Here is a 115343-nt window from a genome sequence, read left to right as displayed (position 1 = left end):
AAATAGAATATATGAGAGGCCCCATGGTCAAGCGGTTAAGACATCGCCCTTTCACGGCGGTAACACGAGTTCGAATCTCGTTGGGGTCATTTATCAGAGAAATCTGATAAGCAATTAAATATGGCGACATAGCCAAGTGGTAAGGCGTGGGTCTGCAACACCCTGATCACCAGTTCAAATCTGGTTGTCGCCTCTCTCTGAAAACCTCGGAAACCTAGAAAAATCAAGGCTTCCGGGGTTTTTGCTTATTCTAAAAAGTGTTTGCGTTTGTTTGCTGCTGAAAAAATGATCCGTAAGTTTCCAGAATAAAAAAGAAATGGGGCGGTGTTTATGAATGAAAATTCATTTAAGGTGGTCCTGATTGCGACAGCAGTTCTGCTCATGGGGCTATTGGTTGCACAGATACGGCGGAGGACACGCCGGTTCCTGAATTCAGCGGAAGTATGTTTGCTGCGGGAATTGGTTCGCAGTGCACAGGCTGGGGAGCTGCAGCAGGAGGATCAACCAAAATCTCTTAGCGGGATGACCAGTATTTATCTTCCACAGATTCTGCGGGATTTTCCGGAATTTAACTGGGAAGAACAGCAGGCAGCAGTGGAAGCAAAGGTACAGCTTTTTCTGGAGGCGCAGAATGTGGAGGCTGCAGGCGCGGTCTGGATTCACAGAACGGTGATCAGCCGGTATCAGAAGTATGGAGGTACAGCCAGTATCCTCTGCGAGACGGCAGCAGAGTACTGGCCACAGGCAGAAAACGGTCATGTGTGCGGAGGCGTGTATAGGAAACAGGAACCCCAGAAGATGACGCAGGTTCATAAAAAACAGACAGTTTGTGCGGCGGAATTGCTTTATGTGTATGATCCCGGCCTGTCTGGGGCAGCTACCTCTGTGATCTGCCCGAACTGCGGCGCCCCGGTGGAAAAGCTTGGTGCAAAGCAGTGCCGTTACTGCGGTTCTGTGTTGCATGTGTCCGGGATAATGGCCTGGACCGTGCAGAATGTTCGGGAACGGATTTGAGAAATATAAGGAAAGATTATGGAGACAGTAAAACAGAACCATGAAAAAATTCGGTATATTGATTCCGGGAGCAGCTCACGCTATAATAAGAAAGTATGACGGAATCGGAAACGAGAAAAAGGCAGAAGCCTCTGTCTAAATGGAAGGAATTGAAATGACAGATTTGAAATTTAAACCAGTTGAAGCAGAAGATATGAAGTTGCTGGCGCCTTATTTTGGTCTGCGCCCTAATAAAACCTGTGACAGCGTACCGCTGGACAGCTTCATCTGGCGAAAATATTATCATGTACAGTATGCCATTCATGAGAATAAGGCACTCTTATGGCTGATGAGGGAAGGTGGCATAATGCACAGTGCCATGCCGCTTTGCAAAGAGGAGGACCTGAAAAAATATTTTGATATGACCGTGGAATATTTTAATCAGGTGCTTCATATTCCCTTAAAAATCTATTTGGCAGATGAGGAGGCTGTGGAGTATCTTCATCTGAAAGAATCAGATGATTTTGTAGTGACCGAGCAGGTGGATCTGAAGGATTATCTGTACGATGGCGAGGCAATGCGTAAGCTTTCGGGAAAGAAGCTTCACAAAAAGAAGAATCATCTGAATGCATTTTTAAAAGAGTATGAGGGCCGTTATGAGTTTCGTCGTCTCTGCTGTTCAGACCGGGATGATGTATGGCATTTTCTGGACCGCTGGAGAGCGGGCAAAGGCGATGAGGTAGAGCAACATCTGGATTATGAGGTGGAAGGAATCCATGAGATCTTAAGGCAGTGCCTGGAGCTGGATATCCGGATGTCCGGTGTCTATATTGATGGAAAGCTGGAAGCATTTACGATCGGAAGCTATAATCCAGCGGAAAATATGGCGGTGATTCATATTGAGAAGGCAAATCCGGAAATTCGCGGATTGTATCAGTTTATTAATCAGCAGTTCCTGATACAGGAATTCCCGGATGTGACATTGGTAAACCGGGAAGATGATCTTGGCCAGGAAGGACTGCGACATGCCAAGATGTCTTATAATCCCTGTGGCTTTGCAAGAAAATATCTGGTACAGCAAAAGAACTTTAAATAGGATGTGTGGTAACTATTCAGTAGGTCTGCGCATTTACTGCGCTGACCGTAAGAAAACATAGGATGGCAGGCAAAAATCCCATTGCCGCAGGCAATTTTCATGGATTTTTGCTCGTGACTGTGAAGGTACTGAACAGTTACGATGTGTGTTACAAAAAAGAGAGGCGGCTATGATAAGATATCTGGATAATCGGGAGAAAGGCCTGACGAAAGAATTGTGGCGGGAAGCATTTCCGGAGGATTCTGAAGATTTTCTGGATTACTATGACCATGAGAAAATGAAGGAGAATCAGGTTCTGGTCCGGGAGGAAGCAGATAAGATTCAGTCGATGCTTCATTTAAATCCCTATCATCTGCAGGTTCGGAATGCAGAATGGGATATAGATTACATTGTTGCAGTGGCGACCAGAGCAGATATGCGCCATCGGGGCTATATGCGCAGTCTGCTGCTTCAGATGATGGAAGATATGCGGAAGAGACAGCTGCCGTTCTGTTTTCTGATGCCGGCGGCAGAAGCTATTTACACACCATTTCAGTTTGCCTTTGTTTATGACCAGCCAGTCTGGAAACTGAAAGAGCAGGTGAAGCTGAAACGTGCTGTGATAGAAGGAACTGAGGCGTTAAGGCTTGCGGCAGACTGGATGCAGCACTGGATGGAGCAGCGTTACGAGCTGTTTACGAGGCGGGATGAAGCTTATGTGAACAGTCTGCTTCAGGAAGTGAAGAGTGAAATGGGAAGTCTGGAGTTCCTTTACGATCAGGATCACCTTGTTGGAATACAGGGTGTCTGGGGACGAGAGAAAAAAGAACAGCGTCTCCTGTATGCAGAAAACGGATACACAGAACTTGAAATGAAAAAACCAGCTATCATGGCCCGGATCATAACGCCGGAGACATTTGTGCCGGTAATCAGGCTGCGGGAAGAGGCTCAGCCGGAACAGATGAAAATTTGTCTGGAATTAGATGACCCGCTGATTTTTAAGAATACCGGTAAATTTATCTGGACATTAGATCATGCAGGCTCTCAACTGGAAAGACTGACCAGCCGGATAGAAAACATGGAGGAAACCCTGGCTCAGACAGACTGGGAGAATGACCGTGTGCTGCATCTGCACATCGGGGAACTGGCACAGTGGTTGTTTGGTTACCGGGTTCCGGAGGCGGTAAAACGGTATGCAGGAGCGGAGCAGATTGATGTACTGAAGCAGATCTTTTTGGATGAGATTGTGTAACGTATGATAAACCAGCTGCACGAAAAAATGCTGTCTGGCAACGGTGTATGCAGACGTGGCAAAAAATAATGCGGCAGCGGGAAGGAGCGGAAGTGATGGATCAGATCATGAAAGAGCGTGTGGATCTGCTGGAACAGTGGATCCGCAAGAGTGATAATGTAGTATTTTTCGGTGGTGCGGGAGTTTCCACAGAAAGCGGAATTCCGGATTTTCGCAGTGTAGACGGTCTTTACAATCAACAGTATGATTATCCGCCGGAAACCATCATCAGCCACAGCTTTTACCGGAGAAATCCGGAAGAGTTTTACCGGTTTTATAAAAATAAGATGCTGTTTCCGGAAGCGAAACCCAATGCGGCACATCTGGCCTTAGCGAAGCTGGAGCAGCAGAGAAAGGTACGTGCGGTTATTACCCAGAACATTGATGGATTACATCAGGCAGCGGGAAGCCGGGAGGTGCTGGAACTGCATGGTTCTGTCCACAGAAATTACTGCACCCGCTGTGGAAAATTCTTTGATCTTTCCGCAATTTTGGAGATGGAGGGCGTGCCGCGCTGTGAGTGCGGCGGTATCATCAAGCCGGATGTAGTTCTTTATGAGGAAGGCCTGGATCAGACCACGCTGCAGAGGGCGGTCCGCTACATACAGGAGGCAGATGTTCTGATCATCGGCGGAACGTCCCTGACCGTGTACCCGGCAGCAGGACTCATTGATTATTATAAGGGGAAAAAACTGGTGCTCATCAATAAGACCGCTACGCCAATGGATGGCCGGGCAGATCTGGTGATTAATGAACGGATTGGTGAAGTGTTCCGGCGCTTTTTGGATTCATAGAAAACGGGGAGGACAAATCGATGTATCAGGCAGAGGAATCACGTTATGACAAGATGAGCTATAAGCGCTGCGGAAACAGTGGGATTCTGCTTCCGCGAGTGTCGCTTGGCATGTGGCAGAATTTTGGAGCAGAAAAGCCGCTCCCTGAACAGAAGGAGATTATTTTCCGGGCCTTTGATCTGGGAATTACCCATTTCGATCTGGCAAACAACTATGGCGCACCAAATATTGGAATGGCAGAAGAAAATTTTGGAAAAATTTTTGCAGAAGATTTCAAGCAGTACCGGGAGCAGCTTCTGGTTTCGACCAAGGCCGGATATGATTTCTGGCCGGGCCCATATGGTAACTGGGGATCCAGAAAATATCTGATGTCCAGTCTGGATGCCAGCTTAAAACGCATGAAGCTGGATTATGTGGACATTTTCTATCACCATCGTCCGGATCCGGAAACTCCGTTGGAAGAGACCATGGGCGCATTGTCAGATATGGTGCGGCAGGGTAAGGCATTGTATGTAGGAATTTCCAATTATCAGGCAGAGGAAGCGGAACGGGCCATTCAGATTTTAAAAGCAAATGGAACGCCGTGTCTGATTCATCAGGCGAGATATAATATGTTTGAACGTTGGCCGGAACAGGGGCTGTTTGATGTTCTGACAGAAAACGGAACCGGCTGTATTGCCTACAGTCCGCTGGCGCAGGGCGCGCTGACAGACCGCTATCTGCATGGAATTCCGGCAGATTCCCGGGCGTCCAGACAGGGCACTACCGTAGGAAAACGGTATATGCATGAGGACCAGCTTGCCAAAGTGGCAAAGCTGAATGAGCTTGCGAAGGAGCGTGGCCAGAGTCTTGCACAGATGGCACTTGCCTGGGTGCTGCGCAGAGATGAGGTAGCCAGTGTCCTGATCGGAGCAAGCCGCGTCAGCCAGCTGGAGGATAATGTGGCGGCCCTGGAACATCTGGATTTTGATGAGGAAGAACTTACAACGATCGATACGATTCTTGGGAAAGATCCGGGACATATGATCCGGTAGGAAATTTATGGAAAGAATTGCAGGAAACAGCGAAAGAAAAATGGGAGCGATATATGGATCAGAAATGGAAATTTGAAGTGGGTGATGTGGTAAAGCTGAAAAAACCGCATCCCTGTGGAAGCCATGAATGGGAGATTCTGCGGGTGGGCGCAGATTTTCGCTTAAAATGCATGGGATGTGGCCATCAGGTCATGACTGAGCGGAAAATGGTAGAGAAGAATGCCCGTGGGCTCATCAAAGCGGTGGAGAGAGAAACTCGTTAACAGACAAAGCGTGCAGGCGTACCCGGAAAATCGCGAAAAAACTTGCGGAAACCACAAAAAAACTTACGGAATCTGCAAAAAAGTGCTTGCTTTTATATGGTAAGTCTGCTAAAATATTTATCCGTGACACATTAAAATCCTTGCTCTTGAAACTGAAGTCAAGGGCCAGAGACCACAAGGAGGTAAAGCAATGAACAAATACGAATTAGCAGTTGTTCTGAGCGCAAAACTCGAAGATGAAGAGAGAGCTGCAGCACTGGAGAAGGTACAGGGTTATATCACCCGCTTCGGTGGCACTGTAACAGGCGTTGATGATTGGGGCAAGAAGAGACTTGCTTACGAGATTCAGAAAGCAAAAGAGGCTTTCTACTACTTCATCAAGTTCGAGTCTGAGAACTCTGACTGCTCTAACGAAGTGGAAGCACACATCCGCATCATGGAGCCGGTTGTCAGATATCTTTGCGTAAAGCAGGACGAGCAGTAAGTAATAGATAACGACCAGCTTAAAAAAGGAAGAGTGATGGTATGAATAGAGTAATCCTTATGGGAAGATTGACCAGAGACCCGGAAGTTCGCTACACCCAGGGAGAGCGTTCCATGGCTGTTGCAAGATACACTCTTGCGGTGGACCGCAGAGGACGCCGTAACCAGGACGGAAACGAGCAGACTGCCGATTTTATTAACATCGTGGCATTTGACAGAGCAGGTGAGTTTGCAGAGAAATATTTCCGTCAGGGGATGCGTGTACTGGTATCCGGACGTATCCAGACTGGCAGTTACACCAACAAAGAAGGTCAGCGTGTTTATACCACAGACATCATCGTAGATGATCAGGAGTTTGCGGATAGCAAAAACTCTGCAGGCGGAAATGGTGATAATGGCGGTTATGGCTATCAGCCGACCTCCAGACCGGCTCCGACCAGCGCAATTGGCGATGGCTTCATGAACATCCCGGATGGTGTGGAAGACGAAGGACTGCCGTTTAACTAAATCGCATTTAGCTGAGACGGCACGAATCATTTGAAGAAGGAGGCAGTACCAATGGCATTCAATAAGACTGATAAAGCAGATGGCGCTAAGGTAAGAAGAGGCGGCATGCGTAGAAGAAAAAAAGTTTGTGTATTCTGCGGCGATAAGAACGGCGTAATCGATTACAAGGATACCAACAAGCTGAAAAGATATGTATCTGAGAGAGGTAAAATTCTTCCGAGAAGAATTACCGGTAACTGTGCTAAGCACCAGAGAGCTCTGACCGTTGCTATCAAGAGAGCACGTCACATTGCTCTGATGCCGTACACCATGGAGTAATCCACAAGATACGGAATAAGAATTCAGAAGAGACTTTATGCAGGGAACTGTGTAAGGTCTTTTTTTGTCTTACATTCCTTCTGGAATTTGGATGGAACCGTTGAATCTATCATGTGCCGGTGTTACAATGAAAACGACTGATAAAACAGACAAAAAAGGAAGTGCATATGTATGGAAGTATTGATGGGAATATTTGTAAAAGCATGTGTGGCAGTAGCTGTTGGGGTGATCTGCCTGGCTGGTCTGATTCTTTATTCAAAAAAGAAAGATCGGGAAGATGCACAGAACGCAGGAGCCGGCGGATCTCATGACACAAACTCAGCAGAAAGCCAGAATGCGGCAGCTTCACATATGACATGCAGCGGCGATTGCAGTAAATGTTACAGCCATTGCAGCTCAGAAAAAAAGAATTTGTAACAGAATACGCCAAAAGCGCGGCCATATGCCAGTGCTTTTGGCGTATTCTGTGTTATGGCTTGAACGGAATGTTTTATTCTTCCTTTGTTTTGGCGGCCGTACCGGACGTCACGGCAATTCCGTTCACTTCTACACCGCCGTCAATGGCAATGACCAGACACTGGCGGCCATCGATTTCTCTGGTTTCGATTAAGTCAGTGCGGTCCGGATTAACCTTGATGATGACATCCGGGGTCTTGACCTCGAAGGCGCGGGTGTTTGCAATGTTGCTTGCGTAGATGGAAGCTTTTTCGCCTGCAGTTTCATCGAAGCTCTGATCAAAAGCAGCAAGCTGTTCTTCTTTAATCCCACTGTTTTCCAGAAGATTGCGGACCTGATATTTGTCCAGGACGAGTGGTTCCGGTTCATCCTTATGTTCCTCGATCAGTTCGCTTAAATTTTCATGGATGGTTTTTACTGTTTCGTAGTCGCAGGCGTCACCGAGGGTTTCTTCGATGATGGTCTGGAAGGATTCCTTCTGATAACCAGCCGGAAGCGGAAGCGGGCAGCCGAGCATCTGCTCAATAAAGGCATCGTGCAGGTCATCGCTGTCCTTGGAATAGTACAGAGTGCTGTGCAGGTCGGTGGAGCGGTCATTGAAGGCCGGGAAAAGGAAACCGAGCTGCGGCATCTGGACTACCCAGTCACGGATGCGGTTCTGGAAGCTGCCCTCCAGTTCATTGTAGCTCAGGCCTGGCTTGGACAGATCTACCGGGCAGATAGAGCAGAGAATGTAGCTGTAAACCTCATCAGAGGCATCCTCCATCTCAATGCCGTCGGAAGTCTTTCCCGGGATATCATAGGCATCGTGGATCAGCAGGATCAGATAGTTGCCCACATAATCGTAATTCTCAATGATACGGTCATAGAACGCGTCTAAAAGTGTGTCATTCTGCAGGCGGCTGTTGCGCAGCTTTAATAGAAACTCATGAGGACCACCCTCCTCCTCAGCTGCCAGCGGAAATTCCAGGTTAATGAGGTTTTTCCCCAGTGTACCGGACAAATTTTTTCGGAGCAGTTCAAAATACTTGAACATATCCTCTTCCGGGAGGGATAAAAAGGCCTCTTTAAAATCTGCTTTTTTATTCTTTTCGCCGTCCACATAGCAGCCGCAGATGCGGGAGATGGAGCAGTTGGCCGGGGTAAACTGGCGTTTGATCTCAGCAATTTCTTTTTTTATCATAAGGCAGATCTCCTTTGTATACATGGTAAATCGTGAATCTGGACTCTTATTTTATCACAGAAACGGATTTAGATAAAGGGGAAGTCAGAGCATCGGTAAAATCTGTCTGCTGTTTGCAGAACATGCGAACAGTAGACGAAATAGGGCAGCTATGGTATAATTCAAAGATAGGCGGCAGCTAAAAGCTGGCCGACAGCGGCAGATCCGTTCGGATCTGATAAGGAGAAAACGTATGAAAGAGAACATAAAAGTCCATGGGCAGCTAAAAGGGTATTTGAGCTGGCCCCTGCTTCTTTCCGTGTTTATGGTCTGCGCCAACATCGCGGCCGGGTGTGTCAGCCGCATTGGCGGTCTGGTCATGATCCCTTTCACGATCAGTTATCTGGGCGTTGCCATGTGGATCTTTTTTTACAGCAAAAAAAGAATCCTGGGCGGTCTGGTAGACTTTTCTGCGGAATATGCATGGATTCAGAAGCAGCTGCTTACAGGACTGGCCCTGCCTTACGCACTGGCAGATGAAGACGGCAGGATTGTCTGGGCCAACGATGAATTTCAGGCGATCACCGCCCTGGAAAAAGGAAACTGGAAGAGTTTGCTTACCATGTTCCCGGAAGTCACAAAAGATGATCTGGCAACCGATGAGGATCCGGTCAAGGTGCATACCGTGTTTGGAGAGCGTCGGTTCCGTATGGAGCTTCAGCCAATCTATGTGAGCAGCTCGGAACAGGAGGAAATTCAGGCGGTCATCAGCCGCCAGAAGCTTCTGGCTGTGTATTTGTTTGATGAAACCGAGATTCTGCGGTGTCGTCAGCAGATCACAGATGAAAAGATGGTAGCCGGTATCATCTATCTGGATAACTATGATGAGGCACTTGAGAGCGTGGAAGAGGTGCGCCGTTCTCTGCTGACTGCTTTGATCGATCGTAAGATCAATAAATATATCGGTGCGGTAGATGGTATCTTAAAAAGCATCGAGAAGGACAAGTATTTCTTCGCTGTGAAACAGAAATATATGGAGCAGATGCAGGAGGAACGATTTTCTATCCTGGAAGATGTTAAGACGGTTAACATTGGCAATGAGATGGCGGTTACCTTAAGTATTGGTATCGGCATGAATGGGGACAGCTATGCGCAGAATTATGATTCTGCCCGTGTAGCCATTGATATGGCACTTGGACGGGGCGGAGACCAGGCAGTTGTGAAGGACGGGAGCCGCATTCAGTATTACGGCGGAAAGTCCCAGCAGCAGGAGAAATCTACCCGTGTTAAGGCCCGTGTCAAGGCTCATGCCATGCGGGAACTTATGGAGACCAAGGATCGCATCCTGATCATGGGACACAAGTTAAGTGACAGTGATGCATTTGGTTCAGCCATCGGTATTTACCGTATCGCGACTGCGCTGAATAAGAAGGCGCATGTGATTATTAACGAAGTCACCACATCAGTCCAGCCGATGATGAATCGCTTCCTGGACAATCCGGATTATCCGGAGGATCTGTTTCTGACCGGCGCCCAGGCGGCAGAGCTGGTGGATGCCAGTACCATGCTGGTAGTTGTGGATGTAAACCGGCCCAGTATCACCGATGCGCCAGAGCTTTTGAAGCTGGTGAAGACCATTGTCGTGATGGATCATCACCGTCAGAGCAGCGAGGTGATCAGCAATGCAGTGCTTTCCTATGTAGAGCCGTATGCGTCTTCCGCCTGTGAGATGGTAGCGGAGGTGTTGCAGTATATCGCAGACGGTATTAAGATCAAGGCAGCAGAGGCAGATGCCATGTATGCCGGTATCGTGATCGATACCAACAACTTCACCAATCAGACAGGTGTGCGTACCTTTGAGGCTGCAGCATTTTTGCGTCGGAACGGAGCGGATGTAACCCGCGTACGCAAGCTGTTCCGGGATGATATGCAGGATTATAAGGCAAGGGCAGCAGCTATCTCCTCTGCGGAGATCTACAGGGAGGCATTTTCTATCGGGGTATGTCCGTCGGAAGGACTTCCGAGCCCGACCATTGTCTGTGCCCAGGCGGCCAACGAGCTGCTTGAGATTAAGGGTATCAAGGCTTCCGTGGTCATGACAGAGTATCATGGCCTGATCTATTTAAGTGCCCGCTCCATAGATGAAGTCAATGTACAGGTTATGATGGAGAAGCTAGGCGGCGGCGGACATCGTACCATTGCCGGAGCACAGCTTTCCGGTATCAGTATGGAGGAAGCCAAAGACCGTGTGAAAGCGGTTATTGATGAGATGTTACAGAAGGGAGATATATCATAATGGAAATTGTATTATTAGAGGATGTTAAGGCTTTAGGAAAGAAAGGCCAGATTGTAAAAGTCAATGACGGATATGCAAGAAACTTTATCCTGCCGAAAAAGCTGGGTGTTGAGGCAACTTCCAAGAACTTAAACGACTTAAAGCTCCAGAAGGCAAACGCTGAAAAGGTAGCAGCAGAGCAGCTGGCAGCAGCAAAAGAGCTGGCAGAGAAGATTGAGAAGCTTACCGTAACCCTGAAGATGAAAGCCGGAGAGGGCGGCAAGGCATTTGGTTCTGTATCCAGCAAGGAGATTGCAGCAGCGGCAGCAGATCAGCTAAAACTGGACATCGACAAAAAGAAATTGGTTCTTCCGGAGCCGATCAAGACTTTCGGAAACCATGAGGTTCCGGTAAAACTCCACAAAGATGTGACTGCAAAATTAACGGTCAAAGTAACGGAGGCGTAAGGTTTTATGGATGAGGCATTGATGAAGCGTGTGCTTCCACACAGTGTGGAAGCAGAGCAGTCGGTAATCGGCTCTATGTTGATGGACAAGGATGCCATCATTGCCGCATCGGAAATCATCACAGCTGCAGATTTTTACCAGCAGCAGTATGGCGTCATGTTTGAGTGTATGGTGGAGCTGTTTAATGAGGGTGCCCCGGTAGATCTGATCACTTTGCAGAACCGCCTGAAAGAGAAGGATGTTCCGCCGGAGGTCAGCAGTCTGGAGTTTGTGCGGGACATTATTACCACGGTTCCGACCTCAGCCAATGTTCGTTCCTATGCGAATATTGTGTACGAGAAATCAGTGCTGCGAAAGCTCATCAAGGTCAATGAGGAGATTGCTAACACCTGTTACGCCGGTAAGGAGCCGCTGGAACAGATTCTGGCAGGAACCGAAAAGACGATTTTCGACCTTCTCCAGAACCGAAATTCCGGTGATTTTGTGCCGATCCGCCAGGTGGCATTGAATGTTCTGGAAAAGATTGAGACGGCTTCCAAGAGCCAGGGAACGGTAACAGGTATCCCGACTGGCTTTATTGATTTGGATTACAAGACATCAGGCATGCAGCCTTCGGATCTGGTATTGATTGCGGCGCGTCCATCTATGGGTAAGACAGCGTTTGTCTTAAATCTGGTAGATCATGTGGCAGTCCGAAAGGGACTTCCATGCATGATCTTCAGCCTGGAGATGTCCAAGGAGCAGTTAGTTAACCGTATGCTGGCCATGGAGTCCAATGTAGATGCACAAAAGCTGCGTAACGGTAACCTGACAGATTCTGACTGGGATGCGGTCGTGGAAGGCATCGGCGTCATCGGTAATTCCAAGATGATCATTGATGACACACCGGGTATTTCCATTACTGAATTGCGTTCCAAGTGTCGGAAGATGAAACTGGAATACGGCCTGAGCATGGTCATCATTGACTACCTGCAGCTGATGACAGGAAGCGGCGGCAAGAGCAGCGAAAGCCGTCAGCAGGAAATTTCCGAGATTTCCCGATCCTTAAAAGCACTGGCACGAGAAATCAATGCGCCGGTTATTGCTCTGTCGCAGTTAAGCCGTGCCTGCGAGACGCGAACCGACCATCGGCCGATGCTTTCGGATCTGCGAGAGTCCGGAGCAATTGAGCAGGATGCTGATGTGGTCATGTTCCTGTATCGCGACGATTACTACAACAAAGATACTGATACTCCGAATATCGCGGAGGTAATCATAGCCAAACAGCGTAACGGTCCGATTGGAACCGTGAACCTGCTGTGGCAGCCGGAATTTACCAAGTTTGTGAACCTGGCAAAGTAAAACTAGATCTAAAATTTCGAAAGACGGGCAGAAATGCAGAGCGCGCAGAAATGCGAGCTCGGTGTTTCTGCCTGTCTTTCTGCATTTTTATTGGGAAAAAGAGATGAATATTTTGATGGAGTAGTAATATTTGCGAAAATTTAAATAATCGGGTCTAATTATAAAGCGCATAAAATGTCTGCGAAATGTAAAAATTAGACCTAAAATTGTTAAAAATGCATAAAATATTGGGTGGTATTTTAAAGAAAATGAACATGGACAACGGATGCAAGAGTGTATATAATAAACCCAGATAGCAAATTAGATCTAATTTAAAACGCGAACAATATTTTACAAATTAAAAGGAGAGGAATTATGAAGTTAAGAAAGGTAATGGCAAGCGTATGCTGTATGGGTTTAGTAGCAGGATTGGCAGGCTGCGGCGGAAGCAAGGAGGCACCGGCAACCACAGCAGCAGCGGCTGCAGAGGCTGATCAGAAAGAAGAGAGCAAGGATGACGCAAAAGCGGCTGCTCCGGCTGCAGACGAGAAAAAGTTCCAGATCGACCTGGCAACCGCATATGCAGCAGATGGCCCAGCTGGTATCGCACTGGACAAGTTCGTACAAGATGTAGCTGACAAGTCCGGCGGTTCCATTGAGATCAGCCTGTTCACAGACGGAACTCTGGGAAGCGCATCTGACAACTATTCTTCCGTAGCGAGTGGTGACCTGGATATGACCATGTCCGGTCTGGAAGGCCTTGATCTGTACGCACCAGAGTACACCTTCCTGGACGCGCCGTTCCTTCTTAAGAACCCTGAGCATCAGAAAGCCCTGTTAAACAGCGGTATCGGTGATAAATTAAAAGAGCGCTACGAGGAAAATGGCTTTGTAACTCTTGGCTGGCATCAGAGAGATATCCGTGAACTGGCATCCAACAAGGAGGTTAAGGAGCCAGCTGATGTAAATGGCCTGAAACTTCGTCTCCCGGGCATGACCGTATATGTAGATACCTGGAGCGCACTGGGCGTAAGTTCCACTACCGTAGCAATGAGTGAGCTGTACACTGCACTGCAGACCAAGGTTGCAGAGGCTTGCGAGGGTGGTTACGAGCAGATGGATACTTTAAAACTTTATGAGGTTCAGAAGAACATTGCTGAGACCGATCATGTATATGAGTTCGTAGGACTTTACATCAACAAAGACCTCTATGATTCCATGAGCGACAATCAGAAAGAAATCTTAAACAGCTGTGCAGAGGAAGATCTGGCATATGCCGATCAGCTGGCAGAGGAGAATCGTGAACAGTACAAGAAAGATTGCCTTGACGGTGGCATGACCCTGGTGGATGTAGACCGTGATGCTTTCCGCGATGCCCTGACCGATTACTACAAAACACAGTTTGAGTCCAAGTGGACTGTAACTACTTATGATGAGGTAATGAGCTACGCAGAATAAGGCTTATGGCAGGGGCGCTGAGCTGGAAAAGTTTAGCGCCCTTTCTATATAAAGAAATAGGAGGCATGAATTAATGAAACAGATTGCTCGCTGGTATTTGAAAATAGTAGAAGCGATATGTGTATGTTTGTTACTGGTAATTCTGGGATGTATGTGTATTCAGATTGTATGCAGACTGTTTACCATCGGTCAGAACTTTACAGAGGAGCTTTCCAGACTGGCTTTCAGCCTGCTGATCTTTCTCGGAGCGCCGCTGGCTCTGACAGAGGGTGCTGATATTTCCGTTGATATGGTAGTCAACATTTTACCGAAGGGAATTCGTAGAGTCGTTGATACCCTGGTAAATCTTCTGATTGCAGTATTTGCATGTCTGTGCATGCGCAGCCTGGTTACCTTCATCGGAAGCAACAAGGGCGTAACTGCGGTTTCTATGACTTGGATTAAGATGAACTGGCTGTATTATGCATTCTTTGTTTCTTTTGCGTTCCTGGCTGTAGTTGCAGTTGTGAAGGCAGTTATGTCAGCCCTTGGAAAGAATGAGTGCTTTGATATCAATGCGGAAGAAAAAGAACAGGCAAGAAAAGAAGAGTCGGAGGTGGATCTGGGAATATGAAAACCATGATTGTTGTTATTCTTATTTGTATGCTGCTGCTGTTCCTGCTGAAAGTTCCGGTATACATCAGCATGGCGTTGACTGGATGTGCGCTGATGATGGCAACCTCAGGAATGAAATGGAGTATTCTGACACAGTATCTGTACACTGGAACAAACTCCTTCACACTGCTTGCAATCCCGCTGTTCCTTTTAGCCGCAAAGCTGATGAACACCGGTGGTATTACCAAAAAGCTGTTTGCGTTCTGTATGAAAGTAGTAGGCTGGCTGCCTGGCGGTCTTGGCCATGTAAATATTTTATCCAGCGTGATTTTTGCTGGTATGTCCGGCACCGCAGTATCCGATGCCGGCGGTCTTGGAGCCATTGAGATCAAGGCCATGAATGAAAATGGATTTGATAACGATTTCTCCTGCTGTGTAACCGCAGCTTCCTCCACCATGGGACCAATCATCCCGCCGAGCATTCCGCTGGTTGTATACGCAACCGTTTCCGGTGCGTCCGTAGGAGCCCTGTTCATGGCAGGTATTGTTCCTGGAATCGTTATGGCACTGTTAATGATGGTTGTCGTAACCATTTACGCAATCAAGCGTCATTATCCGAGAACCAAATTCCCGACCTTCCATGAGTTTGGTCATGCATTAAAAGAGGGGTTTTTACCGCTTATGGCGCCGATCATCCTTCTGGTTGGTATTTACGGCGGTGTATTCACTCCTACTGAGAGTGCTGCAATCGTCGTATTATACAGCCTATTTCTGGATGTGGTTGTATACCGTGAGTTGAGCTTAAAGAAATTTATCGCTATTTTAAAGGAGACCGTAAGAGATTCCCTGACCATCGCTCTGATCATTGCAGGCGCAACCTTCTTCGGTTATGTAGCTACCCGTGCCAAAATCCCACAGATGATCCTGACTTCCATGACCAGTGTGGTATCCAGCAAGGTAACGCTGCTCCTGATTATCAATGTATTTCTGCTGATCGTAGGCTGCTTTCTGGAGACTGCATCTGCAATCACCATCGTAGTGCCGTTGATCCTTCCGCTGCTGACAGCCTATAATATCAACTTGACTCAGTTCGGTATCATTATGGTTCTGAATTTAATGATTGGTCTGCTGACACCGCCGTTTGGTCTGGTTCTGTTTGTAATCAGTAAGATAGGCCACATTTCCATTGGCCGCTTCTCCAGGGCACTGGTTCCGTGGCTGGGCGCGCTGCTTGCTGCACTGCTTCTGGTAACTTTTATCCCACAGCTGAGCCTGTGGTTCCCGACTATGCTGGGAATGAGCGTTTAATTATAAGAAGAAAGATGAGGAAACGATGATATGAAGATTACAGCAATTCGGGGAATTATGTTGCGCTGTACCTGTTCGCCCATCAGCGATGCGTTGTCTACCTCGACTGCCAGACAGGCACTTCTGGTAAAAATCGAAACCGATGCTGGACTGTACGGAATCGGTGAGGCATTTACCTATGGCGCTCCGCTTAAGATTATGAAATATCTGGTGGAAGAGCAGCTGGGGCCGATGCTGATCGGCCAGGATCCGACAGAGATTGAAAAGCACTGGAATACCATGTACTGGCGCACCATTGCTCATGGCCGCAGAAGTATGACTATGGGAGCCATGAGCGGCATCGATATCGCACTGTGGGATCTACTTGGAAAAGCAGCCCATATGCCGGTATGCAAGCTGCTGGGCCAGCATCTTGACCGGGTACCGTCCTATGCCAGCGGCGGTTTCTATGCTCCGGGAAAAGACCTGCATAAGCTGGAGGAAGAACTGGAGCACTACAAAGACCAGGGCTACCGTGACATGAAGATCAAGATTGGCCGGACGCTGGAGCGCTCCAACGCACCCCTTACCTATATGGCAAATCAGGCTTGCGCAGTCAGTGTTGAGGAAGATTATAAGCGGATTGAGGTTGCAAAACAGATCGTTGGTTCCGGAAAACTTCTGGTAGATACCAATGCCTCCTGGGATGCGCAGACCGCGTTATCATTCGCACCGGAGCTGGCACGCCTCGGCGTGGCATGGCTGGAGGAGCCGATTCCATTTGAGGATATCGAAGGAATGAAGAAACTGAATGCTGCAGTTCCGCAGCTTCATGTCATTGGCTGCGAGACCCAACAGGGCGTGAAGAATTTCCAGCACATGGCGCAGGAAGATGCGATCAGCATTGTACAGCCGGATGTCGGCTGGGCTGGCGGCATCACCGAGTGCCGAAAGATCGGCGCTATGGCGCAGGCGATGAGCAAACCGATTTCCCTGCACTGCTTTGGTTCTGCTGTACTGTTTGCGGCAAGCCTACATCTGGCAGCTGCGCTTCCGAATACGGAGATGATGGAGTCTGAGGAGAATCCGAACCCGTTAAAGACAGACATCATGAAGGGCAGCTTTGAGACAGACAGCCAGATGAGCTTTTTCGTACCGGAGGGAGACGGTCTGGGCGTTGATTTAGACTGGTCGAAAATGGAAAAATATGTTATAAAGTAATTAAAGATACGAAAAGCAACTGGAGAGTGGAGAGATGGGAGAGATACGCACACGAACGGAATTGTTAGCCGATGAGATCGCGCAGAAAATACGGCAGAAAATACAGAAACAGGAATACGCTCAGGGTGATCGCCTGACTGTGCGCTGGCTATGCGAAGAATTTGGTGCCAGTGAGACGCCGGTGAAACAGGCATTAAACCAGCTTGTGTCAACGGGACTTGTGGTTTCCATTCCGAAATGCGGCATGCGTGTGCGCACTTTTACTTTTCAGGATATGAAGAATAACTGGGAAGCCCGGCTGATGATTGAACAGTTTTGCGCTGCTGCGGCTGTAGATACCGTACGGCGCGATGAGCAGTTCATCAGTAATGTGCGGAAACTTCTGCAGGTAACTAACGAGGCTTATGAGAAATGTATTCAGGACTACACAAAGGAAAATTTCAGCCATCTGTCCGAATACGACCGGCGGCTTCATACGGAAATCATCAAATGCTGCCAGAATGACCAGATCGTGAACATGTATGAAAGCCTGAATGTTTATGCAGGTATGTTCACTGGTTTTACATGTCATAATAAAGAAACATTACGAGGTGTTCAGTGGGAGCATACGAACATCGTAAACCAGCTGGAACTTTGCGATACGGAAGGTTTAAAAAAGGCACTGGAGCAGCACGTGTATTCCACAATCCAGATCTACCGGCAGGCAGAGAATGAACAATAGAAGAATTGGAGCATTACAAGAGATGAGTCCTCGGATTCATCTCTTTTTCTTTTCCCCCTTAAGCATAATTCTGAGGACTGGTTCATAGTATTAAATAAGCTGTATGAAATTATGGAAAGACCTTAAGGAGAGAAAAGGATGGCTGAGAGACGTTACTCCATATCCCAGGCCAGCAGGCTGGTGGGGGTGGAGAATCATGTGCTCCGTTACTGGGAGGACGAGCTGCATCTGGAGATACCGCGGGACAGAAAAAATCAACGGTATTATACAAAGCTGCATATTGAGATGTTCCAAAAGATTAATGAGCTAAAGGAAAAAGGGTATCAGCTGAAGGCAATTGAACCGGTGTTAAAAAGGATGCTGGCTGGAGAGCAGGAATTGGATCTCAATGAGGTCCTGAGGCAGAATGCTGCGGAAATTCTGAGACAGACATCGACCGGTGCGGCGCAGCTGGAGCCGGAAACTGTGTATCGTTATGCGGCGGAAACCGGCCAGGATATGGCAACGCCAGATAGTATGAATGAGGAGAGTGTGGAGAGCAATATGGACGGGGAAGCAAAGACAGAGGTAGCAGCCAGAATGGAAGAAGAGCCTGCGGTAATGTCGCATCAGGAAAAGCTGGATCAGTTTCAGCAGCTCATGAACCACATCATAGGCAATGCCATTGGACAGGCTATGAGGCAGAATAATGAAGCTCTGAGTGAGGAAATCAGCCGTCAGGTCAACGATCGTATGGTGCAGGAGCTGGAGTACATGATGCGGATCAGTGACGAGAAGGAGGAAGAGCGGTTCAAAGCGCTGGATGAGCTGCTGCGGGCCCATCAGAAGGAAAACAAGGGAAAGGCAGAGGCGGCAGCGGCAAGAATGCCGTTTTTCCGGAAAAAGAGATTCGGACGGAGTGGGAAGAAGTTATAATAAAAAGCGTGTGGAGACGATTGTTCGTTCCCACACGCTTTTTCGATGCGTTTCCGCTCTTTATTTATCAGCCAGGATCTCATTGATGCCGTTTACCAGCGCATCACAATCAATACCATGAACCATGCATGCCTCTTCCAGAGACTCTCCCTGAGAAGACGGGCAACCCAGGCAATGCATACCTGCACGCATTAAAATCGGGGCGATCAGATCGCTCTTCTGAAGCAGCTCACCGATTAACATATCTTTACTGATCTGCATGTGAAATTCCTCCTTTTGGATATACTACATTACACTATAATACTTTTCACCAAAATACGCAAGTAATATTCATAAAACAGGAGACAGGATACATGCTGAAATTTTATTGAATATATACAATTCATAGTCTTTTTCTAGGAATTATTTTAAAATAGTTACCCAGAGCTAACTCAATATTGTACCTTATTTTGTTCAAAAGTGCAATATTTCCCTCTTGAATATTTTTAAAATATAGTATACAATGATGTCAGCGAAATGATTATAGAATATTTAAGGAGGATATTATCATGGCATATGTAATTTCTGATTCTTGTGTTAGTTGCGGTACCTGCGAGAGCGAGTGCCCGGTAAGCGCTATTTCCCAGGGAGACAGCCAGTACGTTATCGACGCTGATGCTTGCATCTCCTGCGGTACCTGTGCAGGTGTTTGCCCGACCGGCGCTATCAGCGAGGGTTAATTAAAACTCAAACCATCAAATGCCCCTTCTGTATTTGCGGTACAGAAGGGGCATTTTTTGTATGAGAGGAAATTGCGTCCTATCATACAAAAACGCTCCACGAGAATGTACCAAGGCACATTCTTTTTCCTGAAAGGAGATTTCCCATGGCAAAGAAAAAACCGTTGATTGCCCTTACTCCATACTTCAACATAGAACGTGATGAACCATATATGCGGCCAGCTTATTTAAAGGCTATTCGCGCGGCCGGAGGCATTCCGATGATCCTGCCTCTTGATCTGGAAGAAGAAGATCTCCAGCAGATTGTCGATACCTTTGATGGCTTTTTGTTTACCGGCGGTCCGGATATCCACCCTTTTTATTTTGGGGAGGAAACACAGGCGAACTGTGGAAATGTCTGCCTGCGGCGTGATCGTATGGAAATACTGCTATTAAAACTGGTAATGCAAACCGGAAAACCGGTCTTTGGTATCTGTCGCGGTATCCAGCTTTTGAATGTGGCTCTGGGTGGAGATATTTATCAGGATATTCCAAGCCAGTTCCCGCAGGATTTTCCGATTGCCCATGTCCAGCCCTTTGATTATGCGATTCCATCCCATAAAGTGGAGGTGCTGCCTGGAACACTTCTGGAACAGCTTACGGGCAGTAATACCTTAAATGTCAATAGCATGCATCACCAGGCATGCCGCAAACTTGCTCCGGGACTGGTGGCATGCGGCCATGCGTCCGGAAATCTGATTGAGGCAGTTGAAAAACCGGATTATCCCTTCTTTCTGGGAGTCCAGTGGCATCCGGAATATCTGTGGGAGCAGGATCCGGCTATCCGGCAGATTTTTGAAGCATTTGTAAAGGCAGCTCGCTTTTATCCCAACTCTTCCGGCAATGCCTCAAAGAAGATATCTTTCCAGGCGCGTTTCAACTGTTTTTCATGAACTACATAAGGCTGCACTCCAATATATTTTGGAACGTTATCACTGACCAGAGATTTAGCGACTGCAAGAGCGGCCGCTTTTCCCTGGTCATAGGGTCTCTGGGTGCTGAGCCCTTTTACAAAGCCTTTGTTCATTTCGTCCGCAATCTCGAAATCCAGATCCGTGGTAAAGACAGCAATATCCGTCCGGTTCAAAGCTTTTAAGGCCTTGATGGCAAGAAGGGCCGGTCTGTCCCAGCTTACATAAAGTGCCTGGATATCCGGATGTTCTGTGACCATTTCCAGACATACTTTGTAGGCATTTTCAATTTGGATGAAGCCTTTTCGGGCTATGATTTCAATGTTGGGATAGGATTCCCGCAATGTTTTTTCGGCATAGTTATCACGCTCAGTAGTGCCGTAAAACATGGCACCATGGATGATGAAACCGACTTTGGCATGGGCTTTATCCTTCAGATATTCGCCGATCATGCGTCCTGTATTGGTGCCGTTTTCCCGTTCGTTGACGGAGATACAGGAGACATAATCGTTGCGGTTGAAATTTTGCGGAACGTTGCTCAGAAAAACCAGACGTGTCATCCTGGATAATTCCTGAAAAGCAGGTCCGGTTTCAACATCATCACTGGGAATGGCGATCACCGCATCTGGATGCTGCATTTTGATGCTTTCAAGCTGCATGTTCTGGAGCACCGGGTCGAAATGAGCATCCATGGTAGAAATAATGTCTATGCCATATTGTTCCAATTCATCCCGGATGCCTTTCTGGTGAAGGGCCGCCCATGCGGTCCCCGTATAGTGAAATGAGACGGCAACCTGATAATGCCCCTTTTTCAAAAGCGCTTTTTCTTCTGCGGAGAGAGAAATGCTGTCCGGTGAAACTGCCTGCTCGCCCAGGGGACCGTTGTCGATCATACGGGTGGAGTCACGCAAAATCAGATGAACATCGGCATACCGGGCGAGAGGGGATGCGGGGAGATGGTTGATACGGTCGAATAGTGCCTGTGATGCCAGTTCTGCCATCTGGCGGATATCTCTGTGAATACAGGATAGCGGCGGCGCAGTCAATTCACACCAGAGCATATCATCAAATCCGATGATGGAAATGTCACGAGGACAATCTTTTCCCAGTTCCCGAAGTGCCTTGAGCAGGAACATAGTTAGCCGGTTGCCGCCGGTAACAATGGCTGTCGGTAGATATCGACTGATGCTTTTTTGAATGTTCAGGCTGATGAGATCGTAGGACTGATACAGACTTATCTCAGCGATGCAGGAGTTGCTCAGCGTCCGGTTAGCGCACAGCAGAGCTTTTTCGTACCCGGCAATTTTCTCCTGTTTAGCGAGGCTATCTGTTTTCTCCACAAGAAACAGTACGTTTTCGTGTCCGCTCTCAAAAAAGTAAGAAGTGGCGGATTGAAAGGCAGCATGATAATCAAATAAGATTCTGGGAGTAATATCATCATCAATATAACGCTCAACACAGATAAAGGGGATCTCTGATTCATAAAGAAACGAATAATCAGAGGGATTACTGCTGGTGGGCGAGAGGAAAATACCGATTGTTTTGGCACTGGAAACCAGATTTTTCAGTATACTATGTTCTTCTTCCAGATTGTCGTTGCTGACAGCAGTGTAAAACTGGTATCCCTGGCTAGTTGCGTAAGCCTGCAGCTGGTTGCAGAGATCACAGTAGAGAGCACTTTTTATGTTTGGAAGAACGGCAACAATCTGAGAACTGCGTCCGCTTCTGATTTTCTGTACTTTCTTTTTGATTTTTTCGGAATATCCACTTTCTTCAATAATAGCTTCGATTTTATCCACCAGTTCCGGACTGACATAGCGTGTATGGTTGATCACATGTGAAACCGTAGCAATCGAGACGCCGGCTTTGGCAGCGATTTCTTTAATCGTCATAAAATTTCCCTCCTGATAGTTTGCATATGATTTACAATCATTTTGGAATAGGATTAATTTTCTAGTAACTAGTATAGCACAAAATGAAAAATGAAACGATATCAAAATAAAAATTTACGTAAAAAATAAAAAGCAGGTGTAGAAATGCATAAATTCATATAAAAAAAGATAATTATATCGCTGAAAATAGTGCATTTTGACTGCAATGAGTTGACGAAAGGCACTTGAGAGGAGTAATATTTAGTTATCAGATAGGAGAGCTCCTTCAGAAGAAGAAAATTTTACGTAAAATCAAAATGAAACGAAAACATTTATTGTCAGAGTGATAGAAAAACAGGAGGATTAAATTCATGAAAAAAAGTCTTAGATTCACAGCAGCAGGTCTTTCCGTATGTATGATGGCAGCTTTGTTAGCAGGATGCGGTTCTTCCAGCAGTACGACAACCGAAGCGGCAGCGGATTCTGCAGCAGAAACAGAAGTAAAAGATGGAGAAGCTAAAAAGAGCGATTTATCCTTTGCATTCTGCACGAATACATTGAACAATACATTCCAGAGCTCTATCGATGCAAAACTCAGTGAACTGTGCAAGGAAAATGAAATTTCTTATACCTGCCTGGATCCGGATTACGATCTGAATAAGCAGCTGAGCCAGTTATCGGACTGTGCAAACAGCGGATATGATGCCGTATTTGTTATCCCGGTTGATTCCGCAGGTATTACTTCCGGATTAGCAGAGATTTCAGAAGCAGGCATTCCGATTTTCAATGTAGATACAGCTGTTATTGATGATGATATTGACCAGTTTGTAACACAGTTTGTTGGAACCAATGCATATATGGCTGGTCAGCTGGTTGGCGAGCAGATGACGAAGGATTATCCAGATGGAGCTAAAATTGCAGTTCTGGATTTCCCGTCCAATGAAAGCTGCGTAGACCGTGTAAATGGTTTCCTTGAGGGCTTAGGCGATCAGAAAGACAAATTTGACATTGTAGCACAGCAGGATGGCGGTGCTGCACTGGATCAGTCTATGGGACTGGCTGAGGATATTATCACAGCAAATCCGGATATGGAAGCATTCTTCTGTATCAATGACCCGTCTGCTCTGGGTGCAGCAGCAGCCATTAAAGCAGCGAACAAGACAGGAGAAATTGGTGTATATAGTATCGATGCATCTCCGGATGGAAAGCAGGCACTTCTGGATGGCGAATTTACAGCAGTTGCATGCCAGGTTCCGCTTCAGATTGCAGAATATGCCTTTGATGCAGCCGAGAAATATGTAGGCGGCAATACCGAGCTGGGTGAAAAGAAAGTATATCTGGATTCTCATCTGGTAGAGAAGGAAGAGGCTGAGAAGACTCTGAGCGATTGGCAGTAATATCCGGATGTTTCTGCAGGCGTTCTGGCCGGGAACAGTAGAAGCGGATTAGATAAAGTTATAAAAGAGGATAAATGCGGCGATGGTTTCATTGCCGCATTTCTAAAAGGAATACGGAGGGTTCTATGGGAAAAACAATTCTGGAAATGATAGATATAAAGAAAAGTTTTTCCGGGATCTATGCATTATCAGGGATTAATTTTTCCCTGGAAATGGGCGAGGTTCATGCGCTTTTAGGAGAGAATGGAGCGGGAAAATCGACGCTTATCAAGGTCCTTGGAGGAATTTATAAGCCGGACAGTGGAAAGATCAGAATCAATGGTCAGGATGTGGAGATAAATGGTGTTTCCGATGCGCAGGAAAAGGGAATCGGAATCATTCATCAGGAGATTGTGCTGGTGCCGTATCTGACAGTTGCACAGAATATTTTCCTGGGAAGAGAAATAAAGACAAAGTTTGGCACTGTGGATATGAAAGAAACAAACCGCAGAGCTGGAGAGATGCTGGCGAATCTGGGTGTGAATATTCAGCCGGATACACTGGTAGAGACATTGACCATTGCCCAGCAGCAGATGGTGGAAATTGTAAAAGCAGTTTCCTTTGATGGAAGAATTATCGTAATGGACGAACCGACTTCGTCGCTTTCCAACGATGAGGTGGAGCAGTTATTCGGCATTATTGAGAGATTAAAAGAGAAACAGGTAAGTATCATATATATTTCCCATCGTATGGAGGAATTATTCCGGATTTCGGATCGGGTTACCATCATCCGGGATGGCGCTTATGTGGGAACAAAGAAAACATCGGAAACAAACGCAAATGAATTGGTTGCGATGATGGTAGGACGCGAGCTTCAAAGCTTTTATGCAAGGGATTACAATGATTTGGAACAGGCAGAAACTGCACTGGAGGTAAAGAATCTGACCTGTGAAAGTGTATTTTCGGATATTAGTTTCCGGGTTAGAAAAGGAGAAATTCTTGGATTTGCAGGTCTGGTGGGAGCCGGACGAAGCGAGATCATGGAATGTATCTTTGGAGCCAGAAAATATCAGAGTGGCAGCGTCCTTTTAAAGGGGAAAGAGGTTCATTTTTCAACTCCGATTCAGGCAATCAAAGCAGGAGTCGGTCTGGTACCGGAGGACCGAAAAAAACAGGGTCTGGTACTGGGAAATACGGTTGGATTTAACCTGACATTAGCTTCTATTGATTCCTATATCAATGGGGTGGCAATCAGCAATCGAAAATGTCAGGAAGTGATTGATTATTATAAAGAGAAGCTTCGTATCAGGGCAGTGGCAAACCGGGTGGAGCTGGTGGAAGCGGGAAGCCTTTCCGGTGGAAATCAGCAGAAGATTGTTCTCGGAAAATGGCTGGCAATTAAACCGGATGTGCTTATTCTGGATGAACCGACCAGAGGCGTGGATGTAAATGCTAAATTTGAGATATATTCGGTTATCAATGAACTGGCAAAAGAAGGAATAGCAATCATTATGGTATCCAGTGAATTACCGGAAATCATCAATATGTGCGACAACGTATGTATTATTAAGGCCGGTAAGATGACAGGAATGCTCGGAAAAGATGAACTGGATCAGGAAAGAATTATGCAGTTTGCAGCGGGAGGCGAAGAATGATGAACGAAAAGAAACCTACAGCAGGCAATTCTATATTGTCTGTGTTTACAGGAAATACGGGAATTATTGGAGTACTTGTGATTTTGTGTGTGATTGTTGCGCTGGCAACGGATAAATTTCTGACACCCGGCAATATTATTTCCGTACTCAGACAGATTTCAATCAACACATACATTGCATTGGGAATGACCTTAATTATTATTCTTGGGCATATCGATCTGGCAGTAGGAGCGATCGTGGCGATGAGCGGTACCTTAACTGTTGGTTTCGTGGTAAACCAGGGAATGCCGATTGGTGTGGCAATTGCAGCCGGAGTTGCAATCGGAATCCTGGCGGGTCTGATTGATGGTGTAGTTGTATCGAAATTTCGGGTTCCGGCATTTATTATTACCATGGCAATGATGAATGTCTGCAATGGTATTGCCTATGTCTATTCAGGCGGACAGTCTACCCGTATTACAGATAAATTCTTTATTGCAATCGGTACCGGATATTTGTTTAACATCATTCCTCTTCCGGTAGTATATATGATTATTTTAATTGCAGTATTCAGTTTTCTGCTTTCAAAGACAAAATTTGGTACTTACGTATATGCGATTGGTGGAAATAGAGAGGCAGCACGTCTTTCGGGTGTTCCGATTAAAAAAGTAGAGATTATCGTATTTACACTTTCAGGAGCATTGGCTGCCTTTGCCGGTCTGGTGTTAGCGTCCAGAATGTATTCTGGACAGCCTTCAGTCGGAAGCGGCTATGAGATGGATGCGATCGCAGCCTGCGTATTGGGCGGAACATCCATGGCAGGCGGCCGCGGACGTATCAGCGGTACTGTTTTTGGCGCAATGGTAATTGGTATTATTTCCAATGGTTTGAACCTGATTGGTGTCAGCTCCTACTGGCAGCTGATTGTAAAAGGTCTGATCATTGCTTGCGCAGTTGTTCTGGATTCCCAAAAAGGAAATCTGGCACTCTTAAGAAAGAAGAAATAGTTTATTGATAGAGAAGGAGATCAGATATGGACTTTTTCAGAAAAATGTCATTTGCGGATTCCACCGGTGATGCGATTCCGTTTTATCATGAAGGTAAATATCATATTTTTTCGCTGACTTCCCCGCCGGGAACCACTGTATATCCGGCGAGACTGCGTACCACCTGGAGCCATTCGGTTTCAGAGGATCTGGTGCATTGGGAAGAGCTTCCGACGGCACTGTATCCGGGTGAGGGCGATGAGCCGGATGCTTCCGGTGTATGGACGGGTTCGGTTATCTACGGCGAAGGAAAGTATCATGCATTTTACACCGGCTATTGCCTGACAGCTGAGTATCAGCAGACCATTTGCCATGCCACCAGTGAAGATGGAATTACATGGACCAAGGATGCGGCAAATCCCGTGATTAAACCGATGATCCAGCTGTACGAAAAATTGGACTGGCGTGACCCCTATGTGTTTTATAACGAGGAAGATAAATGTTACTGGATCCTGATTTCAGCCAGAAGACTGGATATGCCGGTTACAAGAAGAGGCTGTATCGTGCTATATCGTTCGAAGGATCTGGTAAATTGGGAGTACTATGGTCCATTATATTCGGCAGGCAACACTAATTGCCCAGAGTGCAGTGAGATGTATAAAATAGGTGATACCTGGTATCTTTCCTACTCGCGTTTTTCCGAATTCGTGAATACCATCTATCGTACATCTAAGTCTCCATTTGGACCGTGGAAAAAAACGAAAAAGGATGGCATCGGAGGACGCCGCTTTTATGCAGCAAAATCTATGCAAGATGATAATGGACGCCGTTTCTATTTTGCCTGGGCGCATGATCGTGCAGAAAACAGTGACCGTGGTGAGTGGTACTGGGGCGGAACCTTCTGTATTCCTCATGAGGTAGTTGCGACGGAAGATGGTCAGTTGGATGTGAAGCTTCCGGAAGAATATGTAGTCTGCTTTAAGGAAAAGGTTGATTGGAATTATCTTCCGGTTATGGGAGAATATAAGCTCTATGGAGATACAACCGTTGAACTGGATGGTTGTGGAACAACTTCATATGGTTTTCTGGAACAGCCGGAAGAAAAGTTCCTGTTTACAGGTACGGTTATTCCAAAAGAGGCAAATGATTCCTTTGGCATTTTGTTAAAATCAGATCGGGAGGCAAGCGGATGCCTGTTTCTGGAGTTTGATGTGGCCATGCAGCGGGTATCGCTTCTGTCCTTGCCGATGGGAGTAGATCCGTTCTGGGAGCAGTCCTGTCAGGCAGTTCCGAAGGCAACCGAACCGGGACCGGATGGCATTCGGGTGGCTGAGAAGACCTTTGAGATTAAAGAAGGACAGACAATTGATGTGAAGATTTCGGTCGACCATGACATGGTTGAGGTATTTGTGGACGAGCAGGTGGCATTTACCTATCGTATTTTCCGGAAACCGGAGTATGAGATCGGTCTGCTGGCACAGGACGCAAAAGTAGAATTTGCCAATATTAAGATTCGAAAATAAAAGGCGGAGGATGATTCAGGTGAAAGCAAAGACGGATATCGCAGCTTTGGGTGAACTTTTGATTGATTTTACTCCGGCTGGAAACTCACAGCAGGGAATGCGCCTCTTTGAGCAGAATCCGGGAGGTGCACCGGCCAACATGCTGGCAGCCGCTGCTAAGTTTGGATTAAAAACAGCGTTTATCGGAAAAGTAGGCCGGGATATGCATGGTGATTTTCTGAAGGAAACCCTTGTGAAAGCTGGGATCAATACAGAAAATCTCATACAGGATGACAAGTATTTTACTACATTGGCCTTTGTTAGTCTGAAAGAAAATGGGGAGCGAGAGTTTTCATTTTCCCGAAAACCAGGAGCAGATACACAGCTTTGCATGAAAGAAATAGATAAGAGTATTTTGGAAAATACAAGAGTTTTTCATGTTGGTTCCCTGTCGCTGACCGATGATCCATCCCGGACGGCAACCTATGAAGCAGTCAATCTGGCAAAGAGCAGCGGTGCCCTTATCTCCTATGATCCAAATTATCGGGCGGCGCTGTGGAGCGATGTAGAGACAGCACAGCTTCGGATGCAGTCGGTGATTCCCTGTGTAGATATCATGAAGATATCAGATGAAGAGACAGCGCTTCTGACCCCTTATGAGGACCCGGAAGAAGCACTTAGATATCTGATTCGTCAGGGGGTTCGATTGGCAGCAGTTACCCTTGGCCGGGATGGTGCATTGATTGGAAATGCAAATGGAATTGTAAAGGCAGAAGGTTTTTCGTCTCAGGTGGTGGATACAACCGGTGCCGGAGATTCCTTCTGGGGCGGTTTTACTGCATCTTTTCTTCAGTCAGAAACAGAACCGGAACACCTGACCCGCGGACAGATGGTAGAATTTGGTCGTGTGGGAAATGCGGTGGCAAGCTTGTGCGTGGAACACCGTGGCGGTATCTCAGCAATTCCGGAGATGAAAGAGATTAAAGTGAGATTGGGAAAATAGAATAAAATTAAGAAGGGGCTGTCGCACTAAATGAAAATTAGTGTGGCAGCACTTTTTTAGAAAAAATTTAAGAGCTCGGCTTCGAAAAGTCGGGTTCTTGGTATAAAATTGATCTGTTTAAGCTAAAAGAAACAGCATGTAAGTATGCTCAAAATCAACAACGGATACGCAAAAGAGCTAAATCTAAACGTTTTTCCTTAAAAAAATGTGTTGCAGTAGCGATTTTTAAATCGTTACTGCAACACATTCGTTTCACAGAATGGTCCGAAATCAGATCAGTGCCAGTTTCTGCAATGCGTCTGCTCCAATGATGACTTCATAGTGCTCCTGATAGTGGGCTTCGCCTGCGACATCAATTCTGATTTTTTCACCATATTCTGCAAGCAGGTTGCAGACACGGCTGAAAGCGACCGGATCTGCAGACTGGCTGGAAAGAACCAGATAATACTGGCTGGTTCCCGGCTTTTTATAGAGCTTGCTCTGGACAGTGCCCAGAGTCTGTACAGCATTTGCGGCATCGGAAACCTGGTCCAGGCTGCTGAAGCGATAAACACGGGTCTGGATAGCGGAAACACCGTCTGCAGAATCTCCGTCAGTGGAAGTCTTGGGGGTCTGCAGTGCGGCAGTGTCGGAAGCGTCTGGAACAGCCGGTGCATTGGCTGCCAGCATGTTCTGCTTAAATAGTTCCATGAGCCCGTCTGCCCCCTCTAACAGTTCATTTGCAAGACCACCCCAGAGATTTTCTGCCCCATCCTCGGAAAGAGGGGAGAATTTGGAAAAGCGGGTGTCCAGCTCCTCAGGATCCTCTATCTTGGTGATGACAAGCATCACGCTTTCACCGGACAGTGGAATGGCTTCCACCATCAGGGGGATATCTTCAGCATCAAAGCCAACTTCATTGGAGGCCTTTTGAATCATTTCACGAAACAGGCCGCGAGCCTTCTCACTTCCATAAGCAAGCTCACCCAGATTTAAGTTACGGGAACTGAGGTCAAGACTGGTCAGTGTGCATCGGATCTGGTTTTCATTGATTCGTTCAATCTTCATAAGATCACTCCTTTCAATCTGAAATATAGGGAAACAGAAAAAAGAATCTAATTTCCTACTTTAATTATAGTATATGATACGGGGGAATATCAATTCCTATGTGAAAATTTTAGGAAATGTTAAGAAAAGAGGACAAAAAACGGTCTGGCGAATTTTGTCGAACCTTGATGGTTGATTGTCTTGCCATATTTCGTTATTCGAATTAAAATGAAATCACAGAGACGAGAGATGAGAAGGAGGTGTAAAAAGCGGACACCATTTTATTCGGAAAGTACCGGTTGTGCCGGGTACTGGGCTGCGGCAGGAGCGGTACCGTATTTTTGGCAAAACATATGGAACTGGACGAATATCGTGCCATCAAGCGGGTGCCAAAGACCTTTGTCGATTATGAACTGTTTAGAAAAGAAGCGCTGATACTGAAGGGGATTCGCGACCAGGGCATTCCAATCGTATATGACCTGGCGGAAGATGATCAGTACAGCTACCTGATTGAAGAGTATCTCGAAGGAGATTCTTTATATGCCCTGGTTTCAGAGTCAGGGCATTGTTCATCGGTGATGACGATCCATTATGGGATTCAGATTTGCCATCTGGTACATATCATGCATTCAACAATGCCTACCCCTGTTTTATATCTTGATTTACAACCCAAAAATCTTTTACTTTATAACAACACAATCAAGTTGATCGATTTTGATCATGCAGTTTATGCGGACGAAGTGGAGCGCATGGAAGAACGTTACGGGACTATTGGCTGTGCGGCGCCGGAGCAGTATTCGGGAGATGTTTTAGATGGAAGAACAGATATCTATGCCATTGGTGCTGTCCTCTATTACATGCTGACTGGACATTTCCCTGGAGAAATGATCCGGCCGGAACAGGTGAAATTATCAGGTGTGACCGAACGCCGCCTGATGCGCGTGATCCGTAAATGCCTGCATACAGAAAAGAGCAGACGGTATCAGTCAGCTCTGGACCTGGAGCAGGAACTACAAAAACTTTGGGACCAATCGGACTGCACAGCATACCGGTATGGTGCGAGGAGGATGGAAGAGTCTCTGGTGATTACCGTAGCGGGAAGTCGTCATGGCGTGGGAACGACCCACATTGCTATGGGACTGACCGCATATTTACAAAAGTGCGGGATGTCAGTAGTTTATGAAGAACTCAATGAATCTGGTGCGGTGCGTCAGCTGGCAGAAAGCAGAAAAAGTCAGGCAGATATATATGGGATATTTCATATCCGGAATATCCCTATGCTTCCGCGTTATGGTGAGGCTGTGAAATTAATGCCTGCCGGATATCAGATAAGGATCCTGGACTGCGGAGCGGATTTGGATCTGGTGCAGCAGGTGGATGCAGACGGCTATCTGCTTGTGTGCGGAGGCAAACCATGGGAGTGGGAAGACTCCGAGACGGCAGTGCAGCTTGGCAGATCGGTACAGGGACTGACTGTGATTTATAATCAGTTTTGTGCCAGACTGTCTTTTTATCAGAAGCAGCGGTATGCAGGCGGACTACGGATGCCGTATTTTGCGGATCCGTTTTGGGGCAGCCGGGCATCAGACCGAGTGTACCGGGCCATCTGGAATCAATGGTTTGGGCAGAAGGGAGGAATCGTACGAAGTTTGTTTTTGGAAAGAATAAAACGGTTCTGGTAACGCTGCCGGGAACCGGAATCCGGACAATTGGTGTGATGGGCTGCGGGCGTGGTGTAGGGACCAGCCATCTGGCAGTTGCGCTGGCAAATTATCTGACAGGCGTAAAACGTAAGAAGACAGCATTGCTGGAATGGAACAGTCATGATGATTTTCAGATATTGGAGCGGTTTGCCGGAAAAAATGGCAGGAGAGAGGCAGCGGGACAGAAGAAGACGGAGCGGAGTCGAAATAAAAGCGACAGGTTTCGCATTATGGAAGTGGATTATTACAAAATGGCGGATCCGGCCGTACTGTCCCATTGCCTGAGCCGTGATTATCATTACATCATCATGGATTATGGAGAAGCAACGGAGAAAAACCTGTACGAATGTGCACACTGTGACAGGAAAATTCTGGTGGGCTCTCTGAGCGAGTGGAAAGTGGAAGCATTTCTGGAAATTTTGGAGCAGACAGAGCGAAGAGATAAGAGCTGGAGAATGGCCGTCGTTGCGGGCGGAGAAGATACCAGAAAGGAGATAGAATCGATGTTTCGCTGCCGGCTTCAAAGAATTCCGGCTTCAGTAGATGCATTCCGCATTACACAGGAGGAAATTCTATGTTTTGAGACGCTGCTGTTTGCAAAATAACGGAGCGGATCAGCAAAACGGTTACTGTACAGTAAGAATTTACAAAGCAAAAACGAAGAAAGCGGACAGCTTTGCGGCAGCAGTATTTAGTGGGAATAATGTGTCACGACAATACCTTCTAAGCGGCGGAGCTGTCAGCAATAGGGGGCCATATGTTAACAAATGTATCGGGAGTGTATGAAAACAACAAAGGCAGCCAGATTTATGTGGAAGGTTTAAAGCGGTATCAGAAACGGGGAATTCGTGTGTTGATCGATGGAAAAGATGCCTGTGAAGAAACGTGGGGAAAACTGTTTGAGGTTCGCGAGGATGGAAGCTTTTATATGGGCGACTATATTCTGGAGGACATTCCACAGGAAAATACGGCTAAAGGGGAGGTGAATGAAGAAGAGGAAGATTATATGAAAGCCAAACGGTTAAAAGAAATCCATTTTGATATCGTGTATCACCAGTAACAGCGAAAATTTCTGATCAGAAAAGAGAATCCCCGATTCAGCCCGGGTAAAGAGAAAGATCAGGAAAATTTAAGAGAAGCCGTATCGGATCTGTGGTATAATATGACTCAGATGTGAGATAAGAATACCGGTAAGGAGATACGGCGGATGAAAAGATTTCTGGCAACAGTACTGACAGTGATATTGACGATCATGCTTGTCGTGGGAGCGGCAGCAGGATTTATCTTATACCGCAAGTACAAACCGTCAAAAGAGCATGTGGATCAGAAGGAATGGTATCAGGCCAGCGGGGATGAGACGGCTGTCTTTTTTAACAGTGAACGGGTAGAAGGAGTTCAGGGACGTTATATAGACGGACAGACCTATCTGCCGCTTGACTGGGTAAATAAGGCGGTGAATGAGAAATTTTACTGGGATGAAGAAAACAGCCAGCTGATCTATACACTGCCAGATCAGATTGTATACGCGAATGCGGAAACTGTGGGAAACAGCGGAAAGCCGCTGCTGGAGCAGCAGGATGGGACGGTATGGCTGCTCACCAGTCTGGTGACTGCGTACACGAATGTGCGGATCGAAACATTTGACACGGACAGTGTGCGGCGTGTGTTTGTAGATACCTCATGGGATCCGCAGCAGCTGGCAGATGTGAAGAAGAACAGTGCCCTCCGGGTGCGGGGCGGTGTGAAAAGTGCAGTCATTACAGAGGTGCCGGCTGATTCAGAAGTGATCGTTCTGGAACAGCTGGAAAACTGGAGCCGGGTGCGTACAGAGGATGGACAGGTAGGTTATCTTCCGAACCGCCGTCTGAAGGAAATGGAGCAGCGGACACTGGTCAGCACGTTTGCAGAACCGGAATATACCAGTATTTCCATGGATGAGCCGGTGGTTCTGGTATGGCATCAGGTAACCAATCTTTCTGCCAATCAGGCGATGAAAACTCTTATGGACAATACCAAGGGAGTAAATGTTATTGCGCCTACCTGGTTTATGCTGACGGATAATAACGGTAACTACGAATCTCTGGCAGACCGGAATTATGTGGATCAGGCACATGCCATGGGTGTTCAGGTATGGGCCGTGCTGGATAATTTCAATAAGGGAGACGAGGTGCAGTCGGAAATCCTGTTTGCCAGCACGGCAGCCAGAAAAAAACTGATCACTTCCCTGATGCAGGATGCAAAGACCTATGGAGTCGACGGTATTAATCTGGATATAGAAGGAATCAAAGCATCAGCCGGTCCGCATTATGTGCAGTTTATCCGGGAATTATCCGTGGATTGCCGGAAGGAAGGGCTTGTTCTTTCTATCGATTCCTATGTGCCGGCGTCATACTCTGCATTTTATAACTGGGCAGAGCAGGGCCGTGTTGCCGATTATGTGGTGATGATGGGCTACGATGAACATTATGCTGGTGGAGAAGCCGGTTCGGTTGCTTCCATTGGTTACGAGCGGCAGGGAATCGCCGATTTGTTAAAGCAGGTTCCGAAGGAAAAAATCATCAGCGCAATTCCGTTTTACACACGAATCTGGAAAGAAGATGCTTCCGGAACCAGTTCTCAGGCAGTAGGCATATCCGGTGCCAAAGCGTGGGTGGAGACGAACCAGGTAGAGCTGTACTGGCAGGACGATCTTGGCCAGTATTACGGAGAATTGGAGAAAGATGGCGTAAACTACGAAATCTGGATGGAAGAGGAACGATCTCTGGCATTGAAAATGCAGCTGATCCGGGACAACGGTCTGGCGGGTGTGGCCTGCTGGCGGCTTGGGATGGAATCGGCAGAAATCTGGGATACCGTGAAGCTTCCGTGATGATCGATGGCGGGATGGTTTGGAAAGGGTGAGGAATATGAAAAAGGATTTTGATGGCAGAAGGCAGACGCTTTCTGCCATTCTGCCTGTTTTGGCAGCAGCGGTGGTGCTCGTTGGCTGCGGACATCAGAAGAGTGATCCGGCAGATGCTACGGCAATTTCACAGGAAAGCCAGACGGAATCGGAGACGCAGCAGGAAGCGGTCAGTACAGAGACTGAGGAAGACAAAACAGCGGATAGCAGTACAGAGACTGAGGAAGAGCAAACAACTGACAGCAGTACGGATGCAGAATGGATAGAAAATATCATGCTGGCGACTGATATCCATTATTTTTCAGATTCACTGACCGATGGCGGACCTCGCTTTCAGGAGATGGTGGAGTATGGGGATGGTAAGATAGTCACTTACATTGATCAGATTACGGATGCGTTTCTGGATGAAGTAGTAAAGCAGCATCCGGATGCTCTGGTGTTAAGCGGGGATCTGACGCTCAATGGGGAGAAATCCAGCCATAAAGATCTGGCAGAAAAACTCCACCGGGTGGAGAATCATGGAATTCCGGTACTGGTGATTCCCGGCAATCACGATATCAACAATCATCAGGCAGCACGCTATAAGGGAGAAGAACGGCTTCCTGCAGAATATACGACTCCGGCGGAATTCCGTCAGATTTACCGGGCGTTTGGCTATGATGAAGCGGCGAGTGAGGATCCAAACAGTTTAAGCTATCTGTATGAACTGGATGAAAATACCTGGCTTCTGATGATTGACAGCTGCCAGTATAGTCCGGTAAACAAGGTGGGCGGAGCTATCTCTGAGGCAACCTATGAGTGGGTGGAACAGCAGCTGGAAGCTGCCTGGGATGCGGGGGTGGAAATTATCCCTGTTGCCCATCACAATCTGCTGGATGAGAGCGAAATCTATGTGGATGAATGCACGATTGAGCATAGCGAGCAGTTTATAGATCTTCTGGAAACCTGGGATGTACCATTGTTTCTGAGCGGACATCTGCATGTGCAGCACTGCAAACGCTCGGAGGATAATCGGGGAATCTGGGAGATGGTGACGGCTTCACTGGCAACACCGTCCTGCAAGTATGCCATCCTGACTTACCGGGATGATCGAAGCTTTCTGTACCGGACTCAATCGCTGGATGTAGAGGCCTGGGCGAAGAAGAACCAGTGCACAGAAGAAGATCTCCTGAATTTCAAACAGTTCCAGACCCCGTTTCTGAGACGTGTTTTTTATAATCAGGCAATTGCGTCCCTGAATGAGGTGCCGGAACTTACGGACAGCGAACGTGAACAGATGGCACAGCTGTATTCGTTGCTGAAATTCCATTATTATCAAGGAACGGCGTATCAGGTGCAGGAGCCTGTGCGGAATGATCCAGCATATGAGCTCTGGCAGGAAGATGGTATGGCAACGCAGCAGGGTGAATATTTCCGGTATATTCTGGAAGATGGTAAGAGAGATTATAATCGTCTGGAGGTTAACTAGACCTTGCTGGCTGATATTTCCCGATGAAGGAAAGACTATGTTTTTTTCACGGCTCTGAATCATATATTTTACAGGAAAAGTGAAAATGGAGCGGGTAAGGTGAGCAAAGATGGATGGATCGGGAGCGAACAGCCGGAAAAGAATGAAAGCCGGGAGGAGCAGCGCCGGAGAATGCCGGAATTTATGATGGCAGTTATGCTTTTGATAGCGGTATTTCTGGTGTCACGGCAGGCAGGACTGATGGTGTCCGGCCAGGCAGTGGCAGTAGGGGCGCGTCGTCCGGTTGTGGTGCTGGACAGTGGTCATGGTGGAAATGATCCTGGAAAGATCGGCGTGGACGGAAGTCTGGAAAAGGAGATCAATCTGCAGATCGCACGTCGCCTGAAAACCTATCTGGAGGCTTCGGATGTAACGGTGGTCATGACCAGGGAGGATGACCGTGGGCTTTACGAAGAAACAGACAGCAGCAAAAAAATGGCAGATATGAAGAACCGGTGCGGAAAAATTGCGGAGGCAGAGCCAGATCTGGTGGTGAGCATTCATCAAAACAGCTACCACCAGGAGTCTGTATCCGGTGGACAGGTTTTTTATTACAAAACATCCGAAAGAGGAAAGCGCCTTGCAGAGATTCTGCAGAGGCGCTTTGATTATGTTTTGGGCGAGAAGAATACCCGCCTGGCAAAGCCGAACGGAAGCTATTACCTTCTTCTGCATGTAAAGCAGCCGATCGTGATTGTGGAATGCGGTTTTTTGTCGAACTGGAAAGAGGCTGCAAATCTGAATTCCGGAGAGTACCAGGACCGGCTGGCCTGGACGATCCATGTGGGAATTATGGAGTTTCTGAATCAGAAGAAATCCTCTTGATTTTTATGGAAAACTGTACTATAGTTAAGGCACGATAAGTTCTTCGGGGCGGGGTGAGATTCCCCACCGGCGGTTACAGTCCGCGACCTGCGTAAAGCAGCTGATTTGGTGAGATTCCAAAACCGACAGTATAGTCTGGATGAGAGAAGAGATTGTGTGAAGGCTTTTAACTTATGGTTTGTAAAAGCAGCATGAATGATCTGATTCCCCCGGATAGCGATATCCGGGGGTTTTTGCGTTTCACACGATTCCTCTGAATAATGAACTTAACCAATCTATTTCAGGAGGAAAAAGATATGAAAGAAAAACTGCTTACAACGAAAAATGTGGTATTAATGGGAATGTTTGGTGCCCTTGCCGGCGTGCTGATGCTTTTTGAGTTCCCACTTCCGTTCCTGGCACCGAGCTTTTACGGGCTGGATGTCAGCGAGGTTCCGGTGCTGATCGGAACATTTGCCATGGGACCGGTGGCAGGCGCCATTATGGAGGTAGTAAAGATTCTGGTCAAGCTGGTATTAAAGCCGACCAGCACCGGTTTTGTGGGTGAGTTTGCGAACCTGGTCATTTCCTGTGCCATGGTCATTCCGGCAGGGCTGATCTATAAGATTTCCCACACCCGCAAGGGAGCCATGACCGGCCTTGTGGCTGGAACAGTTCTGATGGCTGTAGTCGGAGTGGTAGCCAATGCACTGGTTATGCTTCCGTTCTACTCCAATTTTATGCCGATGGAGACTATCCTGGCAGCAGGCGCAGCCATCAATCCGGCAGTTGGAAGCGTATGGACCTTCGCATTCTTCTGCGTGGGACCGTTTAACCTGGTGAAAGGTGTTGTAGTGTCGGTAGTAACATCTCTGGTTTACAAGCGTGTCAGCGTTCTGATCCACAGCGTGGGAAACCATAAGGCTGTGAAGAACAGCAATCAAATAAATGCATAGCAGAATCCTTTCTGACGCCCCGCGGTGTGCCTTGCACCAAGGGGCGTCTTGTGCTATGATAAGGCAGAATCCGTTACAATTTGTGCATGCATGAACGGTAATGAACATACCGATATAAGCGCAGCTGCAAAGAAGGTAGAAACATGAATACAAAACTGATAAAAATAGAAGATACAAAACAGATCAAAAATGAGGAGCTGGCAGAGGCCGCGCAGATTCTGCGGGATGGCGGACTGGTTGCATTCCCAACGGAGACCGTATACGGGCTTGGAGCCAATGCCTTAGATGAGGCTGCGGCAAAGAAAATCTATGCGGCGAAGGGACGTCCGTCAGACAATCCGCTGATTGCGCATATTTCCTGCCTGGAGGAATTAAAACCGCTGGTGGCTTACATTCCGGAAGCAGGAAGAAAGCTGGCAGAGGCATACTGGCCGGGGCCGCTCACCATGGTATTTCCGAAGAGTGACATTGTGCCTTATGGAACCACGGGTGGCCTGGATACGGTGGCAGTCCGCATGCCGAGTGACCCGGTAGCAAACCGGCTCATCAAGCTGGCGGGAGTTCCGGTGGCAGCACCGAGTGCCAATACCTCCGGAAGACCGAGTCCGACTACGGCACAGCACGTATGGCAGGATATGGAAGGCAAGATTGAGATGATCCTGGATGGCGGTCCGGTGGGAATCGGCGTGGAATCCACCATTGTGGATGTCTCCGGCGATGTTCCGACGCTGCTTCGTCCGGGGGCCATCACCATGGAGATGCTGCGGGAGACTGTAGGCAGAGTAGAGATCGATCCGGCTATTCAGGCACCGCCGAGCGCAGACCTGCGGCCGAAGGCACCGGGCATGAAGTACCGCCACTATGCACCTCATGCGGACCTGCAGCTGGTAGAGGGTGAGACGGACAGAGTAGTGGAGGTCATCAATAATCTGGTAAAAGAGAAGCTTGCAGAAGGCAAAATGGTTGGTGTGATATGCACGGATGAGACAAGAGTGCGTTATCCGCAGGGTGAAGTCCGCAGCGTGGGACTGCGCGCGAAGGAGGAGACCATTGCCCACAATCTGTTCGCCGTGTTAAGGGAGTTTGATGATCTGAATGTGGACTGCATTTATTCGGAAAGCTTTTCCAAGGATCATCTGGGGCAGGCTATCATGAACCGTCTGACGAAAGCGGCAGGCTATCATATACTGAACGTATGAGATGACAGAGAATAGAACAAGCGAAAAAGAGATATTCCCTGATGCGATGACAGGAGCAGGGCACTGTGATAATGAGAAAGAAACGGGAGGAAGCGTACGATGAGCAATTCCAAGAAACGTGTGGATTATATTTCCTGGGACGAATATTTTATGGGTGTGGCGGATCTGTCCGGACGTCGTTCCAAAGACCCCAATACCCAGGTGGGAGCCTGCATTGTCAGTCAGGATAACAAGATTATGTCTATGGGATATAATGGGTTCCCGAAGGGTTGCTCCGATGATGAGTTCCCGTGGGGACGTGAGCAGGAAGCAGACGATCCGTACAGCACCAAATATCTGTATGTGACCCACAGTGAGCTGAACGCCATCTTAAATTACCGGGGAGGAAGCTTGGAGGGCAGCAAGATTTACGTGACTCTTTTCCCGTGCAATGAGTGTGCAAAGGCTATCATTCAGGCTGGAATCAAGACCATCATCTATAAGGAAGATAAATATCCGGATTCTCCGTCCGTGCGGGCATCCAAGCGCATGCTGAATGCGGCAGGCGTGCGGTATTACCAGTACGACCAGACCGGAAGAAAGATAGAGATTGACGTATAAGATGAAGTTTTTACTGACGGCGATCAACGCCAAATACATTCACTCCAATCCGGGAGTGTACAGTTTAAAAATGTTTGCCGAGTCTCAGGGCGCGGCAGAAGCAGTGCAGGGAGACCAGGATCCGCGAGAGGATGGTCTCCCTTGCGCACCCTTTGTAGAGATTGCAGAGTACACCATCAATAACCAGATGGAACTGATTTTAGAAGATATTTACCGGAGAAAGCCGGATATAGTAGGAATTTCCTGCTATATCTGGAACATTGCCTATGTGCTGGATCTGGTACGGGACATCCACAAGGTGCTGCCAGAGGCAGATATTTGGCTGGGCGGTCCGGAGGTTTCCTATGATGCGCCGGAGCTTCTCGCCCGGGAACCGGAGGTATTCGGTGTCATGAAGGGCGAAGGCGAGGAAATGTTCGCAGGGCTTCTGGATTGTTACCGGACGCTGGGATGCACAGTGCGGCAGATGCAGCGTTTAGGGCGGAGAAGTGCTCCGACAGGTTCTGCATGCGGTAAGGATGCCGCAGCAGAAGCGCCGGATGAAGCATGCACTGCGGAATTCTGGTACCGCATGTCTCAGGTGGCAGGCCTGACCTATCACGGTGCGGATGGGAAACTCTGCGACCAGCCTGTCCGCCCGGTCATGGACATGAGCCGGATTCCGTTTCTGTATCCGAGTTTAAAAGGATTTGAAAACCGCATTGTTTATTATGAAAGCAGCCGCGGATGTCCGTTTTCCTGCAGCTACTGTCTCTCCTCCATTGATAAGTCTGTCCGTTTCCGGGATCTGAAGCTGGTGCTTCCGGAACTGGACTTTTTCCTGGAAAAGAAGGTGCCGCAGGTTAAGTTTGTGGACCGTACGTTTAATGCGAAAAAGAGTCATGCCATGGCAATCTGGAAGCATATTCTGGAGCATGACAACGGTGTCACCAACTTCCATTTTGAGATTACGGCAGATCTTCTGGATGAGGAAGAGCTGGACCTGATCAGCCGGATGCGGCCGGGGCTGATCCAGCTGGAGATTGGCGTGCAGAGTACCAATCCGGATACGATTAAGGCAATCCGGCGCAAGATGGATCTGGACCGGCTGCGCTATGTGGTAGAGCGGATCAATGCCGGAAAAAATGTGCATCAGCATCTGGATCTGATCGCGGGTCTGCCCTTTGAGGATTATGACTCATTTGGCCGATCCTTCAACGATGTCTATTCCATGGAGCCGGAGCAGTTTCAGCTGGGATTTCTGAAGGTTCTCAAAGGCTCCTATATGCATGAGAAGGTGCCGGATTATGATCTGCAGTACCGGGGAAAGGCACCCTATGAGGTGTTGTCCACAAAGTGGCTTCCATACAGTGATGTGCTTCGCTTAAAGGGCGTGGAGGATATGGTGGAGGTGTATTACAACAGCCGTCAGTTTATGCGGACATTAAAGCTATTTGAACAGGAGTTTGACGGAGCATTTGCCATGTACGAGTATATGGCCGGGTATTATGATGAACAGCATCTGACTGGTCTGAACCACAGCCGCCTGGCGCGTTATGAGATCTTTCACGACCTGATCAGCAGGAGGGCGGAGCCGGAGCGGATGAGCATGTTTGAGGATGCGCTGATGTGTGATCTGTATCTGCGCGAAAATGCGAAGAGCCGGCCGTCTTTTGCTTTGGCGCAGGCTCCTTATAAAGAAGAAATCCGCCATATGGTTCCGGAACTGCGGACCCTGGGAACCCAGGTGCACGCAGAAGTCCTGCGGTCCGGAGAGGTTCTGCTGTTTGATTACCGGGAGAAAGACCAGCTGAACCATAACGCGAAGGTGACGGTGCTGGGGAGGACAGATGTATGATAAACAGCTATATTGCCCTGGATCTGGAAACTACCGGCTTAAATCCGAAGCAGGACAAAATCATTGAGATTGGAGCGGTGCGCGTGGAAACCGGGCAGGAAACCGGCCGGTTTCACACCATGCTGAATCCACACAGGGAACTGGAGGAGCGGATTACGGAACTGACAGGCATTGCCTGGGATATGTTGAAAGATGCCCCCGATATTGTGGATATTCTTGAAGAATTTCTTGCTTTCTGTGGAGAACTTCCGCTGCTTGGCCATCGCATTATTTTTGATTATAGTTTTGTCAAACGGGCTGCTGTAAATCAGGGACTGTCATTTGAAAAAAATGGTATTGATACCCTGACGATCTGTCGCCGTTTTATGCCTGCGGAGGAGAGTAAGCGTCTTGGCGCGGCCTGTGCCTTTTACGGGCTGACTCAGGAGAGTGCCCACAGGGCGTTGGGAGATGCGTTGGATGCCCATCGGCTCTATCAGAAACTGCTGGAAAAGCACGGAGCAAAGGCTCCGGAAATCTTTGCCGCAAAGCCGCTGATCTACAAGGTAAAACGGGAACAGCCGGCCTCCAAAAAGCAAAAAGAGGACTTGCGGTATTTACTAAAATATCATAAAATAGATTTACCTGTGCAGATTGACTACCTGAGCAGGAATGAGATCTCCCGTATCACCGATCAGATCATATCCCGGTACGGAAGAATCCGGTAATTCAGTATAACAAAAAACAGAAATCTGCCCGCAGAAATAAACGGCGGGCAATATTTTTAGAATTTAAGAAGAGGTGAATTTTATTATGATGAACATGCATAACAATAAAAAAGCCCGTGTGATCATGGGTGTTGTAATTGTAATCCTGATCCTGGCTATGGTAGCACCGATGGCATTATCTGTTATGATGTAAAGTGACCGGAACACCGGCCAAAGCGCACGAACGCAGCATTACAGCAGAATGCAGACAGAGGGAGAAGATTATGAAAAAGAGCAGTGTGCTGGGAGGTCTGGCCTTTGCAGCAATACTTGGAAGTGTGTTTACATTTCCGGCCTACGCGAAAGAGAAGACCTTTCCGGAAGGCATTTACGCAGGTGAATTTGCGCTTGGCGGACTGACAAAGGAGCAGGCAGAGACAGAGTTTGCCGATTATCTTTCCAGTCTGGAAGAGCGCAGCGTGACGCTGGATGTGGCAGGAAACGGGCTGGAGACTACCGCAAAGGATCTGGGCTACGCCTGCAAAAATGAAGATGCGCTGCAGGAAGCAGAGGAGTACGCCGCAGGCGGCTGTCTGATCCGGCAGTACATGGAGCGCAAAGATCTGGAAAAGGAGCCGGTGCACATTTCGCTGGATGCAGGTGTAGATGAAACGGCGGTTCAGAACTTTGTGAATGAGCACTGTTCCGGTCTCCCGGGTGAGCCTCAGGATGCTGTTATCACCCGTGTGAATGGAAAATTCGAGATCACACCGGAGCAGAGCGGCATGGCGGTGGATGTAAAGGCCACCATAGAAAAGCTGAATGAGGAATTGGGAAAAGAAACCGATGCAGTCAGCGTGGAAGCCGTTGTGACGGAGCAGGAGCCGAACATCAAAAAAGCAGATCTGGAATCCATTTCCGATGTGCTGGGGACCTGCACCACGGCTTATGCCAGCAGCGGGGCATCCCGTTCCGGCAACATTGCAAACGGCGTGTCCAAGATCAACGGCCATGTGCTGATGCCGGGGGAGACCTTATCCGGTTACGAGTGCATGCATCCGTTTACCATTGAGAATGGGTACTTTACGGCAGCGGCTTATGAAAACGGTCAGGTCGTGGACAGTGTAGGCGGCGGTGTGTGCCAGATTGCCACAACGCTGTACGATGCTTCTCTGGCTGCAGAGCTGGAGATTACCCAGCGGCAGAACCATTCCATGATCGTTACGTATGTAAAGCCGTCTATGGATGCGGCCATTGCCGGTACTTATAAAGATATCAAGATTACCAATAATTACAGTACCCCGATCTATATTGAGGGAACTACAGCAGGCAAGACGCTGACCTTTACCATTTATGGCAAGGAAACCAGACCGGCGAACCGCAAGGTAGAGTATATTTCCGAGACCCTGAGCAAGACAGATCCGGGTGCACCGCAGCAAAAGGTAGATCATTCTTTAATGCCTGGGCAGACGAAAAAGGTCCAGTCCGCGCATATCGGTTACAAATCCAGACTGTGGAAGGTGGTAACGGTAGATGGTGTAGAAAAAGAACGCACGATTCTGCACACCGACACATACAACCCATCAAAAGCCATTGTTCTGGTGGGACCAGCCGCTCCGGAGGTCCCGGCAGCAGTAGAAAATCCGGCGCAGCCGTCAGAAACTACACCGGAACAGGCGGCACCTGCAGAGACTGCGGCACCGCAGCCGTCCCAGAGCCAGGTGGTAGGACCGGGAGCGGTAAGCCAGCCGTCAGAGAACTCTTCCGGCGGACCGGGCGCAGCGCCGGCTCCTGAGGCAGAGGGTCCTGGGGAGCAGTAAAAGAACTCATGTTTTTGAACAAGTACGGCAGCAGAAGCGGTCAGATGTGTCTGCGGGTGCAGGAATCCGCTGTGAAAGGTTTGAATTGATATGATGCGAAAGATTGAGCGCGAGAACACGGGCCTTCTGCAGGCCGGACAGGATCTGGTTGTGGCAGGCTATGCGGGACTCGCTGGTACAATAAAGCTGGCGGAGGCAGCAAAGGAAGAGCTGTCCCGCTGGTTTTCCGATGAATATATGGAAGAAATTGCAGACGCTGCGCCGCTTTGCCCGGTAAGTCCGGAGTTTTGGCACTCCTGCGGTGCGGCAGAATGGGAACCGGCAGGTGAGGGCGGCATTTTAACCGCAATCTGGAATCTGACCGGAGCTTATGAGACCGGCGTAGAATTTTATCTGCGTCAAATTCCCATGCGGCAGGAGACCGTGGAGGTCTGCGAGCGGCTGGAGTTAAATCCTTACCGGCTTTACAGCCTGGGGTGTGTGCTCCTCACAGCAGACAACGGCGGGCAGCTTGTCCGCATACTGGCAGAAAATCATATTCCGGCACAGGTTATCGGCCGGGTGAACAAAGGCATTGCACGGGAAATGATCGTGCAGGAGGGACGGGGCTTTCTGGAGCGCCCGCAGCCCGATGAAATAACGAAAGTGATTCCCGATTTTTTCAAGTAAAAAGAAGAAATCGGGATTCCACATAGATACAACTATACAAGGAGGCAATCAAAAAATGAGAGAGAAAATTTTGGCGGTAATCGAAAAGAACAGCAGAATCGATATCCATGACCTGGCGATTCTTTTAGGGGAGAGCGAAGTCGCGGTCGCCAATGAGATTGCCGAGATGGAGAAAGAGCATATTATCTGTGGTTATCACACCCTGATCAACTGGGACAATACCAGTGAGGAAAAAGTGGTTGCGCTGATCGAGGTAAAGGTAACTCCCCAGCGCGGCATGGGCTTTGACAAGATCGCGGAGCGCATTTACCAGTACAGCGAGGTGAATGCAGTGTACTTAATGTCCGGTGCTTTTGATTTCACCGTATTTATCGAGGGCAAGACCATGCGCCAGGTAGCACAGTTTGTTTCTGACAAGCTGGCTCCGCTGGATTCTGTTTTAAGCACTGCAACCCATTTTGTACTGAAAAAATATAAGGACCACGGAACCGTTCTCTGCGATGAGGTCCAGGATGAAAGGATGCTGATTACCCCGTGAGAAACCCATTAAATGAAAAGATCGTTTCCATCCCGCCGTCCGGGATCCGAAAATTTTTTGATATCGTAAGTGAGATGAAGGATGCGATTTCCCTTGGTGTGGGTGAGCCGGATTTTGACACGCCGTGGCACATTCGCGAGGAGGGCATCTACTCTCTGGAAAAGGGACGTACCTTTTATACCTCCAACGCAGGTTTAAAGGACTTAAAGATTGAGATTCACAACTATCTGGAGCGCCGCTGCAATATCTGCTATGACCCGGACCATGAGATCATGGTGACAGTGGGCGGCAGCGAAGCCATTGATGCGGCTATGCGCGCCATGATCGATCCGGGAGATGAAGTGCTGATCCCGCAGCCGAGCTACGTTTCCTACACGCCGTGCTGTGTGCTGGCAGACGGTGTCCCTGTGCCGATCGAGCTGGAGGAGAAAGACCGCTTCCGCTTAACTCCGGAGAAATTACTGGAAAAGATCACCCCGAAGACAAAAATCCTGGTGCTGCCGTTCCCGAACAACCCGACCGGTGCCATCATGGAGAGGGAAGATCTGGAGAAGATTGCTGAGATCATCCTTGAGAAAGATATGTTTGTTATTTCAGATGAGATTTACTCAGAGCTGACCTATGCGAAAGAGAATCATGTATCCATTGCATCTCTGCCGGGCATGAAGGAGCGCACTGTTCTGATCAATGGTTTCTCCAAAGCCTTTGCCATGACCGGATGGCGTCTGGGCTATGCCTGCGCGCCGGAGGTGATCTTAAAACAGATGCTGAAGATCCATCAGTATGCCATCATGTGTGCACCGACCACCAGCCAGTACGCTGCAGTGGAAGCGCTGCGCAATGGCGATGAAGACGTGCAGCACATGCGTGAGTCCTATGACCAGCGCCGCCGTTTCCTGATCAATGCGTTTGAGGAGATGCATCTGGACTGCTTTGAGCCACAGGGTGCGTTCTATATGTTCCCGAGCATCAAGCGGTTTGGCATGACCTCTGAGGAGTTTGCGACCCGCCTGTTGCGGGAGGAAAAAGTGGCAGTTGTGCCGGGAACCGCCTTCGGCGACTGTGGAGAAGGATTCCTGCGCGTATCCTATGCCTATTCCTTAAAGAGTCTGAAGGAGGCCTTAAGCCGCATGAAACGGTTTGTAGACCGTCTGGACGGAAAAACGGAGTAAGAAAGATGAACATTGTATTATTTGAGCCGGAAATGCCGATGAATACCGGAAATATTGGCCGTACCTGTGTGGCTACCAACACCCGTCTGCACTTGATTGAGCCTTTGGGCTTTAAGCTGAATGAGAAGGCTGTAAAGCGTGCCGGACTGGACTACTGGGATAAGCTGGATGTTACCGTGTATTCCGACTTTCAGGATTTTCTGGACCGCAATCCGGGGGCGAAGATCTACATGGCTACTACCAAAGCGCCGAAAACCTACACTGAGGTTGAGTACGAGCCGGACTGCTATATCATGTTCGGCAAGGAAAGTGCCGGAATCCCGGAAGAAATTCTGGTGGAGCACAAGGAAAACTGTGTGCGCATTCCCATGTGGGGCGATATCCGTTCCCTGAACCTCTCCAATTCGGTGGCGATCGTGCTGTATGAGGCACTGCGCCAGAACGGATTTGAGAAGATGAATATGGAAGGCCATCTGCACCGGCTGCACTGGAAAGATGAAGTGTAAAGCAATTACAGAATCAGAGCGAATGATAAGAGAGGATCTGCCTGCGGGCAGGTCCTTTTTGCTGTGGCGGTATGTGTCTGCAAGCAGGATTGCGAATGGATAAATAGTGCACAAAAGAATGCGATGAAATACAAATTTATTATACAAAGTTCAGAATTACAAAAGAAAAGTCAGAAATATAAATGGAAAAATGAATAAAACAGTCCTATAATAAATACATCAACAAGGGAAAATGACAGCTGCTCATTCGCTCACAGCTTCATTCCCGGAGAACGTGACATCAGCAAGAACGTGAAAAGGAGAGAGGTATTATGAAAAAACGTTGGTTTGCAGCATCGTTAGCGGCACTTATGGCTCTGAGTATGACCGCATGCGGCGGCGGAAAGGCAGCAGAGACAACAGCAGCACCGGCAGAGACCAAGGCCGAAGAGACAAAAGCAGAGGAATCTAAGGCCGAGGAAGCTTCCAAAGAGGAAACGGCCGAGAAGGCTCCGGAAGATTATACCGGCAGTGTAGTCGTATATTCCCCGCATGACGCAGATCCGCTGAATGCAGGTGTAAACCTATTCATGGAGAAATATCCGAACGTAAAGGTTGAGGTGGTAGCAGCCGGAACCGGTGAGCTTTGCAACCGAATCGCGGCAGAGTCCGCAAACCCGATCGCAGACGTACTGTGGGGCGGCGGTGCAGACTCACTGGCAGCATTTAAGGAGTACTTCCAGCCGTATGTATGCGCAAACGATGAATTTATCGGCGATGCATACAAAGACCCGGATGGCCTGTGGATCGGCGAGAGCCCGCTTCCGATGGTTATCTTCTATAACAAAGACTTAATTGAAAAAGATGGTTTAACCATTCCGGAGTCCTGGGAAGACTTAACCAAGCCGGAGTGGAAGGGTAAAATTGCTTACTGTCTGCCGTCTAAATCCGGTTCCGCATACACCCAGCTGTGCACCATGATCCTTGGACATGGCGGCAAGGAAGCCGGATGGGATTTCATCAAGAAGCTGTATGACAATCTGGATGGCAAGATCGTTGACTCTTCCGGTAAGTGTCACAAGATGGTAGCTGACGGTGAGTTCTATGTAGGAATTACCATTGAGAAATCCGCAATCAAATACGCAGATGATCCATCCGTTGGATTTGTATATCCGAAAGACGGCACCAGCGCAGTTCCGGATGGTGTTGCACTGGTTAAGGGATGCCCGAACGAAGAGAACGCAAAGCTGTTCATTGATTTTGTTACTTCAAAAGAATGCCAGACTGAGCAGAGCCAGAACTGGGGACGTCGTCCGGTTCGCAGCGATATGGAAGTTGGCGATGGCATGGCGAAGCTGGATGACCTGGTATTAGTTGATTATGACTTTGACTGGGCAGCAAATGAGAAGGAAGCCAATATCGAGCATTTCAATGATATCATGGTAGATTAATTTTAAGAACACCGGCAAAGAAAATGCAAACACTGAATCGTGAGATACAGCAAGTAAACAGCTGAGCGAAAACGGAAAGACTGCCTTGCCCCAAGCGGGCGGGCAGCCTTTTCGGTTATGAAGGAATGGAGGAATGAATATGAGTCATGCAGTTATCATAAAAAAAGCCGTAAAAAAATACGGGAATTTCACTGCGTTAAATGGAGTGGACCTGGAAATCCGGCCGGGTGAGTTCTTTACCCTGCTTGGACCTTCCGGCTGTGGAAAGACCACCCTGCTTCGTATGATCGCGGGATTTAACAGCGTGGACGGTGGTGAGATCTGTTTCGATGACAAGGTCATCAACAATCTGGAAGCGCATAAGCGTGATATTGGCATGGTATTCCAGAATTATGCGATCTTTCCGCATCTGACGGTAGCAGAGAACGTGGCATACGGACTGAAAGCAAAGAAATGTCCGAAGGATCAGATACCGGGCAAGGTGGAAGAGGCACTGGAACTGGTCCAGATCGGCCAGTTAAAGGACCGAAAGCCGAACGAGCTTTCCGGAGGCCAGCAGCAGCGTGTGGCACTGGCCAGAGCCTTTGTGATTGAGCCGGGCGTTCTTTTAATGGATGAGCCGCTTTCCAACCTGGACGCGAAGCTCCGCGTGCAGATGCGGACCGCCATCAAGAAGCTGCAGAGAAGACTCGGCATTACTACCATTTACGTTACCCATGACCAGGAGGAAGCACTGGCTATTTCGGATCGGATTGCCGTCATGAAAGAAGGCAATATCATGCAGGTGGGAACGCCGGAAGCCATTTACAAGAAACCGGAAAACACCTTTGTAGCCGGATTTATCGGCGTGTCTAACTTTGTGGAGTGTGAGGTGGATGGCAAAAATCCGGAGGCGGCGGTTTTAAATGTCAAGGATGAGTGCAGCATCACCTGTAAGTTAAAAAAGCCATTTACCGGCAAGGGCATCATTTCCGCAAGACCGGAGCAGCTGTTCTTTGACAAGGAAAACGGACTTCCGGGCAGGATCGTGATGTCCACCTTCCTGGGCGATTTCATTGAGTATGAGATTGAGCTGAACAACGGACAGACCCTGCAGCTCAACGAGTACACCAAGGATGTGCAGATGGTGCGCCCGGATGGCGAGCAGGTGAAGGTCAACTTTGACATCAACGCAGTGGGCGTATACGATGCGGCAACCCAGGAGGTGATTTCATGGTAACATCCCGGAAAAAACTGGATTTCTGGTTCTGGGTCAAGGTGGTAGTGATCGGATTTATGCTGATCTTTTTGATCTATCCGTTTTGCACCCTGATCACCCGAAGCTTCTTTTCCAACAAGACGGCCGGATTCACCTTTGAAAACTACATCCGGTTTTTTACGAAGAAATATTACTATTCGGCGCTGGGACGAAGCCTGTTTGTATCGATTGTGACCACCTGCACCACGCTTCTGGTAGGAGTCCCGATCGCATATATCATGTCCCGCTATAATGTATTTGGCAAGAGCTTCATTCATATTTTTATTATCATGAGTCTGATGAGCCCGCCGTTCATCGGTGCCTACAGCTGGATCATGCTGTTTGGCCGTGCAGGTTTTGTGACAAGGCTGTTTGCCAATATCGGGATCCATCTGCCGAGTATTTACGGCAAGCTGGGAATCATCCTGGTATTTACGTTTAAGCTTTTCCCATACGTGTATCTGTATACATCAGGTGCCATGGGAAGCATTGACTCCAGCATTGAGGAAGCGGCAGAGAACCTGGGCAGCAACAAGCTGCGCCGTCTCTTAACCATTACCCTTCCGGTTGTGGCTCCGTCCATCGCGGCAGGCGCGATCATGGTATTCATGACCAGCCTGGCAGACTTCGGCACCCCGATGCTGATCGGCGAGGGCTATATGGTTCTTCCGGTTCTTGTATACAATGAGTACATGAGTGAGATCGGAGGAAATGCCCATCTGGCAAGTGCCCTTTCTGTTGTGGTAGTACTCTGCTCCACCACTGTTCTTCTGGTTCAGAAATATTTCGTGAGCCGCAAAAACTATGTGATGACTGCCATGCGCCCGCCGAAGGAAGAAGTTCTTCACGGTGGAAAGCGTTTCCTGGTTACCCTGCCGGTACTGCTCGTTACTCTGATCGGTATTATGCCGCAGATCGTGGTGATCGTCAGCAGCTTTATCAAATGTGATTTTACCGGATTCCAGAAGGGCTTCAGTCTGGACAGCTATGCAACGATCTTCAACCGTCTGTGGACCAATATCCGCAACACCTTCGTATTCTCCTCGATCGCGATCGTGTTCATTATCATCCTGGGCATGCTGATCTCTTACATCGTCGTGCGCCAGAAAGGGCTGGCTGGCCAGCTCATGGATCTTCTGATCATGTTCCCGTTTGTCATTCCGGGCGCTGTCCTCGGTATCAGCCTGATCGTTGCCTTCAACAAACAGCCGGTGATCTTGACCGGTACCGCTATGATCATGATCATTGCGTTTATTGTCCGCAAGCTGCCTTATACCGTCCGTTCCGGCAGTGCATTCCTGCAGCAGATGGATGTGAGCGTGGAAGAGGCTTCCATCAGCCTGGGTGTATCCCCGATGAAGACCTTTGTAAATGTGACTGCCAGACTGATGGCACCGGGAGTTCTCTCCGGCGCGATCTTAAGCTGGATCACCTGTATCAATGAGCTGTCCTCCAGCGTTATGCTGTATGGCGGCAAGACCAGCACGATTTCTGTTGCGATCTACACGGAGGTGGTACGAAACAGCTTCGGTACCGCGGCAGCGCTGGCCTCCATCCTGACGGTCAGCACTGTGATTTCCCTGCTGATTTTCCTGAAAGTCAGCAAGGGCAGGGTATCGGTTGTCTGATCCGGAAACAGCTACAGCGTTCGGCGGTCTGAGAGGCCGCCGGAGCTCTTATAAAAGAGAGGTGTGGTTATGATAAAATTTGGCACTGGTGGCTGGAGAGCCATCATTGGCGAAGAGTTTACGAAAGAAAACATTCAGAAGCTTGCACTGGCCATGTCTTTGAAAATCAAGGCAGAGCATGTGGAGGACAAGCCGGTGGTGATCGGTTATGACCGGCGTTTCCTTTCCAAAGAGGCTGTTATCTGGTCCTGTGAAATATTGGGGCAGCAGGGAATCAGGGTGCTGTTTGTGGACCGCAGTTCCCCGACCCCGCTCATCATGTTCTATGTGATGAAGCATGATCTCAGCTATGGCATGATGGTAACAGCCAGTCACAATCCGGCTATCTACAACGGTATCAAGGTATTCACAAGAGGCGGCCGCGACGCAGACGAACATCAGACAGCAGATATTGAGAAATATCTGGAGCAGGCAGAGAAACTCTACGTGCCGGATCCGGAGGAGAACGGACAGATGCCGCCGCATGCATACCAGGAACTGGTGAAGAGCGGCCGGGTGGTGGAGATGAACCCGATGAATGAGTATCTGGACAACATCATTTCCCTTATCAATCTGGATGCCATCCGGGAGCGCGACCTGCGTATTGCCATTGATCCGATGTACGGTGTGAGCCTGACGGCGCTCTGTACGATCCTTTCCATTGCCCGCTGCACTGTTGAGACTATCAATTCCCAGCATGATACGCTGTTTGGCGGCAAGATGCCGGCTCCGACAGAAAGCACGCTGCGCAGCCTCCAGAATTATGTGCTGGACCGATACTGTGACATCGGTATTGCCACCGATGGTGATGCGGACCGTTTGGGTGTGATTGATGATAAGGGACATTACCTTCACGCAAATACCATTCTGGTCATGCTGTATTATTATCTGCTGAAATACCGCGGCTGGCGCGGCCCGGCGGTGCGCAACCTGTCTACTACCCATGTGCTGGACAAGGTGGCAGAGAGCTTCGGCCAGAAATGCTATGAGGTGCCGGTGGGCTTTAAGTATATTTCCGCAAAGATGCAGGAGACCGATGCTATCATTGGCGGCGAATCCTCCGGCGGTCTGACAGTAAAGGGCCATATCCATGGCAAGGATGGTATTTACGCGGCTTCCCTTCTGGTGGAGATGATGGCAGTCAGCGGCAAGAAGCTTTCTGAGATTGCTGAGGACATCCGCAAGGAGTACGGCGAGATCCACATGGAAGAGCGCGCGTACCGTTTCACGGCAGAGGAAAAGGAACGCATCCACAAGACCCTGATGATGGACCAGGCATTGCCGGAGATCCCATTTGAGATTGATCATGTTTCCTACATGGACGGCTGCAAGGTTTACTTAAAAAATGGAGGCTGGGTCAGCGCCCGGTTTTCCGGAACGGAACCGCTGCTTCGCATCTTCTGCGAGATGCAGACGGAGCATGAGGCTGTGCTGCTCTGTGAAGTATTTGAGAAGTTTTTGGGACTGTAAATGTCCTGCAAAATCTCCGTTTTTCCGGGATTTCTGCTATAATATAGTGATAAGGCCGTATCAGTGAAGATACGGGAAATCCATGAAGTCACGAAAATGGCAGAAGTCCGGAGAACGGGGATTTTTTGTTTTGAAATGGCTGAATTTTGAGGGGAATGACTGGATGAAAAGCAGAAACTTTAGAAAAACGGCGTTGTTCGTTTTGGCAGTCTTTATTTCCGGCTGCGGGCGCAGGACGGAGCCGCCGCTTACGCGGCAGGCAGATCTGGTGGTCTGTACGGATCTGGAGCTTCCGGTTTATGAGCCGGTGGTAAAGGAATTTGAAGAGCGTACCGGTCTGATAGTTGAAGTGCAGGCGGGAACATCGGAAGAGATCCGGACCTGGCTTGCGCAGGAACAGACAGAGCGAAACGGAGATGGAAAGCGCGGACCGGATCAGCCGGCAGAATGGGATCTGGCCTTTGGCGTGAACACAGAACTTCTGGATGAATATAAAGAGCTGTGGTTTCCCTGTGAGAGCAGTGAGGCCAAAATGCTGGACAGCCGGTATGTGTCACCGGACCATTTCTGGACCGGTTTTTCAGTATTGCCGCTGGTAATCATGTACAACACCAATGTGGTGACCTACAGGGAGCTTCCGGTGGGCTGGGAGAGTTTGCTGGAGCCCCGGTGGCAGGGGCGTGTGGCCTTTGCGGATCCGGAGCAGTCTGATGTTTCTGCCCTGGCACTTGCGGCAGCCATGCTTGGCAGTCAGAGCGGTGAGGATTATATTGGAAAACTGGCGGAAAATCTGAATTATGAGGTCTTAAAAAGCGTGGAGCAGGTCAATGAGGGGATCCTGGACGGGCGTTATTCGGTTGGTGTGACCACGGAGGCGGCGGCTCAGACGCTTCGCAGCGGCGGAGCCGATGTGGATTATATTTATCCTGAGGAGGGAACTGCGATAGTGCTGGACGGTACGGCAGTCCGCGCCGGAAGCAGCCATAAAGAAGAAGCCCTGGCCTTTCTGGATTTTACGGTCAGCCGTGACGCGCAGAAGATCATGGCAGTGAGCCGGAACCGCCGTTCCGTGCGGACGGACACAGCTGCGGAAAAAGGCATGGATCCGATGGAAAAGCTGCCGCTTCCGGAGGCAGGAAAGGCTGAGCTTTCGGAAGCAAAACAGCAGGCAGACATGTTGTGGCAGCAGGCAGACGGAAGGGAGGGCGGAGCATGAAGCATAAAACCCTTTCGTTCCGGGACCAGGTTTTTCTGGCCTGCTTTCTGGTAACACTGGTTCCGCTTCTGTTAACCAGCGTGGTCATGGTGCGGCTGTTTACAGCTTCCCTGAACCGCCAGAGTGAGCAGGAGGCGAACCGGCAGATTACGGAGATCCGCAGCCGTTTTGCAGCGCTTCTGGATGACTGTGAGGAAGCGTGCCGGGAACTTACAAGGAACGGTACCGTGTCCCGCTATATGATCGATACCACTACGATAGAAATGCAGCGGGGCATGTACGTTTCTTTATATCAGGCTTCGCAGGAAATCTACGGACATGCCCAGATCAGTGTGTACGATGTGGGCGGAAAGCTGCGGTTTACCACGGATACACTGTCGCGGGCAGATTCTCTGCCTGTGTATTGGGGTATTTTAAAGAAAGCATCCGGACAGGCGGGCATGACCTGGTACCGCACAGATCCATACCTGACACTGAATGATGACCGTGTGCTGATGCAGGGGGCTTACGCGATAGAAAATCCCGGCGGAGCCAGGACCGGATATCTGGTGCTGGATTTTACCCGGGAAAATTTTGATAATGTTTTCAGCGGCTTCTATTCCCAGACAGATACCATCTGGCTTCTGGATTCCCATAAGCGGCTTCTGTACTGTTCCAGATCAGACTATGATGAGACCAACATGAATGAGGAGGAAGACACACAGTATTTGTGGATGCAGGAACCGGAGCGTGGGTTTTATGTGATCCTGTGCCGTCAGGCGCCCATCAGTTCCCCGGCCATGCAGACGATGGGAACGGTGGTCCTGGCCATGTCCCTGCTGAGCCTGGTCCTGTCCATGATGATCTCCGGCGCGCTGACCCGGAATATTGTAAAGCCGGTCAGCCAGCTGGATAAGGCCATGGAAAAGGTTAAGGCAGGAGATTTAAACATCCGTGTCAACAGTACCCGTACCGATGAACTGGGAAGGCTGACAGACAGCTTTAACGGTATGGTACGTGATCTGAAAACATACCTGGAGGAGAAGGTGCAGCAGCAGAAGGATTTAAATGAGACGACCCTGCGCCTGTATCAGACACAGTTAAATCCGCATTTTTTGTATAACACACTGGATACCATTAAGTGGAATGCCAAGATCAATCAGATCCCGGAGATTGCGGTGCTGGCGGAAAACCTGGCAGTAATCTTAAGAAAAAGCATTTCCAGCAAGCCATTCATCACCCTGAGGGAGGAGCTGGATACCATAGACAGCTATATCCGCATCCAGAAGATCCGGTTCAGCGGAAGGTTCCTCTATGAAACAGAAATTCCAGATCTTCTGGAAGAAAGCATGATCCCCAAAATGATTCTGCAGCCGCTGGTCGAAAATGCCATCATTCATGGCCTGGATGGATGTGATAATGGCTATATCTGTATTTACGCGGCCCAGAAGGACGGTGCTTTAAGCATTTCCGTGACGGATGATGGCTGCGGCATGAGCCGGGATATGGTGGACTGGATCAACAGCCCGGCACCGGCAAAGCGGGATGGACATCTGGGCCTTTTCAATGTGATCCAGATTTTAAAGATTTACTATGGAGAGGAGTACGGTATGCATGCGGAAGTGGCGGAAGACGGCACTACTGTGACGCTGAGGCTGCCATTTTGGAAGGAAGTGGAACATGAATAGAGTAGTAGTGGTGGAAGATGAGACAATGGCCCGCAAGGGCATTATCCTGACCATTGACTGGTCTGCCCTGGGCTGTGTCGTCGTGGGAGAAGCGGCCAATGGGGAGGAGGGCGCAGCTTTGGTGGAACGCCTGTCGCCGGATATTGTGGTGACAGATGTGAAGATGCCCCGCATGGATGGCGTGGAGATGATCGCGAAGCTGCGGGAAAATGGCTGCCAGGCAAAATTTATCATCCTGACGGCCTACAGCGACTTCAAGTATGCCCAGAGCGCGCTTCGCCTTGGTGTCAGTGACTATCTGCTGAAGCCGCTCAAAGACGGTGAACTGGAGCTTGTGGTGCGCCGTATTCAGGGGCAGGAAGAGGCGCTGGAGTCAAAAGCGGCGAAGGAGCAGGATATGCCGGTGTTCCGGTTAAATCCGGTGAAAAATACGAAGAATAAATACGTAGAGCAGGCTGTACAGCTGATCCGGGAACACTTCCGGGAGGATATCAATATCAGTACCGTGGCAGGAGAACTGGAAATCAGCGAAGGGTATTTAAGCCGTGTGTTCAAAAAGGAAACGGACTATACCTTCACCAGCTATTTAACGCGGTATCGCATGAAAAAAGCCATGTCCCTGCTGAAGGATTGCCGTGTGAAGGTTTACGAAGTGGCAGAGCAGGTAGGATATTCCGACACAGCCTATTTCAGCGCCCAGTTTAAGAAGCTGATCGGAATCTCTCCGTCTGAATACCAGGACCGCAGCAGATAAAAAATTAAAAAAATTTGAAAAAAGGGCTTGCAAAAACAGTTAGCATATGCTAATATAATGACAGTTAGCCGCAACTAACTACATGTGAATATTCTATACATTTCGTCTGGTTTCATCTGACCCGTGAAATCAGAAACTCAACTCCTAAACGGAAAGCACGCTGCCAGGCGTGCTTTTTGTTTGTTTATTTCAGCCTTATTTTGTGTTAGAATGAATATAATCAGGACATCCATTACAGAATAAGGGGTTTTATGTATCTATGAAGCATTCACTTTACTATAAATTTATCTTGGGCTATCTGGTATTCGGTTTGCTTGGCTTTGCGTCGATTGCGACCTTATCCGCGCAGCTGATGAACAAAAATCAGGTAAAAAACCAGGCGGAAGCCATGTATGACGAGGCGAATCTGATCGCGTCAGCCTACAGCAGTGTGTATCAGGGGAAGAAGCAGGATCTGGATTCCGTCTACCCGCAGCTTCAGGCCGTGGCCAAGTTTGTGCGGGCGGAGATCTGGGTGGTGAACCGCCAGGGCATCATTGTGGTGGACAGCGAACAGAATAAGCGGGCCGGGACAGCCATCGAAGGGTTTGATCCGACGGCGACAGGCAATAAGTCTTATTGTACCGGAACTTACTACGGGCTCTTTCCGTATGATGTTTTAAGTGTTTCCGCACCCATTACGGGAAATTACAATACCTACGGCTATGTGCTGGTGCATCTTCCTATGAGCGTGATCTGGGAGATGAGCAATTCAAATCTGAATGTGGTTTACATAACGGCAGCGATCCTGTTTATCCTGTCCCTGATCATTTTGCTGGTGTTCACGAAGACTGTGTATTTTCCGCTGCAGAAGATCACGGAGGGTGCCAATGAATATGCGGCCGGCAATCTGGAGTACAGGATTGATCTGAATACCCGGGATGAGATGGGCTATCTGGCTGGTACGCTAAACTATATGTCCGGTGAGCTGAACAAGCTGGAGGAATATCAGAGAAACTTTATCGCCAATGTCTCTCATGATTTCCGTTCTCCGCTGACATCTATCAAAGGCTATCTGGAAGCGATTATAGACGGAACGATTCCGCCGGAAATGTATGAAAAATATCTGACCCGTGTGATTTCGGAGACGGAGCGCCTGACCAAGCTGACACAGGGTATGCTGACGTTAAATTCCTTAGACAGTAAGGGATATCTTTCGAGGTCAAGCTTTGATATCAACCGCGTGATCAAAGACACAGCGGCTTCCTTTGAGGGAACCTGTGAAAAGAAGAATATTAATTTCGAACTGACCTTTTCGGACAGCATGCAGATGGTGTATGCAGATCTGGGAAAGATCCAGCAGGTGCTTTATAACCTGATTGACAATGCCATCAAGTTCAGTCATCAGGATTCCACGATTTATATCCAGACCCGCATTAAAAATGAAAAGATTTTTGTTTCCGTGAAGGATACGGGCATTGGCATTCCGAAAGACAGTGTACAAAAGGTTTTTGACCGGTTTTATAAGTCTGATCTGTCCCGCGGAAAAGATAAAAAAGGCACCGGACTGGGGCTGGCCATTGTAAAAGAAATCATTCAGGCACATGGGGAAAATATTGATGTAGTCAGCACAGAAGGCGTGGGATCGGAGTTTATCTTTTCCCTGCCCCTGGCAACGAATCTGTAAGAGTAAAGAAGGAGAACGCGTATGAAAAAAACAGGGAAATGTATTGCAGGCATGTTGCTTGTCATGGGGATGAGCCTGGCTGGAGTGGTCAGCGGGTTTGCGGCGCCGGATCCCGGCACGGATCTGAATGTTGAGAATGTAAGATGGGACGGAGATTCCGGCAGTGGTACCTGGACGGACAACACGTCAGCCCGGTATTATCAGGTGAAGCTGTACCGGAACGATTCTTCTGTGATGAGTACCGCATCGGTTTACGATAATGCCTATGATTTTGCCGGTCACATGACCCGCAGGGGCAACTACTGCTTTATGGTACGTGCTGTGGGAAGCGGATCGGCAAAGGGAGAGTGGGTAAGTTCCGATACCATGTTTCTGACTGCGGAGGAAGCAGATGATCTCAGCTATGATTACCGCCACAGCTATTCCGGAGGTCCCGGAGATGGAAAATATGTTTCCGGAGGCCCCGGGGATACCGGAAGAAATCCAGCCAGCACCGGAGGTCCCGGTGTGGCAGCAGGCAGCGGACAGGATTTTTCCACCGCACAGGGCAACCACTGGTGCATTGACCAGGGCGGCAAATGGTTCCAGTTTAAAGATGGAAGCTACCCGGTGGGCCGCTGGGTGCAGATAGACGGAATCTGGTATTGCTTTGGAATGAATGGTTATCTGCGCTGCGGATGGATCGAGGATAACGGAAAATGGTATTACACGGACAGCACCGGAGCCATGCTTGTAAATAGCCGGACTCCGGATGGCTGCTACGTCGGCGGAGACGGAGCCTGGATCCAGTAAAAAAGTGGACAGACACCTTGAAAGGTGCCTGTCTACTTTTTTACTTCCGCACTTCAAATTTATATCCAATGCCCCACACGGTGGTCAGCGCCCAGTTGGCGTGATCCTTGATCTTTTCCCGGAGACGTTTGATATGTACGTCTACGGTGCGGGTGTCTCCGATGTATTCGTAGCCCCAGATATGGTCTAAGAGCTGCTCTCTGGTGAAGACCTGGTTCGGTGAGGAAGCCAGGAAATACAGAAGCTCCAGTTCCTTCGGCGGCATCTCCACGGAATGGCCGCAGTAGGTGACCGCGTAGTTGGTCAGGTTGACGGTCAGGTCCGGGTACTCCACATACTCGCCCTGCTGGGCCGGTTCCGGCGCGGCCGGAGCCGGAGCAGCCTGATAGCGGCGCAGCACGGCCTTGACCCGGGCTACCAGCTCCTTGGAGTCGAAGGGCTTGATCATGTAGTCATCGGCGCCCAGCTCCAGTCCCAGGACCTTATCAAAAATTTCGCCCTTGGCGGAAAGCATGATGATCGGCACTTGGGAGGTGGCCCGCAGCTCACGGCACACCTGGTAGCCGTCGATGCCCGGAAGCATCAGATCCAGCAGGATCAGGTTCGGCTTAAATTCCGGGAAGATCTTCAGGGCTTCCTCGCCGTCATTGACAATATAGGTTTCGTAGCATTCTTTCATCAGATAGAGAGAAATCAGCTCTGCGATGTTCTCATCATCATCTACAATCAAAATCCGCTGCTTTTCAGCCATGTTTTTATCCTCCCAATTTACTTGAATACTACGATGGTTACGCCTGCGTCGCCTTCTCCGAAGCCGCCCAGGTGGAATTCCTTAATATATTTGAGCCGTTTTAAGTGCTTGTGGATGCCGGCGCGCAGCGCTCCGGTACCCTTACCGTGCACAATGCGTACCTGCGGCAGATGGGCAATGTAGGCATCGTCCAGATATTTGTCAAGCTGTGCCACGGCCTCGTCCACGGTCATACCCAGGACATTGATCTCCGGGGAGATGCCAAAGGACTTGGACATCTTGATGTTGCTGCTTCCGCTGCCCTTGCGGCGGGCTTCCAGTCCCGGACCGCTGACAGAATTCTCCTGAAGCAGCTCCAGGTCGCTTATGTTCACCTTGGAGCGCAGGATGCCCATCTGGACAAATACGTTGCCCTGGGCGTCAGGAAGGCTGCTGACGGTACCATTTAAGTTCATGGAAAGCACACGCACGCCGTCGCCCAGCTTCAGAGTCTTCGGGTTGATGGCCTTGTGCGGCTTTCTGGTCTCCTGCTTTAAGGAGAGGCCGCCCTCGACCTTCTTTAAGCTGTCGCGCAGCTTTGTGCGCTCTGCCTCGAGGGCCTTGGTGTCGATGCCGGAGGAAGCAGCCAGCTTGTTGATGTTCTTGATGGTGCGGTCTGCCGTTTCCTTTGCTTCCCGCAGGATCTGCTGAGCCTCTTCGTTGGCCTTGCGGATCATCTTGTCCCTGCGCTCATCGAAACGCTCTTCTTTCTTTTCCAGACCGGATTTCAGGCGGGCAATCTCTGCCTTGTAGTTCTCAATCTCCGCGCGCTCTTTCTCGATGGTGACACGGTTTTCCTCCAGACGGCTGATGACATCTTCAAAGGTTTCATCCTCGGATTCCAGATGATTTTTCGCGTCCTCGATGATGTAATCCGGCAGTCCCAGCTTTTTGGAGATGGCAAACGCATTACTCTTGCCCGGGATGCCGATTAAGAGACGGTAGGTTGGGCGCAGGGTGGCAACATCAAACTCGCAGCAGGCATTTTCCACGCCCGGAGTGCTGAGGGCGTAGATCTTTAATTCGCTGTAATGTGTGGTAGCCATAGTGCGGCACTTCATGTTGTGCAGGAAGTTTAAGATGGCAATGGCCAGAGCCGCACCCTCAGTCGGATCAGTTCCGGAACAGAGCTCATCGAACAGGCAGAGAGAGCGGCTGTCGGCCTGATTTAAAATATTTACGATGTTGGTCATATGGGCGGAGAAGGTACTGAGACTCTGCTCAATGCTTTGCTCATCGCCGATATCGGCAAAGACTTCCTCAAATACAGCCAGCTCTGAGCCTTCAAATGCCGGAATATGCAGACCGGCCTGCCCCATCAGGGTAAAGAGGCCTACGGTTTTTAAGGAAACCGTTTTACCGCCGGTGTTTGGTCCGGTGACCATAAGAAGATCAAAATCGGTGCCAAGCCATACGGTGATCGGGACCACCTTCTGCGGGTCCAGAAGCGGATGGCGTCCGTCCTTGATGTGAATGCGTCCCTCAGTGTTGAACTTCGGTTCACTGCACTTGAAATGGCGGGACAGGGCAGCTTTTGCGAAGATAAAGTCCAGCCTGGTCAGGATCTGCAGGTCGATGGCCAGCTCTGTGGTGTAAGGCGTAAGCTGATTGCTCAGATCAGCCAGAACAGCTTCGATCTCCTTCTGCTCCTGAATTTCCAGGGTGCGCAGTTCGTTGTTTAACTGAATGACTGCCATTGGCTCGATGAACAGGGTGGAACCGGTGGAGGACTGGTCGTGTACCATGCCGTTCACCTGGGATTTATACTCTGCCTTGACCGGCAGGCAGTAGCGCCCGTCACGCATGGTGATGACAGCGTCCTGCAGATAGGAGCGGCAGCTGTTTAAGATGCTGTTTAACTGGGTGTGGATGCGGTCATTGATGCCGTGCATGGAGCGGCGGACCTTGTGCAGGCCGGGGCTTGCATTGTCACTGATCTCTTCTTCGGAAATGATGCAGCGCTTGATTTCGTTGTTAGCAGGCGTTAATGGCTCCAGGCTGCGGAACATCTGATCTAGGGAGTCATCCGGAAATTCTTCGGATTCCTCATGATGGCCGTAGGCTTTGGCGCGGGCCGCCACGGTGAGCAGAGAGCTGATGGATAACAGCTCCGGGATGCCTAAGGCACTGCCGATTTCCAGACGTTTTAAGGAATCCCGGACATCGCGGATGCCGCTTAAGGAAAGGCTGCCCTTCATGCGGACACGGGTGAGGGCGTCGCTGGTCTCTGTCTGGGCCTGCACGATCTCATGGAAGTCACTCATAGGGAGCAGGTTCTGACACAGGAGCTTTCCCGGAGCGGAAGCCGCGTAACCGGTCAGTTGATGGATGATTTTGTTATATTCTAATGTTTTCAAAACTTTCTGGTTCATAAAAATCCTCGATTTGTTTTTATTTGTATCTGGATTATAGCATGAAATGGCGTTACTGTACACGGGCGGATTCTTTTTTAGTTGCGCAAATTGGCTCAAAACCTTATAATAGAATGTAATGCATAAAACGTTATGCATCTGGGGAGGACGGGAAATGATCCGGCAGATTTATACAGCGGCCGGACCATTGCAAGGATTATGAAGTAAGGAGGACGTGAATGTCTGAGATACGGGATCCGGAAAAGAAACCTGAAAAAAAGAATGACCGTGATTTTATCAGTGAAAAAATTGTAAGACCGGCGCCAAGCAGGAAGCAGGTTGGCACCAGGATGGCTACAGCGGCCTGCGCCGGTGTGATATTCGGTGTGGTATCTGCAGTTTGCTTTGTGCTGACCAGACCGATTCTGGAACAGCTGTCGGCAGGAAACCGGCCAACCACATCCGCTATTTCCATTCCAAAGGATGAACTGGAATCTCCGGTGGAAGCAATAGAAAACGAACGTGTGGCTGAAACGGAGACGGAGCCGGTAGAAGAGATGGTCCAGACTGCTCTGGAGCAATATCGTTATACGGTAGATGATTTAAATTCCATGTTAAACAGTCTGCGGGGCAAAGCCCAGACTGCGGACAAGAGCGTAGTGGTGGTGCATTCCGTGCAGCAGAACACGGACTGGTTTGATAATCCGGTGGAAACGACCGGTCTGTATGCCGGAATGATCATCGCAAAAACCAGTCAGGAGCTTTTGGTGCTGACACCTGAGGCAGCGGTAGAACAGGCTGATTCCATCAAGGTTACGCTCGGGAACGGAAACGATGTGAGTGGCCATATGAAGCAGAAGGATGCCATTTCCGGGCAGGCCATTGTCAGCATCAGCGTGCAGGACATCAGTGCGACACAGCTGCGGGATCTGGAACCGATACCGTTAGGCAATTCCTATCAGGTGCAGCAGGGAGATCTGATTGCGGCGGTAGGCAGTCCGGCCGGAGTGGTCCATTCCATGGATTACGGCTTTGTGTCTTATGTGGTGCGCAGCAACCCCATGGTGGATCAGCATTGCCGCATGTTATATTCCAATATTCTGGCAGATGCCGGAAAGGGAACCTTTCTGGTGAATACAAATGGTGAACTGGTAGGCTGGGCGCAGGAACCGGATAGCCCCGAGGCATCAGACCGCGTGACAGAGGTGTTTGGAATCTCCGATTATAAGGGGATTCTGGAAAAACTCAGCAATGGCCAGGCTGTGCCCTGTATCGGAATCGTGGGTCAGGAAGTAACGGACGCGCAGGTGGAAAACGGACTTCCGGCCGGTATTTATGTGATGAACGCAGTGACAGATAAACCAGCCTACAATGCGGGAATCCAGAATGGAGATATTCTTACGGAGCTTGCCGGTGAGCCGGTAACATCCATGAAAGAATATCAGGCAGCGCTGGATAAAATGACCTGCGGCCAGGTGGTACATGTGACCGTGGCGCGGAATGGCCGCGACACCTACACCGAGCTGGAATTTGATGTGACGGTAGGAAGCCGGTAGAATCAAGAAAGATAGAAAGTAAAGGGAAAGATATGAGGTATATTGACAGTTTTAGAGAAGGTATGCACATTTCTGATGTGTATCTGTGCAAAAACAGGCAGATTGCGCTGACGAAGAATGGAAAGGAATACGGCAACCTGGTACTCCAGGATAAGACCGGTACCATTGACGCAAAAATCTGGGATCTGGGATCTCCGGGAGTCGGAAATTTCGAAACGCTGGATTATGTATACATTGATGCAGATGTGACCGTGTTCATGGGCGCCAACCAGCTGAATGTAAAGCGGATCCGCAAGGCAGATGAGGGCGAGTATATCCCGGCTGATTACCTTCCGGTTTCCTTAAAAGATGTGAAGCAGATGTATTCCGAACTGCTGGCACTCATTGCCTCTGTGAAGAATCCGTATCTGAAAAAGCTTCTGGACAGCTACTTCGGAGATCCGGATTTTGCCAGGGCATTTCAGTTCCACAGCGCGGCAAAGAGTGTACATCACGGCTTTGTGGGCGGCCTGCTGGAGCATACCTTAAGCGTTGCCAAAATGTGCGACTACTTTGCAGGTGCATATCCGATGTTAAACCGTGATCTGCTGTTAACCGCAGCTATGTTTCACGATATCGGCAAGACGAAGGAATTATCCGTATTCCCGGAAAATGACTACACCGATGACGGCCAGCTGCTGGGGCACATCATCATCGGCACCGAGATGGTCAGTGAGCGCATGCGCACCATCGAAGGCTTTCCGCCAAAGCTTGCAACAGAGTTAAAGCACTGCATTCTGGCACATCATGGTGAGCTGGAATACGGTTCCCCGAAAAAGCCGGCGCTGTTAGAGGCTATGGCTTTGAACTTCGCGGATAATGCTGACGCCAAGATGGAGACGATGATCGAGGTGCTGCGGGGTGCCGGAGATAATCAGGGCTGGCTTGGATATAACCGGCTGCTGGAGACGAATATCAGAAAGACAACAGAGTATTAAATAACAGAACATAAAAATCAGAAAACGTGCCGCTTCGGGCGCGTTTTCTGATTAAAAAGGGGAAAGAGGTAATGTAAAGTATCGATATATGGGAACCGTTTGTTCCATCATAGCAGATGGATAACGGATTGTTGTTGGACGACCCCGGCAGCGTTTGCGCGCTTGTTGCTGCCAGGCTCTCTTATATTGGTGTATAATGAACATGTTCTTTTACTTTCTGTTCATTCTGATGGTAAGGCTTTCAGTGTTTTCTCTTCCTCACATCATGGTTATATGATACTGGAAAAATGTGTCTAAAGTTTGAGGAGATTGTGAAGAAAGTAGAAAGTTTCAGAACAAAATATTACGGAAAAGGGACTTTTTTGGAAGGTTTTTAGAGGGAAGCTGCTGGAACGCTTGCGCAGAGGCGGGAAAACCCGTAAAATGAGAGGAAAGAAGTTTGGCGGAATGAAAGGATAAACACATGGATTGGAAAAAGAATGATGTATTTCAGGTTCGGATAGAGGATATGAGTGATACCGGGGAAGGAATCGGAAAGACCGACGGCTTCATCTGGTTTGTAAAGGATGCCGTGATCGGCGATGTGGTGGAAGCCAAAGTTATGAAAACGAAAAAATCCTACGGCTTTGCGCGCCTGATACAGGTATTGGAACCATCAGCATGCCGCGTGACTCCTCGCTGCCCGTCAGCCCGCCAGTGCGGCGGATGTCAGCTTCAGGCCATGAGCTATGAAGAACAGTTAAGATTTAAGGAAAACAAAGTACGCAATAATTTAAGCCACATTGGCGGACTGACTGAGATTCCGATGGAGCCGATCATCGGCATGGACGAGCCGTGGCGTTACCGCAACAAAGCCCAGTTCCCGTTTGGAAAAGATAAAGACGGACGTATCATCACAGGCTTTTATGCAGGCAGGACCCACGCTATCATTGAGCAGGAGGACTGTCTGCTTGGTGTGGAAGAGAATCAGCCGATTCTGGACTGTATCCGCGGCTTCATGGAAGAGTATCATATCGCACCATATGAGGAAGAACTGCACAAGGGTCTCGTTCGTCATGTGCTGATTCGCAAGGGCTTTGCCACAGAAGAACTGATGGTCTGCCTGGTATTGAATGGCGATGTGAAGAAACTAAAGGCACCGGAGGTGCTGGTGGAGCGCCTGGTGAAGCTGTTCCCTTCCCACATGGCAAGCATTTCCTGCAGTATCAATCGGGAAAAGACCAACGTCATTATGGGAAAAGAGATCGTAAATCTATATGGACCGGGCTATATCACCGATTATATCGGAAATGTCTGCTATCGCATCTCTCCACTGTCCTTTTATCAGGTCAATCCGGTGCAGACCCAGAAACTTTACGGAACCGCTCTGGAGTATGCAGGCCTGACTGGCGAGGAAACCGTGTGGGATCTTTACTGCGGTATCGGAACCATCTCCCTGTTTCTGGCGCAGAAAGCAAAGAAAGTATATGGCGTAGAGATTATTCCGCAGGCGATTGATGATGCCCGTGCCAACGCAAAGCTGAACCATTTTGAAAATGTCGAGTTCTTCGTCGGAAAAGCGGAGGAGGTACTGCCGGAACAGTATGAAAAGAACCAGGTCTACGCCGACACCATTGTGGTAGATCCGCCTAGAAAAGGCTGCGACAGCGTCTGCCTGGACACCATCGTAAAGATGGCACCGGAGAAGGTGGTATATGTCAGCTGTGACTCCGCGACTCTGGCCAGGGATGTGAAGTATCTGGGAGAGAGAGGATATGAGGTGAAACGGGTAAAAACTGTGGATATGTTCCCGTGGAGCGGACACGTGGAGACGGTAGTATTGATGTCAAGGAAATGAAATCAAGTGCCAGAAAGCGGCGTATTTCCGGGCTTTTTCGGAGGTTTGGATTTGAAGCCAGACTTCTGAAAAAGCTTGGTTTTCTTATATGGAAACATATCTAACGCGAAATCTGTGTCAGGTTGTGACCTCGGATTAGATGTCGCGATTTGAGACAGTGGATTAGATGTCAGGCATTTCGGGCTGATTTTTGGAAAACGGAAAGGGCTGACAACCAATCCGGCAACTCGACCATTTTGGGTGGTTGCAGGCAGTGGTATAGATGTGAAGGGAAAATTCAGTAAATCGAAATTTATAAAGGAGAATATTGATGAAGCTATTTTTATGTTCGCACTTTTCAAGTGTGGGAAGTCTGATAAAGGAAGAAATTGAAAATAAGAAAGTCGCATTTATTCCAACAGCTTCACTGCGTGAAGGCTACACCGGTTATGTCGGCTCGGCTCGAAAATTATTCAAAAAGTTGGGAGCAATCGTAACTGAAATTGATATTTCAACGGAGGCTTATTCAACGATACAGTCTGTTTTTGAAGAAGCAGATGTGATATATTTTACCGGCGGAAATTCTTTCTTTCTTATGGACCAGCTCCGTAAAACGGGAACTGATGGGCTACTGAAAAAGGAATTGGCAAATGGAAAATTGATGATCGGCGAGTCGGCAGGCGCAATTATATGCGCTCCAAGCATCCAATATATCGAGCAAATGGATGAAAAGCCAGAGGACTACTCACAAGAAGATGATGCAGGGCTTGATTTGATTGATTTCTATGTTCTTCCGCATTATCTTACAGCACCATTTAAGAAAGTTACCGAGAAAATAATGACTGAGTTTTCGGATTTGAATCTATGCCCGATTAACAACCGTCAGGGAATTGTAATTGATGGTGAAGGTTCAAATGTTATTTGCAAAGACTAATTTGAAAATTCCAATTTGACGGAGTAATGGATATGAAAATCCGAGAAGTGAACGAAAATAAAAAGCAATTTATATCATTATTGTTATTAGCTGATGAACAGGAGAGCATGGTTGAGCGCTATCTTGAAAAAGGTACTATGTATGTGCTTGAAGACAATGATGAAAAAGCAGAATGTGTTGTTACCGATGAAGGTAATGGAATACTTGAAATCAAAAATATCGCAGTCGATCCGGAAAATCAGGGAAAGGGCTATGGCAAAGCACTAATTGATTTTCTTGCCAGTAAATATGCAGATGAATATTCTGTTTTGCAAGTTGGAACAGGTGACAGTCCATTGACAATACCATTTTATGAAAAATGTGGATTTGTTCGTTCTCACAAGATTCCCAATTTCTTTACTGACAATTATGACCACCCAATTTATGAGGGCGGTGTACAGTTGATAGATATGATATATTTGCAAAGATGTTTATAACTTCCAGTTTGTAGATATAGAAAATACCCTCCCGGCCATCATGGTCGAGAGGGTTTCGCGCGTCTACGGGATTATCCTTCAATATCAATTTTCAGTCCGGACTTAAGCTCCACTGTGAAGTGATCCTCCCAGACAATGATCCGCTCAAGCCAGCGCTTTACCAGGGCCTCATCGAAGGCTTCCAGGTGTGCGGGTTGCTGCTTGATGAAGTCCTGCAGTTCATTGATGCGAGCAATCTGTGCGTCCCTGGCCGCGGTATCAACCGTGCACTTTTCGCGCTGTTCCCGGAGTTTGAAGATCTCGTCGGCAATCTCGTCGTAGGCCTCTTTGTTATTGGCCTTTTTGAGAAGTTCTTTCTGGAGCTCCTGCAGTCTTTCGTCAATGCCATCAGCGGTATTTTGCTGAGCGCTTCGGATCACCTTTGCGCTGTTCTGCTGGAGCTTCGCCTGGTAGGTGGACTTATCGCCAAGGAGCGTGTTGATGGTGCTGGTCCACCATTTTGTTTTGCCAGCGCCGGTGAGGATGCCGTCTGCTTCCAGACCTTTTGCAATCCGGTCCATCGAGTAGCCCTCCAGGTATTCACGGTAGATGCGCTTTACCACCTCCGCTTGCTCTGGATCGATGATGAGATTACCATCTGCATCCTTGGTGTAGCCGAGGAAGTGATTGTGATTTACCTGTACCTGGCCATTCTGGGTTTTTTGTATAAATTCTGTGTAATGCTCAACCTGAGCATCGTAGCTTGTAGCCTGCTCATCGCTGTCAGTACTGACTCTGCAATACGCCGCGACTCTAAGCTTTGGCTTTGCATCTTGCTGTCTGGCAGTGTTTCCGACCTGCCGTTTTGCAGGGATGACCATAACATTTCCCATTATTTGACCTCGCTTTCTATCAGGCTGTATAGGTATTCTGCTTGCCTGACCGGATTTTCATAACTTTCTGTAATATCACCAAATTGAAAGGCGGTAGGTGGCCTTTTTATGATTGGTGCAATATAGCGGTCGTTCCGTCCGAGCTGCGTAGAGCGCTTGCTAAGCTCCGCACTGACGGCATCGAAGGATGCCGGATCAATGATGGACGGGTAGAAGTCATCTCCGAGGTAATGCCTGTTTAGCATCATGCACTTGGCACCAGAATGGAGAAGATCAAGCCCGGCTTTCTTAGCAGCATTGGTAAGGGATCAAGAAGATTTATTCTGATTCAGAGCTTGAGGAAGATTCAACTATCCGGAATTTCCGGATAGTTCAAACTGAAGGTTCTCGTCAGGTCACACGCGATACCAAACACTATAGCCTTCAAATGACCATTGCCGTAGGCTTCAAGGTCAATTCTGAGCGTGCTGTACAGTTTCGTAAATGGGTAAACCAGATCGCAAAGGACTATACCATCAAAGGCTGGGTCATGGATGATGAACGGCTGAAGCGTGGAACGTATCTGACGGAGAAGTATTTCGATGAGCAGTTAGAGCGCATCCGTGAGATTCGTGCCAGCGAAAGAAAGTTCTATCAGAAGATCACTGACCTGTATGCTACGGCTGTTGATTATGATAAAAATTCTGCAACGACGAGAAGATTCTATGCGACTGTTCAGAATAAAATGCATTACGCAGTTCATGGACATACGGCGGCTGAACTGATCGTGGAAAGAGCTGATCACACAAAAGAGCATATGGGATTAACCACCTGGGCAGATGCACCGGAAGGAAAGATTAAGAAAAGTGATGTTACGGTTGCTAATGATGAATGAGCTTCATATGAAAAAAATGTTAGGTTTTTAGGATTCATCGATTTAGATTTTTTATAAAGAGAAGTTCAAAAACAGAAGTAAAATATGTGTAGATTTAAAAAAAAAATTATTGACGTGTGGAAAACCGCGTGGTATGGTCTTTTGAAGAAAGAGATTATTTTAAAGGCAAACCTGTTGAAAGGCAGGGGCGCAAAGCCAGAAGGGACTAAAGTCAGAAAGCTTGACCATGTCAGCCGGTTGCCACTGTTTCCATATCATCATAGTATATGGAAAAGATGTTTGAACAGAAGAGATTCCGATACCTTTTATACTATATAGATGTGTGATTTTAAAAAAATGTAGTAGGGACACTGGCAGATTTTGGCAAGTGTCCTTTTTATATGCAAAAATGGGTAACAAAACTAGCAGGGACAGGTTTTCTGTATACAGATAAAAGCAAGATGAAGAAGGTATAAGACGGAGAGAGGATTTTTATAAAATGAAAAATTATGAAGACAAAATATATTCCTTAGGTGAGACTGTAACGGGGCAGACACAGGCCATGTCACAGGCCGTACAGAAAACACTGGAAAATAATGGCGGGGTAGGTATAATGACAGGATCTTATGACCAAAACCTGTCTATTTTGTCTGTGGATAATCTGCTGTTGCATAGTACAGGATATACATTCGATACTTTCATGGAACAGACAAAAGGCTCATTGAGAAACTTCTTTTATGACGAGGAAGATACACTGGAGCGAGACCGTTTTTTGCGGCTTCATGGAACAGGGGAAGCACAGATCCTTACAGCAGACGGTACAGTGAATAATGTACGGCTTTGTAAAGAGGATGCGATAGATGAGGCGGGCAGACAGATCTGGGTTATGTCCGTACAGGTCAACTGGGATCATGTAAATTTGACACTGCTCAATGAGGCTATCTATTCCGGCTTCTGGTATTTTGACTGTGACGAAAACAGTGAGATTGTGAATGCAAACTGGAGTCATGAATTCCGAAAAATGCTTGGCTATCATGACACTCTGGACTTTCCGAATAAACTGGAATCCTGGTCAGAGCTTCTGCATCCACAGGATAAAGAAAGAGTGATGGTGCAGCTTCAGGCGGCAATTAAGGATAAGACGAACCAGATAAAATACCAGGTAGAGTATCGTATGAGAATGAAGGATAATCAATACCAGTGGTTTCGGGCATCGGCAGAAGTAATACGCCGTCTGGATGGTTCTGCCAGCAGAATTGCCGGGATTTTTATTAACATTAATGCGGAGAAAAAAGAAATCATGCAGGCACAAAAATCTGCTGCTTTCCACCGGGCTTTTACGAAAGCAGATCTGTGCGAGTATTATGTGAATCTGGAAGCGAATACTTTTGATACCTTTAAGGTTGAACCGTCCCTGATGACCGTCTTTGAACAGAGTTATACGTGGGATGAATTGATTCAGCATTTTGTGGATTCCTATGTTGTGGAGACAGATAAGAAGGCGGTATCCTCTTTTTACGACCGTGGTTATATTGCAGAAAGGCTGAAGGGTCTGGAAACCGAATTGGCTTTAGAGTGCCGTATCACTCTGAATGGAGAAGAACGATGGGTCCGCAATGTGGTCATACGTGGCGAAATAGAGGATTCAGAATATGCCATGATCTTTCTGCGTGATATCACAGAGGCAAAGGTAGAGAGCGCACGGCATCTGCAGATGGCAGCGGATAATGCTTCCATGGAGCAGCTGATTCAGAGTATTGTGCGTCTGGTTGACCGCTTTGTTGTCTGTGATCTGGAAAATGACAGATATGAATTCTACAATCTGAATGGACAGATGATATATAAACCTCTGGGATTTTATCATGATTTTCAGATGCAGGTTCTTGAAAAATATAAGACACTGGAACCATTGGAAGCTATAGATATCCTGATAGCCCCGGATAATATTCGGAAAAAACTGAAAAGTGAAAATGATATTTATAAGTTTGAGTATTGCAGCCTGGATGAAAAGACTTATAAAATAGCTTCTTATATTCCCTTGGAATGGAAGAATGGAAAGCTGGAAAAGGTACTGCTGGCATCCATGGATGTGACACAGGAGAAGAAAGCAGAGATTGAATCTCGTCAGGCACTGAAAGAGGCTTACCGGTCCGCAGAAAATGCAAATCGTGCGAAAACAGAATTCCTTTCCAATATGTCCCATGATATCCGGACACCAATGAATGCGATTGTGGGTCTGACGGCAATCGCAGGAGCAAATGTTGAGAGCCAGGACAGAGTCATTGAATGCCTCGGCAAGATCACAGAATCAAGCCGCCATCTGCTTGGGCTGATCAATGAAGTATTGGATATGGCACGTATTGAAAGTGGAAAAATGACACTGACACAGGAAGATTTCAATCTGTCAGAGCTGGTAGATAATCTTATTACACTTACGAAACCGGTGCTTGATGAACATAAACATAATTTTGATATACACATCAATCATATTGAACATGAGGCTGTCTGTGGTGACAGCTTGAGGATTCAGCAGGTATTTGTGAATCTGATGAGTAATGCGATCAAGTATACACCGGATGGTGGAAATATTACTTTTTCGATAGAGGAAAAACCCAATGGATTTTCAGAACTTGGATGCTATGAATTTACGATTGAGGATAATGGAATCGGTATGTCACCGGAATTCCAGAAAATCATGTTTGATCCTTTTAGCCGCGCGGATGACCACCGGACAACCAGAGTTCAGGGAACCGGTCTTGGAATGGCAATCAGCAGAAATATTGTGAACCTGATGAATGGTAATATTAAAGTGGACAGTACCTTACATAAGGGAACCAGAATTACGGTAACAATTTATCTGGAGCTTCAGGAAAAAGAAAAAGAACAGGACAAAAATCTGATGAATTTGCCGGTTCTGGTTGTGGATGATGATAAGACATGTTGTGAAAGTACAGTTGCCACACTGAAGGAAATCGGTATTATGGGTGAATGGGTTCTCTCTGGCAGGGAAGCGGTTGAGCGCTGTTATGCACGGCATGAGTTGAAAGATGATTACTTTGCTGTTATTTTAGACTGGAAGATGCCGGATATGGATGGTATAGAGACTGCCAGACAGATCCGGAAACGGATAGGAAAAGAGATCACCATCATTGTATTGACATCCTATGAATTCAGCGAAATTGAAGAAGAAGCAAAGGCTGCAGGTGTAGATGCTTTTATTGCAAAACCGCTGTTTCGTTCCCGGCTGACGGCAACACTACGGCAGTTTACTTCAGGCAGAAAAGAAAAAACAGCAAGAAATTATCTGGAGAAGTTGTCAGAATCAGACTATACAGGAAAAAGGATTCTGCTGGTTGAGGATAATGAGTTGAACAGAGAAATTGCTGTTGAAATTTTGCAGATGACAGGGGCAGAAGTGGAAACAGCAGAAAATGGGGAAATCGCAGTTGAAAAAGTGGAAGCTTCTCCGGAAGGATTGTATGATCTTGTTTTTATGGATATCCAAATGCCTGTCATGAATGGTTATGAGGCAACTGCAGCAATCAGGAGCCTTCCGGGTGAAAAGGGAAAACTGCCTATTGTTGCCATGACTGCCAATGCTTTTGCAGAAGATGTACAGCTGGCCAAAAATACAGGCATGAATGGACATATCGCGAAACCGCTGGATATGAATAAGCTGAATGATGTTCTGGAAAACTGGCTGTAATTGCCTTTCTGGATGCATGGGAAAAGCAGATAGGAAGCATAGAGAGGGTTTTGTTATGACAGAAACTAAATATATATTTCCGAAGCAACCGCAGTCTGTGACTGTTTTGGTTTTTATAACCGTGCTGATCGTTCTGCTTCTTATCCTGACTGTAATGGTACATATGAGGAACAGAAAACTGAAAAGTACGCTGGAAGAACAGATGGCGGAAAGACGGCTTTTGGATAAGATATGTGCAGATTTTACGGCTGTCTATTAGGTCAGTTTACAAGGAACTACACGCAGACCACGAAACGGGGGCTGCTGACAACAAATAAAGGCTGAGTATCAAGCACCGAAAAAGTGCGAGATATTCAGACTGTTTTGTTGTCCGGGGTTTCCAAAGGGGCTTGCCCCTTGGCACACGACTTTGCTTGCAAAGTGTAGTGTGTTATACGCTCTGTCGGCGTTGCTGCGAAAATGAGGTTGCCGCCGGGTCGGGCAAGGGCATTTGAAGCAGCAGGAAAACAGGGCTGTGATTGCGTGTCGTGGAGCCGCAAGCGCAGGGCTGGTTTCGTCAGCAGACAGGGCGTATATGAAAGCCCCCGTTCCTCGTCCCACGCCGGACTTCGGGACAAAATGTCCCGAACTTGTGGACACACTCACAAAAAAGCAAACAGATTTTTCTCTCAAAATTGGAATGGGCGGGGAAGCCATTTTAGGGCTTTGCTATCTCCCTGATAAATGAGAAGTTAAGTTTCGTCCATATATATTTTTACCTCGATGTATTCATGATTTCTTGCATAAGCAAACGACGCTGATTTTCTGATATAGTCAAATATATTTTCGTCTAAATCTTCGTCCCATGTTGTTTCGCTGAAAATTTTATTTTCAGCGGTTGGCTTATACAAGATGACTACATGGATTTGATAAAACTCTTCATCATCATTTGAAAACTGTCGAACTAATGAAATTTGAAAAAATGGTTCTTTTGAAAAAGCAGTAAATGTTCCGGTTTCAAATAAAACCATATCTTCTTCAAGCGGTGTGCTGCACATCTGCTCAAAAACATCAACTATTTCTTCCACAGACATTTTATCCGTTATCTTATCTTCTAAAAACTTAATCAAGTTCTCCATTGATTTTCCTCCTGTAAATTCTTATTTATTGTTCTCTACTTCCGTCCCCGCTGTGGATTTGGATTTTTCAGCAAATCTGACTTATCAGTTCTTAGAAATGGGCGGGAAGCCATTTTAGGGCTTTCCCGCCTTGATTGCCCATTAGCAAAGACGGGCGGGACTGTCAACGGCGGCGCATGAAATGCGCCGTTCATCTTGACCGTTGACTGGCTCGGCTGGCTTTGCTATCTCTCCGATAAATGGGAAGCTGTCGGATTGAATTTTAGTCTAATTCAGCCCGACTAAATAAGTCTAAAATAAACGGCTTATCCTCACAGGCTTTTTTGAAACGAAGAATAAATTCTGCCAACGCATTTTTATCTTTTGAATATACACAGAACATACTGCCCTCTGGGTCAAAGCCTATTTTCCCTTGCAAATTTGAACACTGTTCGTCCAAAAACACTTGCGCTAAACTCCCCCAATCATAACCGTTTCCTTCAAAACCTTCATCTTCACGAGTATTAAAAATCTCTTGTAGATACTCTCCCACATTTAGGCAGACAGAAGCACTTTCTTCATGCTCAACCCAGAAAAACGGTGCAATTTCTTTTTCAAATTCTTTTGTAATTTTCATTATCTTTGTACTCCTTTCAAATTTTCGATTTGTTAATTTTTTCATTTTCTCCCCCGCTGCGGGTTTGGATTTTTCAGCAAGTCCGACTTCTGTGCAATCTTTTTCAGCCACTTCTTTTCTTCCTCGGACAGCTTTTTCAAATTCAGCTTGAGCCGCTTACAGATAAACGCCAAAGCCGCTTGCTCCGGGTCGCTGTCTGGACTGGCAGTTTCCTCGGCGGTCTGCAAGAAATCTTCCAGCGGATTGTCCTCCGGAACGCTGAAAAAATCGTCCTTATGGGCTTCCCGCAGGTCAAGGGCTATCTTGTTTATGTCTTGCTGTATCACATAGCGGCAAAAGCTGTCATCGTCAATATGGGCGGCGACAAGCTGCCTTAACTGCGGGTCGGACAAGCCGGGATTGTGCTGCTTCATAATGGTTGCGCTCATAATATCCACAATGGCATTTGCGCTCTGTACCTGCTTGACTGCCGTTCCGTTCACATAGATTTCAAGGTCAGCCATTAGCCGGGGGAAATCCGGGTGTACCGCCAGCTCACACAAGAGGGAAGTATCCACCCGCCCACTTTTCAATAGTTCAATCATATCATCACTCAAGCGCAGGTCTGCAAGATCGGCGTTTGGGTGATTTTTTGTTTTAGAGCGTCCCAGCAGGTAATCAACGGTCACGTCGTAAAACTTCGCCAGCTGGATAAGGGCATGGTGGCTGATGTCTTTGAGATTGTCTCCCTCATAACTGCCTAAAGCAGATTTGGAAAGGTGAGTTTCCTCCGCAAGCTGTTCCAGCGTCAGCCCACGCTCCACACGCAGGTCTTTTAGGCGTTCCTGTATGGATAGTTCCATGCTCTCCCCCCTGTCTGCCCAATAAATGGGAATAGCTGTTTTCTCATGTTTTAATTTATTTCTGTTCTGTGTAATGAATACAAATACCACTGCTGCACGAGCGCGGGTCAAAGTAAGATGAAATAGAACCCCATGAAAACAAGTTTTCTTCGTTCTTCAAACCACAAAACCTCATGAGCCATTCATCACAATACCTTTTATCTTTCTGAGCTTCTTCGGGCGTCCAGCATTCCCAATGCTGAATAGCATTTAAGTCAAAGTGCTGCGGATATAGATTAACAAGTTCAAGATTTTTCTGTGGATTGAAGCAAAAATAAACAGGGATTTTGTTGTCATAAACTTTTTCTTTTATATCGTACCATATATATCCATTTCTCATATCTCTGATTTGTGTGATTTTATTTTTTGGAAAATCAGAAATAAAGTCAGCATAATGCAATAACGGTGATACTGTTATATTCAGTTCAGGGAAAGTAATCTTTCCTGTTTGTAACTCAATCAAATAGGCTTCCCCCTTTCCAAACGCCGATTTGTCTCTTTGTACTTATCATTTTACCACAATTCCGAGAGCGTGGAAATAGGCAGTTTTTTGGGCGGATTTCCTACCTTTCGGATATACGGGACGGGCGGTCTTTTAGGTGTAGACTTAGGGTAGTTCATCGATGAGCCGCACCTTGAAAACCGAATGACCGTCCGAAAAGGAATACCCCGGCAGGGGAAGCACCGCAAGGAGCCAACTTCTGGACACTTTGTCCAGAGGTCACTTCGGGACAACTTGTCCCGAAGCTGTGGGGAGCGTGCCAACGCCGGAACACGCCGCAGAAATGGGGCAGGAAGCCTTTTCGGAGAGAGCGGCAACGGAAAGCAAAATGGAGGAAACACATGAGAGAGAACCCATATAAACGACTGCCGCCCATAGAGCGCAAGCAGGACAGTTCCCTTTACCGCATGACACCGGCACAGAGGAAACAGGCAAACGCCCTGATCCGCCGGGAGTGCTGTTGCTGTGAGGACGGCAACTGCATTGTCCTTGACGATGGGGACACCTGCACCTGCCCGCAGACGGTTTCTTTCTCGGTCTGCTGTAAGTGGTTCCGCTGGGCGGTTTTGCCGCTGGACGGGACGCTGGAAGCGGAGATTTTCCGGGATAAAGACTTGAAACGCTGTGCGGTCTGCGGCAGAGTGTTCGTCCCCAAATCCAACCGGGCAAAATACTGCCCCGGCTGTGCCGCCAGAGTTCACAGGCGGCAGAAAACAGAAAGTGAACGGAAAAGGAGGTCTGCTGTGGACAGTTAGGAGTGAAAAAAGCCTTGATTTATCAGGCTTTGCAAGCCCCAAAACGGGGCAGGTGGTATAAAGTATCGTCCACCCCCGGAAATGCCGTTCTAACTGTCCACAAAGCACATTATGACAAACACGATTTATATTCATCAGCCGGAGAAATCGGTCAGCTTCACCCGGCTTCCGAATTTCCTCTTTGAAGCACCTACATTTACGCCCCTGTCCAACGAAGCGAAGATACTGTACGCCTTTATCCTGCGCCGGACAGAACTATCCCGGAAAAACGGCTGGGCGGACGAATACGGGCGCATTTACCTGTATTATCCCATCTGCGAGGTGGTCGCCCTGCTCCACTGTGGGCGGCAGAAAGCCGTCAACACCCTGCGGGAATTGCAGTATGCGGAGTTGATTGAGATTAAGAAGCAGGGCTGTGGAAAACCCAACTGTATTTACCCAAAATCCTATGAAGCGGTTTCAAACACCGACTTCAAGAAATCCCGTTTTGGTACGCCGGAGGGCTGAAAAGCGTACCTGACAAGTACGAAAATCAATCCTCTTGAAGTACGAAAACCGGACGGAAGATAGAAATACAGAGATTAAAACGATTTTATTTATATCTTATCCATTCCTATCCTATCTGAGATATTTTCTGCGGGATTTTCCTGTGGAAAAGTCCCGGAAAGGGATGGAATGGGGAAAGGAGTTTCATGGCACAACACGCAATTTTGCGATTTGAAAAACACAAGGGCAATCCGGCAAGACCGCTGGAAGCCCATCACGAAAGACAAAAGGAACAGTACGCCAGCAACCCGGATATTGACACCAGCCGGAGTAAATACAACTTCCATATCGTCAAGCCGGAGGGCAGGTACTACCATTTCATTCAGAGCCACATTGAACAAGCCGGATGCCGCACCCGCAGGGACAGCACCCGGTTTGTGGATACGCTGATTACCGCCAGCCCGGAATTTTTTAAGAAGAAGTCTCCAAAGGAGATACAGGAATTTTTCCAGAGGGCGGCTGATTTCTTAATCGGGCGGGTAGGGAAAGAAAATATCGTGTCGGCGGTGGTACACATGGACGAGAAAACGCCCCACCTGCATTTGGTCTTTGTCCCGCTGACAGAGGACAACCGCCTGTGTGCAAAGGAGATTATCGGGAACAGAGCCAGCCTCACAAAATGGCAGGACGATTTTCACGCCTACATGGTGGATAAGTACCCGGCTTTGGAGCGAGGGGAGAGTGCCAGCAAAACAGGCCGGAAGCATATCCCCACCCGTCTGTTCAAGCAGGCGGTCAATCTCTCCAAACAGGCAAGAGCCATTGAAGCCTCGCTGGACGGTATTACCCCGTTCAATGCCGGAAAGAAGAAAGAGGAAGCCCTCTCCCTGCTGAAAAAGTGGTTTCCGCAGATAGAGAACTTCTCCGGGCAGCTCAAAAAATACAAGGTCACGATAAACGACCTTTTGGCGGAAAATGAACAGTTGGAAGCCAGAGCCAAAGCCAGCGAAAAAGGCAAGATGAAAGATACGATGGAACGGGCAAAGCTGAAAAGCGAACTGGACGATTTACAGCGGCTGGTTGACTGTATCCCGCCGGATATACTGGCGGAACTGAAACGGCAGCAGCGGCACACAAGGGAACGGTGAACAATGACAGAAAACATTTCACGCCGCGGTATGACGGCACTGCACTTTGAAAATTAAATACGGAGGTACTATGGAGCATATCAGATACAAGAAAGAAACCGAAGTCGTGACTTTTCAGGGAAAGGAAATCACGCTGGAAAATCTCTCCCCGGTGTTCACGCCGGAGCAGGAAGCGGCAAAACGCCGGGAGCTGGAACAGCAGCTTTATGAGGTGTTCCGCAAGTATGCCGACAAACGGCAGAGTGAGGAAGCCGGGGCATAAGGTTTTCCAAAGCCATCGTTGATTTGCGGGGCTGCTGACGGTATAATAAAGGTGTCAGCAGCTCCGTTTCTTTTTTAAGAAAAGGAGCGACAATATGAACAATCGAATAGACGCAATCTATGCAAGGCAATCGGTAGACAAAAAGGACAGCATTTCCATTGAAAGCCAGATTGAATTTTGCAAATACGAGTTGAAAGGCGGTAACTGCAAGGAATACACAGACAAGGGGTACAGCGGCAAGAACACAGACCGTCCGAAGTTTCAAGAACTGGTGCGGGACATCAAGCGGGGCTTGATTGCAAAGGTCGTGGTTTACAAACTCGACCGTATCAGCCGTTCCATTCTGGACTTTGCCAATATGATGGAGCTGTTCCAGCAGTACAATGTGGAGTTTGTGTCCTCTACGGAGAAGTTTGATACCTCCACCCCGATGGGGAGGGCGATGCTGAATATCTGTATCGTGTTCGCCCAGCTTGAGAGGGAAACCATACAGAAGCGGGTAACGGACGCTTACTATTCCCGCAGTCAGCGGGGCTTCAAGATGGGTGGGAAAGCCCCTTACGGCTTCCATACAGAGCCGATCAAGATGGACGGTATCAACACAAAAAAGTTGGTGGTAAATCCAGACGAAGCGGCAAATATCCGGCTGATGTTTGAGATGTACGCCCAGCCCACTACCTCCTACGGGGACATTACCCGGTACTTTGCCGAACAGGGGATTTTATTCAACGGCAAAGAGCTGATACGCCCCACGCTGGCGCAGATGTTACGAAATCCTGTCTATGTGCAGGCAGACCTTGATGTGTACGAGTTTTTCAAAAGTCAAGGGACAGTCATTGTCAATGACGCTGCCGATTTTACGGGTATGAACGGCTGCTATCTGTATCAGGGGCGGGATGTGAAGCCCAGCAAAAAGAACGACTTGAAAGACCAAATGCTGGTGTTGGCTCCCCATGAGGGTATCGTCCCCTCTGACATCTGGCTGACCTGCCGCAAGAAGCTGATGAACAACATGAAAATCCAGTCCGCCCGGAAAGCCACCCACACATGGCTGGCGGGAAAAATCAAATGCGGGAATTGCGGGTATGCCCTTATGAGCATCTTCAATCCCTCCGGCAAGCAATACCTTCGCTGTACGAAACGGCTGGATAACAAGAGTTGTCCGGGGTGCGGGAAAATCATTACTTCGGAACTGGAAGCGGTTGTTTATCAGCAGATGGTAAAGAAACTGGCAAGCTACAAGACGCTGACAGGCAGAAAGAAAGCGGCAAAGGCAAACCCGAAAATCGCCGCCCTGCAAGTGGAACTTGCTCATGTGGACGGCGAGATTGAAAAGCTGGTGGACAGTCTGACGGGCGCAAACAATGTCCTTCTCTCCTATGTGAATGTGAAGATAGCAGAACTGGACGGGCGCAAGCAGGAACTTCTGGCGAGGATAGCAGAGCTGACGGTGGAAGCCATCAGCCCGGAACAGGTCAGCCAGATTTCCGGCTACCTCGACACTTGGGAGAATGTATCCTTTGACGACAAGCGGCGGGTGGTGGATTTGATGATTACCACCATAGCCGCCACAAGCGACAGCTTGAATATCACATGGAAAATCTGACGGGCGGAACCCCTCCCGTCAGATACCTACTCTGTGTAGTCCCTTGTAAACTGTACTTTGGATATGAATAAACTACAGAGCGGAGATTTGAAGGACCAGCAGCTAACCTTTGATCTGACAGAAGTACTGCGAGAACTGAACCAGATTTATGATGAGCGGGCTGCCAAGAAAGGCATCCGGTATGAGATTGACTGGAAAAATGGTATATACAGTCACAGCACTCTGGTTGGAAACCCGGTATATCTTGGAAGGATTCTGTCGAATATTATGGACAATGCCATAAAATTCAGTCAGGCGGGTAGTGTGCTCACGGTCGGGGTTAAGGAAGAAACTCTGGATGATGACAGAGCAAATTTCACTTTCTACTGTAAAGACCAGGGTGTGGGTATGAGTGAAGATTTTATTGCACATGCTTTTGATATGTTCGCTCAGGAAAGCGAGACAAGCAGATCCAGGTATGAAGGCACCGGACTGGGGCTTGCAATTACGAAGCAACTCGTGGACAAAATGGATGGAAGTATTGAACTGAAGAGCAAAGCAGGTGTCGGGACAACAGTTATTGTAAAAATTCCGTTCAAAATTGGCACACAGGATAAAAACAGTAATTTATCAGATAAGCCAGTAAGCCTTGATGATTATTCGGTAGAAGGCATGCGGGCATTGGTTGTGGAAGACAATGAGTTGAACATGGAAATTTCCAGATGTATACTGGAAGACAGCGGTATGGAAGTTACATGTGCAGTAGACGGGCAGGAAGCAGTTGAAATCTTCGAGAAATCTGCACCGGATTATTTTGGGGTAATTTATATGGATATTATGATGCCGAGGATGAATGGTCTGGATGCGGCAAGGACAATCAGGGAAATGAAAAGAAGGGATGCCAAGAGGGTTCCGATCATTGCAATGTCCGCAAATGCCTTTGCAGAAGACATTATCAACAGCCGGCTGGCTGGAATGAATGTTCATCTTGCAAAGCCGCTGGATGCGGAAAAAATGATTGTTGCCTTAAAACAATGCATGGCAGATAATAGCGATGTAAAACTGCACGAAGATTTGTAGGAATAAAAAGACAGAGCATATAAAGTTGTTATATGGTCTGTTTTTTTATTCCTTAGAAGAAGCAGGCTGTTTGCAACGAGGGAAGAAGCCGAGAAGAGTATTGAGAAGGCACCAGAGACAAAGAAGGTGCGTGGGAATCCGTATGACCGATGGTATTGAACGGATGATAAAGTAAATAAATGCATCAGGGACAGCTTTTTTGTCATTTTTAAGCAGGAATGCGGTCATATTTTTCTTGTGCACCGTATGATGCAGACGTATAATAAAATTGAGTTTTTTACATAAGCTTAACGGAAATAGGATGATGGGCAAATCAGATGAAAGTCTGAGACGCAAAGCTACAGGGCCTGTAAAATGGCAGCCAGCTGCATGAAATGATGTGCACTGTCTGTTTGGCAGTGCATATTCTTTTTCAATTTGAAACAATCGGAATTGCTGACAGGAGGTGAAAGGATAAGTGAATTTATGGAATTAAGAAAAATACTGGGTCTATCTGCTGTTGCGGGACTGCTGTGCCTGGCGCAGATTGCATATCCGGGTTATGGATTTCAATATATGTGCAATATTGCGGACACGGGATTTTTGGGAACTTTTCAGGGTAAGCAGTGGCAAAAGGATTATCTGGTGGGAAAGGCCAATGTGAGTGATACACCGGGCATGATGGATTGCATGGAATATATTTAGAAATGGAAATATCTGGGAATGTTTACTACGAATAAAAGAAATCCCCAGAGTGATGACGAAACTAGAAATGAATTTATGGAGGGTAATACGTTATTTCTGATTGGAAGCAAAAATGGTATCGGAGAAACAGATGATACAAAGGATCAGTTTGGATTAATGCCATATCTTTCTGAAGACGGAAGCCAGAGTGTATATATTTTGAATGTGACACGTTACCATGGATTGAGCAAAAAATTAGAGGAGAACCCACAAAAGCTTGAAGATGCATTAAAAGTTATGGAAATTCTTTCTTCCGTGGAAGGAACGACTGGAAAAGACGATAAGAAGCATAAAATTTCGTGGGGGGGGGGTACCGAAACGCAGGCCACTGAAATAGCTTAAAAATCAACAGTACAGAAAGAATAACAGGCAAACATAACAAACAGCAGGGATGGATATAAAAATGAAGGGAAAAACAGTGATTGCAGGCATTTTGCTTGCAGGTATTTCGGCGGGCATTCTGGCAGGGTGCAGAAATGCAGCTGCCAGTAAGCAGGAAACAAAAAGGCCTGTCATTACGCTCGGCAGCGACAGCTATCCGCCATACAACTATCTGAATGAAGATGGTATTCCGACAGGAATCGATGTAGAGCTGGCGACCGAAGCCTTCCAAAGAATGGGGTACGAGGTGAAGGTTGTTCAGATCAACTGGGAACAGAAAAAGGAACTGGTGGAGAGCGGGGAGATTGACTGTATTATGGGCTGCTTTTCCATGGAGGGACGTCTTGACGATTACCGCTGGGCCGGACCGTACATAGCAAGCCGTCAGGTGGTTGCTGTAAATGCGAGCAGTGACATTTATAAACTGAGTGACCTGGAGGGAAAGAATCTTGCAGTTCAGTCTACAACCAAGCCGGAAGGCATTTTTTTGAACCGGACAGATGAGAGGATACCGAAACTGGGAAATCTGATCAGTCTCGGACACAGAGAGCTGATCTATACATTTCTTGGGAAAGGATATGTAGATGCAGTGGCTGCACATGAGGAATCCATCGTTCAGTATAAGAAGGATTATGATACAGATTTTCGTGTCCTGGAAGAACCTTTGATGGTTGTGGGGATAGGAGTTGCTTTTGCAAAAGCTGATGACAGAGGAATCTGCGAGCAGATGAACCAGACACTGGAAGAAATGCGCCGGGATGGCACATCCCTGAAAATCATCGGAAAATATCTGGATGATCCGGAAAAGTATCTGGAGGTAGATGATCTTGGAGATTAAGCGTAAGAAAAAAGAAAAACGGATCCAGATAGTTGGTGCTCTTCTTGGAATCTGTGTGGCCGCCGCAGCTCTGTTTTATTTTTTTCATGTGGAAAAGGCAGAGGCAGAGAGACGGATGGTGGAGATTGTAAACTACGTCAAGGTGCAGTGCTCAACCTACACCCATTATAATGAATCTTCGGAATCCAAAAGCCTTCTCCGTGCGATTGAAAGTGCCAGACAGATGAGTACCAATATCGATACGGAAACAGAAAACGGCGGTCAGCTGAGCCGGGAATTTTTGAAAGAGAATCTGCAGACTCTCTGGGTGGACGGGATCCTTATCCTGGATACAGAGGGAAGGACAGTCTGTGAATACAGCGCGAATGAGTCTCTGACCGATGAGATCACGGATTATCTGCAAAAAGACATTATCATGGATTTTGCCGGATATGAAGAACGAAGCTATTCGGAGCGGATAACCAGAGCAGACGGATCACGTATCGATATTGCAGCCTGCGCCAGAAAAGATGCACCGGGCATTGTTGCGATCTACTATTATACGTCTCCAGAATTTGTCAGAAACTATACGCTGACGATACAGAGCCTTTTAAATGGCTATAGTACCCGGAAGGACGGTACCATCATTGTGGCAGACAAGGGAAGCGTCATTGCCAGCAACGATGAGAGTCTGCTTGGACAGGATACCGCCGGCAACGAGATCGTGCAGGCAATGAAACAGAATACAGACAGCCGGCACATATTTCATCTGAAGCATGGAGGGATCGGATGTTACGGGATCATGCTGAAGCAGCGGGATTATTACATTTATGCGTATCTTCCGGATACGGAGGTCTTTCATGACCTGCCGCTTAGTGTAACAGCGGTTGTTTTCTTTTATTTTCTGATATTCAGTGTCTTCTGGTTCTGGATATACAGAACCAATCAGGCACACCGGAAACAGGAGCAGGAAAAGGACGAAAAATATAAAGCAGAGCTTCTGAGGGCAGCAAAAATGGCAGATGCAGCCAATGAGGCAAAAACCGAGTTTCTCCAGAGGATGAGCCATGATATCCGGACACCGATCAACGGAATCTGCGGCATGCTCGATGTGGCAGACCATTATGCAGACGATATGGACAAGCAGAGGGAATGCCGTACAAAGATCAAAGAGGCATCAAATCTGTTGCTGGAGCTGGTAAACGAAGTCCTGGATATGAGCAAGCTGGAATCGGATGAAGTGGTTCTGGAAGAAATCCCATTTCAGCTGGCCAGTATTTTTGACGAACTCCTGGTTGTGATCGAACAGATAGCCGCAAAACGGAATATCCGGATCGTGTGGGAGAAAAAAGAAGTGATACACTGGAATCTCATCGGAAGTCCGGGATATGTGAAGAGGATCCTGATGAATATCCTGACAAATGCGGTGAAATATAACAGAGAAAACGGATGTATCTATATCAGCTGCATGGAAATCGCATCAGAACAGACAGGAATGGTGACCATGGAATTTGTCTGCCGGGATACAGGGATTGGTATGACAGAAGCGTTTCAGAAACGTCTTTTTGAACCGTTTGCGCAGGAGCATGCCGGAAGCCGGACAAAATTTTCCGGAACCGGACTTGGAATGTCTATCACAAAAAAGCTGATCGAAAAAATGGGCGGAACGATTACGTTTGAAAGTGAGCTGGGAAAAGGCACGACCTTTGTGTTCCGGATCCCGTTTCAAACAGATCCGGATGTGGAAAAGCGTGAAGAACAGAAGGCTGCAACAGAAAGATCCATCAAAGGTCTGAAGATCCTTCTGGCAGAAGACAATGCGCTGAACATGGAAATTGCGGAATTTATGCTTCAGAATGAAGGGGCCTGTGTGTGTAAAGCATGGAATGGCCAGCAGGCGGCTGAGATATTTGAAAACAGCAGGCCGCACGAATTTGATGTCATTTTGATGGATATCATGATGCCGGTCATGAATGGTTATGAAGCGGCAGAAAGGATCCGTTCTCTGGACAGAGAGGACGCAAAGGTGGTTCCGATCATCGCAATGACGGCAAACGCGTTTACGGAGGACAGGCTCAGAGCAAAGAAAGCAGGAATGGATGAACACATTGCCAAACCGATTGATGTAAAATTGCTGGTGAAGGTGATCTGTAAATTAATTGGAAATAATTTTAAGGGGAGCTGTAATGAAAAAGAAAAAATGGAATAGAGTTTTAGCTGTATTTTGGGTGATGGCTGCAGTCCTGTCACTTTTGTCAGGCTGCCGTGGGAAGAGCGCGGAAAAAGAAGATGCGGAAACGATCACCGTGTATTTGTGGTCCACAAAGCTGTATGACACCTATGCACCATACATTCAGGAGCAGCTTCCGGACATCAATATTGAATTTGTAGTGGGCAATAACGATCTGGATTTCTACAGATTTCTGAATGAAAACGGTGGATTGCCGGATATTATAACCTGCTGCCGGTTTTCTCTGCATGACGCCAGTCCGCTGAAGGACAGTCTGATGGATCTTTCCACCACCAATGAGGCCGGTGCTGTCTATAATACATACATCCACAGCTTTATGAATCAGGATGGCAGTGTAAACTGGCTTCCGGTGTGCGCAGATGTACATGGCTTCGTGGTGAACAGAGATCTGTTTGAAAAGTATGATATTCCGCTGCCAACCGATTACGAAAGCTTTGTTTCTGCCTGTCAGGCATTTGACAAGGTGGGGATCCGAGGGTTTACCGCAGACTATTATTATGATTATACCTGTATGGAAACCTTGCAGGGCCTGTCTGCGGCAGAGCTTTCGACTGCAACCGGACGCAGATGGCGTACCGCCTACAGTGATCCGGGTAACAGCACAAAAGAGGGTCTGGACAGTACCGTCTGGCCGAAGGCCTTTGAGCGGATGGAGCAATTTATCCGGGATACAGGGCTGAGCCGGGAGGATCTGAATCTGAATTATGATGCTGTGACTGAGCTGTACAAAAGCGGTAAGCTGGCCATGTATTTCGGCAGCTCTGCCGGTGTAAAAATTTTTCAGGATCAGGGCATTGATACAATATTTCTGCCATTCTTTGAGCAGAACGGCGAAAAGTGGCTGATGACTACGCCATATTTCCAGGTGGCATTAAACCGTGACCTGACGCAGGATGAAACGCGCCGGCAGAAAGCAATGAAGGTACTGAATGTGATGCTTTCGGCGGATGCGCAGAACCGGATCATTTATGAGGGCCAGGATCTGCTAAGCTACAGTCAGGATGTGGATAACCAGCTGACGGAATATCTGAAGGATGTGAAATCTGTGATTGAAGAGAACCATATGTATATCCGGATTGCGTCAAATGACTTTTTCTCTGTTTCCAGAGATGTGGTTTCTAAGATGATCTCCGGAGAATACGATGCCGGACAGGCTTATCAGTCCTTCCATACCCAGCTTCTCGAGGAGAATACTGCTTCTGAACCGGTTGTGCTGGATTCACAGAAGGCATATTCCGACCGTTTTCATGCCAGTGGGGGCAATGCGGCATATTCTGTTATGGCAAACACTCTGCGCGGCATTTATGGTACGGATGTGCTGATCGCGACAGCAAACAGCTTTACGGGGAATGTGCGGAAGGCAGGATATACGGAAAAAATGGCACGCGGCATGATCATGCCAAACGGACTTTCGGCTTACAACTGCGAGCTGAGCGGGGCCAAATTGAAAGAAACGGTCAGAAGCTTTGTGGAAGGCTGGCCGGGCGGACTCCTTCCCTTTAACCGCGGTTCTCTGCCTGTGGTCAGCGGTATTTCTGTGGAGATCAGGGAAACGGCGGATGGTTATACACTGGAGAAAGTTACAAAGAATGGAAAAGCAGTTCGGGATGATGATACGTTTACGGTAACCTGTCTGGCCATACCACAGCATATGGAGGCTTATCCTGCAGATGAAACGATAGTATTTGACAGAGCGAACAGTACGGTGAAAGATACCTGGACAGGCTATATTCTGGATGGTAATGCGATTCTTGCAGAGCCTGAAGATTACATGACTCTGAGGTGAGAAGAATGGATATTGAGAATCGCAATACGAACAGAGTGAAATTTTTTATGAGAAAACGACTCGAGATAGCGGTATTTCTTGCCGTTTTACTTGGGATCGCTCTGACTGTTTCCCGGTATTTTGAGTTTGTATCGAAAACGGTTTATGAGGAAAGTGTTTCTCATTTGACTGAGGTTTTCCATCAGTCGAATAATGTGCTAAGTGAGCTGACAAATAAGAACCTGACTTATCTTCATATGTGGAGTGAGTATCTGCAGACCACCTCAAGTGAAAGCAAAATTCGTGATTATGTGGAGAAAGCGCAGAATGAGGCAGGCTTTTTGTATTTCTATTTTCTTTCGGCTGACGGCAACTATAAGATGGTAACAGGGGAAACCGGGTATCTTGGCGTGCAGGAAAATCTGGAGGATGAGATCCGGCAGGGAAAGGATATCATAACAAATGCAGTAGTTCCCGGAAAATCCCAGCTGCTTATTTTTGCCAGCCCGCAGGCGCATGGAAGCTATCAGGGCTTTGAATATGATGCCATTGCCATTGCATATGAAAACTCGGATATCGTAAGTGTACTGGATATTTCTGCCTTTCACGGATACGCAAAGAGTTATGTGGTTCATCCGGATGGCCGTGTTGTGATCGATCATTCTCTGGAATCATGGGGAGCAGTTTATAATTTCTTTGGCCTTCTGAGAGAGCATTCTGATATATCCGAACAAGAGATCCTTGACCTTGTGGAGCAATGGAAAGTGGGACGTACCGATGCGATGCTTGTAAATCTGGATGGAATGGATTACTATCTGGTTTATGAAAAATCGAAGCTTCAGGACTGGATATTTCTGGGTCTGGTCCGGGCCGATATCGTCAATGCCAGCATGAACAATCTGCAGCTTAGTACGATGCTCCTTGTGGGAGCGGTCGTGTGCGGTATCGCTGCCCTCCTGATCGGACTGATCGTTCAGAAAAGCAGGAGAAGCCTGAAGCGAAAGGATACGGAGATCCTGTACCGGGATGAGCTGTTTCAAAAGCTGTCGATGAATGTGGATGATGTGTCCCTGATGCTGGATGCGAAAACGTATAAGGCCGATTATGTAAGCCCGAATGTGGAAAGACTGCTGGGCATTACCGTAGAGCAGATCCAGAAGGATATCTGTATTTTGGGAAAACTGCATTCCGGGAATCCGGAAGATCCGAAGAAGAATTATCTGAAGGATATCCTGACACAGGAACAGAGGGAATGGGATTTTGAGTGTATTCATCAGAAAACAGGGGAGCGGCACTGGTTTCATATTGTCGCAATGGGCAGTGAGGTAAACGGAACGAAGAAATATATCCTGGTTATGTCGGACCGTACCTCTGACAAGAAAATGAATCAGGCCCTTGCTGAGGCAGTCCGTGCTGCGGAGACCGCCAACCGTGCAAAGAGCACGTTCCTTTCCAACATGTCTCATGATATCCGGACACCGATGAATGCGATCATTGGTTTTACGACACTGGCTGTAAGCAACATAGATAATCAGGAAAGAGTCCGGGATTATCTGGGCAAGATCCTTTCATCCAGCAACCATCTGCTCTCGCTGATCAATGATGTACTGGATATGAGCCGTATTGAGAGTGGAAAGATCCATCTGGAAGAAACGGAGGTCAGTCTGTCAGATGTCCTTCATGATCTGAAGACGATCATCAGCGGCCAGATCTATGCAAAGCAGCTGGACCTTTATATGGATGCGGTGGATGTTGCGAACGAGGACGTCTATTGTGATAAAACGCGGCTGAACCAGGTGCTTTTGAATCTTTTGTCCAATGCGATCAAGTTTACTCCGGCGGGTGGAACCGTTTCTGTCCGGCTCAAGCAGTTCCCGGGGACACAGAAGGACAGTGCGCTGTATGAGATCCGGGTCAAGGATAACGGAATCGGCATGAGCCAGGAATTTGCCCAGAAGCTGTTTTCGCCGTTTGAGCGGGAACGCACCTCCACGGTCAGCAGGATCCAGGGCACAGGACTTGGTATGGCTATCACCAAGAATATTGTGAATATGATGGGTGGAACCATTGAGGTTCAGACGGAGCAGGGAAAGGGTACGGAGGTGATTGTCCGCCTGGCATTGCGGATTCAGCCGGAGCAGCGCCGCACAGAGCGGATCGCAGAGCTGGAAGGTCTTAAGGCCTTGGTGATAGACGATGATTTTAATACCTGCGACAGTGTGACAAAGATGCTTGCCAAGGTCGGGATGCGTTCGGAATGGACACTTTCCGGCAAAGAGGCAGTTCTCCGTGCACGCCAGTCCATGGAACTGGGCGATGCATTCCATGCCTATATCATCGACTGGCGCCTGCCGGATATGAATGGCATTGAGGTCACCCGCCAGATCCGCAGTCTGGGTGATGATACGCCGATCATTATCCTGACTGCCTATGACTGGTCGGATATCGAAGTAGAAGCCAGGGCTGCAGGGGTAACTGCATTCTGTGCGAAACCGCTGTTTATGTCAGATATCCGAGAGACGCTGATGACAGCGATCGGTCAGAAGCAGGAGAAAACAGAGAATCCTGTTCTTCCGGCAGCAGGCTTAGATTTCAGAGACAGACGTATCCTGCTTGTGGAAGACAACGAACTGAACCGTGAAATTGCTGTGGAGCTCCTGAAGCAATATGGATTCCGGATTGATACGGCAGAAAACGGAGCAGAGGCTGTGGATAAGGTAAGGCATGCAGCACCGGGCGATTATGATCTGGTGCTTATGGATGTTCAGATGCCTGTCATGAACGGATATGAGGCCACGAAGCAGATCCGTGCGCTCGATGACCCGGCACTGGCGGGAATTACGATCCTTGCCATGACGGCCAATGCATTTGACGAAGACAGAAAGCAGGCACTGGAATGCGGCATGGATGGATTTTTATCCAAGCCAATCGTTCTTGAGGAACTGATCGGTACATTACAAAATAATCTGAAGTAAGATGGAAAGCGCAAGCCGTTGAAGAGCTTGCGCTTTTCCTGTTTTTTCATCCTGTTCTGTCATGATCTTATGGATTTTGGGCAGATTTTTGCAGGCTGGAAGCTTGTCATTCTTTATTGAGGCAAGTATAATAAACGTAAGTTTATCGGGATTTATATTCTTAACAATCCTGTAATCTCATGTAACCGCAATATCTTGGCGGGTCTTTTATTTCAAACGGACAGGCTGTGTGCTGAACATCATGCCTGGTTCGGTATTTCCCAGTTTATAAAATGAATGATGGAAGGTAACTGCAGCAAAAAGGGGGGAATGGATTGCACATTGTGTATGCCGGTATTCGGAAAACGGCGTGGATTTTCCTGTTGGTGCCTGTGCTGGCGTGTATTTTGCAAATGTCTGCTGTCATGGCATTTGCCTCGGCTTCCATGGAAACGGACAGGAGGACGGGGGTGGAAATTGCTACGGCAGGAAATGCATCTGCCGACAGAACAATCGTTGAAACCGCTACGGTGTCAGATGCGGAAAAGCTCACAAAACCGCGGGAGGAAGCTTCAGAGGAATCGGAACGGGATCTGACGGAAGAACCACTTCTGGATGATTTGTCTCCCATAGCTTCGGTGAGCAACGCAGAATATCAGCCCGCACTTTGTGCGCCACAGATCTCCATGGTGGTGCCAACGCAGATGCTGTTCGTGATTGAGCCGGACGGGAGCTGCACAGCAGTCAGCGGAAGTCTGGAAAATCACGGAGAGAGCACGGTTTTACTGACCTCGGTTACGTTTGCCTGGCAGACAGAGGACAGTAAGGATGCGGACGATATTTTTACGAAATGGGAGAGCAGAAAGCCTAGTCTGCGGCTGACGCTGGGGAATGACATATCCTGTGTCTTTGGACAGGAACAGACAGCGGCCGGTGAAGCCGGTATGACCTGGGAGCTTGAGGCGGAGCAGCTGCTACTGGAGCCGGGAGAAGAACTGGAGCTGAGCTGGGAGCTGGAGCTTGGCGGAAACTGTCTGGCGGGGACACTCGATGCCGGGGAAGAGGCTGTGGTTGCGATCGTAACCTATACGGTCAGGAGTCTGGAAACATCATGATAAATATATGATTAGAAAGGAATGTGTATGAAGCAATTCAAATCAGAGGACAAAGGGCTTAACAAGAAAAATAATAAGGAAAGCGGAAATCGAAGGAAGTGGATCTGTGGCATTCTGGCAGTGCTGCTTCTTCTCGTCCTGATCTGGCTTTTGCACAGCTGCAGGGCGGAGCCGGTTCATGAGTTCTTTGATCCGTCTGCCCGGACCGGAACCCTGCCGGGGCGCTCTGAGAAAGAAATCCAGGAGGAACTGAATAAGGTGGTCGAGGAAGGCATGTTTAATATTTCCATTGCGTCGGTTGTGACGGTTGATGAGAATGGAGCTGATGCCATGGCGCGGATTGAAAACATAGCCGCAAATCATCATCATATGAAGGTAACGATCACGCTGGATGGGGAGAGGGAGCCGATTTATGAGTCTGCCGGAATCGCGCCGGGACAGTATATCGAGCATGTAAAACTGAATCGCACGCTGTCTGCAGGAACGTATTCCGCTACGGCCCTGTTTACGGCTTATGATATGGAAAACTTATTGCAGGCCGGTCAGGCAGCAGCCAAAATTACGATTGTGGCCGGTTCTTAAGAGGGTAACCCGTAAATTGTCTATAAAAACAAATCAAAGGAGAAAGAGTATGAAGAAGATGAAAATGGTGATTCCGGCCCTGGCCCTGGCGGCAAGCATGAGCATGACTGCATTTGCTGCAGGGGAGGCACAGCAGGGACAGGCCGTCGACACGGCGAGCAGCAATGCATTTGAAGCAGGAATAGCCTCCACGCAGGTAAAGGTGGTGTATACCAAAGATGTATCACAGCTTTCCGCAACGGTTCCGCTCAGTATTACGTTTGCCGTGCTCAGCACCGGAGAATTTATCACGCCGGAGGGCTACGGGATCACGAACAACAGCGTGGTACCGATCCACGTGAGCGAGATTAAGGTCAGTGATATTGCGGAGGGGTACGAATTTGTTGCGAATGAAGATGATGTGAGTGGCAAAAAGATCAGACTTCAGATGCAGCCTGAAAATGGCAGTAATTTGGTTCAGTTGCAAGGAAAAACTGGAGCACGACCGCAAGTGTTTGATGAAAGTGACTGGGTAATCGAAACCGGCTCCAACAACAGGCTTGGCATTACCTTCTCCGGCGGCAAGGTTGGCACCTTTGAGGCAGACTGGGCGAACGGAGCTGCCAATCTGTTTAAGATCACCTATACGATCAAGGCAGGTACAGCTGCCAGAAGCTAAGAAGCAGGTTACTGTACACGGGTAGGCATTTTCTGAACTGAAAATGCCGTATGATACAGCCGTGGCAGCAGATTTTGCCGATTTGGAATGCGAAGCATCGGCAAAATCCGTTGCTGTTTGCGCAACGCGTGAACAGTAACAGAAGCAGTCTGCCAGACCGGATCATCCTTGTAGGAACGGGTGTTTCGTGTTATCCTAGATGTAAGAGATACCTGATGGCTGGGAAGACAAAAAAAGGAGATTTCTATGCTGAGAGAATGGGTGCCGGCCGAGATGCCGGAAGAGGAGGAGCTGAAAACAAGACTTGAGGCAGCCAGAGAGAAACTGGCGGTGCAGCAGCTGCAGATGAAGGAGAAAAAGGTTCCGGTCCTGGTATTGGTGGAAGGCTGGGGAACCTCCGGCAAGGGTTCCGGCATCGGGAGCATCATCCAGAATATTGATCCGCGCTTTTTCAAGGTTTTTGATATGGAAAAGAAAACGGAGGAAGATGCCAGAAAGCCGTTTCTGTACCGGCATTTTGCGAAGATCCCGGAAGCGGGAAAGTTTGTATTCCTGGATTCTGGCTGGATGGGAGAGCTGACGGGCGGATATCTGCAGGGAGAATTTTCTGAGAAGGAGTACGCAAAGCGGATCGAGAGTGTACAGCGGTTTGAGCGTCAGCTGACAGACAATGGGTACCTGGTAGTAAAGCTGTTTTTGAATATTTCCAGGAAGGAACAGGAAAGGCGGATCCGTCATCTGGCTGGGGAAAAGGATACGGCATGGCGGGTCGGCAGCTATGATCTGTGGCAGCATGAGCATTATGACAGGTGCCGGGATGTTTTCTCTGATTATTTAAAACAGACCAATCAGCCGTCAGCGCCCTGGTATATCATTGACGCAAAGTCCAGAAAGTGGAGAGAGCTTCAGATTATAGAGATCCTGACGCAGGGAATCGACATTGCGCTCAGCAACAGTCAGATGGCAGTGCCGCTTTTACAGAATGTGTTCCCGCTTGAGCGGATGCCGCTGCTTTCTGAAATTCCATTGGACAAGACGATTTCGGAAGAGGATTATAAAAAAGAGCTGAAGCAGCTGCGTCAGAGACTGGGCGAGCTGCATAACCGCCTGTACCGTAAGAAGGTCCCGGTGATCATTGCATATGAGGGCTGGGACGCAGCCGGTAAGGGCGGAAATATCAAGCGTATCACCAGTGCTCTGGATCCCCGCGGATACGAGGTGCATCCCATCGCAAGCCCGGAGCCCCATGAAAAGGCACGGCATTATCTGTGGCGCTTCTGGACCAGGCTTCCCAAAACAGGCCATATTGCCATCTTTGACCGGAGCTGGTATGGCCGTGTGATGGTAGAGCGGCTGGAGGGCTTTTGCAGCGAGAACGACTGGAAACGCGCTTACCATGAGATCAATGAGTTCGAGAAAGAACTTCACGACTGGGGTGCAGTCATCATCAAATTCTGGGTACAGATTGATAAGGATACCCAGCTGGAACGTTTCACTGAGCGGCAGAATACCCCGGCGAAGCAGTGGAAGATCACAGAGGAGGACTGGCGCAACCGCGACAAGTGGGATCGGTATGAGCAGGCTGTGAATGAGATGCTTGCCAAAACCAGCACCACCTACGCGCCGTGGCATATCCTGGAGTCTGTAGACAAGAAATATGCCCGGATCAAGGCTCTGAGGATTGTGGTAGAGGAATTGGAAAAGGCATTGAAAAAGGAAGAATAACATTATGAATATACTTGTAATCGATGCGCAGGGCGGCGGTATTGGAAAGCAGATCGTCAGCGCTTTAAAGAAACGTTACCCGGAGCAGTATATTACCGCAGTGGGGACCAACAGTCTGGCCACATCGGCCATGTTAAAAGCCGGGGCAGATGTGGCGGCAACCGGAGAAAATCCGGTCATAGTCTGCAGCCGCAAAGCCGATGTTATCATCGGGCCGGTGGGAATCGTCATTGCGGATGCGCTTCTTGGCGAGATCACGGCGGCTATGGCAACAGCCGTGGGCCGGAGCCAGGCCAAGCGCATTCTGGTTCCGGTGAACCATTGCGATAACTACATTGTGGGTGTGACGGATCTGAGTATGACGAAGCTGGTTGATGGTGTGGTGACGGAGGTGGGAAAACTGATTGGCTGATCAGGTACTTGCCATGAAAAAAAGATTGTGCTATAATTTCTCTCGTAAATCGGGCAGCACGAAGCTGCCATGCAGAGGCTGAAGCTTCTGATTGGTAAAAGCAGTAAGAAGAGATCTTGGATATAATATAGATATCTGAATTTTGCAGGTGATGTGTCCGTATTTTAATTTAGAATGATGTATGCACAGGAAGGCATACGGCTCTTTCAAGAAGGGCCGCATGCCTTTTTTGTTTCATAGGAAATTGTATTGCTCCGCAGGGATGCACATTCTTATTTGTCCTGGCGGCATGCTGTTTGCCGCAGGCGGGATCAGTACTTTGAGAAGGAGAGGACTTAATTATGAACTTACAGGAATTTTTCAAAGAAAACCCGAAGGTCGCGCTGGCCTTTTCCGGCGGTGTGGATTCTTCTTATTTGCTTTACGCAGCCATGAAATACGGTGCGGATGTGAAAGCCTACTATGTAAAAGCACTGTTTCAGCCGCAGTTTGAGATGGATGATGCCATGCGCCTGGCAGAGCAGTTAAAGGCACCGGTGCGGGTGCTCCGGGCAGATGTACTGTCTGACCCGGTTGTGGTTTCCAACCCGTCTAACCGCTGCTATTACTGCAAGAAAGTTATCTTCAACATGATCATGAAGGCGGCTGCGGAGGATGGCTATACGGTACTGCTTGACGGAACCAATGCCTCCGATGATGCAAGAGACCGTCCGGGCATGAAGGCATTGCAGGAGCTGGAGGTAAAATCTCCGCTGAGAGAATGCGGTCTTGTAAAATCCGAGATCCGCAGACTTTCCAAAGAAGGCGGGCTTTTTACCTGGGACAAGCCGTCATATGCATGTCTGGCCACCCGCATTCCGACCGGATGCGAGATTACGGCAGAAAAGCTTCAGAAGACGGAAGCAGCAGAGGATTTTCTGTTCTCCCTTGGCTTCAGTGATTTCCGTGTGCGGATGATGCCGAACGGTGCAGCCCGCCTGCAATTGCCGGAAAACCAGCTTCCGCTTCTCATGGAAAAGCGGGCAGAGATTCTGAACGAGTTAAAGAAGCACTATCCGGCTGTGCTTCTGGATCTGGAGGTGCGCGGATGAACAGCGAGATCAGAAAAACACTGGAAGCAGTGAAGAGCGGCGAGCTTAGCGTGGATGACGCACTGCTCGCGATTAAGAAAGAGCCCTTTGAGGATATCGGTTACGCGAAGGTGGATCTGCATCGTGGGATCCGTCAGGGAGCGGCTGAGGTCATTTACGGAGCCGGAAAGACACCGGAGCAGATGGTGGGGATCATTGGCGCAATGCTGGAGCATGAGGTAAAGACGATCCTGCTCACCCGGCTGTCTGAGGAAAAGGCAGCTGAAATTCGAAAAACATATCCACAGATGGACTATCGGAAAGACGCAAGGATTGGCACCATCGGTCAATTTCCTGCAGCGGATGGGCTGGGAAAAATCGTGGTAGCAACTGCGGGAACCTCGGATATTCCGGTAGCAGAGGAAGCGGCACTGACAGCCGAAGCCCACGGCAATGAGGTGGTGCGCCTGTATGATGTGGGAGTAGCCGGACTTCACCGACTGCTGGCTCACATGGATGAGATCATGAGTGCGTCCGTCATTATTGCCATTGCCGGAATGGAGGGCGCGCTGGCCAGTGTCATTGGAGGCCTGGCAGACTGCCCGGTCATTGCGGTTCCGACAAGCATCGGATATGGGGCATCTTTTGGAGGCGTGTCCGCACTGTTATCCATGCTGAACTCCTGTGCCAGCGGAGTTTCGGTGGTGAATATTGATAATGGATTCGGAGCCGGATATCTGGCAAGCATGATCAATCACATGACAGGCACAGAAAGTAAGAAGTGAAAAATTGAGAAAGTGTGACTGTACAGAACAGTCACGAAGAGGGGATTGCGATATGAAGACATTATATCTGGAATGTGGAATGGGCGCTGCAGGCGATATGCTGACTGCGGCTTTACTGGAACTGATGCCGGACCCGGAGGCAGCTGTGACAGAATTAAACGGACTGGGGATTCCTGGTGTGCAGTTCAGCAAAGAAGCCGTAAGCAAGTGTGGAATCGGCGGAACTCATATGACCGTGAAGGTACATGGGGAGGAAGAGTCCGAGGAGATGTTCCATCACCATCATGAGCATCACGATCACTTACATGAGCATGAGCACGATGATGAAAGCGCATGCCATGAGCATCATCATGATCATGAACATATCCATGAGGGTCATGAGCACCACCACGATCACACCCACGAACACAGCCATGAGCACACCCATGGACACACTCACGAGCATGCCCACGAGCACGGTGATGATGGTCACACGCATCATCATCACAGCAGTCTCCATGACATTGAGCATATCGTCTGCGGTCACCTGAACATTCCGGATCAGGTGAAGCAGGATGTGATGGCAGTTTACGGCCTGATTGCGGAGGCGGAGAGTCATGCCCACGGCGTTCCGGTTACGGAGATCCATTTTCACGAGGTGGGAACCATGGATGCCATTGCGGATATCACGGCAGTCTGCCTGCTGATGAACAAGATTGCTCCGGATCAGGTGATCGTTTCCCCGGTTCATGTGGGAAGCGGTCATGTGCACTGCGCTCACGGCATTTTGCCGGTTCCGGCTCCGGCCACTGCTTATATTTTAAATGGTGTGCCGATGTACGGCGGCGCAGTGAAGGGCGAACTCTGCACTCCGACCGGCGCAGCGCTGTTAAAGCATTTTGCCACCCGTTTTGGTGATATGCCGGTGATGCGGACCGCGGCAATCGGTTATGGCATGGGCAAGAAGGACTTTGAGCAGGCAAACTGCATCCGTGCAATGCTGGGTGAGACGGAGGATGCCGGAGACAGTGTACTGCAGTTAGAGTGCAATGTGGATGATATGACGGCAGAGGAGCTTGGGTTTGCCATGGAAACGATTCTGGCAGCCGGTGCGCTGGAGGTTTACACCGTTGCGGCGGGCATGAAGAAATCAAGACCGGGGACGATCCTGTGCGTTCTTTGCCATGAGGATGCGAAGGAAACACTGGTACGGGTGATTTTCCGGAACACAACCACCATTGGTGTGAGAGAGCACCGCTGCAGCCGTTATACCTTAAAGCGCAGCTTTGAGACGGTTCAGACTCCTTATGGAGATGTGCAGAAAAAGCTTTCATCCGGTTACGGAGTGACCAGGGAGAAATATGAGTATGAGGATCTGGCGCGGATCGCCAGAGAGCAGGGCCTGTCCCTGGCAGAGGTGCGCAAAAGTATCTGATATAAAACAAGGCTGTGTGCGCAGCAGCACAGAAACAAAAAGTGGCAGCAATGTGGATGGGAAGCTGGTGAACAGTTAAACAGCTGAACAGAAAGAAAACTGCCGCGGAAACGGGAGAACTTGAGAGGTGCAGGAACATAATAATCAGGATACGATATTGGATGCCCTTACGTCTTACTGGACGGACCGGGCAAAGAGTTACAGTGCGCAGAACATTGCAGAGATGAATGACTGGCGCAGGGAGGCATGGAGAAAGCTGATTCTCTCCCACGCGCCGCAGAAAGAAGTGCTGCGGGTGCTGGATATTGGCACCGGTCCGGGATTTTTTGCCATCAATCTGGCGTTGGCCGGGCATGAGGTAACTGCAGTCGATGTGACGGAGGAGATGCTGCAGTACGCGAAAAGCAATGCGGAAAGCTATGGGGCAAGGGTGGATTTTGTTCTTCACCGGGGCGAGTTTCTTCCGTTTAAAGATGGAAGCTTTGACCTGATTGTCAGCCGAAACGTCATCTGGAATCTGGAGTATCCGGAGCAGGCCCTGGAGGAATGGGAGAGAGTCCTTGCGCCGGGCGGACGCATGATATATTTTGATGCCAATTGGTATTTGTATCTTTATGATGAGGAACTTCGCGCCCGGAAGAAAGCTGCGGAGGCGGCCTTCCGCGCAAAATACCCGGTTCACAATTATGCAGGAAATATGTCAAAGGCACGGGTGCTGGAACTGGAGCAGACCGCTTATGCGCTTCCACTTTCGAAAGAAAAACGCCCCGAGTGGGATAAAAAGGTGTTAGAAAAACTAGGTATGCGGATGGTTGAGGTCATTGAGGACATTGGCCCTGGCGTGCAGGATCCGCTGGACTGGGAGCGGGACAGTCTGAATCATACCTTTATGATCTGTGAGGAAAAGCCGGTAACGGCTGATCAGGGATGAAAGAGGTAACGAAAATTGAAAAAATATATAGGAAAGCGGCTGCTGCAGCTGATTCCGGTGTTGTTTGGCATCACTTTTTTGTCCTTTGCCATGATGCGCGCGGCAGGCAGTGATGCCGTGATGGAACTCTATGGAGACAAGGGTGCGGTTGCTCAGGAAATCATTGATGCCAAAAGAGCGGAGCTTGGGCTGGACCAGCCGTTTTTCACCCAGTATCTGGCCTGGCTTCGTGGAATATTGACCGGAGATATGGGAATCAGCTATGTTTCGGGAAAAAATGTGTTTGATACCTTTGTTTCGAAACTGCCTGCAACCCTGTTGTTAACGGCGTTATCTATGGGCGCAACGGTTGTATTCTCTATTCCATTGGGGGTTCTGGCTGCGGTGCGCCATGATAAGTTTACAGATTATTTTTTGCGCTTTTTCAGCTTTGCGGGCAATTCTATGCCAAATTTTTTTGTGGCTTTGCTTTTGACGCAGTTGTTTTCTATTCACTGGAAGCTGTTCCCGGTTATTTCCGGCGGAAATACCGTGCAAAGCGCGCTGCTTCCAACGCTGACACTGGCCATTGCCATGTCTGCCAAATATATGAGGCAGGTGCGCGCAGCGGTTCTGGAAGAACTGAACAAGGATTATGTCATGGGAGCCAGCGCAAGGGGCATCCGGCCTGGCGTGATTCTCTGGAAGAGTGTATTGAAATCTTCGATGCTGACGATTATTACTCTGATGGCTCTGTCCATTGGCAGTCTGTTGGGCGGAACCGCGATCATTGAAAGTATTTTTATGTGGGACGGTGTAGGGAAACTGGCAGTCGATTCGATTACCATGAGGGATTATCCGATGATCCAGGCCTATGTTGTCTGGATGGCGGTGATTTATGTGTTGGTAAATCTGATCAGTGACCTTCTTTATCATGCACTGGATCCCAGAATTCGTCTGGGGGTAAGGGAAGAATGAACAATGTGACAGTTCGAATTCAGAAAAAATACCGTGACAGCGTGCGGATGCGCCTGTTTGTGTTCGGAACCCTGGCAGGGCTTCTGGTGATTGCTTCCGCTTTTTCTCGGTATCTTACCCCATATGATCCCTATTTACAGGATTTAAGCAATGTTAAGGCGGCACCCAGTGCCCTTCATCTTCTGGGCACAGACCGTTATGGGAGAGACATGCTTTCCAGGGTGATAGCCGGAAGCAGAGCCAGTGTGTTTTCCACGCTGCTGCTGGTGTCGGTGATTACCGTTGTGGGCACAGCCGTGGGCATTCTCTGTGGCTGGCGCGGCGATTTCACGGACACTTTTTTCATGAGGATCTCAGATGTCTTTCTTGCCTTTCCTGGCCTGGTGTTCGCGCTGGCGGTGGCAGGCAGCTTTGGCGGCGGACTGCATAACGCGATCATTGCCCTGGCAGCCATTTCCTGGCCTAAATATGCGCGGATTGCCCGCAGCCAGACCCTTGCCCGGAAAGAAACGACATGGATGCGGGCGGTAAAGCTTTCCGGCAGCGGAACGTTCAAGATTATTCTGAAACATCTTCTGCCGAATATCATGGGGCCGGTACTGGTGACTTCCATGCTGGACATCGGAACCATGATGATGGAACTGGCGGCGCTGAGTTTTCTGGGACTGGGGGCCAAACCTCCGGTTCCGGAATGGGGCAGCATGATGAGTGACACGCGAAGCCTTATGACCATATCTCCCTGGATTACTTTTTCACCGGGAATCGCGATTTTTCTTTCTGTTATGATTTTTAATCTTCTGGGTGATACGATCCGGGACTACGCGGATCCAAAGAGCCGGGGAGGAAACTAATGGTGGAACATTTATTAAGATACGATCAGGTGGATATATCCTACCGGGGAGAGCTGGCGGTAAAGCAGGTAAGCTTTGCGGTAGATCCGGGAGAGATACTTGGAATTGTAGGAGAAAGTGGCAGCGGAAAATCTACACTGATTAAGGCCGCCATGGGACTGTTGAGTCAGGAGGGGCTGGTCACCCGGGGCGATATCTGGTATCAGGGAAAAAATATCACAGATTTACCAGGGAGAGACCGCCGGAGACTGAATGGGCCGGAGCTTGGCTATATTTTTCAAAACGCGGGCAGCTCCTTTTCACCGATTCGCACGGTGGGAGTCCAGTTATACGAAACGATGAAGGAACACAGCCGGATCTCGAAGAAAGAATTTCAGGACAGGGCACTGGAACTGCTGGCAAAGCTTGGTTTTTCGGATGGCATGAGAATCTTAAAAAGCTATCCTTTCGAGCTTTCCGGCGGTATGCAGCAAAGGGTCGGAATTGCCGCGGCGATGCTTTTAAATCCGCGGCTCCTTTTGGCGGATGAACCAACCTCGGCGCTGGATGTTTCGGTGCAGAAACAGGTGGTAGAGGAGATACTGATGGTGCGGAAAAGTTTTGGCACAGCTATTGTGATAGTGTCCCATAATTTGGGGGTCATTGAAGCCATGGCAGACAGGGTTCTGGTGATGAGAAATGGAGAAATGCTAGAATATGGAGAAACCAGGAAGATTCTGACGGATCCGCAGACAGCATACACAAAGGAATTGCTTGCAGCTGTTCCGCGCTTAAGGAGGAAGTAAGATGGGGCCAATTCTGAAGGTGGACAATCTGTCAAAAGTTTTCTTGCGGGGCGGACAGCAGCCGGTTACAGCGGTAAAAAATGTCAGTTTTGAGCTGATGCCAGGAGAATGTCTTGGCGTGCTGGGAGAGAGCGGCAGCGGAAAAACGACTATGGTAAGTATGATTACCCGATTACTGGATGTTACAGTGGGGCAGATTATTCTGGATGGTCAGAATATCACAAACCTGCGGGGAAAGGAACTTCGCAGTGTTTATAGAAAGATGCAGATGGTTTTTCAGACTCCGGCAGATTCCTTTGATCCGAGAAAGACACTGGGGGATGGAATCGGGGAAAGCCTGAGAAATGCCGGAATGTCCAGGCGGGAGACCCGGGCAGAAGTGGAACGGCTATTAGAGCAGTGCGAACTGTCAAAGAAATTCGCCGACCGTTATCCGCACCAGGTCAGCGGTGGGCAGTGTCAGAGGGCGGCCATTGCTCGGGCGCTGGCTATTCAGCCAAAACTTCTGATCTGTGATGAGGCGACCTCAGCTTTGGATGTGACAGTTCAGAAGGAAATCATCGATCTTCTGAATCAGCTGCGCCTCGCGCAGGGAAAACATCTGTCCATTCTGTTTATCTGTCATGATCTGTCACTGGTGCAGCAGTTCTGTGACCGTGTGCTGGTCATGTATCAGGGAGAAATTGTGGAACAGGGGAAGCCGGACGATGTGATTCAGAAACCAGAACATGCGTATACCAGGAGACTGATTGACAGTGTTCTGGAGTTTGAATAATCCAGAGTCAGGAATGATACAGATAAAAATTATATGAAGGAGAAAAAGATCTATGAGAAAGACAATCGCTGTATTCCTGTGTTTGGGGGTTACAATAGGGATACTGGCCGGATGCGGCAGCAGGGCCGGGAGCACAGAGAGTATAGAGCATGCAGCAGATACAGGGCAGGCAGCAGCCGGTACGAATACAGAACCGGCCGGCAGTTCGGATTCACGAAAGACCATGGTGATCGGAGATACGACATTCAACTCAGAAAACTGGGAAGAGACTGTGAATCCACATGAAACCTACAATGGCTGGGCCTGCATCCGCTATGGCGTGGGCGAGACGCTGGTTCATTACAGTGATACAATGGAGCTGGAGCCGTGGCTGGCAAAATCCTGGGAGAATGATGGAGACTGTACCTGGACCGTTATCCTGCAGGACGAGGTTACCTTTTCAAGTGGACGGAAGATGGACGGCGAGGCGGTGAAGCAGTGTCTGGATCATCTGCTGGAGGTGCATGACAGAGCTCCGCTTGATACGAAAATCGTGGATATTCAGGCAGACGGGCAGGTGTTGACGATTACAACCAGTGAGCCGAATCCGGCCCTAATGAACTATCTGGGAGATCCTTATGGCTGTATTATCGACGTGGATGCCAGTGATTTTGAGAGAGGAATTGTAGCCGGAACCGGTCCGTATGTAGTGAAAGAGCTGGTTACGGATGACCACCTGACTCTGACAAAAAATGAAAATTACTGGAATGGAGCGCCAAAGATTGATGAACTGACGATCAGGACCATGTCTAATGGCGATACCTTATCAGCCGCGCTGCAGTCCGGTGATATTGACGCAGCCTACGGCATGGCGTATGAGGCTTATCCAAACTTTGAAAATGATAACTATCAGTTTTCATCCGTCCAGACCTCTCGTGCGTTTTTTTGCAGCATGAATATGACAAGTCCTGTGATCCAGGATGATGCCGTGAGGAAAGCCATTGCCATGAGCATTGATAAAGAAGGGTTCGTCACTGCTCTGCTGGATGGTCATGGGGTGGCAGCAAACGGAGCGTTTCCAGATGGCTTTGCCGGTTTTGGCGGTGAACATGTGAAGACAGAAAGCTATAATCCGGAAGGAGCCAAAGTCGTTCTGGAAGAGGCTGGCTGGGTGGACACCGATGGTGACGGTATCCGGGAGAAAGACGGCGTGAAGCTGGTAATCCGCTGGCTGACTTATCCAAGCCGTCAGGAACTGCCGCTGCTGGCGGAGGCTGTTCAGGCCAGTTTGAAAGAGGTTGGAATGGATGTGGATATCAACTGCACCGCAAATCGCCGGGAATTTCTGGCGGATATGTCCAGCTTTGATATTTATGCGTCGGCTCTGGTGACGGCACCGTCCGGAGATCCTCAGTATTTCTTTACTACGAGCTGTCAGCCGGGAATGAACTATAACTTTGGTGCTTACGATAATTCAGAGGTTACAGCGCTGATTGAGCAGCTTTCGATGGAATTTGACACGGAAAAACGCGCAGAACTGGCAATTGAACTTCAGCAGAAGATTCTGGATGATCACGCGTACATTTTCTGCTCATTTCTTCAGATGAATATGATCTCAAGATCCAATGTGAAGAATTATACGGCCCATGCCTGTGATTATTACCAGGTTACGGCGGATCTGGATATCAATTAGTTTTATGAGAGGTATTTTGTAATGTTAACACAGGAACAGATCAACGAAGACTGGACAGTCCGGTCTGACAATTACAACAATTATGTAGAAGAGGAGTTTGCGACGAACCGACCGGAAAAGTGGCTGGAGCTGATCGAGTCCCAGGCACCGGCAGAGCGCCCTTTACGGATTCTGGATGCCGGATGTGGACCAGGTTTTTTCTCTGTGCTGCTGTCAAAAGCCGGTCATCACGTGACTGGCATTGACGGTTCGGAGGGGATGCTTGCGTATGCCAGAAAAAACGTGGCTCATTATGGCGTTTCACCGGAACTTCTGCAGGGGGATTTTGGCGCGCTGCCATTTCCGGATGGAACTTTTGACCTGGTGGTCAGCCGGAATGTGACTCACATCATCCGGGAACATCTGAAGGTATATGGGGAGTGGCTGCGGGTTTTGAAACCGGGCGGCGTGCTGCTGATCTTTGATGCCAACTGGCATCTTCCTTATCAGCCGGGGCCGGTGCGGGAGGAGGCTATCCGCCGGGAGCGCGAAGGCCTGAAAAAATATGGCCGCGGATACACCCACGATGGCTCCTATGAGTACATTGACAGCGAACTGGAACCGGAAAATTATAGAGTATTCGGAAAAGCCCAGCGTCCGGATTTTGACATGGGCGTATTAAAACAGCTTCCCTGTACGAATGTATCCTTTGAGCGTGACGTGACAAAGGAGCTTTGGAGTGAGAGGGAAAAATTCTTTTATGCTGCCACGCCGCTGTATATGCTGCGGGCGGAAAAAGTATAAACGGGAGAAGAAAGAGCAAGCTGTAATAATCTGAGAGACAGTCAAGGAAGCGTGAAACTTTTGCGAAAGCAGAGGTTTCACGCTTTCTTGTGTTTTTGTCCAATATCAAATGTGCAAGATCAGTGCGCATAACTTCGTAATTTTGCTAAAACGTGCAATGTTATCTTGCACAAAACGAAGTTCACAAAAAGTTCACAAAAAATTAGCACTCAATACTTGACAGTGCTAATAATGCGTGCTATAGTACATGTAGAACAAAGGAAGGGGATACAGAGGGAACAAAGAAAGAGGTTCCCGGAGGTCTCTGAAAGATCCTGGTTCCAAAGAAACAAGGTTAAGCATAGATAGAAAAGGAGAGATGACTTATGTTAATGCCGAGTATTTTTGGTGAGGATATGTTTGATGACTTTATGAGAGATTTTCCATTCTTCGATGAGAATGCAGGTAATAAAATAGAGAAGAAACTTTACGGACGTCATGCAAAGAATATGATGAAGACCGATATCAAGGAACAGGAAGACGGCTACGAGCTGGAGATGGATCTTCCGGGATTCACAAAAGACGAGATTACCGCAGAGCTGAAAGATGGTTACTTAACCATCAGCGCATCCAAGGGACTTGATAAGGACGAGCAGGAGAAAGAAACCGGTAAGTATATCCGCCGTGAACGTTACGCGGGTGCGTGCCAGCGTTCCTTCTATGTAGGTGAAGATATCACCGAGCAGGACATTAAGGCAGAGTTCAAGCACGGTATCCTGAAACTGTTCGTTCCGAAGAAGGAAGCACAGCCGAAGGTAGAAAATAAAAAATACGTAGCCATTGAAGGCTAATACAAATGACTGAAACTTCCCCGGAAAACAGTAAGGCTGCCTGGCCGGGGAAGAAACCGCAGCCATAATATAGAAGACTGAATTTGATAATAAGTAAATTTTAGATAGATAAAGGAGAGATGACTTATGTTAATGCCGAGTATTTTTGGTGAGGATATGTTTGATGACTTTATGAGAGGTTTCCCGTTCTTCGATAACAGCGCAGAGAACAATGTTGAGAAGAAACTATATGGTCACAACGCCAAGAACGTTATGAAAACCGATATCAAAGAGCTGGAAGGCGGCTATGAGCTGGAGATCGATCTTCCGGGATTCACGAAAGAGGAAGTCACCGCAGAACTGAAGGATGGCTATTTAACCATCAGTGCCGCTAAGGGACTTGATAAGGATGAGCAGGAGAAAGAAACCGGTAAGTATATCCGCCGTGAACGTTATGTCGGTGCGTGCCAGCGTTCTTTCTACGTTGGTGAAGATGTGACCGAGCAGGACATCAAGGCTGAGTTCAAGCATGGTATGCTGAAGCTGTTTGTTCCGAAGAAGGAAGCAAAACCGGCGGTAGAAACCAAGAAATATGTTACCATTGAAGGCTGATGCGTAAGCAGGCTGAGATGGCAGCAGAACCGCATGAGAGAAAGTGAATAAAAAGTCCACGGGCCAGTAAATGTGCTGGTCCGTGGACTTTTTGCGTGCTTGTAAAAGCCAGCGTCCGGTTGCTGTCCCATATCTGCATTTGAAATCTTAAGAAAAAAGTTTCCTTTCTTCATAAAACGATGACAATTTGGACACAATTTTATTGTTCAATAGGAGTGGCTGTGGAGATAGACACAGTTACAGATCGCATATGCATCAGCAGCCGGAAATGCTTTCAGATCGAGGAAAAACAGATTCCGTCTGCTCAAAAAAGAAAGGTTGGTTAAAATGAAAAAAAGAGCATTGATTATGATGAGCACCGCAATGGTCATGGTATTTGCAGCAGCTTGTTCTTCAAAAAATACCCCGTCTGCTACAGCAAGTGAGACAACGGCTACAGTGGCAGAAACAACACAGCAGGAGACCACAAAGGCAGAAAGCACAGCCTCTGCTGAGAGTCTGAACACAGATGAAGCAAAGGATTCAGAGGAATCTAAGGCAGATTCTGCCGCAGATCAGGAAGAAGCAAGCATGACAGGCACGATCAGTGACATCAAGGATTTCATGTTTACCATCACATTTGATGGTCAGGATTACGGCTTCAGCTTTGATCAGAATGAGAAGCCACAGGGGTTAGACAGTGTGAAGGATGGTGATACCGTGATGGTAACCTATACCGGTACGGTAAATACCGTGGATGCCTTCACCGGAAAAATCCTTTCTGTTGAAAAAGTAGATTAAGAGGGAAGTATTTGGCAGGTCTGTACAGTGAATGCGCAGACCTGCCAAACAACATTATATGCTTCAGGAAGCACTGTAGGAATCTACCGTAATGGTATAGCAGCTGCTTCCTTTTTTTATTACCGTTCCATCACTCTTTTTGATGGTGACGTTTGCGCTGCCTTCACCGCCGTTGTCATCCGGTCTGCCCTTGCCGTCCGGCGCTTCTTTGCCATCTGGCGCGCCATTTCCGTCATTGTTTTCATTCTGTCCGTCCTGATCTTTGTTTGATGTGCCCAGTATAAAGAACAAAGCGTTAAATTCACAAAATGTTCATAAAAACAATAAAATTCTGATAAAATTAGAAAAAAAGAAATATTTTGCAACAAATCAACTGTACGAGTGCGGAAAAAAATGGTATGATGCAAGAAAGAAAATAAACTGGGAAAACAGCTTTATCGTTGAGTTTTTAGGATAATAGAGTAATGATCAGACAAAATCTTATATAAAGGGGGAACCAATCATGGCAGATTATATTATGGCACTGGACGCGGGGACAACCAGCAACCGCTGTATTCTTTTCAATAAAAAGGGCGAGATCTGCAGCATGGCGCAGCGGGAATTTCACCAGTATTTTCCACAACCTGGCTGGGTGGAGCATGACGCGGATGAGATCTGGGCCAGCATGCTGGGAGTGGCCGTGGAGGCTATGAGCCGCATTGGCGCAGAAGCAGCAGACATTGCGGCGATCGGTATCACCAATCAGAGAGAAACCACCATTGTATGGGATAAGGAGACCGGTGAACCCATTGCCCACGCCATTGTCTGGCAGTGCCGCCGTACCGCAGCCTACTGCGATTCCCTGAAGGAACAGGGCTATATGGACAGCTTCCGGAAGAAAACGGGACTTGTCATTGACGCGTATTTTTCCGCTACCAAGATCAAATGGCTGTTAGACCATGTGCCGGGAGCAAGGGAGCGGGCGGAGAAGGGTGAGCTTTTGTTTGGCACAGTGGAAACCTGGCTGATCTGGAAGCTGACCAAGGGCGCGGTACATGTAACCGATTACTCCAATGCTTCCCGCACGATGCTGTTCAATATCAATACTCTGCAGTGGGATGATGAAATCTTAAAGATCCTGGATATTCCGAAATGCATGCTGCCGGAGCCGAAGCCGTCAAGCTGCGTATACGGGGAGACAGAGCCTTCTTATCTGGGCGGAGCCATTCCTATTGCCGGGGCAGCGGGAGACCAGCAGGCGGCGCTGTTCGGTCAGACCTGTTTTGAGGCAGGGGAAGCGAAGAATACCTATGGAACAGGCTGTTTCCTGCTTATGAACACCGGAGAAAAGCCGGTATTCTCCCGAAACGGGCTGGTCACCACCATTGCCTGGGGACTGGACGGAAAGGTGGATTATGCGCTGGAGGGTTCCATCTTCGTGGCCGGAGCGGCGGTCCAGTGGCTGCGGGATGAGCTGCGGCTGATCGATTCGGCAGAGGATTCCGAGTATATGGCAAAAAAAGTGAAGGATACCAACGGCTGCTATGTGGTTCCGGCCTTCACCGGTCTTGGTGCTCCGCATTGGGATCAGTACGCCAGAGGAACTATTGTGGGTATTACCCGGGGTGTGAACAAATACCACATCATCCGGGCTACACTGGAGTCTATTGCCTACCAGGTACATGACGTACTGGTGGCCATGAAAGCGGATTCCGGTATTGACCTGACTTCCCTGAAGGTTGATGGCGGAGCCAGTGCCAACAATTTCCTGATGCAGACCCAGGCAGACTTTATCCAGGCACCGGTGAAGCGGCCCTCTTGTGTAGAGACAACCGCCATGGGCGCGGCCTATCTGGCGGGACTTGCAGTGGGATACTGGAAGAATCAGGAAGAAGTCAAGGAAAATCAGGAGACAGACCGGATCTTTACGCCGGAACTGGATGAAAAGACCCGCAGGACCATGGTCCGCGGGTGGGAGAAGGCGGTTCGCTACGCATACGGCTGGGCGCGGGAACGCTGAGTGCCACAATCGGATCAGGCTGCAGGAAGTGCAGTCTGGTGATAAAAAACACCGGAGCGCTGGGCATAAGGCTCAGGACTCCGGCGGTGCAAAAAAGTCACGTTCAATAAACAGGCATACATTGTCGACAAAGCTGTCCGGGTCACAGGGTTCTTCCTGATCGAGATAGCACTGTACAATATTAAAATAAAAATCTGTCATCAGGCTGGTGAATATAGGGGCAGGAAGCTTCAAGCGATAGCCCTTTTGTTCAGCAGCCTGAATTTTATCATTCATAATGCGGATGAGGCCGGTGCGGATGATGCGCATCAGGTCACCGTCCTGATTGGCATGGTAGATTTTCTGGTACAGAATCCGGTTCTCGCCGATAAGATGCAGCAGGATCAGCAGGAAGTCCCGCACGGAAGTGCGGTTGGTGAAATACATGACATCTTCATTCAGGCCAAGCTCATCTAGCATAGAGCCAAGGCAGTAATGGAGCAGGTCATATTTATCCTCAAAATAGCGGTAAAACGTAGAACGGGAAATCAGCGCGGTATTGCAGATGTCGGTCAGTGTGAGCTGCTCAAAAGGCAGGGCTGCAAGCTGGGAAAAGAGAGCACCCTTCAAAAGCGCGTAGGTGCGGCGGGCGGTAATACTGGTTTTCCGGGATGTAGACTGTGCCATAATAACCTCCGTGATCGATGAATTTGCGCATGAAAAACAGCACAGGTTCACAATGTATAAAACTGGACAAATCTAAAACAAGTGTCTCATTATGAACATTCCAAACAAAACTGATACTTGTGTATTTTAACATATACATAGATAATAATGCAATAAAATGAAGAGGAATTCTGGAGGTTTTTATGGATTATCGAGATAAATTGCACAAAAACAAACAGTTCTTAACGAACCCTTTGCGTGTCGCACTTTTTGCGGTTGGGTTGGTGCTGCTGCATCAGCCGGTGGCGGCGCTGGCGGCTGCGTCCACCATTGAGGCAGGAAGCGGTGCTGTGGCAGAGACAAAGCCGGCGTCTGTATATGGAACGACAAAAGTAATCGATTCAGAAGAAACAGAAACGGCCCGGGCAAACTGGGTAAAGGAGGGCGACGACTGGTATTATCTCCTGCCGGACGGCAGCAGGAACCGGCAGGATCTGCAGTTTGACAATGCCCTTTATAAATTTAACTGGAACAGCTCCTTAAAAACGGCCCAATGGGTACCGAATACCGGCGGCGGTGCGTATCCGGTGTTCTGTTACGATGAAGAAACGCAGTTTTTATTTGACCAGTTAAATGACGAGAAAAAGGATCTGTATTTTGACGAGTATCCGGACCGGGAAGAGGAGTACGGTAATGATGAAAAGCGGCAGTACGACCGCTATGCCGGATTTATCATGGATGAAAAATTGAATCAGGCAGCAGCTCACCGTCTGGAAGCAGCGCTGGCAAATGGTTACAGCGGTGACGCGATTCCCGGTGAGGGAACCTTAAAGGATTACCTGGAAAAAATTTCCTACCGGAAAAATTCCAGCTGCCGGGAGCTTTACCTGCGGGGCCGGGAGGATGCGGACGATGCCTTTGACAAGCTCATCGGCAAGACCCAGGACAAATATGATTCCAGCGGAAAACGGAAAGATTCCCTGGATTATTACCGGCGTATCGGCATGGCCCATGCGGAGAAAGACGGAGAACACTATTTTATGGTGATCCTGATGCGGTAGAAGTGAAAAGAAAAAGGGAAAGAGGAGCAGAGATCAGTTATGGAAGACAAAAAATCCCTGAAAGATAAATTAAAAGCGCATCTGCCCCACAAAAGGGGAGCGGAAGAGAAGCAGAAAAAAGGCGCGGAGGATACCGGCTTTACCATTCGCCTGGCGCGCTTTATCATTGAAAAGCGTGCCTGGATCGAGTCGGTGTTCGTTGCAGGCTGTATTTTCTGCGCAATTGCCATGCTGTTTGTAAATGTAAACTACGACCTGACCAAGTATGTGCCTTCCACAGCCCAGTCCAGCATGGGACTGGATGTGATGAAGAAGGAGTTTGGATATCCTGGAACAGCCCGGCTGATGCTAAAGGATGTAAGCCTGTACGAGGCGAAGCAATATAAAGATAAGATCCAGGCCATTGATGGTGTGGATCAGGTCCTCTGGTGCGACACCACGGTTAATGTTTACGCAGGAGAAGATTTCATCAATATGGATGATATCAAAGACTACTACAAAGACCGCTGTGCGGTTATGGATATCACTTTTGATGAGGAATCAGATTCCCCGAAGACCGAGGCAGCTATCGATGAGATGAAAGCCATCACCGGAGACAAGGGCTGCTATGTCGGTATGGCAGTGCAGAACAAATCCCTGATCCAGACTACCCATGAGGAGATGAACAAGATCCTGGTGGTCGCGGTCATCATGATTTTTGTGGTACTTTGTCTGGCGACCACCGCATGGACAGAGCCGATCCTGTTTTTGCTGGTCATGGGTGTGGCGGTACTTTTGAATAAGGGAACCAATATATTCATCGGTACGATTTCCTTTCTGACCGATAATGTAGCCATCATTTTACAGCTGGCAACCTCCATGGACTATTCCATTTTCCTGCTGGATGCCTACATGAACTGGCGTGATACCGGACTTTCGGAGGAGGAAGCCATCGTCAAGGCAGTTGAGGAAGCCATCAACTCCATTTTTGCCAGCAGCCTGACTACCGTAGTCGGCTTCCTGGCATTAGTTACCATGAAATTCAACATTGGCTTTGATATGGGACTGGTTCTGGCAAAGGGTATCATCTTCAGTCTTCTGACGGTGGTACTGTTCATGCCGGCCATGATCCTGAAATTTACCAGATGGAATGATAAGACCAAGCATCGTTCCTTTTTCCCAGACTTTACCAGATTGGGAAAGGGTGTGTACCATATCCGGTATTTTGTTCTGGCGGCGGTGCTTCTCATTACCCCGCCTGCTTATGTGGCTCAGCAGATGAACAATTTCCAGTACGGAAACAGCGCTGTGGGCGGTGCTCCGGGAACTCAGGTATACGCGGATGATCAGGAGATCACCGCAAAGTTCGGCCGAAGCAATATGATGCTTCTGATCTATCCGAACACGGATCCGGTGGCAGAAAAGATGCTGTCCGATGATCTGGAAGCTCTTCCATATGTCAAGAGTGTAACTTCCATGGCCAACACACTGCCGGAGGGTATACCGGAGGATTTCCTTCCGGATTCTACCGTCAGCCAGCTTCACACGAAGGACACGGCACGGATGCTTTTATACATAAGAACCAAGGGCGAGAGTGACAAATCCTTCGAATATACGGATCAGATCCGGGATCTCATGAAGAAATATTATCCGGAGCATTCGTACGTGGTCGGAGAGACTCCGTCTACCCAGGATATAAAGGAAACAATTACGGACGATAACGCGCGGGTAAATCTGCTGACGCTGCTGGGTGTATTCCTGGTTGTAGCTTTCAGCTTTAAGTCAGTTCTGATCCCAATCGTGGTTATGATCCCGATTGAAGTTGCCATCTTTATCAACATGGCAGTTCCGTATGTGCAGGGCGTGGATATGATCTACATGGGCTACATTATTGTCAGCAGTATCCAGATGGGTGCGACGGTAGACTACTCGATCCTGCTTACCAACAATTATATCGCGAAGCGTGCAACACTTCCGAAGAAGGAGGCCTGCATTGAGGCGGTGACCCGGTCCTGTTCCTCTGTTTTTACATCCGGCGGCATCATCACCCTGGCAGGATATATTGTATATCTGATTTCTACGACGGCGGCCATTGGAGATCTGGGACATCTGATCGGACGAGGAGGCTTCCTGAGTCTGGTCCTGGTACTGACTCTGCTTCCGGCACTTCTGGTGCTGACTGACGGACTGGTCATTGAGAAAAAATGGAAAGGCTCTAGAAGAAGAATCCGCGAGCGCTATGTGACCAGAAGGCAGCAGTTCCATGAGCGGGCAGAGCAGATCCGGACGAAGCTGGAAGAACACAGGAAAGAGAAATAAGGGCAGCAGGAGGAGAATGTCATGAAGAAAAGATATCAGAGACTGGGTGTCATGGGGCTGGCGGCAGTCATGGCATGTACCGGCACGGTTCTGCCGGTGCTTGCCGGCCAGGCATCTGTGGCTGTAGATGAAAATATGTATGTAAACCTGGATTACTATGGAAACGTAGACCGGGTCAATGTGGTGAAGGGCTGTGATCTGAATGGCCAGACCACGTTCACCGATTATGGCAATTATACAGCGGTGACCAACATGTCCGATTATACGGAGCCGGTCATTGAGGGAAACAAGGTAACCTGGAACGTGTCTCCGGATTACAAGGGGCGCTTCTATTATAAAGGCGAGCTGGATGCGAAGAAGGTGGCACTCCCATGGAACTTTGATGTTTCCTATAAGCTGAATGGCGTGCCGAAAAATGCAGACGAGCTGGCGGGTGCTTCCGGACTCATTGAGATCCATATCGACGCGAAGTTTAACGACAGTGCGGATGTGAATGAATATTATAAGAACAACTTTGTTCTGGCCGTAGCAGTTATGGTGGATACCAATGACTGTTACAGTCTGGAAGCAGACGGCGCCCAGAAACAGACCGTCGGCGGCAACAGCGCCGTTGTGTTTACGGCGCTTCCGGGCGAGGATGGAGACTTCACCGTCCGCATCGGAACGGACAGCTTTGAGACCAGCGGCGTGTTCATGGCCATGACTCCGTTAACCGGCAGTGATCTAGAGCACGTGACCGACTTAAAGGAAGCAAAGGATACCTGGAAAGAGAGCGGCGATCAGATGCACGACAGCATGCAGCAGATGGCTTTGTCTGTTGAGGCCATGCGGGACGGCATTCATTCTTTACAGAGCGGCATGAACTCTGCGGAGGGCGCAAGACAGGCCTGGAGTGGTTCAAAAGACAGTATTCTGGCAGGCAATGACCGTGTGATTGAGACCTTAAGCGCTGTCTCGGATCAGCTGGAAGCGATGATCCCGCATATCGAGACCGCCAAAGAGGCGGCAGATGTAGCGCATGACAGCCTGGGCGATATCGTAAACACGGTGCGCGAGATGCAGGATCCGTTAAATAAGCTGCACAGTGCACTGAAGGGAATCAAGAGTGGGTCGGAAGATATGTCCGGCCAGGTTTCTCCGCTGAATCAGCTGATGCAGCAGATCATTGCGCTGGACGCAACGCTGCAGGCCAGCGAGCAGGCTTATGTAACGGCTCTTGGAACCATGGGTGTCAGCTTTCAGAATGTGGATGATGACTATTATATGGACGAGGACTGGGAGGTCGATCTTTACGATGACCGCGCTGCCTCCCCTAGCAATGCCGGAAGCACCGGCAGTGTATCTGGTGTGGCAGGCGGCATCACCCTGAATCAGCTGGAGCTTCTGCAGACTCTGATGGCGAAGAAAGCAGCACTGGAGAAATTGTCCGCAGCCAGCAGCAAACTGGCTTCTGAGCTTTCCGGCCTTTTGGACGATGTGGCAGATGCAGCCAAATACACCTCTGAGCTGACGGACAGCCTGGAGATGCTGACGGAGGACACAGCAGCCCTGTATGATTCGATGGACAGCTACTATCCGGATCTGCAGGCATCTCTGGATGATTCAGAGGAGCTGCTAAACCGTACCACCGAAGCCATGAATACCAGTATCAGTACGGCGGCGATCGTACAGAATACCTTAAAAAACAGCAGTGATAACCTGGATGCGGCTACCCGCGACAGTATCCGCGGTACCTTGGAGCTTCTGGATAAGAGCTTAAGCGTGCTGGACAGCACCGCTTCCATCCGCCATGCAGGCGTGACCATGAAGGAGGCCATCGATAAGGAATGGGATGACTTAGATGGAGATACCCGTTTCCTGAACATGGATCCGAAGGCGGAGAAGGTATCCTTCACATCCGATGAGAATCAGGAGCCGGAATCCGTACAGATCATCCTGCGCACCGCAGAGATCAGCCTGGATGATGATGATGAGGTTCTGGATGCGGAGACTGAGGCAGCAAGCCAGAGCCCGCTGCGCCGGATCTGGATCGTGATCGTGAAGATGTGGAAAGCATTTGTGGAAATCTTCCGGAACAGATAGAAAAACTGTGGATAAATGGAAAATTGGACAGGGGGTTTAGAAGCATATGAAAGGAAACCGAATCATAACCATAGGACGTCAGATCGGAAGCGGCGGCAGTGAGATTGGCATGGAGGTGGCAAAACGCCTTGGAATTCAATGCTATGACAGGCAGCTGATCGAGATGGCCTGCGATTACGGAGAACTGGATCAGGATATTCTTGCGGAAGCGGAGGAGAAGCGGCCGAATCCATTTCTCTACTCTGTGCCGCGTCAGATGCAGAATGATAAGACCGGAAGAGGCATTGCCATCAATGACATGGTATTTAATCTGCAGTCGGAGGTTATCCGGCGGCTGGCAGAGAAGGAGTCTTGTGTGATCATTGGCCGCTGTGCCGATTATGTGCTG

General features: G+C 48.5%; 105 protein-coding genes, 2 tRNA genes, 1 pseudogene and 3 riboswitches (1 of these 111 only partly in view). Of the genes and pseudogenes, 95 read left to right on the top strand and 13 right to left on the bottom strand.

The window, feature by feature from the left end; all coding sequences use genetic code 11:
* Positions 1 to 17: 17 nt before the first annotated feature.
* From DW819_RS03180 to DW819_RS03125, 12 genes are all read left to right on the top strand, one after another.
* Positions 18 to 89, top strand: a tRNA-Glu gene (locus DW819_RS03180).
* 33 nt (positions 90 to 122) lie between these two features.
* A tRNA-Cys gene (locus DW819_RS03175) sits at positions 123 to 193 on the top strand.
* Between the two features lie 137 nt (positions 194 to 330).
* Positions 331 to 1014, top strand: coding sequence for a zinc ribbon domain-containing protein (locus DW819_RS03170; RefSeq protein ID WP_118732027.1), 684 nt, complete (start codon positions 331 to 333; stop codon positions 1012 to 1014).
* Positions 1015 to 1168: 154 nt separating this feature from the next.
* Positions 1169 to 2089 carry a phosphatidylglycerol lysyltransferase domain-containing protein gene (locus DW819_RS03165; protein ID WP_118732038.1) on the top strand — a complete coding sequence of 307 codons (921 nt, stop codon included), beginning with the start codon at positions 1169 to 1171 and terminating at the stop codon, positions 2087 to 2089.
* A gap of 169 nt (positions 2090 to 2258) precedes the next feature.
* On the top strand, positions 2259 to 3320 hold the full coding sequence (locus tag DW819_RS03160) for a GNAT family N-acetyltransferase (RefSeq protein WP_118732026.1): 1062 nt from the start codon (positions 2259 to 2261) through the stop codon (positions 3318 to 3320).
* A 95-nt stretch (positions 3321 to 3415) separates the two neighbouring features.
* On the top strand, positions 3416 to 4153 hold the full coding sequence (locus DW819_RS03155; RefSeq protein WP_118732025.1) for an NAD-dependent protein deacylase: 738 nt from the start codon (positions 3416 to 3418) through the stop codon (positions 4151 to 4153).
* A 20-nt stretch (positions 4154 to 4173) separates the two neighbouring features.
* Positions 4174 to 5187, top strand: coding sequence for an aldo/keto reductase (locus DW819_RS03150; RefSeq protein WP_118732024.1), 1014 nt, complete (start codon positions 4174 to 4176; stop codon positions 5185 to 5187).
* A gap of 53 nt (positions 5188 to 5240) precedes the next feature.
* Complete coding sequence (locus DW819_RS03145) at positions 5241 to 5450, top strand: DUF951 domain-containing protein (protein WP_118732037.1); 210 nt, start codon at positions 5241 to 5243, stop codon at positions 5448 to 5450.
* A gap of 190 nt (positions 5451 to 5640) precedes the next feature.
* The gene (gene rpsF / locus DW819_RS03140; protein ID WP_118534144.1) at positions 5641 to 5934 is read left to right on the top strand and encodes a 30S ribosomal protein S6; all 294 of its coding nucleotides are present in this window, start codon (positions 5641 to 5643) and stop codon (positions 5932 to 5934) included.
* A 41-nt stretch (positions 5935 to 5975) separates the two neighbouring features.
* A complete protein-coding gene (locus DW819_RS03135; RefSeq protein ID WP_118534145.1) occupies positions 5976 to 6440 on the top strand; it encodes a single-stranded DNA-binding protein in 465 nt (154 codons plus the stop codon).
* Between the two features lie 51 nt (positions 6441 to 6491).
* Complete coding sequence (gene rpsR, locus DW819_RS03130; protein ID WP_118534146.1) at positions 6492 to 6758, top strand: 30S ribosomal protein S18; 267 nt, start codon at positions 6492 to 6494, stop codon at positions 6756 to 6758.
* A 171-nt stretch (positions 6759 to 6929) separates the two neighbouring features.
* Positions 6930 to 7175, top strand: a complete 246-nt coding sequence (locus tag DW819_RS03125; RefSeq protein WP_118732023.1) for a hypothetical protein — start codon at positions 6930 to 6932, stop codon at positions 7173 to 7175.
* A 73-nt stretch (positions 7176 to 7248) separates the two neighbouring features.
* On the opposite strand, the gene DW819_RS03120 is transcribed toward DW819_RS03125, so the two are convergent.
* Entirely contained in the window at positions 7249 to 8397 is a 1149-nt protein-coding gene (locus DW819_RS03120) for a DUF4317 domain-containing protein (RefSeq protein ID WP_118732022.1), read from the bottom strand.
* 232 nt (positions 8398 to 8629) lie between these two features.
* Between DW819_RS03120 and DW819_RS03115 the strand changes: the two genes are divergently transcribed.
* The 9 genes from DW819_RS03115 (at position 8630) to DW819_RS03075 (ending at position 18634) form a co-directional block, all read left to right on the top strand.
* Positions 8630 to 10672 carry a DHH family phosphoesterase gene (locus DW819_RS03115; RefSeq protein WP_118732021.1) on the top strand — a complete coding sequence of 681 codons (2043 nt, stop codon included), beginning with the start codon at positions 8630 to 8632 and terminating at the stop codon, positions 10670 to 10672.
* On the top strand, positions 10672 to 11118 hold the full coding sequence (rplI, locus tag DW819_RS03110; protein WP_118732020.1) for a 50S ribosomal protein L9: 447 nt from the start codon (positions 10672 to 10674) through the stop codon (positions 11116 to 11118). Before DW819_RS03115 ends, rplI begins: the two co-directional genes overlap by 1 nt.
* A 6-nt stretch (positions 11119 to 11124) precedes the next feature.
* A complete protein-coding gene (gene dnaB / locus DW819_RS03105) occupies positions 11125 to 12459 on the top strand; it encodes a replicative DNA helicase (RefSeq protein WP_118732019.1) in 1335 nt (444 codons plus the stop codon).
* Between the two features lie 354 nt (positions 12460 to 12813).
* Positions 12814 to 13896, top strand: coding sequence for a TRAP transporter substrate-binding protein (locus tag DW819_RS03100; protein ID WP_243025528.1), 1083 nt, complete (start codon positions 12814 to 12816; stop codon positions 13894 to 13896).
* Positions 13897 to 13969: 73 nt separating this feature from the next.
* Positions 13970 to 14509, top strand: a complete 540-nt coding sequence (locus tag DW819_RS03095) for a TRAP transporter small permease (protein WP_118732018.1) — start codon at positions 13970 to 13972, stop codon at positions 14507 to 14509.
* Entirely contained in the window at positions 14506 to 15798 is a 1293-nt protein-coding gene (locus DW819_RS03090; RefSeq protein WP_118732017.1) for a TRAP transporter large permease, read from the top strand. Before DW819_RS03095 ends, DW819_RS03090 begins: the two co-directional genes overlap by 4 nt.
* A gap of 30 nt (positions 15799 to 15828) precedes the next feature.
* The gene (locus DW819_RS03085) at positions 15829 to 16998 is read left to right on the top strand and encodes a mandelate racemase/muconate lactonizing enzyme family protein (RefSeq protein WP_118732016.1); all 1170 of its coding nucleotides are present in this window, start codon (positions 15829 to 15831) and stop codon (positions 16996 to 16998) included.
* A 34-nt stretch (positions 16999 to 17032) separates the two neighbouring features.
* Positions 17033 to 17719, top strand: a complete 687-nt coding sequence (locus DW819_RS03080; protein WP_118732015.1) for a GntR family transcriptional regulator — start codon at positions 17033 to 17035, stop codon at positions 17717 to 17719.
* 138 nt (positions 17720 to 17857) lie between these two features.
* Positions 17858 to 18634, top strand: a complete 777-nt coding sequence (locus DW819_RS03075; RefSeq protein WP_118732014.1) for a helix-turn-helix domain-containing protein — start codon at positions 17858 to 17860, stop codon at positions 18632 to 18634.
* A gap of 60 nt (positions 18635 to 18694) precedes the next feature.
* Here DW819_RS03075 and DW819_RS03070 read toward each other — a convergent pair whose 3' ends face one another.
* The gene (locus tag DW819_RS03070) at positions 18695 to 18895 is read right to left on the bottom strand and encodes a DUF1858 domain-containing protein (RefSeq protein ID WP_118732013.1); all 201 of its coding nucleotides are present in this window, start codon (positions 18893 to 18895) and stop codon (positions 18695 to 18697) included.
* Between the two features lie 287 nt (positions 18896 to 19182).
* Between DW819_RS03070 and DW819_RS03065 the strand changes: the two genes are divergently transcribed.
* Both DW819_RS03065 and DW819_RS03060 read left to right on the top strand, forming a co-directional pair.
* A complete protein-coding gene (locus tag DW819_RS03065; RefSeq protein ID WP_118720865.1) occupies positions 19183 to 19353 on the top strand; it encodes a 4Fe-4S binding protein in 171 nt (56 codons plus the stop codon).
* Between the two features lie 146 nt (positions 19354 to 19499).
* Complete coding sequence (locus DW819_RS03060) at positions 19500 to 20285, top strand: gamma-glutamyl-gamma-aminobutyrate hydrolase family protein (RefSeq protein ID WP_118732012.1); 786 nt, start codon at positions 19500 to 19502, stop codon at positions 20283 to 20285.
* Here DW819_RS03060 and DW819_RS03055 read toward each other — a convergent pair.
* Positions 20216 to 22195: a LacI family DNA-binding transcriptional regulator gene (locus DW819_RS03055; RefSeq protein WP_118732011.1), complete on the bottom strand. Its 1980-nt coding sequence runs from the start codon at positions 22193 to 22195 to the stop codon at positions 20216 to 20218. The genes DW819_RS03060 and DW819_RS03055 overlap by 70 nt on opposite strands.
* 350 nt (positions 22196 to 22545) lie before the next feature.
* Here DW819_RS03055 and DW819_RS03050 point away from each other — a divergent pair, with 350 nt between their 5' ends.
* The 5 genes from DW819_RS03050 to DW819_RS03030 all read left to right on the top strand — a co-directional run bounded on the left by DW819_RS03050 (position 22546) and on the right by DW819_RS03030 (position 28675).
* Entirely contained in the window at positions 22546 to 23571 is a 1026-nt protein-coding gene (locus tag DW819_RS03050; RefSeq protein WP_118732010.1) for a sugar ABC transporter substrate-binding protein, read from the top strand.
* A 125-nt stretch (positions 23572 to 23696) separates the two neighbouring features.
* On the top strand, positions 23697 to 25205 hold the full coding sequence (locus tag DW819_RS03045; RefSeq protein ID WP_118732009.1) for a sugar ABC transporter ATP-binding protein: 1509 nt from the start codon (positions 23697 to 23699) through the stop codon (positions 25203 to 25205).
* On the top strand, positions 25202 to 26191 hold the full coding sequence (locus DW819_RS03040) for an ABC transporter permease (RefSeq protein ID WP_118732008.1): 990 nt from the start codon (positions 25202 to 25204) through the stop codon (positions 26189 to 26191). The genes DW819_RS03045 and DW819_RS03040 overlap by 4 nt, the downstream gene beginning before the upstream one ends.
* A 26-nt stretch (positions 26192 to 26217) precedes the next feature.
* On the top strand, positions 26218 to 27693 hold the full coding sequence (locus DW819_RS03035) for a glycoside hydrolase family 32 protein (protein ID WP_118732007.1): 1476 nt from the start codon (positions 26218 to 26220) through the stop codon (positions 27691 to 27693).
* Between the two features lie 19 nt (positions 27694 to 27712).
* The gene (locus tag DW819_RS03030; protein WP_207665291.1) at positions 27713 to 28675 is read left to right on the top strand and encodes a carbohydrate kinase; all 963 of its coding nucleotides are present in this window, start codon (positions 27713 to 27715) and stop codon (positions 28673 to 28675) included.
* A 270-nt stretch (positions 28676 to 28945) separates the two neighbouring features.
* Here the strand turns inward: DW819_RS03030 and DW819_RS03025 are convergent, their stop codons facing one another.
* Positions 28946 to 29722, bottom strand: coding sequence for an adaptor protein MecA (locus tag DW819_RS03025; RefSeq protein WP_118732005.1), 777 nt, complete (start codon positions 29720 to 29722; stop codon positions 28946 to 28948).
* A 278-nt stretch (positions 29723 to 30000) separates the two neighbouring features.
* Between DW819_RS03025 and DW819_RS03020 the strand changes: the two genes are divergently transcribed.
* From DW819_RS03020 to DW819_RS02900, 25 genes are all read left to right on the top strand, one after another.
* Positions 30001 to 31383 carry a serine/threonine-protein kinase gene (locus DW819_RS03020; protein WP_182432549.1) on the top strand — a complete coding sequence of 461 codons (1383 nt, stop codon included), beginning with the start codon at positions 30001 to 30003 and terminating at the stop codon, positions 31381 to 31383.
* The gene (locus DW819_RS03015) at positions 31317 to 32009 is read left to right on the top strand and encodes a hypothetical protein (protein WP_118732003.1); all 693 of its coding nucleotides are present in this window, start codon (positions 31317 to 31319) and stop codon (positions 32007 to 32009) included. Before DW819_RS03020 ends, DW819_RS03015 begins: the two co-directional genes overlap by 67 nt.
* Positions 32010 to 32161: 152 nt before the next feature.
* A complete protein-coding gene (locus DW819_RS15895; RefSeq protein ID WP_243025524.1) occupies positions 32162 to 32464 on the top strand; it encodes a hypothetical protein in 303 nt (100 codons plus the stop codon).
* Positions 32465 to 32611: 147 nt separating this feature from the next.
* Positions 32612 to 34273, top strand: a complete 1662-nt coding sequence (locus DW819_RS03005) for a glycosyl hydrolase family 18 protein (protein ID WP_118732002.1) — start codon at positions 32612 to 32614, stop codon at positions 34271 to 34273.
* A 37-nt stretch (positions 34274 to 34310) separates the two neighbouring features.
* Positions 34311 to 35774: a metallophosphoesterase gene (locus DW819_RS03000; RefSeq protein ID WP_118732001.1), complete on the top strand. Its 1464-nt coding sequence runs from the start codon at positions 34311 to 34313 to the stop codon at positions 35772 to 35774.
* A 99-nt stretch (positions 35775 to 35873) separates the two neighbouring features.
* A complete protein-coding gene (locus DW819_RS02995; protein ID WP_347560152.1) occupies positions 35874 to 36638 on the top strand; it encodes an N-acetylmuramoyl-L-alanine amidase in 765 nt (254 codons plus the stop codon).
* Positions 36639 to 36673: 35 nt separating this feature from the next.
* Positions 36674 to 36793, top strand: a riboswitch (FMN riboswitch).
* 141 nt (positions 36794 to 36934) lie between these two features.
* Positions 36935 to 37573 carry an ECF transporter S component gene (locus DW819_RS02990; protein WP_118732000.1) on the top strand — a complete coding sequence of 213 codons (639 nt, stop codon included), beginning with the start codon at positions 36935 to 36937 and terminating at the stop codon, positions 37571 to 37573.
* A gap of 143 nt (positions 37574 to 37716) precedes the next feature.
* The gene (locus tag DW819_RS02985; RefSeq protein ID WP_118731999.1) at positions 37717 to 38772 is read left to right on the top strand and encodes an L-threonylcarbamoyladenylate synthase; all 1056 of its coding nucleotides are present in this window, start codon (positions 37717 to 37719) and stop codon (positions 38770 to 38772) included.
* A 99-nt stretch (positions 38773 to 38871) separates the two neighbouring features.
* Complete coding sequence (locus DW819_RS02980; protein WP_118731998.1) at positions 38872 to 39372, top strand: dCMP deaminase family protein; 501 nt, start codon at positions 38872 to 38874, stop codon at positions 39370 to 39372.
* Position 39373: 1 nt separating this feature from the next.
* Positions 39374 to 41209, top strand: coding sequence for a DUF4080 domain-containing protein (locus DW819_RS02975; RefSeq protein WP_118731997.1), 1836 nt, complete (start codon positions 39374 to 39376; stop codon positions 41207 to 41209).
* Positions 41206 to 41916: a 3'-5' exonuclease gene (locus DW819_RS02970; RefSeq protein WP_118731996.1), complete on the top strand. Its 711-nt coding sequence runs from the start codon at positions 41206 to 41208 to the stop codon at positions 41914 to 41916. Before DW819_RS02975 ends, DW819_RS02970 begins: the two co-directional genes overlap by 4 nt.
* 263 nt (positions 41917 to 42179) lie before the next feature.
* Positions 42180 to 43715: a VanW family protein gene (locus tag DW819_RS02965; protein WP_118731995.1), complete on the top strand. Its 1536-nt coding sequence runs from the start codon at positions 42180 to 42182 to the stop codon at positions 43713 to 43715.
* A 90-nt stretch (positions 43716 to 43805) separates the two neighbouring features.
* Positions 43806 to 44384 carry an AIR synthase-related protein gene (locus DW819_RS02960; RefSeq protein ID WP_243025522.1) on the top strand — a complete coding sequence of 193 codons (579 nt, stop codon included), beginning with the start codon at positions 43806 to 43808 and terminating at the stop codon, positions 44382 to 44384.
* Between the two features lie 55 nt (positions 44385 to 44439).
* Positions 44440 to 44922: an Lrp/AsnC family transcriptional regulator gene (locus DW819_RS02955; protein WP_118531135.1), complete on the top strand. Its 483-nt coding sequence runs from the start codon at positions 44440 to 44442 to the stop codon at positions 44920 to 44922.
* Positions 44919 to 46094 (top strand): aminotransferase class I/II-fold pyridoxal phosphate-dependent enzyme, encoded by a 1176-nt coding sequence (locus DW819_RS02950; protein WP_118731994.1) that lies wholly within the window; start codon positions 44919 to 44921, stop codon positions 46092 to 46094. The genes DW819_RS02955 and DW819_RS02950 overlap by 4 nt, the downstream gene beginning before the upstream one ends.
* 5 nt (positions 46095 to 46099) lie before the next feature.
* The gene (locus DW819_RS02945) at positions 46100 to 46600 is read left to right on the top strand and encodes a tRNA (cytidine(34)-2'-O)-methyltransferase (RefSeq protein ID WP_118531139.1); all 501 of its coding nucleotides are present in this window, start codon (positions 46100 to 46102) and stop codon (positions 46598 to 46600) included.
* A gap of 311 nt (positions 46601 to 46911) precedes the next feature.
* The gene (locus DW819_RS02940; RefSeq protein WP_118731993.1) at positions 46912 to 48030 is read left to right on the top strand and encodes an ABC transporter substrate-binding protein; all 1119 of its coding nucleotides are present in this window, start codon (positions 46912 to 46914) and stop codon (positions 48028 to 48030) included.
* Between the two features lie 139 nt (positions 48031 to 48169).
* On the top strand, positions 48170 to 49249 hold the full coding sequence (locus DW819_RS02935; protein WP_118731992.1) for an ABC transporter ATP-binding protein: 1080 nt from the start codon (positions 48170 to 48172) through the stop codon (positions 49247 to 49249).
* The gene (locus DW819_RS02930) at positions 49243 to 50895 is read left to right on the top strand and encodes an iron ABC transporter permease (protein WP_118731991.1); all 1653 of its coding nucleotides are present in this window, start codon (positions 49243 to 49245) and stop codon (positions 50893 to 50895) included. Before DW819_RS02935 ends, DW819_RS02930 begins: the two co-directional genes overlap by 7 nt.
* A gap of 69 nt (positions 50896 to 50964) precedes the next feature.
* On the top strand, positions 50965 to 52404 hold the full coding sequence (locus DW819_RS02925; protein WP_118731990.1) for a phosphoglucomutase/phosphomannomutase family protein: 1440 nt from the start codon (positions 50965 to 50967) through the stop codon (positions 52402 to 52404).
* Positions 52405 to 52567: 163 nt separating this feature from the next.
* A complete protein-coding gene (locus DW819_RS02920; protein WP_182432548.1) occupies positions 52568 to 53620 on the top strand; it encodes an extracellular solute-binding protein in 1053 nt (350 codons plus the stop codon).
* Positions 53617 to 55287 (top strand): sensor histidine kinase, encoded by a 1671-nt coding sequence (locus tag DW819_RS02915; protein ID WP_118731988.1) that lies wholly within the window; start codon positions 53617 to 53619, stop codon positions 55285 to 55287. Before DW819_RS02920 ends, DW819_RS02915 begins: the two co-directional genes overlap by 4 nt.
* Complete coding sequence (locus tag DW819_RS02910; protein WP_118731987.1) at positions 55280 to 56041, top strand: response regulator; 762 nt, start codon at positions 55280 to 55282, stop codon at positions 56039 to 56041. The genes DW819_RS02915 and DW819_RS02910 overlap by 8 nt, the downstream gene beginning before the upstream one ends.
* A gap of 259 nt (positions 56042 to 56300) precedes the next feature.
* Positions 56301 to 57707 carry a HAMP domain-containing sensor histidine kinase gene (locus DW819_RS02905; protein ID WP_118731986.1) on the top strand — a complete coding sequence of 469 codons (1407 nt, stop codon included), beginning with the start codon at positions 56301 to 56303 and terminating at the stop codon, positions 57705 to 57707.
* A gap of 21 nt (positions 57708 to 57728) precedes the next feature.
* Entirely contained in the window at positions 57729 to 58499 is a 771-nt protein-coding gene (locus DW819_RS02900) for a hypothetical protein (protein WP_118732033.1), read from the top strand.
* Positions 58500 to 58539: 40 nt separating this feature from the next.
* On the opposite strand, the gene DW819_RS02895 is transcribed toward DW819_RS02900, so the two are convergent.
* Together DW819_RS02895 and DW819_RS02890 are read right to left on the bottom strand one after the other, a co-directional pair.
* Positions 58540 to 59250: a response regulator transcription factor gene (locus DW819_RS02895; RefSeq protein WP_118731985.1), complete on the bottom strand. Its 711-nt coding sequence runs from the start codon at positions 59248 to 59250 to the stop codon at positions 58540 to 58542.
* A 17-nt stretch (positions 59251 to 59267) separates the two neighbouring features.
* The gene (locus DW819_RS02890) at positions 59268 to 61661 is read right to left on the bottom strand and encodes an endonuclease MutS2 (RefSeq protein WP_118731984.1); all 2394 of its coding nucleotides are present in this window, start codon (positions 61659 to 61661) and stop codon (positions 59268 to 59270) included.
* A gap of 218 nt (positions 61662 to 61879) precedes the next feature.
* Between DW819_RS02890 and DW819_RS02885 the strand changes: the two genes are divergently transcribed.
* From DW819_RS02885 to DW819_RS02865, 5 genes are all read left to right on the top strand, one after another.
* Positions 61880 to 63196 carry a S1C family serine protease gene (locus DW819_RS02885; protein WP_118731983.1) on the top strand — a complete coding sequence of 439 codons (1317 nt, stop codon included), beginning with the start codon at positions 61880 to 61882 and terminating at the stop codon, positions 63194 to 63196.
* A gap of 32 nt (positions 63197 to 63228) precedes the next feature.
* Positions 63229 to 64173: an HD domain-containing protein gene (locus DW819_RS02880; RefSeq protein WP_118731982.1), complete on the top strand. Its 945-nt coding sequence runs from the start codon at positions 63229 to 63231 to the stop codon at positions 64171 to 64173.
* 463 nt (positions 64174 to 64636) lie between these two features.
* Positions 64637 to 66010: a 23S rRNA (uracil(1939)-C(5))-methyltransferase RlmD gene (rlmD, locus tag DW819_RS02875; protein ID WP_118731981.1), complete on the top strand. Its 1374-nt coding sequence runs from the start codon at positions 64637 to 64639 to the stop codon at positions 66008 to 66010.
* Positions 66011 to 66320: 310 nt separating this feature from the next.
* Positions 66321 to 66923, top strand: a complete 603-nt coding sequence (locus tag DW819_RS02870; RefSeq protein ID WP_118731980.1) for a Type 1 glutamine amidotransferase-like domain-containing protein — start codon at positions 66321 to 66323, stop codon at positions 66921 to 66923.
* Positions 66924 to 66955: 32 nt separating this feature from the next.
* Positions 66956 to 67399: a GNAT family N-acetyltransferase gene (locus DW819_RS02865; RefSeq protein WP_107001132.1), complete on the top strand. Its 444-nt coding sequence runs from the start codon at positions 66956 to 66958 to the stop codon at positions 67397 to 67399.
* Positions 67400 to 67470: 71 nt separating this feature from the next.
* On the opposite strand, the gene DW819_RS02860 is transcribed toward DW819_RS02865, so the two are convergent.
* Positions 67471 to 68271: a recombinase family protein gene (locus DW819_RS02860; RefSeq protein WP_118731979.1), complete on the bottom strand. Its 801-nt coding sequence runs from the start codon at positions 68269 to 68271 to the stop codon at positions 67471 to 67473.
* 307 nt (positions 68272 to 68578) lie between these two features.
* Here DW819_RS02860 and rhuM point away from each other — a divergent pair.
* Positions 68579 to 69133: pseudogene (gene rhuM / locus DW819_RS02850) on the top strand (RhuM family protein); the annotation flags it as partial.
* Positions 69134 to 69299: 166 nt separating this feature from the next.
* A riboswitch (cyclic di-GMP riboswitch) is annotated at positions 69300 to 69390 on the top strand.
* Positions 69391 to 69623: 233 nt separating this feature from the next.
* A complete protein-coding gene (locus tag DW819_RS02845) occupies positions 69624 to 72830 on the top strand; it encodes a response regulator (protein ID WP_118731977.1) in 3207 nt (1068 codons plus the stop codon).
* A 731-nt stretch (positions 72831 to 73561) separates the two neighbouring features.
* Here DW819_RS02845 and DW819_RS02830 read toward each other — a convergent pair.
* The 4 genes from DW819_RS02830 to DW819_RS02815 all read right to left on the bottom strand — a co-directional run bounded on the left by DW819_RS02830 (position 73562) and on the right by DW819_RS02815 (position 75908).
* On the bottom strand, positions 73562 to 73948 hold the full coding sequence (locus DW819_RS02830) for a hypothetical protein (protein WP_055080834.1): 387 nt from the start codon (positions 73946 to 73948) through the stop codon (positions 73562 to 73564).
* Between the two features lie 262 nt (positions 73949 to 74210).
* Positions 74211 to 74675: an immunity 51 family protein gene (locus tag DW819_RS02825; protein WP_227128418.1), complete on the bottom strand. Its 465-nt coding sequence runs from the start codon at positions 74673 to 74675 to the stop codon at positions 74211 to 74213.
* Positions 74606 to 75406: a helix-turn-helix transcriptional regulator gene (locus DW819_RS02820; protein ID WP_020225660.1), complete on the bottom strand. Its 801-nt coding sequence runs from the start codon at positions 75404 to 75406 to the stop codon at positions 74606 to 74608. The genes DW819_RS02825 and DW819_RS02820 overlap by 70 nt, the downstream gene beginning before the upstream one ends.
* Before the next feature lie 55 nt (positions 75407 to 75461).
* Positions 75462 to 75908, bottom strand: coding sequence for a hypothetical protein (locus tag DW819_RS02815; protein WP_118731975.1), 447 nt, complete (start codon positions 75906 to 75908; stop codon positions 75462 to 75464).
* Positions 75909 to 76288: 380 nt separating this feature from the next.
* On the opposite strand from DW819_RS02815, the gene DW819_RS02810 reads away from it, so the two are divergent.
* The 30 genes from DW819_RS02810 (at position 76289) to DW819_RS02660 (ending at position 106870) form a co-directional block, all read left to right on the top strand.
* Complete coding sequence (locus DW819_RS02810; RefSeq protein WP_117552544.1) at positions 76289 to 76702, top strand: cysteine-rich VLP domain-containing protein; 414 nt, start codon at positions 76289 to 76291, stop codon at positions 76700 to 76702.
* A gap of 111 nt (positions 76703 to 76813) precedes the next feature.
* Positions 76814 to 77209: a replication initiator protein A gene (locus DW819_RS02805; RefSeq protein WP_117807336.1), complete on the top strand. Its 396-nt coding sequence runs from the start codon at positions 76814 to 76816 to the stop codon at positions 77207 to 77209.
* Positions 77210 to 77394: 185 nt separating this feature from the next.
* Positions 77395 to 78336, top strand: coding sequence for a MobV family relaxase (gene mobV, locus DW819_RS02795; RefSeq protein ID WP_118731973.1), 942 nt, complete (start codon positions 77395 to 77397; stop codon positions 78334 to 78336).
* Positions 78337 to 78406: 70 nt separating this feature from the next.
* Entirely contained in the window at positions 78407 to 78598 is a 192-nt protein-coding gene (locus tag DW819_RS02790; RefSeq protein WP_002566025.1) for a hypothetical protein, read from the top strand.
* Positions 78599 to 78692: 94 nt separating this feature from the next.
* Positions 78693 to 80204, top strand: a complete 1512-nt coding sequence (locus DW819_RS02785) for a recombinase family protein (RefSeq protein WP_118731972.1) — start codon at positions 78693 to 78695, stop codon at positions 80202 to 80204.
* A gap of 63 nt (positions 80205 to 80267) precedes the next feature.
* A complete protein-coding gene (locus DW819_RS02775) occupies positions 80268 to 81263 on the top strand; it encodes an ATP-binding protein (RefSeq protein WP_118731971.1) in 996 nt (331 codons plus the stop codon).
* 297 nt (positions 81264 to 81560) lie between these two features.
* Positions 81561 to 81636: riboswitch (cyclic di-GMP riboswitch) on the top strand.
* 92 nt (positions 81637 to 81728) lie between these two features.
* The gene (locus DW819_RS15890) at positions 81729 to 81947 is read left to right on the top strand and encodes a hypothetical protein (protein WP_243025520.1); all 219 of its coding nucleotides are present in this window, start codon (positions 81729 to 81731) and stop codon (positions 81945 to 81947) included.
* An 18-nt stretch (positions 81948 to 81965) separates the two neighbouring features.
* A complete protein-coding gene (locus DW819_RS15885) occupies positions 81966 to 82328 on the top strand; it encodes a hypothetical protein (RefSeq protein WP_243025518.1) in 363 nt (120 codons plus the stop codon).
* Positions 82329 to 82389: 61 nt separating this feature from the next.
* Entirely contained in the window at positions 82390 to 83205 is an 816-nt protein-coding gene (locus DW819_RS02765) for an ABC transporter substrate-binding protein (protein ID WP_118731970.1), read from the top strand.
* Entirely contained in the window at positions 83189 to 85393 is a 2205-nt protein-coding gene (locus DW819_RS02760; RefSeq protein WP_118731969.1) for an ATP-binding protein, read from the top strand. Before DW819_RS02765 ends, DW819_RS02760 begins: the two co-directional genes overlap by 17 nt.
* Complete coding sequence (locus DW819_RS02755; RefSeq protein ID WP_118731968.1) at positions 85371 to 87221, top strand: ABC transporter substrate-binding protein; 1851 nt, start codon at positions 85371 to 85373, stop codon at positions 87219 to 87221. Before DW819_RS02760 ends, DW819_RS02755 begins: the two co-directional genes overlap by 23 nt.
* Positions 87222 to 87268: 47 nt before the next feature.
* Positions 87269 to 90175: a response regulator gene (locus tag DW819_RS02750; RefSeq protein WP_347560151.1), complete on the top strand. Its 2907-nt coding sequence runs from the start codon at positions 87269 to 87271 to the stop codon at positions 90173 to 90175.
* 449 nt (positions 90176 to 90624) lie between these two features.
* Positions 90625 to 91269 (top strand): hypothetical protein, encoded by a 645-nt coding sequence (locus DW819_RS02745; RefSeq protein ID WP_118731966.1) that lies wholly within the window; start codon positions 90625 to 90627, stop codon positions 91267 to 91269.
* Between the two features lie 27 nt (positions 91270 to 91296).
* Positions 91297 to 91851: a hypothetical protein gene (locus tag DW819_RS02740; protein WP_118731965.1), complete on the top strand. Its 555-nt coding sequence runs from the start codon at positions 91297 to 91299 to the stop codon at positions 91849 to 91851.
* Between the two features lie 49 nt (positions 91852 to 91900).
* On the top strand, positions 91901 to 92509 hold the full coding sequence (locus DW819_RS02735) for a hypothetical protein (RefSeq protein ID WP_118731964.1): 609 nt from the start codon (positions 91901 to 91903) through the stop codon (positions 92507 to 92509).
* A gap of 246 nt (positions 92510 to 92755) precedes the next feature.
* The gene (gene pap, locus DW819_RS02730) at positions 92756 to 94234 is read left to right on the top strand and encodes a polyphosphate:AMP phosphotransferase (RefSeq protein ID WP_118731963.1); all 1479 of its coding nucleotides are present in this window, start codon (positions 92756 to 92758) and stop codon (positions 94232 to 94234) included.
* Between the two features lie 4 nt (positions 94235 to 94238).
* The gene (locus tag DW819_RS02725) at positions 94239 to 94646 is read left to right on the top strand and encodes a DUF3842 family protein (RefSeq protein ID WP_118731962.1); all 408 of its coding nucleotides are present in this window, start codon (positions 94239 to 94241) and stop codon (positions 94644 to 94646) included.
* A 341-nt stretch (positions 94647 to 94987) separates the two neighbouring features.
* Positions 94988 to 95737, top strand: coding sequence for an ATP-dependent sacrificial sulfur transferase LarE (gene larE, locus DW819_RS02720; RefSeq protein ID WP_118731961.1), 750 nt, complete (start codon positions 94988 to 94990; stop codon positions 95735 to 95737).
* A complete protein-coding gene (larB, locus tag DW819_RS02715; protein WP_118731960.1) occupies positions 95734 to 96501 on the top strand; it encodes a nickel pincer cofactor biosynthesis protein LarB in 768 nt (255 codons plus the stop codon). Before larE ends, larB begins: the two co-directional genes overlap by 4 nt.
* A 52-nt stretch (positions 96502 to 96553) precedes the next feature.
* A complete protein-coding gene (gene larC / locus DW819_RS02710) occupies positions 96554 to 97915 on the top strand; it encodes a nickel pincer cofactor biosynthesis protein LarC (RefSeq protein ID WP_118731959.1) in 1362 nt (453 codons plus the stop codon).
* 127 nt (positions 97916 to 98042) lie between these two features.
* Positions 98043 to 98846 carry a class I SAM-dependent methyltransferase gene (locus DW819_RS02705; RefSeq protein WP_118731958.1) on the top strand — a complete coding sequence of 268 codons (804 nt, stop codon included), beginning with the start codon at positions 98043 to 98045 and terminating at the stop codon, positions 98844 to 98846.
* 15 nt (positions 98847 to 98861) lie between these two features.
* Positions 98862 to 99803: an ABC transporter permease gene (locus tag DW819_RS02700; RefSeq protein ID WP_118731957.1), complete on the top strand. Its 942-nt coding sequence runs from the start codon at positions 98862 to 98864 to the stop codon at positions 99801 to 99803.
* Positions 99800 to 100654, top strand: a complete 855-nt coding sequence (locus DW819_RS02695) for an ABC transporter permease (protein ID WP_118531201.1) — start codon at positions 99800 to 99802, stop codon at positions 100652 to 100654. Before DW819_RS02700 ends, DW819_RS02695 begins: the two co-directional genes overlap by 4 nt.
* A complete protein-coding gene (locus DW819_RS02690; RefSeq protein ID WP_118731956.1) occupies positions 100654 to 101439 on the top strand; it encodes an ABC transporter ATP-binding protein in 786 nt (261 codons plus the stop codon). The genes DW819_RS02695 and DW819_RS02690 overlap by 1 nt, the downstream gene beginning before the upstream one ends.
* Position 101440: 1 nt before the next feature.
* Positions 101441 to 102214, top strand: coding sequence for an ATP-binding cassette domain-containing protein (locus DW819_RS02685; protein ID WP_118531203.1), 774 nt, complete (start codon positions 101441 to 101443; stop codon positions 102212 to 102214).
* A gap of 52 nt (positions 102215 to 102266) precedes the next feature.
* Complete coding sequence (locus DW819_RS02680) at positions 102267 to 103886, top strand: ABC transporter substrate-binding protein (RefSeq protein WP_118731955.1); 1620 nt, start codon at positions 102267 to 102269, stop codon at positions 103884 to 103886.
* 21 nt (positions 103887 to 103907) lie between these two features.
* The gene (locus tag DW819_RS02675) at positions 103908 to 104669 is read left to right on the top strand and encodes a class I SAM-dependent methyltransferase (protein WP_118531206.1); all 762 of its coding nucleotides are present in this window, start codon (positions 103908 to 103910) and stop codon (positions 104667 to 104669) included.
* A gap of 365 nt (positions 104670 to 105034) precedes the next feature.
* Complete coding sequence (locus tag DW819_RS02670; RefSeq protein ID WP_118725562.1) at positions 105035 to 105499, top strand: Hsp20/alpha crystallin family protein; 465 nt, start codon at positions 105035 to 105037, stop codon at positions 105497 to 105499.
* Positions 105500 to 105625: 126 nt separating this feature from the next.
* Positions 105626 to 106090, top strand: a complete 465-nt coding sequence (locus DW819_RS02665; protein ID WP_118731954.1) for an Hsp20/alpha crystallin family protein — start codon at positions 105626 to 105628, stop codon at positions 106088 to 106090.
* A gap of 327 nt (positions 106091 to 106417) precedes the next feature.
* Positions 106418 to 106870: a hypothetical protein gene (locus DW819_RS02660; RefSeq protein WP_147353157.1), complete on the top strand. Its 453-nt coding sequence runs from the start codon at positions 106418 to 106420 to the stop codon at positions 106868 to 106870.
* Positions 106871 to 106933: 63 nt separating this feature from the next.
* Here DW819_RS02660 and DW819_RS02655 read toward each other — a convergent pair whose 3' ends face one another.
* Positions 106934 to 107161, bottom strand: coding sequence for a hypothetical protein (locus DW819_RS02655; protein WP_118731952.1), 228 nt, complete (start codon positions 107159 to 107161; stop codon positions 106934 to 106936).
* A 211-nt stretch (positions 107162 to 107372) separates the two neighbouring features.
* Here DW819_RS02655 and glpK point away from each other — a divergent pair, with 211 nt between their 5' ends.
* Positions 107373 to 108869, top strand: a complete 1497-nt coding sequence (glpK, locus tag DW819_RS02650) for a glycerol kinase GlpK (RefSeq protein ID WP_118731951.1) — start codon at positions 107373 to 107375, stop codon at positions 108867 to 108869.
* Positions 108870 to 108941: 72 nt separating this feature from the next.
* Here the strand turns inward: glpK and DW819_RS02645 are convergent, their stop codons facing one another.
* Positions 108942 to 109535 carry a TetR family transcriptional regulator gene (locus tag DW819_RS02645; protein ID WP_118731950.1) on the bottom strand — a complete coding sequence of 198 codons (594 nt, stop codon included), beginning with the start codon at positions 109533 to 109535 and terminating at the stop codon, positions 108942 to 108944.
* A 182-nt stretch (positions 109536 to 109717) separates the two neighbouring features.
* Between DW819_RS02645 and DW819_RS02640 the strand changes: the two genes are divergently transcribed.
* The 4 genes in view from DW819_RS02640 to DW819_RS02625 are tightly spaced (at most 46 nt apart) and all read left to right on the top strand, a layout consistent with a single transcriptional unit that may run on beyond the window.
* Complete coding sequence (locus DW819_RS02640) at positions 109718 to 110575, top strand: hypothetical protein (protein WP_118731949.1); 858 nt, start codon at positions 109718 to 109720, stop codon at positions 110573 to 110575.
* A 39-nt stretch (positions 110576 to 110614) separates the two neighbouring features.
* On the top strand, positions 110615 to 112873 hold the full coding sequence (locus tag DW819_RS02635) for an MMPL family transporter (protein ID WP_118731948.1): 2259 nt from the start codon (positions 110615 to 110617) through the stop codon (positions 112871 to 112873).
* Positions 112874 to 112894: 21 nt separating this feature from the next.
* Positions 112895 to 114955 carry a hypothetical protein gene (locus tag DW819_RS02630; protein WP_118731947.1) on the top strand — a complete coding sequence of 687 codons (2061 nt, stop codon included), beginning with the start codon at positions 112895 to 112897 and terminating at the stop codon, positions 114953 to 114955.
* A 46-nt stretch (positions 114956 to 115001) separates the two neighbouring features.
* A protein-coding gene (locus tag DW819_RS02625; RefSeq protein WP_118731946.1) for a cytidylate kinase-like family protein crosses the window boundary here: on the top strand, positions 115002 to 115343 show its 5' portion. It continues 285 nt past the right edge of the window; 342 of the gene's 627 nt are visible here — the first part of the coding sequence; it begins with the start codon at positions 115002 to 115004; its stop codon lies beyond the right edge, outside the window.

The sequence above is a fragment of the Clostridium sp. AM33-3 genome (assembly GCF_003480315.1).
In the GTDB taxonomy this organism is placed as follows: domain Bacteria; phylum Bacillota; class Clostridia; order Lachnospirales; family Lachnospiraceae; genus Brotaphodocola.
This window is presented reverse-complemented; position numbering and strand designations above follow the sequence as displayed.

Coding starts and splice junctions, on each gene's coding strand:
- DW819_RS03170 (WP_118732027.1), top strand. CDS start 331: ATGAATGAAAATTCATTTAAGGTGGTCCTGATTGCGACAGCAGTTCTG.
- DW819_RS03165 (WP_118732038.1), top strand. CDS start 1,169: ATGACAGATTTGAAATTTAAACCAGTTGAAGCAGAAGATATGAAGTTG.
- DW819_RS03160 (WP_118732026.1), top strand. CDS start 2,259: ATGATAAGATATCTGGATAATCGGGAGAAAGGCCTGACGAAAGAATTG.
- DW819_RS03155 (WP_118732025.1), top strand. CDS start 3,416: ATGGATCAGATCATGAAAGAGCGTGTGGATCTGCTGGAACAGTGGATC.
- DW819_RS03150 (WP_118732024.1), top strand. CDS start 4,174: ATGTATCAGGCAGAGGAATCACGTTATGACAAGATGAGCTATAAGCGC.
- DW819_RS03145 (WP_118732037.1), top strand. CDS start 5,241: ATGGATCAGAAATGGAAATTTGAAGTGGGTGATGTGGTAAAGCTGAAA.
- rpsF (WP_118534144.1), top strand. CDS start 5,641: ATGAACAAATACGAATTAGCAGTTGTTCTGAGCGCAAAACTCGAAGAT.
- DW819_RS03135 (WP_118534145.1), top strand. CDS start 5,976: ATGAATAGAGTAATCCTTATGGGAAGATTGACCAGAGACCCGGAAGTT.
- rpsR (WP_118534146.1), top strand. CDS start 6,492: ATGGCATTCAATAAGACTGATAAAGCAGATGGCGCTAAGGTAAGAAGA.
- DW819_RS03125 (WP_118732023.1), top strand. CDS start 6,930: ATGGAAGTATTGATGGGAATATTTGTAAAAGCATGTGTGGCAGTAGCT.
- DW819_RS03120 (WP_118732022.1), bottom strand. CDS start 8,397: ATGATAAAAAAAGAAATTGCTGAGATCAAACGCCAGTTTACCCCGGCC.
- DW819_RS03115 (WP_118732021.1), top strand. CDS start 8,630: ATGAAAGAGAACATAAAAGTCCATGGGCAGCTAAAAGGGTATTTGAGC.
- rplI (WP_118732020.1), top strand. CDS start 10,672: ATGGAAATTGTATTATTAGAGGATGTTAAGGCTTTAGGAAAGAAAGGC.
- dnaB (WP_118732019.1), top strand. CDS start 11,125: ATGGATGAGGCATTGATGAAGCGTGTGCTTCCACACAGTGTGGAAGCA.
- DW819_RS03100 (WP_243025528.1), top strand. CDS start 12,814: ATGAAGTTAAGAAAGGTAATGGCAAGCGTATGCTGTATGGGTTTAGTA.
- DW819_RS03095 (WP_118732018.1), top strand. CDS start 13,970: ATGAAACAGATTGCTCGCTGGTATTTGAAAATAGTAGAAGCGATATGT.
- DW819_RS03090 (WP_118732017.1), top strand. CDS start 14,506: ATGAAAACCATGATTGTTGTTATTCTTATTTGTATGCTGCTGCTGTTC.
- DW819_RS03085 (WP_118732016.1), top strand. CDS start 15,829: ATGAAGATTACAGCAATTCGGGGAATTATGTTGCGCTGTACCTGTTCG.
- DW819_RS03080 (WP_118732015.1), top strand. CDS start 17,033: ATGGGAGAGATACGCACACGAACGGAATTGTTAGCCGATGAGATCGCG.
- DW819_RS03075 (WP_118732014.1), top strand. CDS start 17,858: ATGGCTGAGAGACGTTACTCCATATCCCAGGCCAGCAGGCTGGTGGGG.
- DW819_RS03070 (WP_118732013.1), bottom strand. CDS start 18,895: ATGCAGATCAGTAAAGATATGTTAATCGGTGAGCTGCTTCAGAAGAGC.
- DW819_RS03065 (WP_118720865.1), top strand. CDS start 19,183: ATGGCATATGTAATTTCTGATTCTTGTGTTAGTTGCGGTACCTGCGAG.
- DW819_RS03060 (WP_118732012.1), top strand. CDS start 19,500: ATGGCAAAGAAAAAACCGTTGATTGCCCTTACTCCATACTTCAACATA.
- DW819_RS03055 (WP_118732011.1), bottom strand. CDS start 22,195: ATGACGATTAAAGAAATCGCTGCCAAAGCCGGCGTCTCGATTGCTACG.
- DW819_RS03050 (WP_118732010.1), top strand. CDS start 22,546: ATGAAAAAAAGTCTTAGATTCACAGCAGCAGGTCTTTCCGTATGTATG.
- DW819_RS03045 (WP_118732009.1), top strand. CDS start 23,697: ATGGGAAAAACAATTCTGGAAATGATAGATATAAAGAAAAGTTTTTCC.
- DW819_RS03040 (WP_118732008.1), top strand. CDS start 25,202: ATGATGAACGAAAAGAAACCTACAGCAGGCAATTCTATATTGTCTGTG.
- DW819_RS03035 (WP_118732007.1), top strand. CDS start 26,218: ATGGACTTTTTCAGAAAAATGTCATTTGCGGATTCCACCGGTGATGCG.
- DW819_RS03025 (WP_118732005.1), bottom strand. CDS start 29,722: ATGAAGATTGAACGAATCAATGAAAACCAGATCCGATGCACACTGACC.
- DW819_RS03015 (WP_118732003.1), top strand. CDS start 31,317: ATGGTTTGGGCAGAAGGGAGGAATCGTACGAAGTTTGTTTTTGGAAAG.
- DW819_RS15895 (WP_243025524.1), top strand. CDS start 32,162: ATGTTAACAAATGTATCGGGAGTGTATGAAAACAACAAAGGCAGCCAG.
- DW819_RS03005 (WP_118732002.1), top strand. CDS start 32,612: ATGAAAAGATTTCTGGCAACAGTACTGACAGTGATATTGACGATCATG.
- DW819_RS03000 (WP_118732001.1), top strand. CDS start 34,311: ATGAAAAAGGATTTTGATGGCAGAAGGCAGACGCTTTCTGCCATTCTG.
- DW819_RS02990 (WP_118732000.1), top strand. CDS start 36,935: ATGAAAGAAAAACTGCTTACAACGAAAAATGTGGTATTAATGGGAATG.
- DW819_RS02985 (WP_118731999.1), top strand. CDS start 37,717: ATGAATACAAAACTGATAAAAATAGAAGATACAAAACAGATCAAAAAT.
- DW819_RS02980 (WP_118731998.1), top strand. CDS start 38,872: ATGAGCAATTCCAAGAAACGTGTGGATTATATTTCCTGGGACGAATAT.
- DW819_RS02975 (WP_118731997.1), top strand. CDS start 39,374: ATGAAGTTTTTACTGACGGCGATCAACGCCAAATACATTCACTCCAAT.
- DW819_RS02970 (WP_118731996.1), top strand. CDS start 41,206: ATGATAAACAGCTATATTGCCCTGGATCTGGAAACTACCGGCTTAAAT.
- DW819_RS02965 (WP_118731995.1), top strand. CDS start 42,180: ATGAAAAAGAGCAGTGTGCTGGGAGGTCTGGCCTTTGCAGCAATACTT.
- DW819_RS02960 (WP_243025522.1), top strand. CDS start 43,806: ATGATGCGAAAGATTGAGCGCGAGAACACGGGCCTTCTGCAGGCCGGA.
- DW819_RS02955 (WP_118531135.1), top strand. CDS start 44,440: ATGAGAGAGAAAATTTTGGCGGTAATCGAAAAGAACAGCAGAATCGAT.
- DW819_RS02945 (WP_118531139.1), top strand. CDS start 46,100: ATGAACATTGTATTATTTGAGCCGGAAATGCCGATGAATACCGGAAAT.
- DW819_RS02940 (WP_118731993.1), top strand. CDS start 46,912: ATGAAAAAACGTTGGTTTGCAGCATCGTTAGCGGCACTTATGGCTCTG.
- DW819_RS02935 (WP_118731992.1), top strand. CDS start 48,170: ATGAGTCATGCAGTTATCATAAAAAAAGCCGTAAAAAAATACGGGAAT.
- DW819_RS02930 (WP_118731991.1), top strand. CDS start 49,243: ATGGTAACATCCCGGAAAAAACTGGATTTCTGGTTCTGGGTCAAGGTG.
- DW819_RS02925 (WP_118731990.1), top strand. CDS start 50,965: ATGATAAAATTTGGCACTGGTGGCTGGAGAGCCATCATTGGCGAAGAG.
- DW819_RS02920 (WP_182432548.1), top strand. CDS start 52,568: ATGAAAAGCAGAAACTTTAGAAAAACGGCGTTGTTCGTTTTGGCAGTC.
- DW819_RS02915 (WP_118731988.1), top strand. CDS start 53,617: ATGAAGCATAAAACCCTTTCGTTCCGGGACCAGGTTTTTCTGGCCTGC.
- DW819_RS02910 (WP_118731987.1), top strand. CDS start 55,280: ATGAATAGAGTAGTAGTGGTGGAAGATGAGACAATGGCCCGCAAGGGC.
- DW819_RS02905 (WP_118731986.1), top strand. CDS start 56,301: ATGAAGCATTCACTTTACTATAAATTTATCTTGGGCTATCTGGTATTC.
- DW819_RS02900 (WP_118732033.1), top strand. CDS start 57,729: ATGAAAAAAACAGGGAAATGTATTGCAGGCATGTTGCTTGTCATGGGG.
- DW819_RS02895 (WP_118731985.1), bottom strand. CDS start 59,250: ATGGCTGAAAAGCAGCGGATTTTGATTGTAGATGATGATGAGAACATC.
- DW819_RS02890 (WP_118731984.1), bottom strand. CDS start 61,661: ATGAACCAGAAAGTTTTGAAAACATTAGAATATAACAAAATCATCCAT.
- DW819_RS02885 (WP_118731983.1), top strand. CDS start 61,880: ATGTCTGAGATACGGGATCCGGAAAAGAAACCTGAAAAAAAGAATGAC.
- DW819_RS02880 (WP_118731982.1), top strand. CDS start 63,229: ATGAGGTATATTGACAGTTTTAGAGAAGGTATGCACATTTCTGATGTG.
- rlmD (WP_118731981.1), top strand. CDS start 64,637: ATGGATTGGAAAAAGAATGATGTATTTCAGGTTCGGATAGAGGATATG.
- DW819_RS02870 (WP_118731980.1), top strand. CDS start 66,321: ATGAAGCTATTTTTATGTTCGCACTTTTCAAGTGTGGGAAGTCTGATA.
- DW819_RS02865 (WP_107001132.1), top strand. CDS start 66,956: ATGAAAATCCGAGAAGTGAACGAAAATAAAAAGCAATTTATATCATTA.
- DW819_RS02860 (WP_118731979.1), bottom strand. CDS start 68,271: ATGGGAAATGTTATGGTCATCCCTGCAAAACGGCAGGTCGGAAACACT.
- DW819_RS02845 (WP_118731977.1), top strand. CDS start 69,624: ATGAAAAATTATGAAGACAAAATATATTCCTTAGGTGAGACTGTAACG.
- DW819_RS02830 (WP_055080834.1), bottom strand. CDS start 73,948: ATGGAGAACTTGATTAAGTTTTTAGAAGATAAGATAACGGATAAAATG.
- DW819_RS02820 (WP_020225660.1), bottom strand. CDS start 75,406: ATGGAACTATCCATACAGGAACGCCTAAAAGACCTGCGTGTGGAGCGT.
- DW819_RS02810 (WP_117552544.1), top strand. CDS start 76,289: ATGAGAGAGAACCCATATAAACGACTGCCGCCCATAGAGCGCAAGCAG.
- DW819_RS02805 (WP_117807336.1), top strand. CDS start 76,814: ATGACAAACACGATTTATATTCATCAGCCGGAGAAATCGGTCAGCTTC.
- mobV (WP_118731973.1), top strand. CDS start 77,395: ATGGCACAACACGCAATTTTGCGATTTGAAAAACACAAGGGCAATCCG.
- DW819_RS02790 (WP_002566025.1), top strand. CDS start 78,407: ATGGAGCATATCAGATACAAGAAAGAAACCGAAGTCGTGACTTTTCAG.
- DW819_RS02785 (WP_118731972.1), top strand. CDS start 78,693: ATGAACAATCGAATAGACGCAATCTATGCAAGGCAATCGGTAGACAAA.
- DW819_RS02775 (WP_118731971.1), top strand. CDS start 80,268: ATGAATAAACTACAGAGCGGAGATTTGAAGGACCAGCAGCTAACCTTT.
- DW819_RS15890 (WP_243025520.1), top strand. CDS start 81,729: ATGGAATTAAGAAAAATACTGGGTCTATCTGCTGTTGCGGGACTGCTG.
- DW819_RS15885 (WP_243025518.1), top strand. CDS start 81,966: ATGTTTACTACGAATAAAAGAAATCCCCAGAGTGATGACGAAACTAGA.
- DW819_RS02765 (WP_118731970.1), top strand. CDS start 82,390: ATGAAGGGAAAAACAGTGATTGCAGGCATTTTGCTTGCAGGTATTTCG.
- DW819_RS02760 (WP_118731969.1), top strand. CDS start 83,189: ATGATCTTGGAGATTAAGCGTAAGAAAAAAGAAAAACGGATCCAGATA.
- DW819_RS02755 (WP_118731968.1), top strand. CDS start 85,371: ATGAAAAAGAAAAAATGGAATAGAGTTTTAGCTGTATTTTGGGTGATG.
- DW819_RS02750 (WP_347560151.1), top strand. CDS start 87,269: ATGAGAAAACGACTCGAGATAGCGGTATTTCTTGCCGTTTTACTTGGG.
- DW819_RS02740 (WP_118731965.1), top strand. CDS start 91,297: ATGAAGCAATTCAAATCAGAGGACAAAGGGCTTAACAAGAAAAATAAT.
- DW819_RS02735 (WP_118731964.1), top strand. CDS start 91,901: ATGAAGAAGATGAAAATGGTGATTCCGGCCCTGGCCCTGGCGGCAAGC.
- pap (WP_118731963.1), top strand. CDS start 92,756: ATGCTGAGAGAATGGGTGCCGGCCGAGATGCCGGAAGAGGAGGAGCTG.
- DW819_RS02725 (WP_118731962.1), top strand. CDS start 94,239: ATGAATATACTTGTAATCGATGCGCAGGGCGGCGGTATTGGAAAGCAG.
- larE (WP_118731961.1), top strand. CDS start 94,988: ATGAACTTACAGGAATTTTTCAAAGAAAACCCGAAGGTCGCGCTGGCC.
- larB (WP_118731960.1), top strand. CDS start 95,734: ATGAACAGCGAGATCAGAAAAACACTGGAAGCAGTGAAGAGCGGCGAG.
- larC (WP_118731959.1), top strand. CDS start 96,554: ATGAAGACATTATATCTGGAATGTGGAATGGGCGCTGCAGGCGATATG.
- DW819_RS02695 (WP_118531201.1), top strand. CDS start 99,800: ATGAACAATGTGACAGTTCGAATTCAGAAAAAATACCGTGACAGCGTG.
- DW819_RS02690 (WP_118731956.1), top strand. CDS start 100,654: ATGGTGGAACATTTATTAAGATACGATCAGGTGGATATATCCTACCGG.
- DW819_RS02685 (WP_118531203.1), top strand. CDS start 101,441: ATGGGGCCAATTCTGAAGGTGGACAATCTGTCAAAAGTTTTCTTGCGG.
- DW819_RS02680 (WP_118731955.1), top strand. CDS start 102,267: ATGAGAAAGACAATCGCTGTATTCCTGTGTTTGGGGGTTACAATAGGG.
- DW819_RS02675 (WP_118531206.1), top strand. CDS start 103,908: ATGTTAACACAGGAACAGATCAACGAAGACTGGACAGTCCGGTCTGAC.
- DW819_RS02670 (WP_118725562.1), top strand. CDS start 105,035: ATGTTAATGCCGAGTATTTTTGGTGAGGATATGTTTGATGACTTTATG.
- DW819_RS02665 (WP_118731954.1), top strand. CDS start 105,626: ATGTTAATGCCGAGTATTTTTGGTGAGGATATGTTTGATGACTTTATG.
- DW819_RS02660 (WP_147353157.1), top strand. CDS start 106,418: ATGAAAAAAAGAGCATTGATTATGATGAGCACCGCAATGGTCATGGTA.
- glpK (WP_118731951.1), top strand. CDS start 107,373: ATGGCAGATTATATTATGGCACTGGACGCGGGGACAACCAGCAACCGC.
- DW819_RS02645 (WP_118731950.1), bottom strand. CDS start 109,535: ATGGCACAGTCTACATCCCGGAAAACCAGTATTACCGCCCGCCGCACC.
- DW819_RS02640 (WP_118731949.1), top strand. CDS start 109,718: ATGGATTATCGAGATAAATTGCACAAAAACAAACAGTTCTTAACGAAC.
- DW819_RS02635 (WP_118731948.1), top strand. CDS start 110,615: ATGGAAGACAAAAAATCCCTGAAAGATAAATTAAAAGCGCATCTGCCC.
- DW819_RS02630 (WP_118731947.1), top strand. CDS start 112,895: ATGAAGAAAAGATATCAGAGACTGGGTGTCATGGGGCTGGCGGCAGTC.